Source organism: Burkholderia sp. SJZ089, assembly GCF_007828315.1.
In the GTDB taxonomy this organism is placed as follows: Bacteria; Pseudomonadota; Gammaproteobacteria; order Burkholderiales; family Burkholderiaceae; genus Burkholderia; species Burkholderia gladioli.
This window is the reverse complement of sequence record NZ_VIUM01000016.1, coordinates 1-113,039: the sequence shown is the minus strand read 5'-3', so window position 1 is coordinate 113,039 and position 113,039 is coordinate 1. Positions and strand designations below refer to the sequence as shown.

Here is a 113,039-nt window from a genome sequence, read left to right as displayed (position 1 = left end):
GTATTGCTCCTGGAACGAGCCGGTTCGCTCAAGGAGAATGCGGTGCTGCGCGGATTGCAGACCCGCTTCGACCTGGTTTTCTCGATGATCGACGCGCGACTGGGCGACACGCCTTATCTCGCCGGTCCCGAATTGACGTCCGCGGATATCATGACCGTGTTCTCGCTGACCACCATGCGGCGGTTCAAGCCCTACGATCTTTCGACGTGGCCCAACATCCTGGCCTACCTGCAGCGCATCGGCGCGCGCCCGGCATATCAGCGTGCGATGCGCAAGGCAGATCCGGACACGGCGCCGTTGTTGGACGCTACCTCGTAGAGCATTGGAAGCCGTCGGGAAGCCCCCGGCACGCGAGGCAGTTCCGCGGGCGAAACATTCGGGCCTTGCGCCCGCCACGATTTCAGCCCTGCGCGGTCGGCCGAATGACGATGCTGCCGACATCCACCTCAGGCGGTTGATCGATCGCGAAGAGGATGCCCCGCGCGATCGCATCCGGCGAAATCGCAATGGCTTTCAAACGATCGTCGACCGCGGCCTTCGCTGCCTGATCGCTTATCGAATCTCCGAAGTTGGTGTCAATCACTCCCGGTGAAATCTCCGTGACACGGAGCTCAGGCCCAGCTTCTTGTCGCAGCGCCTCCGTTGCGGTGCGCACAGCGTTCTTGGTGGCAGCATAAACACCCATCGTCGGCAAAATCTTCAGGCCCGCCGTGGATATCACATTGATCACATGGCCGCTTCCCTGCCCCGCGAACACCGGCAGGGCCGCCGCAATGCCGTATAACGTGCCGCGCAGATTGACGTCGATCATCGCATCCCAATCATCCACGCGCAGCGCGTCGAAGCGGGAGATCGGGCCGATGCCGGCGTTGTTCACCATCACGTCGAGACGCCCGAAGTGGGTCACCGCATGTGCAACCAGGGCTTCCAGATCGGCGCGCCGGGTCACGTCGGTGACGAGATGGCATGCCCGCCCCCCGGCATGGTCGATCTCGGCCGCCAGGCTAGCCAGTTCCACCTCGCGCCGGGCACCCAGCACGACTGCGTGGCCCTGCTTCGCCAGCAAACGTGCCGTTGCGCGCCCAATCCCACTGCTTGCGCCCGTGATCGCAATCACCTTGGTACCGTTCATGTTTCCCTCCTTCGAAATCGAAGTTAAGCATGGGCCTCAAAGATGGTCTATGCTCGGCTCACCATGAATCTGTCGCGATCGTCCACGTCCCGCCGGGATCCACTCTCCGACGTGCTTGCGTTACTCGATGCACGGGCCACTCGTCCGACTCGGCTCGAAGCCTCGGGTGATTGGGCACTCGCGTTTCCCGAACGAGTACGCTTGAAATTTGTCGCCGTCCTGAAGGGAGCATGCTGGATCGAACGCCCCGGCCGCGCCGGCGAGCGTCTGAACGCCGGCGATGTCTGCCTGATCGGTAGCACGGCCTACACCTTCTCCAGCCGTCCAGGCGTGCCGTCCATCGACGGTATGCAGTTCTACGAAGGGACGACGCACGAGACGCTGCGCCTTAACGGAGACGACACCGTCATGCTGGGTGGTGGAATCGCCGTGGCGCGGGAAGAAGCCGGATTCCTGCTCGATATGCTCCCGGACTTCGCGATAGTCCCAAGTTCCCCGGGAGGCGCGGCAAGTGTGGCAGCCGTACTCAAGTTGCTCGATGCCGAAATTGCGCGCGATGCGATCGGATCGGATACGGTGGTGACCCGGCTTGCGGAAGTGCTGATGATCGAGGCGATTCGCGCGCGTACCGTGAGCCCGGTTCCTGGCGGCTGGCTGGACGCGCTGGCCGAGCCGCGCCTGCGCCGCGCGCTTGCGCTGATCCATGACGACATCGCCGAACCCTGGACGGTCGCGCGCCTTGCCTCGGCGGTCGGTATGTCGCGCTCGGCGTTCGCGTCTCTTTTCACGCGCACGGTAGGCCGGCCGCCGCTCGACTACGTCAGATCCTGGCGCCTTGCGCGCGCACGCGCCATGCTCGCCAGCGGAGAGGACAACGTCGCGCAGGTGGCGATCACCGTCGGCTATGCATCGCAAAGCGCGTTCAGCCATGCTTATCGCCGCGCGTTCGCCACCACCCCGCGAGGCGATTGCGCGGCCGCTATCCAAGCTTCGGACGATAGCGCGTACGACTGCAGATAATCGACGTCGTCGCTAATCAGATGCGGATGATGCGGCAGTGCCCACGCTCATGGACTTCTCCACATAGATCGACAGTTTCAGCCGCGACTCGTCATTCGCCTTGAACGTGGAGTAATGGAATTCGAGAGGTCCACGCTGACGATGCATGAGACGCTTCTCCCCCGACATGGGTGCTGCGATATGGTGCTCGCGCCACCATGTGGCGAATTCGGGACATCCCGCGTGCAAACGCTCCACAATCGCCAGAAACGCCGGGGCAGGCGCCCAAAGATCGTAGTTGGCACGAAAGAGCGAGACCATTCGCTGCGCCTCCCCGGCCCAGCCTTCCTCAAACAGCTCGCGAGCCAGCGGATTGACCAACATGAAGACGAGAATATTCCGGTCTTCCTCGGGCAATGCTCCGAAATCGATAAAGAGTTGGGCGGCTGCGCTGTTCCATGCCAGGATGTCCCAGCGCTCGCCGGTCAGATACGCAGGCTCCGCCAATCCTTCCACGACCGTGCGAAGAACGCTCGGCACGGTCTCGCGAACAAACAACCCATCCCTGCCATCTCGAGCCAGTGCCCTCAGATGGGCCTCCTCCACTACGCTGAGCTTCAGCGCCTGCGCGAGTGCCGCAAGCGTTTCGCTCGATGGAGAAATGACGCGGCCTTGTTCGAGCTTGATGTACCACTCGGTGCTGATAGCGGCGCGGCCCGCGACTTCCTCGCGGCGCAGGCCTGCCGCGCGTCGACGCCCATGGGCAATGAGGCCTATATCTTCAGGCTTCAGCCTGACGCGCCGCGAACGCAAGAATTCGCCCAGTTCCACATTGCGCTTCATTTCGTCCCATCCTAGCCTTCAGCAAGGCTAGGATGATACTACCTTCTTTTATGCTGATAAGTGGCCGCTTATGCTGCGATGGAACAGCACCAAAGGAGAGCCAAAATGAAGGCAGCCGTACTCGAGTCTTTTGGGAAACCGCTTACAGTCACGACGGCACCGGCACCGGCAATCGGCACGGGAGAGGTACTTGTCGAGGTGGTCGCCGCGCCGATCCTGTCTTACGCGAATGAAGTCTTCAGCGGCGCGCGAAAATATTTGCTCCCGACGCCCGTGATTCCCGGTTGCGGCGCGATCGGCCGCGTCCGCGAAACAGGACCCGACGCGACCCGGCTCAAACCAGGTGACTGGGTGTTCTGCGACCCCACCGTCCGTTCGAGAGACGATGCGTTGATGCCCGACATCGTTCTCCAGGGCTGGAGCGCGCGCGGAGAGGGTGGCCAGGCGCTTCAGAAATTTCACCGGGATGGTGGATTCGCCGAGTGTATCCGCGTGCCAACGGAGAATGCGATCCGGATCGGCGATATCGATCCTGCGGAGGCAGGTCGCTGGTGTGCGCTCAATACCTTGCTCATCGCCTATGGCGGCCTCCTGGCGATGGACTTGAAGGCCGGGGAAACGCTGCTCGTGAGTGGGGCGACGGGAAATTTCGGCAGTGCCTCGGTGTTGACCGCACTGGCAATGGGTGCGCGCCAAGTAATTGCACCGGGCAGGAACGAAGCCGTGCTCGCGGATTTGAAATGCCGCTTCGGGCCACGTGTCGTACCCGTCCGACTTTCAGGCAATGAAGCGCGGGACATCGCGTCGATACAGGCTGCGGCAGGCGCCCCAATCGATGCCGTCCTGGATTTTCTGCCGCCCTCGGCGGACGCCGCTGTCGCGCGAACAGCCATCATGACCGTACGTCCGTACGGGCGCGCCGTCTTGATGGGCGGAGTCGGCATGCTGGGCGGGAACGACCTTGCCCTTCCCTATCCATGGATCATGCGCAACCTCATCACGATAAAAGGGCAATGGATGTATGAACCCGAGGCCGTGCAGACGATGGTGGGCATGGTGCGCGGAGGCCAGCTCGATCTCGATCATTTTGCGGTGGAAGAATTCGCGATCGATCAGGTTAACGAAGCGATTTCACACGCCGCTGCGAATAGTGGCCCGTTCAGGTTGACCGTGGTCCGCCCGTGAAAGGGGAGCCGGTCGCGAAGACCGGCGCGAAACTACGGTGTCGGCCATGCTCCCCTCGGCGTGCGATCACGTCCACTGCAGCTCCACGTCATCGCGCACCGATTCCGCGCGCACGCATATCTCGGCGAACTCACGACCGAGATGTGCGAACGGTTGCACCGAGCGCTTGATGTCCTCTACGCTCGACGCGGCCGATCGCATCTGCTGCGTGAGCGTGGCGATCTGTACCGCCGGCCACTCCTGCTTCTCGTCATCCATTCCTCCTCGCTTAAAAAAGAAAGGCCGCTCCGGTTATCGTGAGCGGCCTGCCCGACATTGCCATTCCACTTTCTGTAGACCGGACACTCGCCAGTGTCATCGTCCCTTAGAAGAGATGGATGCTTCGGCTGGATAGTGCATGACTAGCGTTATCCGTGCCATTCCCTGCTGAGCATCGCGTACCGATGCTCGTCATGCCACACACCGTGTACAAGCATGCTTTCGCGCGTCGTCCCTTCACGACGCATGCCCAAACGCTCCATCAAGCGGATGGATTCAGTATTTTGTGTACTTGCGTTCGAGGTGATGCGATGCAAGCGACGCTCTCTGAAAGCGAACTCGATTAGCCATTTTGCCGCTTCGGTCGCATAACCTTGACCACAAAAAGCCCGATTTAGCGACCAACCGATATCACAAGTCTGCTTGCTGCCAGATTCGATATACATTCCGACCTCTCCGATCATGCCCCTGCTCTCCCTCAGTTCCATGGCGAACATGAGCCAGCAATTGTCGGCATCAGGGGTAAGCTCGGCCTGTTTCGCCAGAAACGTCAGCGCCTCGGCATGAGGCATCCGCTCAATCGGCTGCAGGCGCATGTTCTCATGGGCGTTCCGATAGGCTAAAAAAGCATGCAGGTCTTCTTGGCTTGGCCGGCGAATGACAAGCCGATCTGTGTACACAGGATTCATCTTTTCTTGATTTGATTTTGGATTGCTTTCATCCGTACTGCGATGCCTGGCGCTAACCGTTGCTACAGGCTCCAGAACTGTGACAGGGCCGACCAGGCCGGAATGTCGATTGTCGACCATTCCCGGGCGACTGTCGAATGTCTCGAGGTAGCCGTCACCAGCGCGCGTACCTCGCCGCTCGTCGGTTTGACATTTAGTCCGACGAGAACGTGGCTGCTTTTCTCAGAATCGAAGCGTACGCGCCGAATTTCTACGAGAAGCCGGCGACACGAGCTTGGCTGACCCAGCCCGGCCGCTCGGCCGACGAACGATTCCGCGATCACGCTCCTCGGCTTGCGACCGCGTCCACAGCAGCCTCACGTCCTCGCGTACCGATTCCGAGCGCACGCGCATCTCGGCGAATCCGCGATCGAGATCCGCGAACGGCTGCACCGATCGCATCTGCTGCGTGAGCGTGGCGGTCTGTATCGCCTTTTCGGCGGACAGATCGGCCCGGCCGCGCATCGTCAGGCGGCTCGTCGACGTGTGCCGGGTATGCGTTTCCGGCACCGACGTAGCCGCCGCCTCGAGGCAGCACGATCAACTCGCCAACGCTCTCACTCACCCCCGCCACCCGGCCAAACGGCCAACTCCGCGCCCCTTCCCCAGCCCACTGGTAAACTCCCCCGCTAAAGCAACTTCTCCCGGCCAAATGAGCACGCAATCCACCGACGTCACGACCAACCACACGCCCATGATGCAGCAGTGCGTTCGCGTTCTTTGACAAGCTCCAGCGCGCAAACCTACGCCAAAACCTACGCCCGCCATTTCAACGACAGGCAGTTACCCACCCTGAACGGACCTACGAGATCGCCGTAAGCGGCCGTTCGATATGCCGTTGCGTCGCCGTTATGCTCCATCGTCCACGAAAAGCTTAGCTGCCAATATGAGCCCCCTACCAGACGACCTGCAAGCTGAATTTATAGAGCATTTGCAGTCTCGATATGACGAGACAGGACCGGGGCAGTTGCTGTCAGCACGCGACATTGAACGCTGGACTGAGATTGTCGGATCAACGAGACGCCACGCGTACGACGTGATAGCCAAGCACCTCGCGCTTGGGTTTCACGAGGGCAGACTTTCCTTCTGGTTTTGTGATGCGGTCGCGATCGCTGTAATCGGATTCGTGTATGACGATTTTGTTACGCAAGGTGAAGACTCTTGGCCCGACTTCTTTAATCGCGTCTATTTGGCCTTCGACGCGGGTGAAGTTAGTCGACCCGAAGTGGATCCGATAGAGAAGTTTACGCGCCCCATGATTGCGGAAATTGTCCGCGATTTAGCACACGACGCTGGATGACCGGTCCTGGCCGATCGGCGGCGTCCGGTTTGTATCCCACGACTCACCGCATAGATTGATCAGGTATCCGATATATGATGGATTGGTACTTTGGCGTCTCTTTCCGATCTGCGATGCCCCCCCCGAGAGCCTCGGCAATACGGCGGCTCGGGTAATTTTCCTCGGCGACCGGGTATGTAAAGCTTTTCAGACCGAGCATCATGCTAGCCCATTTCGCTACGGCGCTCACAGCCTCGCGGCCGAAGCCTTGCGCGTGACAATCTTCTCGTATCCAGATACCTAAAACCGCGCCTCCATGCCGCACGTCGTGAAGGCCAGCCAATCCAATGAAACCGCTGCTGTGCCGTTGACGAATCGTGAATACGTAGTCCGTACCCCCGGCGATCGTCGAGATCCATCCCCGCCAGATTTGGTCAAATTCGGATCGGTCGGCAGGAGGTTCCCACGACATGAAACGTGTGAGCGAATGGGTAATGCAGCTAAATGCGTCCTGAGCGTCCCCAGCGGTAAACGGTCGAATGGAAAGCCGCAGTGATTCGATGTGGATCGTATCCGCGCGTAGAGACATGCTTGCCCTCGGTGATGTGCGAGATTGCCGACAGACTGTATCACGGCGGGACGTCTGATCCTGGCCGGTAGCTGCCGCTCGCCATCACCGCCGACAACTCGCCGGATGGCCAACTTGGAGCGACCGCATGCGTGCCGCTGGTAAACTCGGGCGACCAAAGCAACCTTTCCCGGTCACATGAGTACGCACCCCACATCAACGCCTGCAAGCGTCACCCCGGTGATGCAGCAGTACCTTTGCATTCTTTGACAAGGTTCAGCGCGCAAAACTACGCCAAAACCTACGCCCGCCATTTCATCCACTGGCCGCTTCCGACCCGAAGGCGACGTTCGACCAAGCACAGTACCAGCGTCGGCTTTCAGCGGCATAACAGACATTCAAGCGATCACGCAAACAGGCGCGTCGTCGGCCATTGCGGACAGTCGTAAATCGAATGACATGCGGCAGCTCCAAATCGCGTTGTCGACATTCGTTACCCGTGGCGGCGAATGTCGGCTCTTGCTATCGGAGAATGAGTCTTGTCGACCTCGAACGGCAGTTCGTAGGTGAAGATAGGACTCAATTGCCGATATCGGTCGCTTGATCGAAAAGACTTCGATAGTAGTCAGGCAGGACCGCCCTGTCTTCCTCGATAAGCGCGTCCTTCGCTCGTTCCTGTGTCAGGCCGGGCGAATCAAGTTTCAGGTTCTCGATTGTCCAAACGCCTTTCGTGCTACCATTTTTCGCTCGAATGACCACGCCATGGTTTTCAGGAGTTAATGCAAATTCGATGTGATCGTGAGGCTCGTCGATATATGGATGTACAAGAAAAAAAGTGCTCGAATCGTACGTCGGACCAACATCGGCCACAGTGTCTAAATCAGACTTGACAGCGAAACCATTGCAGTATTCGCAAGCCAAAACAAGGTTCTCAGGTGTAAATGTCCACTGTGGATACCTTGATTTGGGCGCGATGTGATCACGATGTGCTGTCCTACGCCCGCGCTCGCCGATAAATAGCGTACACCACGCGCATCGCTCACCCTGAATAACCAGCCCTTGGTCGTGAATGCATTCTTTAAATTGCGTAACCGCGACCGTGCGTCCCTCCCAACGGCTTTCCTTTTCGACGTCCGGCACTGCATTTAATGTGTTTTGAATGGTCGCTTCGATGACAGCGCAAGTTTCAAACTTCTTCATCGCATAGCTCGTTCTATTTCTATAAAAATCTTGTCAAGTGCAGGATTGTCGCGCTCAACTACGCTTCGTAACCGCTCCTCGATTTGCATCAGCTCCGTCTTATCGAGAGGTATGACGCCGGAAATCATCTTTAATGCGTGTGCTAGGTCTCTCTCTACGTAGAAATTACTCACGGCACCCGTCCCAAAAACCCGATAAAGCACATTTTCCGGTGACCGGCCATAGACGGGTCCCCTAAAAGCCTCAAATGCCATTGCCTCACCAGTTTTGGGGACTACCACTGTTGACGTGGGAGGCTTTGCATCGGAAACCATGAAGTGGGAGTGGGTTCCGAGTATCACGTGAGTGGCAGGGAAGTCCTTAAGAGTCGTCCTAAAGGTCTCGACATATCGAGTTTGCCAAGATGGGTGTAAGCTGACTTCAGGTTCATCAATGGCAACAAGTGTTCCGTGCTCCATTTCGGCTTGGACCCGGAAATGCGTTCCAACGAGCTGTTGCTCACCTGAGCTAAGTTGGTTAAACGAAATACGTTCTTGCGCTTTACGCAAGCCAAGCAAAGCCTCGGAGACGAAGCGCCAGCGTCGAACTACTTCCAAGCCGATTGCAAGTTTTGCCCCCTCCTTGGCGAAACTACTGGCGTCGAATGTGAACTGATGGCCTCGACTCTTCGATTCAGACGATATAGCGCTAAGCGATTTGACTGTCTCGAAAAAATACCAGGCGGATGGCAACTCGTTATTTAGCTTTTCGATCTGGGAGCTGAAGCGCCTGCCGCGTCCTATTCGGCGAAGAACGACTTCGCGTGCGGTGTCTACAAAACTGTCCCACGTTGAACAGTTCCAAAGCTCGGGGTTTATTCCGCCGAACGTCACGTGAAGCTCCTGACCGAGCTGGACTAGGGTCAACCAATGTCGAACCCGCTCAAGATACCCCTCGCGCCCCGCGCCGCGCATAAGTGCCGCTATAACCTTTGACTCCAATGCGCCGGTAGTTGTAAGGTTGGTGGCTTGCCGAAGGCCTAAGTACGCGTAAAACTCTGTTTGATCAGGGCGACCGAATCGGAACCTATCCACAGGCAGATGAGCTACTGCGATGACCTTCTTAGGGAACGGCATCTCGTCGAGATGTGCGCGATTTCCATTTACTTCGCAGGTTACTTGGCCGTGTGCAGTCTCGATTGTGCACTCTTGGCCATCAAGCCTATAGCGAATAAGACTTTGTCCGGAGGCGCTGAGCCAAGGAGTGAATGTGCGCGCGTCCGCAATGGGGCGACGTGATCGCATGTCGTTCAACGCGACAAGATGATCGACCACCTGGGCGAGCAGTCTGCTCTTACCGACTCCGTTCGGCCCAATCAGGATGCTGAAATGCGCCTCACCGATTCCGCGTCCTTGCTGCCCTTCTGAGAGTTGGAGGCGGGAGTTTGAGGTTTCGAACTCAAGGACAACAAAGTCGCGTCGGCCACTCGAATGAATTTGCATGCTGACAGAAGGGTTATTGAAATTGCGTTGGTGCCAGACTGCGTGTGTCTTGTCCGTGATTGTCAATGATTTGAGCAAAGATGTCGAACGACCTGTTCTGGCCTGCAATACGCGGTCTCACTAGTCACGCCAAAGCAGCCGTTGAAGTCCCGGCCGCCACATTGAGACCCAGTCATCGAACTGATGTCACTTGTCAATATGCTAATTCGTTGGTAACAGAAGCCGACATTCTCCGCCATCGGACGACGTATATCGGCAACACGAGCGGGAACTGCCGCGCGCCGTTCGATTGACAACCGTCCGCAATGGCTAAAGAAGTCTCATCGAGTTCGCTGGATTCAGAGTCCGCTTTTGATGTACTAGCGACGTTCGAGTGTCCAACCGCAGCATCACGCGAACGTCGCTTCCTGGCCGGTAGCTGCCGCTCGCCATCACCGCCGACAACTGGCTGGATGGCCAACTTGGAGCGACTGCATGCGTGCCGCTGGGAAACTCAGGCGGCCAAAGCAACTTTTCCGGTCACATGAGCACGCACCTTACATCAACGCCTGCAAGCGTCACCCCGGTGATACAGCAGTGCTCCCCCTTATCTGGCAGGGATCGGCATCCAAAGATACGCCAAGACTTACGCTCACATTTTGAGGCCCTGCAGCGGCTCCGGTTTACATTCCTATCGCATGACGGCTTGATCATTTATGTTTAAGATGAGAAGTATCATGTCAAATGAGGCAGGACAGATATGGCTAGATGCACAGCACCGGTACGTGGGCACAGGTCGGCAGCTGCGGCGGCGGACTGTCCTGCATGTGGCGGCCGTGGCTACGGCTACGGCGGTCGCTACAACTCGTCCTACTACGATCCGCCTTACTCCACGTCAGGCATCGGACGAAGTACCCACAGCAGCGGTGGCGGCAGCAGGTCCGGTGGCGGAGCAAGGCCTCGTTGGTCGCGAGCCGGTTCGTTAGTGTCGTACACACCTTCCCAAGTCGCATCTCTCACCCCGATTCGGGAATCCGTTGAGAAAACAGCAACTGAGCAGCCCGACCTACGCGATTGCTTCCTGTGCCACGCCTGGGACGATCGGCAAGGGGCAGCCAAGGAATTGTATGAATTGCTCGAGACAGCCGGCGTTAAGGTTTGGTTCAGCGAAAAGGACCTCGGGCTTGGGATGCCGATGATGCGTGCAATCGACAAAGGTTTGGCTAATTCCCGCATCGGGCTCGTGCTGGTCACCCCAAACCTGTTACGCCGCCTCCCACAAGAGGGTGTTGCAGATAAAGAGCTTTCGGCCCTCTTGGCTGGCAATCGGCTCGTGCCCATCGTGCATCAGACGACGTACCAAGAACTCCGAAATGTCAGCCCCCTACTTGCCTCCCGATCCGGCCTGGACACATCCGAGGATTCAATGGAAGTGGTCGCAACCAAGATTGCCGAGTTGGTTTCCATCTGGGACTAGCCCCCCCTCTCTACCAGTCGAACGAGAGTGAAGAGAGCACGACAAAGAACCCTCCAAAGCGAGACTCTTTTTCCTGGGCGAGCGAGGCCGGGTTGAACCTGCCTAAACGGCTTTGCAGGCCGTCACTTTCCCAAATTTATCAATGACTTATAATGATTAACCGCCCACATTAATCGATTTTGGCACAGGAAAGTGCGACGATATCATAATGTTGGCTGATCCGCGCAAGAACTGATGACGCAATCCCACAATTAAAAGGGTCGGCTGCTATACAATCGCGAGCACCGGGTGATCTGCGCCAAAATAGCGGCAGATCGATGAGACACATAGACATCAGAGACTAGAAATGGCCGACAAACAACCGTGCTTCGTCATATCGCCGATCGGAGCGGACGGCAGCGATGTTCGACGACGTGCTGACCAGATTTTCCGCCACGTCATCACGCCGGCTGTCGAAGCGCATGGCTTCGAAGCGATTCGCGCGGATAAGATTTCAGAACCGGGTCTTATCACGACACAAATCATACAGCATATTGTAGAAGACCCTCTTGTAATTGCGGATCTGACGGGCTCGAATCCGAATGTGTTCTATGAACTTGCTATTCGACATGCAATTCGAAAGCCCTTAGTTCAGATAATCCAAAAGGATGAGAAGATTCCTTTTGACGTTGCCGGAATGCGAACAATTCCGGTCGACCACCATGATTTGGATAGCGTTCAAGAAGCAAAGTCAGAAATTGAGAAGCAAGTTAAATCCGTTCTAGGGAAACAGCCTGACGAAATTGAATCGCCGATATCCGTTTCGGTTGAACTGCAAGCACTGAGGCGAAGTGAAAATCCTGAAGATCGCACTCTCGCAGAGATTGTTTCCGCGATTGCAGATTTGAGAACCGATATTTCGTCAATCGAAAAGAAAATCAGCACAGACAGTATCATTTCCCACGAATCGATACTCAAGCTCATCGACCGTGCAGTGCGCCGACCGATGCGGGATATGGAGGTCCAACGGGAAATAGAGCACCGAATTATGCGCTTACTTGATCAAGCCAAGAAAGAAAAAGTGCCCTCAAAGGAGTGGTCCGATGAAATCGACCGCCTCCGAGATATGTTTTTCGTTCTTCAACATGATCGGGACAGGCTCGATCGGGGAGTTGGTCTCTGACAAGAGCACTCGCCCCATGCGTCCGCTCCACCCCCGTAGTTCAGGGGATGGAATGATAAGATTAAGGCTTGTCCAGCAAGGCTCCAAGCCTTGGCTATAGCAAATTTGTAGCACCTAAAAAAGCTCGCTCGTTGCGGGCTTTCGCCCCAATCTCACCGTTTGGTTGCAAAGCAACTTGCACCACCTGATGCTGCAACAGCATCTGCACCTCATCTGACGGGGTGCGACTGACAAAGCTACGCTTGGACCTAAGCCCAATATGAAGACCAACCATATCATTGCATTTCGAAAAGCCTTCAAGATTGACAAGGCTCTCAATCTCAGCGAAGCAGGTCCGTTAATTGAAGCAATTTACGACGCTCAGAATGAGGCGTATGCGGCGGTTTGGGGCATCGACTGGGACACCCCGGCTGTGGGTTTTCGCGCACAGACGCTGTTCAATTTACTCTCCCGCACGTACGAGCATGCGCAGGCAATGCTAGTAGCCAGTGTAACCGGGTCACCTGCAAGCTCAGAAGTCCTGGGCCGCACCGTCATCGAGGGCGCTATTAATGTGACCTATCTTGCTGCGAAAGGGAATCCAGGGATGTTGCTCAACTTTCTTCATTCCTGGTTATCCGAGCACAAAAAGAAGCTCACTGACTGGAGGCAGCTAATTGCAGACGAAGCTCCGCCCGAAGTACTCTATCGCATCGACATTCGTCAGGATCTAATTGGATCGCTAACCATATATCTTGAGGGTGCCGAAGCCCATTGTGGATTGGCAGCGGAGCGATCTAGCTCGCCTTGGCCAAAGCAATTGCTCAAACGATTTCAGGATTTGGGGCGGGAGGATGCCTACTTCGAGTGCTACCACCGCCTCAGTGGTGCAAGTCACCTAACAGGCGAAGACACGATTCACTACCTCATGTGCCAAGACATGCCGCAAGAAATGCAAGTCCGCATGGGAAGGGAAGCTTGGGCTTACTCCCGAATGATGACGATGTTCTCAAGCCTGTTTTTCCTCGATGCAACCGAGGCATGCGCTCAAGCCTTCGGTGGCACGATTCCCTCCCTCGATACACATCGCACACGCATCGTGCAAGAAATCGTGAAGATTGGCCCAGCCGCCGGAGTCCCGAACGCCGCATAGCTGACTCTGTTAGGCGCCCCGACTCTACCGTCCCCGCTCGCCGCGGCCGATCTCGTCAAAACGGCTTTGCAGGGCCGTGTCCGGTGTTTCAGGGGGCTGCTCCAGACTCCCAGCGCTATAATCGAACGCCATAGACAAGGAGGATCCAGGCCTTCGAGAGATCTGTTGTGAGTTGGAGCCACTATTGAACACAATGAGGAAATAGCAATGCCTGACGCCCCTCCATCCAGATTGGTCACCGAGTATGCTCGTGACGATATATGTCGAGTGCTTGCACTTGATGGCGGCGGCGCCAAAGGTTTCTATACGCTGGGCGTGCTCAAGGAAATCGAAGGCATGCTCGGCTGCCCACTGTACAAGAGATTTGACCTTGTATTTGGCACAAGCACTGGAGCAATCATTGCTGCGCTAATTGTGCTTGGCTATGAAATAGATCAGATACACGCCCTCTATACTGCTCACGTTCCACGCGTTATGTCCAGTCGGTCAGCTGCTGCTAGGACAGCTGCACTCCAGGCACTAGCAAAGGAAGTATTCCAGGACAAGACCTTTGATGATGTTATGACGGGTATCGGCATTGTCGCGACCCGTTGGATGACGGAACGACCCCTGATCTTTAAAGGGAGTGTGGCACAGGCGCATGGTCGTACGGGAACCTTTCGCCCTGGGTTCGGCGTGAGTCTGGCGGACGCAGTACAGGCGTCATGTTCGGCTTATCCATTCTTTGAAAAGAAGGTGGTCGTTACTGAGACTGGCGATAAAATAGAATTAATCGATGGCGGCTACTGTGCAAATAACCCCACCCTTTTTGCCATAGCAGATGCCACAGCCGCGTTAAAAAGATGCCGTAGGGATATCCGTGTCGTGAATGTGGGCGTTGGCATTTATCCAGAGCCCAAACCCGGAATTTTCATGCGTATTGCCAAGAAGTGGTTTGCCGTACAGCTGCTCCAAAAGACCCTTGAGATCAACACGCAATCGATGGATCAGCTGCGCGACGTCCTCTTCAGCGACATTCGAACAATTCGCATCAACGATACATTCGAACGGCCAGAGATGGCCACCGATTTGCTGGAGCACGACCTGAACAAGCTGAACATTCTTCGACAACGCGGGAGCGAGTCGTTCGCTTCCCGCGAAGTACAACTCAGGGAGTTTCTGATGTAAGCGGGGTATAGGATGGGAATACCTGAATCTCAGCTCGAAACCTGGTCTCACCAGGGATCTATTGCGCAATCTGCTTCAACATATCGGACTATAAAAGATGTCCTAGAGAGCGCCAATTCGGCTTATTACGGAAGGAATTTTCATGTCTTCCTGCAAGGCTCCTATGGAAACGATACGAACATCTACTCGGAAAGCGACGTCGATGTGGTCATACGGCTTGACGACGTCTACTACAGCGACCTGACATTGCTATCGCCAGAAGATCGAACTGAGTATGAGCGCGCGCTGACTCCCGCAACCTATGCGTATGACCAGTACAAGAAAGATGTCGTCAAGGTGCTTACTGGTCGATTTGGATCTGACGTCATAGTTGGCGACAAGGCCATTACCGTAGCGGCGAATGGCAGTCGGCGGAAAGCCGACGTAATTGCCGCCATGCAGTTTCGTCGGTACTGGAAATTCAGGAGCATTTACGATACGCAATATGTCGAGGGCATCTGCTTCTTCAACGGAGCCGGCAAACTCATTGCAAATTACCCCACGCAGCATTCCGAGAACCTGACCCGCAAACACCAGGGTTGCAACGGGTGGCTCAAGCCCACGATACGAATCTTAAAAAATCTTCGAAGCAGTCTTATTGACAACGGTGAATTGCAGTCCGGCATCGCGCCATCGTACTATCTGGAGGGGCTGCTTTACAACGTGCCCAATGAGCTCTTCGGTTCCAGTTACGCAGACTCATTCGTGAACGCCATCAATTGGATTCAGCAGGGCACGGACAAGAGTACACTGGTCTGTGCCAATGAGCAGTACTACTTGCTCCGAAACGGCACACCCACCTCATGGAACTCTGCAGACGCTGATACATTTATCAGCACCGCCATCAGGCACTGGAATGCCTGGTGAAGCAAATCGTCGCTAAACAATCCGTTGCAAGAGCAGCATTGTCAACAAATTCAGGAGCCACAATGGCTGGCCGCACCATTAACCTTTTCATGTGGGGATACCAGAGCAGCTACCGGATCCGCATTCGATCTCTAGCGCGCGAGGTGCTGAAGCTCCTTGGAGCGCCGGCGGAGGCTGAGGTGCTTCTCGTCGGTGCCCGCAATCCCGGAAGCGGGAGTCGGAATCCGGTCTGCGTGGAGCCGGAGGATGGGCAGTGGCCGCTGAGCCTATTCAACGGTCTGCTCGATTCCGTGGAGTCGACCTTTAAAAACCATGACCTTCAGAACATTTTTTACGGTGACGCAGCCAGCATGCGTGACAAGCCGGAATGGATCCGTCGCGACTCCGTGCGAATTTCGGTTCGCGAGGCGCTCAAGGTGTTTGATACCGCACACGACGTGACGTCGTTTTGCGGCGAAGTCAGGCGCGTCAACGAATACTACATCGCCCCTGTCGTGCAGATTCCCAACGCCACATTCGTGCAATTCCCGCCCTTGCCGGACAGACCGGTGGAAGGCCGGCAACAAGGATATGGATATCGCAGCTTGATCCATGCGGCCATCCACGCTGTCCTTCACGAAGCGACGGAAGAATTGCATAACCCGGATCCTGGTCGCTTTACGCATCGCAGCATGAGGAGCGCCGAGGAGGTCGTACGCGTGGGAGCGCAGGGCTTTCTGCATACACCAGGGCTTTCGATCGAACGCCAGTACTTTCATACCAGTCTTTTTGACTCGCTGAACCTTGTCTCCTCGCTGATGTACGAGGGAGTAAAGGGTGTCGGCAACCTTATCCTGGTCAATCCTGAGAACGAATGTGTCGAATTCCTCGCCAGATTTTCCGACCCCGTGTCGTTCCGTGAGCCAAGATGGGTTCGGAAAGTTCTACAGATGGCCACCACAGGCGTTGGGATCATCGCCGACAGCCGACAAATCTACGGCCTCGGGAAATTGAAGGATTCGCACAACGCATACGAGTCGCAAGACGCATTTACGGCAGCCTTCATTGATCACTACCATTGGGAGTTGCGATGCGGAGATCAGATACTTTTCCGCAGCCACTACGGCGTACCTAGACTCCCTCAGGAACCCTTCGACAAGATTGCTTTCCTCGCCAACTATGCCAGGCTCTTTCCAAAAGCCTCGCAGGAAGATGGATTGCATCTCTGGAACCTTATGACGGTTCAGATACATCAAGAACACGGCAGTATGATTGTCGTTGCGGAAGATGCTTTGAGTGAAGCTTATCGGCTTGGCAAACAAGGAACTCGAATTGAGCCAACCCGACTGACAGAATCATTGCTTCGCAGTTTCAGCGGCATCGACGGTACGATGCTGCTTGCCCCCGATGGGATATGTCACGCTGTCGGTATCATTCTCGATGGCGAGGCTACCGATCAATGCACCCCCTCGCGGGGCTCTCGCTACAACTCAGGGATACGCTATGTTCAGACGGGCGAGTTTCGCAGGCTGGCGATTGTTGTTTCAGATGACCGCACGGTCGATATAATCCCTCAAATCCGACGCTTGGTCAGTCGCTCAAGGATCGAGCATCAGGTTGCCGCACTTGAAGCGGCAACTCTCGATAATTTCCATGACCCTCGAAACTGGCTAGAAGACCATCGCTTCTATGTCAATGCCGAGCAATGTACCCGGATTAATAAAATACTTGATATGCTAGACGCGGCACCGAAGGAAGTAGGTCTGCTTTACTTTCAGACTAAGCGTTTCGTTGCCCATCCCGAAATGAACGACAGTTATCTAACGGATTAGCCTAGCATCTGGAGATGCGTGCAGGAGCAATGCAAAAGTCAGCAAACGCAAGACGCCTAACCCTCGAACAGCGCCTAGTTCTGGGGGCAGTTCGCTTGCGCCAAAATCTTCGGAAATTCGCCAAGCTAGCGCGCAGCGCAAGAAGAGGCGCCAGCCTCGCCCAGCGTGAGGCTGCTACGGCGCTTTAGAGGCAGAACTCGACCGTAACCGATACTGAGGAAGAGCACGGCACCTGTAGATTTTGCGAGGCCGGTGGGGTCTCGACGCCGTGTACACTTCGCGGACCCGAGGCCCAGAAGAAGGAATAACGATGCCGATACGCTGCACATTTGATTTAAACGGAAAGACCACATCGACTCTGAACTGCCCTGGGTTCGGGATGGTTTCGGCTTTCTCAGGCACCAAGAGCGGTCGAGACAACCCCAATGCCACTGGCATCGAAGGGGTCGGGCCTATCCCCAAAGGAACCTACTACATCGTTGATCGTCAGTCAGGCGGACGCTTGGGATGGTTTCATGATGCAATTGGTAAATATGGCATTGGCACCACCGACCATACAAAATGGTTCATGTTGTGGAACGCCTCCACGGGAGATTCGACTTACGTCGGAAACGTCAAACGCGGCCAGTTTCGGCTGCATCCGATGGGGCAGCTTCGCCTAAGCGAAGGCTGCATTACCGTCACGAACCCGACGACATTCGATCGCCTCGCCGAATATCTCCGGAAGAATGGCGCCGACCTGCCGGTCCCGGGATCGACGTTCAAGGCATACGGAACGGTTGACGTGAAATGAAGAAGATCGGACTGATCGCGCTGAACGTCGTTGTCACGCTGGCCGGCGGGTGGGTGCTCGGGACATTCATCATCAGCCGAGCCGGAAACATGCCCGAGTGGATGGATCACGCGCTGCGCGTGCTACTGCACATAACCGGCCGCGAAGAATTCGCGAACCCTGACGACCTACCGACGCTCGGCATGCTGGCGATACTGATCGCGTCAATCATCGTTTGCGGCCTGCTTGTCTGGATCGCAAACGTCGCAATCGGCCGCGCTCGAACCCGTCGAGCCCAGGCGTAATGACATCGCGCGAGCGGGCCGCCCCGCTCGCGCCACGCCTTAGAACAACCCTGTCGGCTCGGCGCCGACATCCCAGCTCGAAATGATCACCTCATGGCGGCTCGCGGTCTCCAGGCCAACCGTGTACTGGATCGGCACCGTCTCGATGTGGAATCCATCGAACACCCGCCGGATCTCAGGGTGATCATTCAGGCTCACGATCGCCCGGCCCTTGAGCGTCCGCAAGCGCTCGGCCATCCTCTCGTATTGCTCGAACGGAAACGCAACGCCGTAGCCGGCCGTGTCGAGATACGGCGGATCCAAGTAGAACAGCGTATGCGGGCGATCGTATCGATCGATGCACTCGGCCCAATCCAGACGCTCGATATACGCACCGGAAAGCCGCAGATGCGCCGCCGATAGATCCTCTTCCAGCCGGATCAGGTTCAAGCTCGGCGGGGCGGCTGTCCTCGTGCCAAACGTCTGCCCCTCCAGCTTGCCGCCAAAGCAACTTTTCTGCAGGTAGTAAAACCTCGCCGCACGCTGGATATCGGTGAGACTTTCCGGGACCGTCTGCTTGAGCCATTCGAACACCTGACGGCTCGTCAGCGCCCATTTGAACTGCCGTACAAACTCCTCCAGATGGTGCTGCACCACCCGATACAGGTTGATCAATTCCCCATTGATGTCGTTGATCACCTCGACCTTGGCCGGCGGCCGAAGGAAGTACAACGCTGCCCCGCCCGCGAACACCTCGACGTAGCACTCATGCGCAGGGAAACGGGGAATCAGGATGTCTGCAAGACGACGCTTGCCGCCGAGCCAGGGAATGATGGGTTCCGCCATTGTGAAAGCCTTTTTTAAACTTGGTGTAGAATCCGGCCCGCCTACCGGTAGGTAACAGGGCCTTGGCTAATTCACTGGCATACACAGTGGAAAGGCGGCTGGTCGACGTGTTACAGCACGTCAACCGGCCGCCCTGTTCTTCTTCAGCGCTTGCGCGCGATCAAAGTGACTTGTCTGCCTCCCCTCCTCGCGCCACGCCTGCACTGACGGTAATGTCCGGCGAGACCGCGAACCGCGTGATCTCCGCCGTCTGCTTATCCGCCCGTGACGACGATCCGAAGAAATACTCCTTCGAGCCGATCACCATCGTGATCAGCACGCCGAGTAGCGTGTCGAGCGTGCTTTTCACGACATCGGGCATCCGGATCTCGCCGATCGCCAGATAGAACTCCAGCCCGATCACCACGAAGAGCGCGACCGTGTACATGTAGGCCAGGTTGCGAGCCGTGTGATCGTGCTCGGACGCCGCATACTGCCGGGCGCTCGCGCGATCGTCGGCCGCGATCTTGTCGGCCTGCACTTGGATCCCGGCCAGATTCTCCGCATGCGCGAAGCCCGCCTGCCGCATCTTCAATTCGAAGTCTGCGTCGGCCTGCTTCAGCGTGAGTAGCTGCTCGGGCGTGATCGACTGGCCGGACAGGGCCGACGTCACCGCCTCGACCGTGCCATCGCCCAGGCCGAGCCGGTCAGCGATCGCCGAGGCGGCCATGGCCGCCACGCCCGGCACGCCACCCGTCAATGCCGTAACGAGCCAGGGCGCCACCGTTTTCAGAATGTCGAGCATGCTTACACCCCCAGCGCACGGTTGAGTTGCCAGCCATACTCGAACGCCTCGTTTTCCGGGCGGCGCTCGGCCAGCTCGATGTAGAACACTGACTGCTGCGCGGCGATCATGCCGTACAGCACGCGATGCCCGTCCGCCCCCCGCTGCTGCAGGAACGCCTTCAGCGCCGCGAGGGTCATCGGGCCAATCCCGCCATCCGCCGCGATGTCCGGGAACGCCTTGCCGCCCTGGTTCAGCACGTTGAGCGCCCGCTGCATGAACTTCACCCCGGTGGCCGGCCCGGCATTCACGCCGATATCGAACAGCTTCTCGGCCAGCGTCGTCGAGATCGCGTCGATCTGGTCGAACTTCGGCCGCGACCAGTAACGCGACGCGTAGATGGCGACGGCCGTCGCGCGCGGCATGTCCTTCATCACACCGAGGTAGCCGTTCGCCCGCGCCTCGGCGGCCGTCACGCCCCACATCGTCCCCTCCAGCTTCCCGAGATACCAGTTCCCGCGATCGTTCGGATCGTTCGAGAAACCGCCTTCGCGCCCGATCAGCGCGTCGATCTTCGCCGTGACATTCATGGCTTTCCCCCTCGGCCAATGGCCAGTTCCAGCGTTTCGATACGCTGCTGTTGCAGTCGATTAAGCACGTCCGCCTCGTTGACGTGCGTGAATACCCAGACGATCGAGCCGACGACGAAGGCTTGCACCGCCCCGAGACCGATGCCGAGCACCCAGACCGCGCCCGTTGCCCGGTTCCTCATCGCGTCGACCTTCCGGTCCACCTCGGCGATATCGCCGGCTTGGTCGAGGCGCGCACGCTCCTCGGCCTGCGATCGCGCCCACAGCAGCCCGACGTCCTCGCGCACCGATTCCGCCCGCACGCGCATCTCGGCGAATCCGCGATCGAGATCCGCGAACGGCTGCACCGATCGCTTGATGTCCTCCACGCTCGCCGCGACCGATCGCATCTGCTGCGTGAGCGTGGCGATCTGTACCGCCAGCCCCTCCTGCTTCTCGTCACCCATCCCACCCCCGTTGAAAAAAGAAAGGCCGCTCCGGTTGCCCGTGAGCGGCCTGCATCGTTCTCGCGTGGCGCGTTACGTCGGCGCCGGCACCACCAGATCGATCTTCTTGCCCGACTTCTTCTTGTGCCCGACCTTCGCCTTGCCCTTGTTCCCTCCGTTCAATGTCACCACCGTGATCCAGCCCCGCGAGGCGAATGTGTGTTCGACCGCCTCGATCAGAAACTCCCCATCCACCCCTTCCTTGAACCCTTTCAGCGCGATCGTCTTTTCCACCGACAGATCCGCCCGCCGGCACATCTTCGGGCGACTCGTCGACATGCGCCGGTTACGCATTTCCAGCCCCGACGTAGCCGCCGCCTCGAAGCAGCACGGTCAGCCCGCCAGCTCTCTCACTCCCCCCCGCCACCCGGCCAAACGGCCAACTCCGCGCCCCTTCCCCAGCCCACTGGTAAACTCCCTCGCTAAAGCAACTTCTCCCGGCCAAATGAGCACGCAATCCACCGACGTCACGACCAACCACACGCCCATGATGCAGCAGTACCTGCGCATCAAGAGCGAACATCCGGATACGCTCGTCTTCTACCGGATGGGTGACTTCTACGAGTTGTTCTACGACGACGCCGAAAAAGCCTCGCGTCTTCTCGACCTGACCCTGACGCAGCGCGGCGCCTCGGGCGGCAACCCGATCAAGATGGCCGGCGTGCCGCATCACGCGGTCGAGCAATACCTGGCGAAGCTGGTGAAATTCGGCGAATCGGTGGCGATTTGCGAGCAGATCGGCGACCCCGCCACCTCGAAGGGCCCGGTCGAGCGCAAGGTGGTGCGCGTGGTCACGCCGGGCACGCTGACGGACGCCGCCCTGCTCTCCGACAAGGCCGACGTCTACCTGCTCGCGCTGAGCCTGGGCCACAACAAGCGCGGCGTGCTCACCAACGTGGGCCTCGCCTGGCTCAACCTCGCCAGCGGCGCGTTGCGGCTCGCGGAAATCGCGCCCGACGAACTGGGCGCGGCGCTCGAGCGGATCCGCCCGGCCGAAATCCTCGCCGCCGACGCGGCTATCGAGGCCGTGCCGGTCGGCGCCGGCGCGGTCACGCGCGTGCCGGCCTGGCACTTCGACATCGCCTCGGGCACCCAGCGCCTGTGCAGCCAGCTCGACGTCGCCAGCCTCGAAGGCTTCGGCGCGCACTCGCTGACCAGCGCCTGCGGCTCGGCCGGCGCCCTGCTGCTGTATGCCGCCTCCACGCAGGGCCAGCAGCTGCGCCACGTGCGCAGCCTGAAGGTCGAGACGGAATCCGAATACATCGGCCTCGATCCAGCCACGCGCCGCAACCTCGAACTGACCGAAACCCTGCGCGGCACCGAATCGCCGACGCTCTACTCGCTGCTCGACACCTGCGGCACCACCATGGGCAGCCGCCTGCTGCGCCACTGGCTGCACCATCCGCCGCGCGCCTCGGTGGCCGCGCAGGCACGCCAGCAAGCGATCGGCGCCCTGCTCGAGGCAGCGGGCGACGCCAGCCTCGACAGCCTGCGCGGCGCGCTGCGCCAGGTCGCCGACGTGGAGCGCATCACCGGGCGCCTGGCCCTGCTGTCGGCGCGCCCGCGCGACCTCTCCAGCCTGCGCGACACCTTCACTTCGCTGCCCGAGCTGCGCGCGCGCATCACGCCGATCGCCCAGCAAGCGAGCGCGCTCGCGCGCCTGGAAGCCGCGCTGGAACCGCCGGCCGGCTGCGCCGACCTGCTCACGCGCGCGGTCGCCCCCGAGCCGGCCGCGATGGTGCGCGACGGCGGCGTGATCGCGCGCGGCTACGACGCCGAACTCGACGAGCTGCGCGACATCTCCGAGAACTGCGGCCAGTTCCTGATCGACCTGGAAGCACGCGAACGCGCGCGCACCGGCATCGCGAACCTGCGCGTCGAATACAACAAGGTGCATGGCTTCTATATCGAGGTCACGCGCGGCCAGACCGACAAGGTCCCCGACGACTACCGCCGCCGCCAGACCCTCAAGAACGCCGAGCGCTACATCACGCCCGAGCTGAAGACCTTCGAGGACAAGGCGCTATCGGCGCAGGAGCGCGCGCTCTCGCGCGAGCGCGCGCTCTACGACGCGCTGCTGCAGTCGCTGCTGCCGCATATCGAGGAATGCCAGCGCGTGGCCGGAGCGCTGGCCGAGCTGGACCTGCTCTGCGCCTTCGCCGAACGCGCCCGCGCGCTGGACTGGGTGGCGCCGCGCTTCTCCGACGAGGTCGGCATCGAGATCGAACAGGGCCGCCATCCGGTGGTCGAGGCGCAGGTCGAGCAGTTCATCGCCAACGACTGCCGGCTCGGCAACGAGCGCAAGCTGCTGCTGATCACCGGCCCGAACATGGGCGGTAAGTCGACCTTCATGCGGCAGACCGCGCTGATCGCGCTGATGGCCTACGTCGGCAGCTACGTGCCGGCGAAGTCAGCCTGCTTCGGCCCGATCGACCGGATCTTCACGCGCATCGGCGCCGCCGACGACCTGGCCGGCGGCCGTTCGACCTTCATGGTCGAGATGACCGAGGCCGCCGCGATCCTCAACGACGCGACGCCGCAAAGCCTGGTGCTGATGGACGAGATCGGCCGCGGCACCTCGACCTTCGACGGCCTCGCGCTGGCCTGGGCGATCGCGCGTCACCTGCTCTCGAACAACGGCTGCTACACGCTGTTCGCCACGCACTACTTCGAGCTGACGCAGTTGCCGGTGGAATTCCCGCACGCGGCCAACGTCCACCTGTCGGCGGTCGAGCACGGCCACGGCATCGTGTTCCTGCACGCCGTCAACGACGGCCCGGCCAACCAGAGCTACGGCCTGCAGGTCGCGCAGCTCGCCGGCGTGCCGCCCGCCGTGATCCGCGCCGCGCGCAAGCATCTCGCGCACCTCGAACAGCAATCCGCCGGCCAGCCGACACCGCAGCTCGACCTGTTCGCCGCGCCGCCGCCCGCCTACGACGACGAGCCCGATTTCGACCTGCCCGAGGCACGCGAACCGGCAGCACCGGCCGCGCCGCATCCGGCACTCGTGCGCCTGCGCGAGATCGACCCGGACAACCTCAAGCCGCGCGAGGCACTCGACCTGCTCTACGAACTGCAAACCCTCGCCGCCCGGCAGGCGGACGATGACCTGGCGCACTGATCCGCCGCCGCTGGCGAACCCGCGTGGCGCGCCCGCGCCACGTTTCGGCATCGCCGTCGCGATGGCCGCGGCCGCGCTGCTGCTGGCCACGCTGACCACCACCACCGCTGCCGCGCCCGCCGCCTCGGCAACGGCGCGCGTGGCCGGGCGCGGCTACGCCTTCGCGGTACTGAGCGGCGCGATCAACAGCCCGGCCGACGAACCGGCCGCGGCACGCCTGCTCGATGCCATCTCGCGCGATCGCTCGGTCGCCTTCGCGATCTACGACGGCAACCTGAAGGGCGCGCACGAGGCCTGCCGCGACGGCATCTACGACACGCGCATCGCGCTGTTCAAGGCCTCGCGCGTGCCCGTGTTCTACGTGCCGGGCCAGGCCGACTGGGCCGCCTGCGCGCTGAAGGAAAACGGCGGCTACGACGCGGTCGAGCGCCTCGACTACCTGCGCCAGACCTTCCTCGCCGATTCCGAATCCTTCGGCCAGACGCCCCTGCCGCTCACGCGCGAAAGCGAGGTGGCACGCTTCAGGCCATTTCGCGAGAACATCCGCTGGACCCAGGGCGACGTGGTATTCGTGGCGCTCAACGCGCCTTCGCCGAACAATCGCTACCTGACGGCCGGCGGGCGCAATGGCGAATTCGAGGATCGCGCGATCGCCAGCGCGTTCTGGATCGATCACGCCGCCGAAACCGCCAAGCGCCGCAACGCGCGCGCGCTGGTCATCGTCATCGAAGCCGATCCGCAGTTCGAGCATTACGAGCGCGAACGCTTCGCCTGGCTGCGCTTCGGGCGCGCTCGCGCGCGCGACGGCTTCCTGGAGTTCAAGCGCGCGCTGGTGAAGGCGGCGCAAACCTTCCGCGGCACGATCCTGGTGATCCACGCCGGCGACGAAGCGCTGCGCGCCGGCTTTCGTATCGACCAGCCGCTGCATGACGAGAAAGGAGATCGGGTGGCGAACCTGACGCGCATCGCGATCGCGCCGCGCGAGCGGCTGGTGCAATGGGTCAGGGTCACGGTGAATCCGGCCGGACGGCCGATGTTCGGAGTGGGATTGCAGGAGGTGCCGAGCAACCTGCCGGTGCCGCCCGCCCTGCCGGCCGCGTCGCATGACGACACGCCCTTGCCCCAGATGCCGGAGATCCCGGCCTTGCCGGAATTGCCCGATCCAGCCTCGAGCGGCTTGCCGCCGCAACCGGCCTCGACGGGCAATCCGCCCATCCTGCCGCCGGCGTCGGCGCCTGACGGCCAGCCCGCCTCGATGCCCGACGGCGGCTACTGAGCGAAACCGGCGGCCGCCGGCAGCAATCAAGCCGGCGGCGCAAAAGCAAAACGGCTGGCAAATGCCGGCCGTTCTTCCATCGATCAGTGCAGCGTGCGACCCTGGGTCGGCTCCTCGCCGTCCTCGTCGTCCTCATCCTCGTCGACGATCTCGAGCCCTTCGGCGCCATGCGCGTGCTCGTGCTCGATCTCGTCCTCGGTGGCGGCGCGCACGTCCTTGACGGTCAGCGCGAAACGCAGCGCCATGCCGGCCAGCGGATGATTGCCGTCGAGCACGACCTTGTCCTCGGCGATGTCGGTGACCGTGTAGATCAGCGAATCGACTTCCTCGTCGCCGTCTTCCGGCGTGCCTTCGAACTGCATGCCGACTTCGAGCGGCTCGGGGAAACGGTCGCGCGGCTCGATCTTCACCAGCTCGGGATCGTAATCGCCGAACGCGTCCTGCGGCTCGAGCTGGATCTGCGCTTCGTAACCCGTTTCCTGACCGTCGAGCTGTTCCTCGATCTTGGGGAACGTGCCATCATAGCCGCCGTGCAGATAGATCATCGGCTCGTCGCTTTCCTCGATCAGATTGCCTTCCGTATCCGACAGCTTGTAAGTCACCGAGACGACGGTGTTTTTTGCGATTTTCATCCAAATCTCCAAATTTCCAGCCGCATTATACGATGTCCCAACGGTCCGAAGCCGAACCGGCAAACCGCGCGCGAGCCCCGATCCAGAACGAATCCGGCGCCCCCCACCCCGATACGCCCACCCCGCTGCTCGGCCAGTTGACGCCGTCGCAATTCATGCGCCGCCACTGGCAGAAAAAGCCGCTGCTGATCCGCCAGGCGATCCCCGATATCGTGCCGCCGCTGTCGCGCGACGCGCTGTTCGAACTGGCTGCCGACTACGATACGGAATCGCGTCTGATCACGCATTTTCGTAACAGATGGCAACTGGAACAGGGGCCCTTCGAGGACGGCGCGCTGCCGCCCGTGAGCAAGCGCGAGTGGACCCTGCTGGTGCAAGGCGTGGACCTGCACGACGATGCCGCGCGCGCCCTGCTCGAGCGCTTCCGCTTCATCCCCGACGCGCGCCTGGACGACCTGATGATCTCGTACGCAACCGATGGCGGCGGCGTCGGCCCGCACTTCGATTCGTACGATGTATTCCTGCTGCAGGTGCATGGCAAGCGCCGCTGGCGCATCGGCGCGCAGAAGGACCTGACGCTGCGCGAGGATCTGCCGCTGAAGGTGCTCCAGCATTTCGAGCCGACCGAGGAATGGGTGCTGGAGCCGGGCGACATGCTCTACCTGCCGCCGCACATCGCGCACGACGGCATCGCCGAGGGCGAATGCATGACCTGCTCGATCGGCTTTCGCGCGCCGTCGGCGGGCGAACTGACGGGGCAGTTCCTCTACTATCTGGCCGAGCGTGGTGCGCTGCGACAGAGCCCGCGCGCGGGCGAGCTGTATCGCGACCCGAAGCAGCCCGCCGTGACGCGCCCCGCCGAGCTGCCCGAGGCCCTGGTCGAACGCGTGGCGACCATCCTGAACGGCATTCGCTGGAGCCCGCGCGACATCGAGGCCTTCCTCGGCAGCTACCTGAGCGAACCGAAATCGAACGTGGTGTTCGACGCCCCGGACGATCCCCTCGACGAGGACGATTTCGTCGCACAGGCAAGCCTTCGCGGGATTCGTCTCGACAGGAAAGCGGCATTGATGTATAACGCGCGCTCGTACTTCATCAATGGCGAAGAAAATCCGCTCTCGGGCAGCTCGAAATGGCTGTCGGAACTGGCCGATCGACGCTATCTGGAGGCGAAACGCTTTGTAACACACTCCCGGCACCCCCTCATGACAGCTTTGCTTCACGAGTGGTATTGTGCGGGCTGGATCAGGCTGGGGTGAGCTGCAGTCGGCTTATCCTGGCAGGACGCTCATACAGGCCAAACTTGTATGGGAAAGACAACGTATTGACCCCGCATTTGTCGACGGTCGATAGGAAAGTGCATATAATTTCCGCCCAAGCCGTAGGGAAGATTCACGCTCTGGCAGTGCATCTCCACAGCGGCCCAGGTCGGTGTTGGAGCACATTACCGGTATTGTTTCGCGCTGTTGCTTACCTTTAACCATAAAAGGACGTGATCATGAAGAAATCCCTCCTCGTAGCTTCGCTGTTGGCCGCCGTTGCACTCGCTGCTTGCAACAAGAGCTCGGACCAAGCTGCTTCGTCGGCTGCTAGCGACGCATCGGCAGCCGCTTCGGCTGCTTCGTCGGCTGCCGCGGCTGCTTCGGACGCTGCATCGAGCACGGCTGCTGCTGCGAGCGACGCTGCATCGGCTGCTGCCGCTCCGGCTTCGGACGCTGGCGCATCGGCCGCTGCTCCGGCTTCGGGCGCGAGCCAGTAAGCTGGGATCAGCTCACGCTGATACGAAAAACCGGCCCTGGGGCCGGTTTTTTTTCGCCTGCATTTTCTGCGTCGCGTTCTCCCTCGATACGCAGGCCTAGTACGCAGGCCGGGACGAGTCGACGAGATTGCGCCTAGCTCAGGCTCAGCCAGTCGAAGCCGTCGTCCTGCGAAGCCACCCCCACCTCCTCCTGCGCGCAGCCCAGCACCGCCGCCAGGGCGGCCCGCGCCAGCTCGGGCTGGTTGTTCTCCTGGCTCAGATGCGCGGCCACCAGGTGCCGCAGGCGGCCCCGGTCGAGCGAGGCCAGGATGTCGGCCGCCGCGGCATTGCTGAGGTGCCCGAGCGAGCCGCCGATGCGTGCCTTCAACGAGGCCGGATAACGGCCCTTGGCCAGCATCTCGGCATCGTGGTTCGCCTCCAGCACCAGCGCGTCGCAGCCGCTCAGCACGCCGCACAGATGCGGCGTCGACATGCCCGCATCGGTCAGCACGCCGAGCCGCGCGGCGCCATCGGAAAACACGAATTGCAGTGGCTCCCGCGCATCGTGCGGGACCGTGTAGGGAAGGATCTGGAGATCGCCGATCGGCGTGGTTTCGTCGCCCCACAGCACGTGCAGGTCGACCGCGGCGCTGTCGGCGCCGACCGCCTTCGCGGTGCCCCAGCTCATGAACAACGGGATGCCGAAGCGCCTGGCGACCGTCAGCGCGCTGCCGATATGGTCGCTGTGCTCGTGGGTGATGAGGATCGCGTCGAGCTCGCCGGAGCCGAGCCCAACGCGCGTGAGGCGCCGGTCGAGTTCCTTCGCGGAGAAACCGCAGTCGAGCAGCACGCGCGTGGTCGTGGTGCCCGACGAGGCCTCGACGACCAGCGCATTGCCCTCGCTGCCGCTGCCGAGGCTCGTGAAGCGCACGGCCTCAGTTCAGCTGCGTGTGCAGCAGCGTGATGATGCGCTGCGCATCGGTCGAGGTGTCGGCCTGGCCGTTCGCGTCGACCACCGCGACCTGGGTCTTCGCATCGCCGTTGGCGCGCACGCTGACGAAGAATTCCTTGCCCGGCTTGGCGGCCGTCGCGCCGCCGTAGAACAGCTTGCCGAACAGGCCTTCGCGCTTGAGCTCCTCCGAGGAATTCGCGTAGCGCACCGTGTAGACGCCCTTCTGGCGATCGCGGTTGTCGACCGCGAAGTTGGTGCGGTCGAGCGCGAGGCCCACGCGCAGCCAGGCGCGGTCGAAGGATTCGGACAGATCCAGGGTGGGCGCGCCCGAGCTCGTGTCGACTACCTTGGCCGCCGCAGTGGCGGGCCGCGCGTCGGTCAACAGTTGCTTGGCCTGGGCTTCGGTCAGGCCGAACTTCTCCATCAGCTTGGCCAGGAACACGGCCTCCAGCACCGGGTTGCGCGGACGCTCGACCCAACGCGAGGAATCACCGCCCTGCGGGCCCGTCAGCACTTCCTCCATCGCGCTGTGCGTGATGGAAATGTCGGTCGAGCCGTCGGCGCCGCGCGTGACGAGCGTGCGGAAGCTGTCGCGCGTGCCCGACGAGTAGGCGAAGTCGATCACGCGGCCGATGGTGTTGCGGAACCAGTCGTCGGGGATGTTGGCGCGGTTCTCGGCCCAGTCGGTGGTGAGGATGCCGGTGGTCGGCGCATCGGTCTTGAGCGCGAAGCCGTTGTCGGTCCAGAAATCCTTCAACTGCGGCCAGAGCTGCTCGGGCGTGCGCCCATCGACCACCAGCCAGCGGCGGTCGCCGTCGCGCTCGACGTGCATGCCGTAGGGATCCTGCGCGCTCGGCTGGCCTTCGGTCGCGTTGCCGGCCGGCGTGAGCGCGCGCTGCGGCGCCGAGCCCAGGCCGGCGTTGGTCGGCGGCGCGATGTACGAGGGATTGACCGGCACCGAGGTCAGGTCCTTGGGCACCGCCAGCGGCGGCGCCGAGCCGGTCGACTTGTAGTTGACCCGGTCCGGTGCGAGGTAGTCGTTCAGCGTGTCGCAACCGGCCAGCGCGCCGAGCGCGAGCGCCACCACGGACGCTTGGAGTGCGCGGGAGGAAAAGGCGAAATGTTTCATGAAATCCTTCGTCTTGCTAAACGCGGGTCACGCGCGATACCGGCGGGCCGGGTGAAATCGGGATGGGTCGGAAAGCGCGAACGGCCGCGAGCGCGGCCGTTCGTGTCGGTCAAGCGATGCCGGCTTCGCGCAGCGCGCCGCGCACGACATCGTGATAGCGCTCGTCGAGCGCCGTCAGCGGCAGGCGAATGCCGCCGCGAATCTTGCCCATTTCCTGCAGCGCCCACTTCACCGGAATCGGGTTCGCCTCGGCGAACAGGTGCTTGTGCAGCGACAGCAGCTTCATGTGGATCTCGCGCGCCGTCTTCGCGTCGCCGGCGATCGCCGCGCGGCACAGCTCGCTCATCGCGCGCGGCGCGACGTTGGCGGTCACCGAGATATTGCCGTGGCCGCCCAGCAGCATCAGCGCGATCGCGGTGGGATCGTCGCCGCTGTAGATGCCGAAGCCTTGCGGCGCGGCCTTGATCAGCTGCGCGGCCCGATCGATGTTGCCGGTCGCGTCCTTCACGCCGACGATGCCCGGCACCTGCGCGCAGCGCAGGATGGTCTCGTTGGCCATGTCCGCGACGGTGCGGCCGGGCACGTTGTAGAGGATCACCGGCAGCTCGACCGCCTCGGCGATCGCGAGGAAGTGGCGGTAGATGCCTTCCTGGGTCGGCTTGTTGTAATACGGCACGACCTGCAGGGTGGCGTCGGCGCCGACCGATTTGGCCTGGCGCGTCAGCTCGATCGCCTCGGCCGTGGAATTGCCGCCCGCGCCCGCGATGATCGGGATGCGCTTGGCCGCGTGCTCGACCGCCGTCTTGATCGTGAGCACGTGCTCGTCGACTGACAAGGTGGCCGATTCGCCGCTGGTGCCGACCACCACGAGCGCATCCGTCCCTTCTTCGATATGCCAGTCGACCAGCTTGCGGAAGGCCGGCAGATCGAGGCTGCCGTCTTCGAGCATCGGGGTCACGATCGCGGGCATGCTGCCGCTGAATTGAATACCGTCTTGAGTGCCGTTAGCCATGAAACGCAATGAAAGTAAACCCAATAAACGTCGATTGTAGCGGATTACCCGGTCAGTCCGTAACGCGGGAATCCCTCCCCCTGCTCGCGCACCGCGCAGATTCTCTGCACGAAGGCGGGCCGTGTGCCGTCGACGAAACCGTCCTCGAACGCGATCACGCGCAACTCGCCGCGCACGGTGTCGAGCAGTTCGCCCGGCGTCAGCAGGAATGCGGGATTGGACGGTTTGCCGAGCGTTTCGTTGCCGCGCGCGAAGGTTTCGTAGAGCAGCACGCCGCCCGGCGCGACCGAGGCGACCAGCCTCGGCAGCAACGGGCGATGCAGATAATGCGTGACGACCACCGCCGCGAAGCGCGCCGTGTCGGCCAGCGGCCAGGGCGCGCCCTCGATGTCGGCGGCGCGTGACTCGACGCCCGCCAGGGCGCCGAGCGCGGCCAGCGCCTCGGGATCGCGATCGAGCGCGAGCACCGGGTGCCCGCGCGAGGCGAACCAGCGCGCGTGGCGGCCGTTGCCGGCCGCCACGTCGAGCACCGCGCCGCCGGCGGGCACCAGGTGCGACCAGCCGGCCACCCAGCGAGACGGCGCCGCGCTCGGCCGCTCGGCCGGCGAGGCGCTTGCCTCGCTCATGCCGCTCGCGCTGCTCGCGTCACCGTGGACTGGAATCGTGGTCATCGCCGCGCGCCGCTCAGTTGTACGACAGGCCCATCGCGTCACGCACGTCGCGCATGGTCTCGACCGCGTGCTTGCGTGCCTTGTCGCAACCGTCGGCGACGATCGCGCGCAGCAGCGACGGGTCGTCCATGTACTTCTGCGCGCGCTCGAGCATCGGCTGCTGTTCGCGCAGGATGCCCTCGACCACCGGCTGCTTGCAGTCCAGGCAGCCGATGCCGGCCGACTTGCAGCCCTTCTGCACCCACTCGCGCGTGGGTTCGTCCGAATAGACCAGGTGGAACTGCCAGACCGGGCACTTTTCCGGGTCGCCCGGATCGGTGCGGCGCACGCGCGCCGGATCGGTCGGCATGGTGCGGACCTTCTTGGTGATGGTCTCGGCATCCTCGCGCAGGCCGATGGTATTGCCGTAGGACTTCGACATCTTGCCGCCGTCCAGGCCCGGCATGCGCGAGGCTTCGGTCAGCAGCGCCTGCGGCTCGACCAGGATGATCTTGCGCGCGCCTTCCAGGTAGCCGAACAGCCGCTCGCGATCGCTCATCGACAGGCTCTGCGATTCCTGCAACATCGCGCGCGCCTGCTCGAGCGCCTCGTCGTCGCCTTCCTGCTGGTAGGCGTTGCGCAGTTCGCGATAGAGCTTGGCGCGCTTGCCGCCGAGCTTCTTGGCCGCCTCCAGCGCCTTCTCCTCGAAATCGGCCTCGCGGCCGTACAGGTAGTTGAAGCGGCGCGCGATCTCGCGGGTCATCTCGACGTGGGGCACCTGGTCCTCGCCGACCGGCACCAGCGAGCCGCGGTACAGCAGGATGTCGGCGGCCATCAGCACCGGGTAGCCGAGGAAGCCGTAGGTCGAGAGATCCTTGTCCTTGAGCTTCTCGATCTGCTCCTTGTAGGTCGGCACGCGTTCGAGCCAGCCCAGCGGCGTGCTCATGCCCAGCAGCAACGCCAGCTCGGCGTGCTCCGGCACCTTGCTCTGGATGAACAGCGTGGCCTGGGCCGGATCGATGCCGGCCGCGATCCAGTCGATCAGCACTTCCCAGACGTTCTTCTCGATCACCTCGGGCGTTTCGTAGTGGGTGGTCAGCGCATGCCAGTCGACCACGCAGAAGAAGCACGGGTATTCGGATTGCAGCTTCGCCCAGTTCTTCAGCACGCCATGGTAATGGCCGAGGTGGAGCGACCCGGTGGGACGCATGCCGGAAAAGATACGATCGGGGAACATGATTGTGTTTTAGAAAAGCGAGGCAAAGGGAGTCAGGATGGCCGTCACGATGCTGTAGCCGATGCCGACGCCCGGCCGCAGCCAGAACTTCGTCAGCAGGCCCGTCATGATCAGCAGCAGGACGATGATGAAACCGTAAGGCTCGATCTTCGACAGCGCGATCGACTGCTTGGGCGGCAGCAGCGCCGTGAGCACGCGCCCGCCATCGAGCGGCGGCAGGGGAAACAGGTTCAGCACGCCCAGCACCAGGTTGACGCCGACGCCGGCCGCGGCCATGCGCGTGAAGAAGGGCTCGTCGACCGAGGCGGCCGCCAGGCCGATCGACACGAAGCCCCAGACCAGCGCCTGCACGAAGTTGCAGGCCGGCCCCGCCGCCGACACCCACAGGCTGCCCCAGCGCGGATTGCGCAGGTTGCGGAACGCGACCGGCACGGGCTTGGCATACCCGAACAGGAAGGCGCCGCTGGTCAGGAAGTACAGCACCAGCGGCATCACGATGGTGCCGATCGGATCGATGTGGCGCATCGGGTTGAACGACACGCGGCCGAGCGCGTAGGCGGTGTTGTCGCCGAGCAGGCGCGCGGCGTAGCCGTGCGCGGCCTCGTGCAGGGTGATCGCGAAGATCACCGGCAGGGCGTAGACGACGATGGTCTGAATCAGATTGTCCATGGCGCGGTATTGTAACAAGCGGGAAATGGCCGACGGACAAACCGGCGGCCGGCAATCATGACAGTCGATGACGAGCGGCCGCTCAGGCCTCGGCGCTCAGTCCGAAGGGTTCGAGCGAGCCGCGGCCGGCGCGCACCAGCACCGGCGCGTCGCCGGTCAGGTCGACGATGGTCGAGGGCTCGCGCGGGCAGGCGCCGCCGTCGATCACCAGGTCCACCTGCTTTTCCAGGCGTTCGCGGATTTCCTCGGGATCGTTGAGCGGATCGCTGTCGGGCGGCAGGATCAGGGTGGTGCCGAGCAGCGGCTGGCCGAGCGTCTCCAGCACCGCCAGCGTGATCGCGTGATCCGGCACGCGCAGCCCGATGGTCTTGCGCGAGGGATGCGAGAGCCGGCGCGGCACCTCCTTGGTGGCCTGCAGCACGAACACGTAGGGCCCCGGCGTGACCGACTTGATCAGCCGGTACTGGTGGTTGTCGACCATCGCGAAATTGGCCAGTTCGGACAGGTCGCGCACCAGCAGCGACAGCAGTTGCTTGTCGTCGAGCCCGCGGATCTTGCGCACGCGCTCGACCGCGGTCTTGTCGTCGAGATGGCAGGCCAGCGCGTAGCTGGAGTCGGTCGGCATGGCGATCACGCCGCCCTGCTTCACGATCTCGACAGCCTGGCGCACCAGCCTCGGCTGCGGATTTTCCGGGTGAATCCTGAAGTACTGGGACATGGGATCAGTGGGGAGTGGGCGTCGCCCGCGCGTGCATGGCGCGCCGGGGCGGAAGCCGCGCGCCGCGCGCGGCCGGGGGTCAGAGCCAGCGTTCCCAGACCGGTTTCAGGTCCGGCGGCAGCGGCGGCAGGCTGCCGAGCTCGACGACGCTCTCGCCCGGCGCATGGAAATCGGAACCGCGCGACGCCTCGAAGCCGTAGCGCCGGGCGACCTCCGCGTACTCGCGGTACTGGTCGGGCGTGTGGCTGCCCGTGACGACCTCGATCGCGCGGCCGCCCAGATCGATGAACTCGCTGAACAGCGCGCCGAATTCGACCGGCGTGTAGGCGTAGCGGCCCGGGTGGGCGATCACGGCCTCGCCGCCGGCCTGCTGGATCCAGCCGACCGCGTCGTCCAGCCTGGCCCAGCGATGCGGCACGCAGCCGGGCTTGCCGTCGCCGAGATAACGCGCGAACACCTCGGAGGTACTGGCTGCATGGCCCGCCTCGACGAGGTAGCGCGCGAAATGGGTGCGGGAAATGAGGTCCGGGTTCGAGACGTAGCGCAGCGCCCCTTCATAGGCACCGGGGATGCCGATCTCGGCGAGCCGCTCGCCCATCTCCAGCGCGCGCGCGGCGCGGCCGTTGCGGGTGCGATACAGGCCGTCGACCAGCGCCGGCGCGGCCGGATCGACATTGAGGCCGACCACGTGGACCGTGCGCGAAGCCCAGGTCACCGAGATCTCGACGCCGCAGACATAGCGCATGCCGAGCGCCTGCGCGGCCTCGCGCGCCGCGAGCTGGCCGCCGACCTCGTCGTGGTCGGTCAGCGCCCACAGCGTGACGCCCGCCGCGTGCGCGCGTTGCGCAACCTCGGCGGGCGTCAGGGCGCCGTCGGAGACGTTGGAATGACAGTGCAGATCGGCGTTCATCGTCGGAATCGGGTGCATGCGACATTCTACTGCAACGCCGCACGATCGCCGCGGGGCCGGACCGGCCGCGGGGCGGCCCGCGCAGCGTCAGGCGCAGAAGGCCTCGATCAGCGCCGCGATCTGCTCCGGCTGGTCGTGGTGGACCATGTGCCCGGCTTCCTCGATGGTCTTCTCGCGCCAGTCGGGGAAGGCTGCGAAACGCTTGCGGAATTCGTCGAGCGGGATTCGGCCGGCCAGCATGCGCAGCGTCGGCGAATCGACCGCCTCGACATGCAGCACCTTGGCGCGCACCCGCGACCAGACCGCCATCACCTCGTCGAGCCGGTACAGCAGCGGCCCGGCCTGCTTGTGGGCCGGATCGGCCAGCAGGTGGTACTGGCCGTCGTCCTCGCGGCGCGCCCAGTGGTTGGCGAGAAAACGCGCGCGCTCGGGCGCGAGCCGCGGGTTGGTCTTCATCAGGCGCTCGGCCACCTCGCCGAGCGAGGCATAGGGCTTGAGCAGCGGCGGCTCGCGCAACTCGTCGAGCCAGGCGGCCAGCCGCAGCGGCGCCTGCGAGGCCGGCGGCGGCGCCAGCCCGAAACCCTCCAGGTCGACCACGCGGCGCACCCGCTCCGGCCGCGCGCCGGCATACAGGCAGACCACGTTCGCGCCCATGCTGTGGCCGACCAGGTTGACCTCGCCGTCCGGCGTGTAGTGATCGATCAGCGCCTCGAGATCGCCGAGGTAGTCCATGAACCAGTAATGGCCGCCGCCCTGCGCGGCCACCGGCCAATCGGACAGCCCGAAGCCGCGCGCATCGGGCGCGATCACCTGCCAGTCGCCGGCCAGCGCGTCGACCACGAACTGGAACGAGGCGGCCACGTCCATCCAGCCATGCAGCATGTAGAGCACCGGCGCATCGGGCCGGCCCCAGCGGCGCACGTGCAGGCGCACGCCGCGCACGGTCACGAATTCGGAAATGGAGTCGGAATGGGTCTGGGTCATCGCGGCCGCCAAAAAAGAATGATCGTTCGATTATATCGGCGACGCTGCGACGATGTGTGCAATGGTGCTGAGGCGGCGCATGTGTCGAGGCACTTCTCTAGCCCACATTTGCGTCGCGATGCGCCGTGCCCGGGGCGCGCTTGCTCAGTCCGGCGTGCCGGCGGGCGGCGTGTCGCGATCCTGGGCGACCAGCGCCTCCAGTTCCAGCTCGTCGAAACCGGCGTCGCGGCGCGCCTCGAAGTTGAACGGCCCGCGCAGCCGCGGCGCATGGTACTGCTCGGCGAGCCGCAGGTAGGCCGGATGCGGTTCGAGCCCGGCCCGCGCGCAGAGATGGCGGAACCAGCGGTTGCCGATCGCCACATGGCCGATCTCGTCGCGCAGGATCACGTCGAGGATCGCGGCCGAAGCCTCGTCGCCGGCCTGCATCAAGCGCGCGCGGATCGGCGGCGAGGCGTCCAGCCCGCGCGCCTCCAGCGTACGCGGCACCAGCGCCATGCGCGCGAGCACGTCGCCTGCCGTGCGCTCGCACATTTCCCAGAGCCCGTCGTGGGCCGGGAAATCGCCGTAGGCGTGCCCCAATTCCGCCAGGCGCGCGGCCAGCAGCGTGTAGTGATACGCCTCCTCGGCCGCCACCTTGAGCCAGTCGGCGTAAAAGGCCGCGGGCATGGCCGGGAAGCGCCAGACCGCGTCCAGCGCGAGATTGATCGCGTTGAACTCGATATGGGCCAGCGCGTGCAGCAAGGTGGCGCGCCCGGCTTCCGAGCGCATCGAGCGGCGTTGCAGCAAGCGCGGCTCGACCAGCTCCGGGCGTGCCGGCCGCCCCGGCAAGGCCGGTGGCGGCGCGAAGCGGCGCTCGGGATCGACCTCGGCGCGGCCGGCCAGCCACTGCGCATGCAGCGCGCGCACCTGCGCGGCCTTGGCGACCGGCTCCGCCTCGAGCAGCGCGGCGAGCGCCGCCGCGCGCACGCAGCGGGCGGGCGTGGAAGAGGAAACGGACGGCGCGGCGGAGGAGAAATTCGGGTCGGACATGAAAACGGCTTCGGCACGGCGTACGCGGTCAATTCGCGCAAGCATTTACAATAGCGGATTCGGGTAGGCGCCAGCATCGCGCAGATCATGCCGATCCCGCGCACGACGCCTGCCCACGGCCCCAGGCGGCCGCGCACATTGTACCGGCGCGCGACACGCGCCCCACCGGCTCAGCGAACCCAGGAGACAACGCGTGACCATCTACAAGCTCGGCGAAGACGCCCCGACCATTCATGAGAGCGTGTTCGTCGCGGATACCGCGGCGATCATCGGCAAGGTGGTGCTCGAGGAGAACGCCAGCGTCTGGTTCGGCGCCACGATCCGCGGCGACAACGAGCCGATCGTGGTCGGCGCCGGCAGCAACGTGCAGGAAGGCGCGGTGCTGCACACCGACCCGGGCTGCCCGCTGACGGTGGCCCCGAACGTGACGATCGGCCACCAGGCGATGCTGCACGGCTGCACCATCGGCGAGGGTTCGCTGATCGGGATCCAGGCGGTGGTCTTGAATCGGGCGGTGATCGGCCGCAACTGTCTGGTCGGCGCCGGCGCCGTGGTGACCGAGGGCAAGGTGTTCCCGGACAACTCGCTGATCCTGGGCGCGCCGGCCAAGGTGGTGCGCACGCTGAGCGAGGAAGACATCGCGCGCATGCACGCGAACACGCACAACTACGCGCGGCGACGCGCGTATTTCAAGGAGCAGTTGGTGCGGATCGGCTGAATGCCCCGCCGCCGCTGCCCGTCAATCGAGGAACCGAAGTGAGCGACCAGTTACAGAAATTCATGTTCAACACGGCACCGGTGCGCGGCGAGATCGTCTCGCTGGGCAACACCTGGCGCGAGGTGCTGACGCGCCGCAACTACCCGGCGCCGGTGCGCAACGTGCTCGGCGAGATGATGGCCGCCTGCGCGCTGCTGTCCGCGAACCTGAAGTTCAACGGCACGCTCATCATGCAGATCTACGGCGACGGGCCGGTCAAGATGCTGGTGGTGCAATGCGGCTCGGATCTCTCGATCCGCGCCACCGCCAAGCTGTCGGACGCCACCGCCGCCACGCTCGGTGAAGGCATGTCCTTCGTCGACCTGGTCAACGCCAGCGGCCACGGCCGCTGCGTGATCACGCTCGACCCGGCCGACAAGAAACCCGGCCAGCAGCCCTACCAGGGCATCGTGCCGCTCAACGACCACGACGGCCCGATCGAGTCGGTCGCGCAGATGCTCGAGCACTACATGCACCATTCCGAGCAGCTCGACACGCGGCTGTGGCTGGCCGCCAACGGCGAGCGCGCGGTCGGCATGCTGCTGCAGAAGCTGCCCGGCGACGGCGGCATCGTGCCGGCCGCCAACGAGCCCGACCTCGATACCTGGGAGCGCGTCTGCACGCTGGGCAGCACGCTCTCGTCGCAGGAGTTGCTCGATACGGAACCCGAGACGGTGTTTCGGCGTCTGTTCTGGCAGGAAAGCGTTCGCCACTTCGAACCGGCCGCGACGCGCTTCCAGTGCACCTGCTCGCGCGAGAAGGTGGGCGGGATGCTGCGGATGCTGGGCCGCGAGGAAGTGGACAGCGTGATCGAGGAACGCGGCCATGTCGAGATTCATTGCGAATACTGCAACGAGCGTTATGAATTCGACCCGGTCGACGTCGAACAACTGTTCGTGACGCCTGAAATCGGCGCCGGCGTCGCGCCGGCCGGCGAACAGCGTCACTGAGGCTCGCGCGTCGCCGCGGGTGCCTTGAAGAAGGTAGAAGGAGAAGCCGTCATGAAGTCCCTGCCCCTGTCACGCTCGCTGCCGGCGGCCCTCGTCGCGCTCACGCTGGCCGGCTGCGCGGTGCCGCCGTCCTCGACGGTGCTGAGCCGCCTGCCCGACGGCCAGCCCGGCGCGGCCACCGCCACGGCCCAGCCGCTCACGCCTGCGGAAAAGCAGCGCTACGACGCGATCGACCGGCAGGTGCTGCGCGAGCAGAACGAGATCATGTCGGCCGAGGCCGCCGCGCGCGCCTATTCCTACTACGCGCCGACGCCGGTCACCGTCTACGGCGGGTATTACGGCGGCGGCTGGAATCGCGGCTGGGGCACCGGCGTCGGTTACGGCTACCCCGGCTGGGGATGGGGCTGGTAAGCCGCTCGGGCCGTCGATCGAGCGCCTCGCCAATGAAAAAGCGCGACCTTCGGGTCGCGCTTTTTCATTTCCGTCGCCGCCTCGCCGCTACCAGCCGGCGCGAGCCTCTCGCCCGTCAGTGATGCTCGGCGCGCCCGTGATGCCGCTCGGGCTTGGCCCGCGACACCGGATTCGGCACCACGCGCACCGGCGCGCTGCTGGTATCGCCATGGTTGGTCAGCGAGGCGGTCGAATTCTGGTTCGGCACCATCGGCGCCGGCGAATTCGGCGAGACGAACTGCACGAACACCTCGCCGTCCTTGACCATGCCCATCTCGTAGCGGGCCCGTTCCTCGATCGCCGCCGTGCCGTTCTGCAGATCCTGCACCTCGCCGGCGATCCGCTCGTTGCGCAGCTTCTCGTCGGCGTTCTTCTGCGTCTGTTTGGCCAGCTCCTGCCGCAATTCGTGCACGCGCAGCCAGCCGCCATGCCCCCACCACAACGGGTACTGAATCAACACCAGCAAGGCGATCAGGACGACAGTGACAAGCCGCATGTACGAGCCGCAGATATAAGAAGCGCCGCTTCACGAGGGTCGCGAAGCGGCGTCACGGGTGACTAGACCGGATAGTAACGCGTTAGCGCAGGTTGTAGAACGCCGACTTGCCCGGGTAGCTGGCGATATCGCCGAGATCTTCCTCGATGCGCAGCAGTTGGTTGTACTTCGAGATGCGGTCGCTGCGCGAGAGCGAACCCGTCTTGATCTGGCCGGCGTTCAGGCCGACGGCGATATCGGCGATCGTCGAATCTTCCGTCTCGCCCGAGCGGTGCGAGATCACGGCCGTGTAGCCGGCGCGCTTGGCCATCTCGATGGCCGCGAAGGTTTCGGTCAGCGTGCCGATCTGGTTGATCTTGATCAGGATCGAATTCGCGATGCCCTTCTCGATGCCTTCCTTGAGGATGCGCGTATTGGTGACGAACAGGTCGTCGCCCACCAGCTGCACCTTCTTGCCCAGGCGCTCGGTCAGGAGCTTCCAGCCGTCCCAGTCGCTTTCATGCATGCCGTCCTCGATCGAGACGATCGGGAACTTGTCGGCCAGCGTGGCGAGGTAGTCGGCGAATTCGGCCGACGACAGTTGCAGGCCTTCGCCGGCGAGCTGGTACTTGCCGTCGTGGTAGAACTCCGAGGCCGCGCAGTCGAGCGCCAGCAGGACGTCCTCGCCGGCGCGGTAGCCGGCCTTCTCGATCGCCTGAAGGATGGTCGACAGGCATTCGTCGTTGCTGCCGAAGTTCGGCGCGAAGCCGCCTTCGTCGCCCACCGCCGTGCTCATGCCGCGATCCGACAGGATCTTCTTGAGCGCATGGAACACTTCGGCGCCGCAGCGCAGCGCTTCGCGGAAGGTCGGCTGGCTGACCGGGACGATCATGAATTCCTGGATGTCCAGGCTGTTGTTGGCGTGCGCGCCGCCGTTCACGATGTTCATCATCGGCACCGGCAGCTGCATCGCGCCCGAGCCGCCGAAGTAGCGGTACAGCGGCAGGCCGGCCTCTTCGGCGGCGGCTTTCGCGACGGCCATCGAGACGGCCAGCATCGCGTTCGCGCCCAGGCGCGACTTGTTGTCGGTGCCGTCGAGCTCGAGCAGCGTCTTGTCGAGGAAGGCCTGCTCCGACGCGTCGAGGCCCATGATCGCCTCGGAGATTTCGGTGTTGATATGCTCGACCGCCTTCAGCACGCCCTTGCCGTTGTAGCGGCCGGTTTCGCCGTCGCGCAGCTCGATCGCCTCGCGCGAACCCGTCGACGCGCCCGACGGCACCGCGGCGCGGCCCATCGTGCCCGATTCGAGCAACACGTCGCACTCGACGGTGGGATTACCGCGCGAATCCAGAATCTCGCGGCCGATGATATCTACGATTGCACTCATGATTTCCTCTGAGGATGACGATGAATTCCGTCGTGAAGGCTGTGCCGGCGAAGCGGACCTTGCTACAGACGTCCGCCACCGCCGCCAAGTTCATGCATTAGTTGAAATCGTTTTCCAGGAACGGCGCGCGCTTGACCGCCGCGTCGAGCGTGACGAGGGTCTCGAGCAGCGCGGCCATGCGATGCAGCGGCACGGCGTTCGGGCCGTCGGACTTCGCCTCGGCCGGATTCGGGTGGGTTTCCATGAACAGGCCCGCCACGCCCGTGGCCACCGCCGCGCGCGCCAGCACCGGCACGAACTCGCGCTGGCCGCCCGAGCTGGTGCCCTGCCCGCCCGGCAGCTGCACCGAGTGGGTGGCGTCGAACACCACCGGCGCACCGGTCTCGCGCATGATCGCCAGCGAGCGCATGTCCGACACGAGATTGTTGTAGCCGAACGAGACGCCGCGTTCGCAGGCCATGAAGCGGTCCTCGGAGAGGCCGGCCTCGCGGGCCGCCGCGCGCGCCTTGTCGATCACGTTCTTCATGTCGTGCGGCGCGAGGAACTGGCCCTTCTTGATGTTGACGGGCTTGCCCGAGCGCGCGCAGGCGTGGATGAAGTCGGTCTGCCGGCACAGGAAGGCCGGCGTCTGCAGCACGTCCACCACCGCCGCGACCGGCTCGATCTCGTCCACCTCGTGCACGTCGGTCAGCACCGGCAGGCCGAGCTGGCGCTTGACCTCGGAGAGGATGCGCAGCCCCTCGTCCATGCCCGGGCCGCGAAACGAGGTGCCCGAGCTGCGATTGGCCTTGTCGAACGAGGACTTGTAGATGAACGGGATGTTCAGCTTCGCGCAGATTTCCTTGAGCCGGCCCGCCGTGTCGATCGTCATCTGCTCCGATTCGACGACGCAGGTGCCGGCGATCAGGAAGAACGGCCGGTCGAGGCCGACTTCGAAATCGCCCAGTTTCATGCTTTCACTCCGGCACGCGCCTGCTGGCTGGCGAGCGCGGCTTCGACGAACGACTTGAACAGGGGATGGCCGTCACGCGGCGTGGAGGTGAATTCCGGGTGGAACTGGACGCCGACGAACCAGGGGTGCATCGAGCGCGGCAGCTCCATCATTTCCGGCAGGTCCTCGCTCGGCGTGCGCGCGCTGATCACCAGGCCGCCCGACTCGAGCTGCGGCACGAAGCGGTTGTTCACCTCGTAGCGGTGACGGTGACGTTCGTTCACGTCACTGCCGTAGATTTCCTCGGCCAGCGTGCCGGCCTTGATCGGGCAGCGCTGCGAGCCCAGGCGCATGGTGCCGCCCAGGTCGGAGGCCTCGGTGCGCTTCTCGACCTTGCCTTCGCGGTCGTACCACTCGGTGATCAGCGCGACCACGCGGTTCGGCGTCTCGGGATCGAACTCGGTGCTGTTGGCGTCCTTCAGGCCCACCACGTCGCGCGCGAATTCGATCACCGCCAACTGCATGCCCAGGCAGATGCCGAGATACGGCACCTTGGACTCGCGCGCATAGCGGATCGCCGCGATCTTGCCTTCGGTGCCGCGACGGCCGAAACCACCCGGCACCAGCACGGCGTCGAGATGCTTGAGGCTATCGACGCCCTTGGCCTCGATCTCTTCCGAATCGAGATACTCGATGTTGACCTTGGTCGAGGTGTGGATCGAGGCGTGGCGCAGTGCCTCGATCAGCGACTTGTAGGATTCGGTCAGCTCGACGTACTTGCCGACCATGCCGATCGTGACTTCGTGCTGCGGGTGCTCGAGCTTGTCCACCAGCGAGCCCCACATGGCCAGGTCGGCATCCTTCACCGTCAGCTTCAGTTCCTCGCAGATGATGCGATCGAGGCCCTGGTCGTGCAGCATCTGCGGGATCTTGTAGATGCTGTCGACGTCCCACACGGAAATCACCGCGTCTTCGGGCACGTTCGAGAACAGCGAGATCTTCTGCGATTCGTCGTCGGGGATCGGACGGTCGGCACGGCAGAGCAGCACGTGCGGCGAGATGCCGATCTCGCGCAGCTTCTGCACGCTGTGCTGGGTGGGCTTGGTCTTCAGCTCGCCCGCCGTGGCGATGAACGGCACCAGGGTGAGGTGCACGAAGCAGGCGCTGTTGCGGCCCAGGCGCAGGCTCATCTGGCGCGCGGCCTCGAGGAAGGGCAGCGATTCGATGTCGCCGACCGTGCCGCCGATCTCGACGATCGCCACGTCCGGCTCGCCGCAGGTGGCGGAAGCCGCGCCGCGCTCGATGAAGGCCTGGATCTCGTTGGTGATGTGCGGAATCACCTGGACCGTCTTGCCCAGGTAGTCGCCGCGGCGTTCCTTGCGGATCACCGACTCGTAGATCTGACCGGTCGTGAAGTTGTTGGCCTTGCGCATCTTGGTGCTGATGAAGCGCTCGTAGTGGCCGAGGTCGAGGTCGGTCTCCGCGCCGTCTTCCGTCACGAACACTTCGCCGTGCTGGAACGGGCTCATCGTGCCGGGGTCGACGTTGATGTACGGATCGAGTTTGAGGAGGGTGACTTTCAGACCGCGCGATTCGAGGATCGCGGCGAGAGAAGCGGCGGCAATCCCCTTGCCGAGGGAGGAAACTACGCCGCCGGTGACGAATACATATTTGGTCATCGCTGGATGCTCGCGGGAAAAACGGATTATACCGTAAAGACCGCGTATCTCTCAGCAATTGCGGGCCGATCGCGCCCTATCCTTGAGCGGCGCGGGAGAGCGGCCCGCCGGGCCGTGCCGGCCGGTTCGCGGCGGCGCATCGACGGCACCAGCACCCGTATATCTGCGTCGCATCGACGGCATATCGACGGATTCCGCGGCGGCGCCAGCGCCCTGCCCGAGCGCGCCCGCGGCGCCCGCGATCGCCGCGCACGCATCGCGACAGCCGCCTACGCCATCTCCACCGAACGCAGCGTATTCAGCATGCGCTGCAAAGCGCGCGCCGTCTCCAGCGGCCGCTCCATCGGGAACAGGTGCGAGCCCTCCAGCCATTCGAGGCGGCCCTGCACGACGCGGCGCGTTGCCTCCAGCCCGACCTGGCGCACCTCGCGCGAGCGCGTGCCGGCCAGGAAACCGACCGGCACCGGCGCGCCGTGCGCCAGGCGCGGGCCGAGCGTGTGCGGCAAGGTGCGGTAGATCATGTATTCGATGTCGCGATCGAAGGCGAGCCGGCGCTCGCCCGAGGGATCCGTCTGCGGAATGCCGTAGTCGATGTAGTCCGCCAGCATCCGCTCGTCCCAGCGCGCGAAGGCCGGCTTCTCGTGGAAATGCCGCCAGGCCTCCTCGCGATCGGCCCAGCGCGTGCGGCGCGTGCGGGTGGCCGCGGCCGGCGAGAGCCGCTCGTCGAGGCCGGCCCACTGGCTGAAACGCAGCGCGCTGCTGCGCCAGCCCGCGATCACGGGCGAGTCGAGCATCACCACGCCCTTGACCCATTGCGGCTTCTGCAGCGCCGCCATCAGGGATAGATAACCGCCCAGCGAATGGCCGACCAGCCAAACCGGCCGCGTATAGTCGCGGCCGATCGACTCCAGCAGTTCCTCGACCAGGTGGGGCCAGTCGCGCGTCACGGGGTAGCGCCGGTCGTGGCCGATCCGGTCGATATGGCGCAGTTCGTAGTCGTCGGCCAGTTCGGCGAAGATGGTCCGGTAGGTCGGCGCGGGAAAACCGTTCGCATGAGAGAAGTGGAGGATGTCCTTCAAGTCGCCGCTGTCTCCTGGTTTCATCATGTGGGTCCGGGTCGAGGCCGGGCTCGCCGCTCCCCGCCTGCGCGGGGAGGCGATCGCCAGTGCCGATGCCAGCGAGCATAGCGCGTCCGGGCCGCGCCATCGCGAAGCGCGGCGGCGGCGCCTCGGCCGTTGCCCCGCGCCGTTTCGAAATCATCGGATAAGCGCTTGATTTTCCTGGTATCGCGCCGGCCCTCGCCGCTTTGATGGTTCCCTCTACTGACTATCCGCCGCGACGTCTCTGCCCGCTCACGGCGCCATCCAGTAACGCCGATGACGTTCGCGATAGCGCTGGACAAGCAACCCGTTCGGCTCAGACGGGTCGTTCAGCATCACGCTCACGGCGCCGTCCCGATCGCTGCGCGCGAGTTCGATGCCGCGGGCGGCGTAGCGCGCCCACACGGTCGGATGCGGGTGCCCGAAGCGATTGGCGTGACCGAGCGGGAACCAGGCCGCGCGCGGCGCGACGGCATCGACGAAGGGCTCCCAGGACGAGGTGCGGCTGCCATGGTGCGGCACCACCAGCACCTCGGCAGCCAGCGCCGCGCGCTCGTCGCGCACCAGCGTGCGCTCGACCCTGGTGTCGATATCGCCGGTCAGCAACGCCGCTCGGCCGCCCGCCGAGACATGCAGCACGCAGGAACTCGCGTTCGGCTCATCCGTGTCAGGCTCGGCGCGCGGCCACAGCACCGCGAAATGCACACCGTCCCAGGTCCAGCGCTGCCCGGCCCGGCAGGCCAGCCGGTCCGCCACCCCGGCCGCGCGCGCCAGCCCCCACAAGGCGTTATCGCGTGGCAGGCCGCCGGTCAGTTGCCGGACCGGCAAGGCCTCGAGCACGGCGGCCGCGCCGCCGGCATGATCGGCATCCGCGTGGCTGATCATCAGCGTGTCGAGCGAACGGATGCCCTTCGCGCGCAGGAAGGGCACGACGATGCGCTCGCCGGCCCGGGTCGATTCGGCACCGGGGCCGGCGTCGAACAGCAACCGGTGATGCGCCGTCTCCGCCAGCACGGCCAGGCCCTGACCTACATCGAGCAGGCTCAGCCGGAGCGCACCGGCGGGCGGCGCCGGCGAGGGCGGCAGCACCAAGGGCAGCCAGGCCAGCGGCGCCGCGAAGCGCAAGGGCCAGCCGCGCGGCATCAGCGCCCAGCCGGTGCCCGCCAGCGCGGCGAGCAAGGCGAACCAGGATGGCGACGGCATCTCGGCCACCGCCGCCAGCCCGGCCGGCATCGCCTCGAACAGCGCGAACATGGCGGTGAGCAGCGCATGCGCGGCACGCAAGGCCAGCGCGTCGAGCGGCGCCGGGAGCGTCATGCCTGCCAGCACGATCGGCGTGACGAGCGAGCCGACCCAGGGAATCGCGAACGCATTCGCCAGCGCGCCGGCCAGCGGAACCTGGCCGAACCAGACCACGGTGAACGGCGCGAGACCGAGCGTGACGGCGTATTGCACGCGCGCGCCGTTCGCGCCGACACGAACCAGGCGCGCCGCCGCGCGACGCAAGCGCTGCCGCGTGCCGCCCGGATCCAGGCCACCCGCTTCCACGGCAGCCGGTTCGTCCGCCGGCCAGGGCCGCGCCGCGCGCCCCGACACGGCGAACAGGATCACCGCCACCGCCCCGAACGACAGCCAGAAACCCGGCATCAGCACGGCCCAGGGATCGGCCAGCAGCACGCAGCCGAGCGCCGCGGCGAGCGTGGTCGAGGGGGCGATCGACCGGCCCGACAAATAGGCCAGGCAGGCCACGGCCAGCATCCACCAGGCGCGCTGCGCCGGCACGTCGAAGCCGGCCAGCGCGGCGTAGCAGCCCGCCCCCGCGATCGCCGCCCAGGCGCCGGCATGCGGCGCCGGCAGCCACAGGGGCAAGGCCATGCCGCGCACGCTGCCGCGCCGCCAGAACGCGGCAGCCAGCCAGGCGGCCAGCGCGCCGACCATGCCGATATGCAGGCCCGAGATCGCCACCAGGTGGCTGGTGCCGGTGGCGCGCAGCACCTGCCGGTCGACCTCGGCGATATCGTCCTGCGCGCCGATCGCCAGCGCGATGACGATGCCCGCATGCGGCGCGCCGTCGAGCACCGCGCGGATCCGCTCCCGCACGCGATGGCGCAGCCGGTCCACCACGGCGGCCGCGTCGCGTGGACTTTCATCGAGACGCGAGGCATCGCGCGACGAGGACACGTAACCCAACGCGCGAATCCCGCCCGCGAGCCAGGCCGCCTCGGCATCGCGCAGGCCGGCGTTGGCATTGGCGTGCGGACGCTTCAGGCGCACCCGCAGGCGCCAGCGCTCGCCGGGCCGCACTTCGGGCGGCGCCGCCTCGCGCCGGTCGTAGCGGATCCAGGACAGGCGCAGCCGCGCCGGAAACCGGAGCAGCGCCGTATCGTGGCCGTCGACGTCGAGCAGGAAGCGCTGCCCTTGCGCATCGCGCGCCGGCAGGCCGCGCACCACGCCCGTGACGAGCACCTCGCGCCGCTGCCATTCGAGCGGCAGGTCGTCGGCCAGGCGCAGGTGCGCGCGCATCGCGGCATAGCCATGACCGGCCAGCGCGGCCAGCAGGAGCACGATCAGGATGGTGGCCCATCGCGCGCCGCGCGACGGAGCCGCCCGCCGAACCATCACGATCAGCGCGAGCAGCAGCGCCACCGCGCCCAGCGCCGCGCCCGCCTCGGCCACGCCGGGCAGGCGCGCCTGCCGCTGCAGCATCACGACACCCAGCGCGAACGCGATCCAGATCTCCCGCATCGGCATGTCGGCCCTCGCGCGCCGAACGCTCGGCATCTCCCGCCGACGATTATGCGGATCGGCAGGCGCGCCGGCTCGATCCGGCGATCGAGCCAGCCGAACGGGCTATGCCAGGAACGGAAAATCAGGCGGGAAAAATCAGGAAAGCGGACGCAGCCTGGGCATCGCCGCATGCGCATTGGCGGTGGTCGCCCGCGCGATGGCCTCGGGCTCGCTATCGCGCAAGGCGGCGATCGCCTCGCCGATGCGCGGCACCTGGTCGGGCGTGTTGCGCTGCTTGTAGATCCATTCGGGGGCGATGTCGGGCGCGTCGGTCTCGACCACCAGCGCCTCGATCGGCAACTGCTCGGCGAGCCGGCGGATCTGCCGCGCGCGCTCGAAGGTCACGTTGCCGCCGAAGCCCAGATGCAGGCCCTGCGCGATGAAGGCCTCGGCCTGCTGGAAGCTGCCGTTGAAGGCATGGGCGATGCCGCGCCGCACCCCGAAGCGCCGCAGCCCCGCCAGCACGCGATCCTGCGACTTGCGCACATGGCAGAGCACCGGCAGCTCGAATTCGCGCGCGAGCTTCAACTGCTCGTAGTAGAAGCGCTCCTGCCGCGGGTTGTCGAGCCCCTCGACGAAGTAGTCGAGCCCGATCTCGCCGATCGCGACGAAGCGCGGATCGTCCAGGCTCGCCTCGATCTCCATGCGCAGCCGGTCGAGATCCTCGTCGCGGGCGCCGGGCGTGTAGAGCGGATGGATGCCGAGCGCGTAGCTGCCGCCGGCGGTGCGATGCGCGAGCTCGCGCACCGTCGCGAAGTTGTCGCGCCCGATGCTAGGGATCACGATGCCCGACACGCCCGCATCCGCCGCGGCATCGATCACGGCCTCGCGATCCGCGTCGAACTCACCGGCATCGAGATGGCAGTGCGTGTCGATCCACATCGGCTCAGACCGGCACCGCCGGCTCCTCGTGCAGCACGCCGTCGCGCAGCCGCAGGATGCGGTCGCAGCGCCCGGCCAGCTCGGGATCGTGCGTGACGATCACGAAGCTGGTGTCGAGCGTGCGCGACAGTTCGAGCATCAGGTTGAAGACATTGTCGGCGGTCGAGCCGTCGAGATTGCCGGTGGGCTCGTCGGCCAGCACGCAGGCCGGCTTGGTGACCAGCGCGCGCGCCACGGCCACGCGCTGGCGCTCGCCGCCCGACAGCTCGCCCGGGCGATGCCGGGCGCGATGGCCGAGGCCGACCCGCTCCAGCATCTCCTGCGCGTCGTGACGCGCCTCGGCCGCGCTGAGCCGGCGGATCCGCAGCGGCATCGCGACATTGTCGAGCGCCGAGAACTCGGGCAGCAGGTGGTGGAACTGGTAGACGAAACCCAGCGCGCGATTGCGCAGTTCGTTGCGCTCGCGCTCGCCGAGCCGCGTGAAGGGCTTGCCGAGCAGCGAGACCTCGCCGGTGCCCGGTTCGTCGAGCCCGCCCAGCACGTGCAGCAGGGTGCTCTTGCCGGAGCCCGAGGCGCCCACGATCGCCAGCTTCTCGCCGCGATGAACGGTGACGGAGGCATCGGCCAGCACGCGCACGTCGAGCCCGCCCTGCTGGAACGATTTGGTGATGCCGCTGGCTTCGAGCACGGTTTCGCGCATGCGCGGGTTTCCTGTTGAGTTCGGGTTCATGGCCGGTTGCGCGAGCCGCTCATTCATAGCGCAGCGCCTCGGCCGGGCGCACCTTGGCGGCGCGCCAGCTCGGATAGAGGGTGGCCACCGCCGACAGCACGAAGGCGATCACGCCGATCTTGGCCACGTCGCCAGCCACCAGCTCGGAAGGCAGCTCGCTGATGAAGTAGACCGAGGGCGGCAGGAACTGCACGCCGAAGGCGTGCTCGATCATCGGGATCAGCCAGGGGATGCTCCAGGCGATCAGGCTACCGAGCGCCACGCCCGAGAGCGTGCCGACGAAGCCCACCGTCACGCCCTGCACCACGAAGATCTTCATGATCGAGCCGGGCTGCGCGCCGAGCGTGCGCAGGATCGCGATGTCGGCCTGCTTGTTGGTGACCGTCATCACCAGCGAGGACACCAGGTTGAAGGCGGCCACCGCGATGATCAGCGTCAGGATGATGAACATCATGCGCTTCTCGATCTTCACGGCCGAGAACCAGGTCTTGTTCTGCTGGGTCCAGTCGCGGATGTAGAGATCGCCCGACAGCGAATGCGACAGTTGCACCGCCACCTCGGGCGCGCGCTGCATGTCCTTGAGCCGCAGCCTGACGCCGGTCGGTGCCGGCAGCCGGAACAGCTTCTGCGCGTCGTCGATGTCGATCATCGCCAGCGTGCTGTCGTATTCGTAATGCCCCGACTCGAAGATGCCGACCACCGTGAACTGCCTCACGCGCGGCAGCATGCCGGCCGGCGTGATGGTGCCCTCGGGCACGAACATGGTGACCTTGTCGCCGACCGACACGCCCAGATTGCTGGCCAGCGCGGTGCCGAGCACGACGTCGAACTGGCCCGGCTGCAGGGCGGCCAGCGAGCCGGCCTTCATGTCCTTGGCGATGTCGGTCACCTGCGGTTCCAGCTTGGGATCGACGCCGCGCAGCAGCACGCCGCTGACGGCATCCTGGCGCGTGAGCAGGGCCTGTGCCTCGACATAGGGTGCCGAGCCGATCACTTCCGGGTTGCGGCGCGCCTCGTTGGCGGTCAGTTGCCAGTCTGGCATCGAGCCGGTCGGCGAGAAGATCTCGACGTGCGCCAGCACCGACAGCATGCGGTCGCGCACCTCCTTCTGGAAGCCGTTCATCACCGACAGCACCACGATCAGGGCCGCCACGCCGAGCGCGATGCCGAGCATCGAGACGGCGGCGATGAAGGAGATGAAACCGTTGCCGGTCGTGCGTTTGCCGGCGCGCGTGTAGCGCCAGCCGATCTGCCATTCGTACGGGAGTTTCAAGCCTGTCCTTTTCACTGGTTGCGGCGGCCGGCACCGGCCCTGAATCGCCCGGCCCGCGCGGGGGGCGCGGGCCGGGACGCGGCGGGCGGCCCGCAGGCGCCGCCGCTCGCATCGACGCCGCCGTCCTTGGGGAGGCGCCGCCGATCACGCGCGAAGTTTGCCATACATTGCTTAACCGTCCCTGAAAAAGCGCGGGCCCGGCACGCGCCGCGCGACGCCTCCCGATCGAAGGCAAAGCCAAGCCGCGCGGCGCTCGCGAGGCAGTGGCCGGACAACATCGGGACGCGATCGGTGCCGCCCGCGCGAGCCGTTTGCCCTACAATGCGCACCATCATGCCAGCCCTGCCTCCGCCCCGCCGCCTCCACTTCCTGTTGCCGTTCGTGCTGCCGTCCGCCGCCGATGCCGCCTCGTCGCCGCACGACCTGGCCAGCCCGGCGCTGGCCGCCCTGCTGGCCCGCGCGCGCCTGGTCGAGCGCAGCGCCGGCGAGGACTTCCAGCGCACGCTGCCGCATCAGCGCTGGCTGGCCGCGCGCTTCGGCGCGAACCGGGGCGATGCCGACGACGACGCGCCGCTCGCGCCGTACATGCTGCTGGCCGACGGCGGCACGCCGGGCGACGCGTCCTGGGCCTGCGTCGAGCCGGTCCACGTGCAGATCGCCACCGACCACCTGGTGCTGATCGATCCGTCCGCGCTCGAGCTGCCGGCCGCCGAGGCCGCCGCCCTGCTCGAAGTCGCGCGCCCGCTGGTCGAGGAACTGGGCGTGCAATTGCAGGCGCCCGATCCGCGGCGCTGGTACCTGTCGAGCGAATCGCTGGCCGCGCTGGCCGGCGCCGCGCCGCTGCGCGCGAGCGGCCGCAACATCGAGATCTGGCTGCCGCACGAGGCTCGCACCGGCGAGCGCTCGCGGCTGTGGATGAAGCTGCAGAACGAAGTGCAGATGGCCTGGTTCGGCCACGCCGTCAACGAGACGCGAGAGGCGCGCGGCCAGTTCACCGCGAACTCGATCTGGTTCCACGGCCAGGGTCGGCTGCGGCCCGTGAGCAGCCCGTTCGCGCGCGTGCTGTCGACGGACTGCGCCACGCGCGGCCTCGCGCTCGCCGCCCAGGTGCCGGTGGATGCACCGCCGGCCGCGTTTGCCGCGCTGGCCGGTGCCCCCGGCGAGGACGAGGCCGCTCGCGCCACCCTGCTCGAACTCGACGCGCTGACGGTGCCCTTCATCCAGCAGGACTGGGCGGCCTGGCGCGAGGCGCTCGACACGCTCGAGCGCGACTGGTTCGCGCCGGCGCTCGAGGCGCTGCGCGCCGGCGAGCTGCGCGAGCTGAGCTTCACGCTGTGCGGCGATACCGGCGCCACCACGCTCGCCGTGACGCGGGGCGACCTCCGCAAATTCTGGCGACGCCGCGCGCTCGCCTCCCTGTTCGAATAACCCACCCGCATGACCCGACTCGTCACCCGCCACGCCTCCCCCGCCGACGCCGAGGCGCTCGCCCGCCACGGCCTGCACCCCGTTCTCGCGCGCCTGTATGCCGCGCGCGGCGTCACCTGCCCCGAGGACATCGAGACCGCCCTGGCGCGGCTCGTGCCGCCCGCCAGCCTGAAGGGCTGCGAGGATGCGGCGGTGCTGCTGGCCGACGCGCTGGCGGCGCGCAAGCGCATGCTGGTGGTGGCCGATTACGACTGCGACGGCGCCACCGCCTGCGCGGTGGCGGTGCGCGGCCTGCGCATGCTCGGCGCCTCGATCGACTACCTGGTGCCGAACCGCTTCGAATACGGCTACGGCCTCACGCCCGAGATCGTCAAGCTGGCCGCCGCGCGCCGGCCGGACCTGCTGATCACGGTCGACAACGGCATCGCCAGCGTCGACGGCGTGGCCGCCGCCAACGCGCTCGGCATCGACGTGCTGGTCACCGACCACCACCTGCCCGGCGCGACGCTGCCCGCGGCGCGCGCCATCGTCAACCCGAACCAGCCCGGCTGCGAATTCCCGAGCAAGCACATCGCCGGGGTCGGCGTGATGTTCTATGTGCTGCTGGCGCTGCGTGCCGAGCTGCGCCGCCGCGGCGCCTTCGACGATGCCCGGCCCGAGCCGCGCCTGGACGGCCTGCTCGACCTGGTCGCGCTCGGCACGGTGGCCGACGTGGTGCGCCTGGACGGCAACAACCGCGTGCTGGTCGCGCAGGGCCTGCAGCGCATCCGGAAGGGTCGCATGCAGCCCGGCATCGCCGCGCTGTTCCGCGCCGCCGCGCGCGAGGCCCGCTCGGCCTCGGCCTTCGATCTCGGCTTCGGCCTGGGCCCGCGCCTGAACGCGGCGGGCCGCCTGTCCGACATGTCGCTCGGCATCGAATGCCTGACCACCGACGACATCGGCCGCGCCTGGGAGCTGGCCCAGCAGCTCGACACCATGAATCGCGAGCGCCGCGAGATCGAGGCCGGCATGCAGCAGCAGGCGCTGGCCGACCTGGCCCAGGTCGACCCCGCAGAGGCGGCCACCATCACGCTGTTCAATCCCGAGTGGCACCAGGGCGTGATCGGTATCGTCGCGGGCCGGCTCAAGGAGAAGTTCCACCGCCCCTCGTTCACCTTCGCGCATGCCGACGAGAGCGGCGCGCGCGTCAAGGGCTCGGGGCGCTCGATCCCGGGCTTTCACCTGCGCGACGCGCTGGACCTGGTCTCCAAGCGCGAGCCGGACCTGCTGGTGACCTTCGGCGGCCACGCGATGGCCGCCGGCGTGACGCTCGAGACCGACAAGGTGCCGCGCTTCGCCGCCGCCTTCGAGGCGGTGGCGCGCGAATGGCTGTCCGAGGAGGCGCTCTCGCGCGTGCTGGAGACCGACGGCGATCTCGAGGATGCCTATTTCACGCCGCAGTTCGTCGAGTTGCTCGATGGCGCGGTCTGGGGCCAGGGTTTCCCGGCACCGCTGTTCTCGGGCGAGTTCGAGGTGGCCTCGCAGGCGCTGGTCAAGGACAAGCACCTGAAGCTGCAGCTCGCGCGCGGCCGCCAGCGCTTCGGCGCGATCTGGTTCAACCACACCGAACCGCTGCCGGCGCGCGCCACCGTCGCCTACCGCCTCGCCAGCGACACCTGGAACGGCGTGACGCGCGTGCAGTTGATCGTCGAGCACGCGGCCTGACACAGCAACGCGCGGCGCGCGGGTCGGCGGCGCGAGGCCGGGCCCCGCCGCGGTCGATCGCGCTCCGCCGTGCTCCAGCGACGCGATCCGCCACCGTTTTCCAGGCGCTTTGCCCCGATTTCCAGCCGATTTCCCGGCAAATACCGGCGGCTCGCGCGCTCGCGGCCCCGGCGCGCCTACCGGCCGAGCCCCCCGATCGGCTATAATTTCGCCTTTTCACGAAGCCGGAAAAGCGATCATCACCATGGAAGCGGAACGCCTCAACGCGATCGAAAGCTCTCTCGCGGACCTGCGCCGGCGCGCGGGCGAGCTACGGGGGTATCTTTGACTACGACGCCAAGTCCGCGCGTCTAGCCGAAGTCAACAAGGAACTCGAAGACCCGAACGTCTGGAACGATTCGAAGAACGCCCAGGCGCTCGGTCGCGAGAAGAAATCGCTGGAAGGCGTCGTGACGACGCTGACCACGCTCGACGGCGACCTGCGCGACGCGCAGGATCTGTTCGAACTCGCGCGCGAGGAAAACGACGAGGACACGCTGCTGGCGAGCGAGGGCGAGGCCGCCGAACTCGAGAAGCGTGTCGCCGAGATCGAATTCCGCCGGATGTTCTCCAACCCGGCCGATCCGAACAACTGCTTCATCGACATCCAGGCCGGCGCCGGCGGCACCGAGGCCTGCGACTGGGCCTCGATGCTGCTGCGCCAGTACCTGCGCTACTGCGAGCGCAAGGGCTTCAAGACCGAGGTGCTGGAAGAGTCCGACGGCGACGTGGCCGGCATCAAGAACGCCACCATCAAGGTCACGGGCGACTACGCCTACGGCTTCCTGCGCACCGAGACCGGCATCCACCGCCTGGTGCGCAAGTCGCCGTTCGATTCCTCGGGCGGGCGTCACACCTCGTTCTCGTCGGTGTTCGTCTATCCGGAGATCGACGATTCGATCGAGGTCGAGGTCAATCCGGCCGACCTGCGCATCGACACCTACCGCGCCTCGGGCGCGGGCGGCCAGCACATCAACAAGACCGACTCCGCGGTGCGTATCACGCACATGCCGACCGGGATCGTGGTCCAGTGCCAGAACGACCGCTCGCAGCACCGCAACCGCGCCGAGGCGATGGCGATGCTGAAGTCGCGCCTGTATGAAGCCGAGATGCGCAAGCGCCAGGCCGAGCAGGACAAGCTCGAATCGAGCAAGACGGACGTGGGCTGGGGCCACCAGATCCGCTCCTACGTGCTCGACCAGAGCCGCGTGAAGGACCTGCGCACCAATGTCGAAATGAGCAATACGCGCGCCGTGCTCGACGGCGATCTCGACGATTTCATCGGTGCGAGCCTGAAACAGGGCGTCTGATCGCCCGGGGGCGGCGCCTCGCGCCACTCCCTTTCCGCGGTGCCGCCGCGCCTCGCGCGCGAGCATCGCGGAAACCGCGCCCGGCCGGCCCGGGCGCGCAGCAGCACCGGCCCGACCTGCCGCATCCGCCGCACCCGTCACACGCCGCATCCGTGTCACCCATCGAATTCCGACCATCATGACCGAACCGACCCAACCGCAGCAGGCCGCGCCCGCGACCGACGACAACCAGCTCATCGCCGAGCGCCGCGAGAAGCTGCGCGCGCTGCGCGAGCAAGGCGTCGCCTATCCGAACGACTTCCAGCCGACCCACCACGCGGCCGACCTGCAGGCGGACTACGCCGAGGCCGACAAGGACACGCTCGAGGCCAAGCCGCTCGAGGTCAAGCTGGCCGGCCGGATGATGCTGCGCCGCGTGATGGGCAAGGCCAGCTTCGCGACGGTCCAGGACGGTTCCGGCCAGATCCAGTTCTTCGTCACGCCCGCCGATGTCGGCGCCGAGACCTACGACGCGTTCAAGAAGTGGGACCTGGGCGACATCGTCGCCGCGAGCGGCGTGCTGTTCCGCACCAACAAGGGCGAGCTGTCGGTCAAGTGCACCGAGCTGCGCCTGCTGGCCAAGGCGCTGCGCCCGCTGCCGGACAAGTTCCACGGCCTGGCCGACCAGGAGATGCGCTACCGCCAGCGCTACGTCGACCTGATCGTCACGCCCGAGACGCGCAACACCTTCCGCGCCCGCACCAAGGCGATCGCCTCGATCCGCAAGTTCATGGCCGATGCGGACTTCATGGAAGTCGAGACGCCGATGCTGCACCCGATCCCGGGCGGCGCGACGGCCAAGCCCTTCGTCACGCACCACAACGCGCTCGACATGGAGATGTTCCTGCGCATCGCGCCCGAGCTCTACCTGAAGCGGCTGGTGGTGGGCGGCTTCGAGCGCGTGTTCGAGATCAACCGGAATTTCCGCAACGAGGGCGTCTCGCCGCGCCACAACCCGGAATTCACGATGATGGAGTTCTACGCGGCCTATACCGACTACCGCTGGATGATGGACTTCACCGAGCAGGTGATCCGCCAGGCGGCGGTCGATTCGCTCGGCACCGCGACGATCCAGTACCAGGGCCGCGAGCTCGACCTCGCCAAGCCCTTCCATCGCCTCACCATCAAGCAGGCGATCCAGAAGTACGCGCCCGCCTACAGCGACGCGCAACTGGCCGACGTGGCCTTCCTGCGCACCGAGCTCAAGCGCTTCGGCGTCGACGTCGGCCAGCCGGCCTTCCTGAACGCCGGCCTCGGCGCGCTGCAGCTCGCGCTGTTCGAGGAAACCGCCGAGGCGCAGCTCTGGGAGCCGACCTTCATCATCGACTACCCGGTCGAGGTCTCGCCGCTGGCGCGCGAATCGGATGCGATGCCCGGCGTCACCGAGCGCTTCGAGCTGTTCATGACGGGCCGCGAGATCGCCAACGGCTTCTCCGAGCTCAACGATCCGGAAGACCAGGCCGCGCGCTTCAAGAAGCAGGTCGACCAGAAGGATGCCGGCGACGAGGAAGCGATGTACTTCGACGCCGACTACATCCGCGCGCTCGAATACGGCATGCCCCCGACCGGCGGCTGCGGCATCGGCATCGACCGCCTGGTGATGCTGCTGACCGACAGCCCGACGATCCGCGACGTGCTGCTGTTCCCGCACCTGCGCCGCGAGGACTGAACCGCATCCTCACTCAGAGGGCCGCCCGCTGGCGGCGGCCCTGCCCCGCGCGGCGACGCACCGTGCGCCGCCCGTTTCCCCCAAGTCTCTCCCGCGTCGACCAATCGACAGCTTTGTAACGGCACGTAAAATTGCCCGTTGCCGGCGCATGCGCCTTGCTAGGTCCGCCTCGCGCCGCACCGGCGGCATCTGCACTTCCAAGTCCCGCCCCTACCGCCTGGCGGTCCGTGCACGCATCAATCGTTACAACTTGATACGCTGCCTCCCCATCGATTGATCGACACTTGCCGATAGAAAATAACGCACACGAAGTGCGCTGGAGAGCAGAAATGGACAACCCGAACAACGCTACGTCTACACCGCGCAAACGTCTTCATCCGCTGATCGCGACCGCCGCTGGCGCCGTGATCGTGGCCAGCCTCGCCGCCACCGCCGCCATCACCGGCGTGTTCCCGAAGGCGGGCGGCACGACCGCGCCGACCGATACGCCGCCGGCCGCCGTCGACACCACCGCCGCGCCCGCCAACGCCACGACCGGCATCGCCGCACCGCAGACCCAGCCGACGCAAGCTCAGCAGCAACAGGCGCAGGCCGCTGCCCAAGCCGCGCCGCAGCCGGCACCGGCCCAGGTCGCTGCCGCGCGCGCGCCGGCCCAGGCCGCGCCGCAGCCGCCGCAATATGCGCAACAGGCTGCCCAGCCCTCGCAGGCCTCGGTCTGCCATACCTGCGGCACCGTGGTGGCCATCACCGAGACGCGCACGCCCGGCCAGGGCACGGGGATCGGCGCGGTCGGCGGCGCCGCCGCGGGCGGCCTGCTCGGCAACCAGTTCGGCCGCGGCGGCGGCCGCACCGCGATGACCATCATCGGCGCGCTCGGCGGCGGCCTGGCCGGCAACTCGATCGAGAAGCGCGTGCGCAGCACCACCGACTACCATGTGCGCGTGCGCATGGAAAACGGCACGGAACGCAGCTTCACCTACCGCAACCCGCCGCCGTTCGGCGAAGGCCAGCGCGTGCACATCGAACACGGCACGCTGGCTGCCGGCTGATCGACACGCGGCGGCTCCCTGGCCGCGTTGCCCATGTGAAAACGGCTCGCGCCCCTCGAAGGGCGCGAGCCGTTTTTTCTCCTGCATCGTCGGGCCCGGTCAGGCGGCCCGAGTTCATGTCATTCGTCGTCGAAGTCGGATTCGTCGATCCAGTGCAACTGGATCGCCTCGAGGATCTTCTCGCCCGAACGCTCGGGCTCGTCGTCGAAACCGTCGAGCTCGAGTACCCATTGGCGCAGATCGGTGAAGCGGATCGTCTTCGGATCCACATCGGGAAACTTGTCGGCGAGCGCAATCGCGATCTCGCGCGAATCGGTCCATTTCATCGTCGCACCTCCTGAACGGGTCAGTGATTCTCTTTGGCGTGATTGATCGTGTACTTGGGGATCTCGACCACCAAGTCCGATTCCTCGGTCACGATCGCCTGGCACGACAGGCGCGATTGCGGCTCCAGCCCCCAGGCGCGATCGAGCAGGTCGTCCTCGTCTTCCTCGGAGGGCGCCAGCTCGTTGAAGCCTTCGCGCACGATCACGTGGCAGGTCGTGCAGGCGCAGGATTTCTCGCAGGCATGCTCGATCTCGATGCCGTTGTCGAGCAGGTTGTCGCAGATGCTCTTGCCGGGCGTCGCGTCGATCACCGCGCCGTCCGGGCACAGTTCGACGTGGGGCAAAACTACCAGTTGGGGCATGTCGGTTCCGTGTTTCATCGATGGCGCGCCGCGCCGCTTCGCATCGCGCACGCCGGCGCGATGCCGTTGTTTCAGATCTCGTCGAGCTTGCGGCCCGCGAGCGCGCGACGGATGTTCTTGTCCATCCGCCGTGCCGCGAATTCGTCGGTGCCCTCGGCCAGTGCCTTGGTCGCCGCGTCGATCGCGTCGGTGTCCTCGCCGCCCGCCAGCGCGCGCAGCTTGGTGATCAGCGCGTCGATCGCCGCGCGCTCCTCGGCGTCGAGCAGGTCCGCGTCCACCGCGAGCGCCGCCTCGGTCGCCTCGGCGATGCGTTGCGCCTCGACCTGCGCCTCGCGCAGCGCGCGCGCGCGCATGTCGATGTCGGCGGTCTTGAAGCTGTCTTCCAGCATCTTCGCGATGTCGTCGTCGGCCAGGCCGTAGGACGGCTTCACCACCACCGAGGCCTCCACGCCCGAATGCTGCTCGCGCGCGAACACCGACAGCAGGCCGTCGGCGTCGACCTGGTAGGTCACGCGGATCCGCGCCGCGCCGGCCGACATCGGCGGAATGCCACGCAGCTCGAAGCGCGCCAGCGAACGGCAATCGGCCACCAGTTCGCGTTCGCCCTGCACCACGTGGATCGCCATCGCGGTCTGGCCGTCCTTGAAGGTGGTGAATTCCTGCGCGCGTGCCACCGGGATGGTCGAGTTGCGCGGAATGATCTTCTCGACCAGGCCACCCATGGTCTCGACGCCGAGCGACAGCGGGATCACGTCGAGCAGCAGCCAGTCGTCGCCGTTGGCGCGGTTGCCGGCCAGCAGGTCGGCCTGCACGGCCGCGCCGAGCGCGACCACCTGGTCCGGATCGAGATTGATCAGCGGCGGCTGGCCGAAGAAACGCTCGACGGCCGCGCGGATCACCGGCATGCGCGTCGCGCCGCCCACCAGCACCACGCCCTTGATCTCGGCCGGCGTGACCTGCGCGTCGCGCAGTGCCTTGCGGGTCGGCGCGAGCGTGCGCGCGACCAGCGGCTCGACCAGCCCGGCGAAGGTCTCGGCGGAAATCATCTGGGCGATCGTCGCGCCGGTCGACAGCGTCATCTCGAAGGCCGCCTCGGGCGCGTCGCTCAGCGCTTCCTTCACGGCACGCGAACGGTCGAGCAACGCCCGCACGTCCTCGGCCGACAGCGCGGCGCGCTCGATACCCGCCGCGGCGAGCACATGCGCGAACAGCGCGTGGTCGAAATCGTCGCCGCCGAGCGCGGAATCGCCGCCCGCCGCGAGGACCTCGAATACGCCCTTGGTCAGTTTCAGGATCGACAGGTCGAAGGTGCCGCCGCCCAGGTCGTAGACGGCATAGAGGCCTTCCGCGCCGTTGTCGAGCCCGTAGGCGATCGCGGCCGCGGTCGGTTCGTTGAGCAGGCGCAGCACGTTCAGGCCGGCCAGCCGCGCCGCGTCCTTGGTGGCCTGGCGTTGCGCGTCGTCGAAATAGGCCGGCACGGTGATCACGGCGCCCACTAGGTCATCACCGAGCGTGTCCTCGGCGCGCTGGCGCAACGTGGCGAGAATCTCGGCCGAGACCTCGACGGGACTCTTCACGCCGTCGACGGTGCGGATCTGCACCATGCCCGGCGCGTCGACGAAGTCGTAGGGCGCGTTGGCCGCGTGTTCGACCTCGGCCTTGCCGCGGCCCATGAAACGCTTGACCGAGACGATCGTGTTGCGCGGATCGCTGGCCGCGGCTTCCTTGGCCGCATAACCGATGCGGCGCCCGCCCTTCTCGAGGTAGCGGACCACGGAAGGCAGCAGCGCGCGGCCTTCGTCGTCGGGCAGCACCTCGGCCACGCTGTTGCGCACCGACGCGACGAGCGAATTCGTCGTGCCGAGATCGATGCCGACTGCCAGGCGCCGCTGATGCGGCGCGGGCGCCATGCCGGGTTCGGAGATTTGCAGTAAAGCCATCGCTGTATTCGGTGAGGGGCACAGCCCCGCTTGCTTCGCGCGCCGCGCCCGAGCGCGGCCCCGCTCGGTTAATCTTCGAGACGCTCGATCTGCGTCGTCACTTCGGCGGCCACCCGCTCGATGAACATCAATTGGCGCACGGCCTCGGCCGCGCCCTGGTTCGAGCCGCTGTCGAGCAGGGCCGCGAGCTTGTCGAGCCGCGCGCGCTTTTCCTCGCGCAATTCGCCGAGCAGCGCGTCGAGCGCGTCGACATTCCTCGCGCCGGCCGCATCCTCGATCGCCTCGCGCCATTCCATCTGCTGCATCAGGAAGGCCGGCTCCATCGCCGTGTTGTTCTCCGCGCCGACCTCGATCTCGCGCAGCGACAGCAGGTAGATCGCGCGCTTCAGCGGATCGCGCAGCGTCTGGTAAGCCTCGTTGGCGCGCGTGGCCCATTGCATCGCGATGCGCTTTTGCGCGTCCCCGGCCGCCGCGAAGCGATCCGGATGCACCTCGGACTGCACCGCGCGATACGCGGCGTCGAGCGCACCGGCGTCGAGCGCGAACTGCGTCGGCAGGTGAAAGAGTTCGAAATAGCTGTCTTTCAGCGAAATCATCGCGTGATGCCCAAGGCCTGGTGGTCGATGGTGCAGGTGGAAGCGGTCCGCACAAGAAAAAGGCGGCCAATGCCGCCTGTGGCCCGCTGCGCGCGGTGCGTCCTCAGACGCGGAACGACTCGCCGCAGCCGCACTCGTCCTTGACGTTCGGGTTGTTGAACTTGAAGCCTTCGTTCAAGCCCTCGCGCGCGAAGTCGAGCTCGGTACCGTCGATATAGGCGAGGCTCTTCGGATCGACCACCACCTTCACGCCATGGCTCTCGAACACCTGATCCTCGGTCGCCACGTCGTCGACATACTCGAGCTTGTAGGCCAGGCCCGAGCAGCCGGTGGTACGCACGCCGAGCCGCAGGCCCAGCCCCTTGCCGCGTCGCGTCAGGTACTTCTGCACGTGTTGCGCTGCTTTTTCGGTCAGTGTGATTGCCATGATGTTCCTGGTCGCCCGCGCCGCGCGCGGACGTCGTGCCTCGATAAACCTCGCCGCTCGTCCTTCTCGCGGCGCACTGCGTTCAGGTGCGGGCGTCCATCCCGCGCCGCCGCTTACGCGGCCTGGCCGTCTTCCGCGGTCGCGTCGTGACGCTTGCGGTAATCGGCCACCGCCGCCTTGATCGCGTCTTCCGCGAGAATCGAGCAGTGGATCTTCACCGGCGGCAGCGCCAGTTCCTCGGCGATCTGCGTGTTCTTGATGGCCAGCGCCTGGTCCAGCGTCTTGCCCTTCACCCACTCGGTGACCAGCGAGCTCGAGGCGATCGCCGAGCCGCAGCCGTAGGTCTTGAACTTCGCGTCTTCGATCACGCCGTCCGAACCGACACGGATCTGCAGCTTCATCACGTCGCCGCAGGCCGGCGCGCCGACCATGCCCGTGCCGACCGCGTCGTCATCCTTCGAGAAGGAACCGACGTTGCGCGGGTTTTCGTAGTGATCCAGAACCTTGTTGCTGTAAGACATGATTCGACTCCTTGATACGTTGCGTGCGCGCGGCACCGGGCCGCGCAACCTTCGTTCAGTGTGCGGCCCACTCGATCGTCGACAGATCGATCCCGTCCTTGTGCATTTCCCAGAGCGGCGACAGGTCGCGCAGCTTGGCGATCTTGCCCTGCAACAGGTTGATCACGTAGTCGACATCGGCCTCGGTGGTGAAGCGGCCGACCGTGAAGCGGATCGAGCTGTGCGCGAGTTCGTCGTTGCGGCCCAGCGCGCGCAGCACGTAGGACGGTTCCAGCGAGGCCGAGGTGCAGGCCGAGCCCGACGACACGGCGACATCCTTGATCGCCATGATCAGCGACTCGCCTTCGACGAAGTTGAAGCTGATGTTCAGGTTGTGCGGGACACGGTGCTCCATGTCGCCGTTCACATAGGTTTCCTCGATCTGCGACAGGCCGCGCAGCAGCTTGTCGCGCAGCGCGCGCACGCGCTCGTTCTCGACCGCCATTTCCTCGCGGGCGATGCGGAAGGCCTCGCCCATGCCGACGATCTGGTGCGTCGCCAGCGTGCCCGAGCGCATGCCGCGCTCGTGGCCGCCGCCGTGCATCTGCGCCTCGATCCGCACGCGCGGCTTGCGGCGCACGTAGAGCGCGCCGATGCCCTTCGGGCCGTAGGTCTTGTGCGCCGAGAACGACATCAGGTCGACCTTCAGCTTCGCGAGGTCGATGCCGACCTTGCCGGTGGACTGCGCGGCGTCGACGTGGAACACGATGCCCTTGGCGCGGCAGATCTCGCCGATGGTCTCGATGTCCTGGACCACGCCGATCTCGTTGTTCACGTGCATCACCGACACCAGGATCGTGTCCGGGCGCAGCGCGGTCTTGAACACCTCGAGGTCGATCAGGCCGTCGTCCTTGACGTCCAGGTAGGTCACCTCGAAGCCTTCGCGCTCGAGTTCGCGGCAAGTGTCGAGCACGGCCTTGTGCTCGGTCTTCACCGTGATGATGTGCTTGCCCTTGCCCTGGTAGAAATGCGCCGCGCCCTTGATCGCGAGGTTGTCCGATTCGGTCGCGCCCGAGGTCCAGATGATTTCGCGCGGATCCGCGTTCACGAGCGCCGCCACCTGCTCGCGCGCCTCTTCCACCGCCCGCTCCGCATCCCAGCCGTACGCGTGGCTGCGCGACGCCGGATTGCCGAACTGCTCGCGCAGATACGGCACCATCTTGTCGACCACGCGCGGATCGACGGGCGTCGTCGCGCTGTAGTCCATATAGATGGGCAGGTGAGGAGTATCGTTGTTCATCTGTCGCTCCGGGTATTCATTCAGTGCAGGGACAATCTGTTATGTAGGTGCGGTTTTATCGGGTACGGCAGCGTCGCGCCTCAGGAACTGGTCGCGATGTTGAAGACCGAATTCGGCCCGAGCGGCATCGCCCGCACCGGCTCGACGGGCGCGGCCGGTTCCGGCGCGCGGCGGTCGCGCAGCACGGCGGGCGCACCCTCGCGGGCACGCTGCTGATCGACGAGATCCTGCAGCGAGACCGAATCGAGGTATTCGACCATTTTCTGGTTGAGCGTCGACCAGAGCTCGTGGGTCATGCAATGTCCATCGGGCTGCTTGGTGCCTTCGCAGGTACCTTTGCCGCCGCATTGCGTGGCATCGAGCGGTTCGTCGACCGCGATGATGATGTCGGCGACCGTGACGTCGGCCGCACGGCGCGCGAGGTTGTAGCCGCCCCCCGGCCCGCGGACCGATTCGACGATCTCGTGCCGGCGCAGCTTTCCGAACAACTGCTCCAGGTACGAGAGCGAGATGCGCTGGCGCTGGCTGATGCCTGCAAGCGTCACCGGCCCCTGCTCCTGGCGCAGTGCCAAGTCAATCATCGCCGTGACGGCGAAACGGCCTTTCGTGGTGAGTCTCATAGTCGTAGGGGACAGCAATCTTGACGATTTTGGTCAAGTATAAATATCTGACAGTTTTAGTCAAGTATCCCTGTCCCGGGGAGGGAGATTCAGTGAACGCTACAGAAGTGCCGCAGCGGCCTTGGGTTCAGTTGCCGAGTCGCTCGCGCAGCGTCGCGAGCAAGCCGGCACAGGCGCGCTCGCATTGATCGAGCACTTGCTCGAAGCCTTGCGCGCCGCCGAAATAAGGGTCCGCCACTTCGCGTTGACCGGCACCGGTCGCGAAGTCCATCAGCAGACGGACCTTGTGTCGATGCTCGGCCGGGCAACGGCGACGCAACTCGGCGAGATTCGCCTCGTCCATCGCGAGCAGCAGGTCGAAACGCTCGAAGTCGCCGCTGGCGACCTGACGCGCCCGCAGCGCCGACAGATCGTAGCCACGGCCGCGCGCTGCCTGCTGGGCACGCGCATCGGGCGCCTCGCCGACATGCCAATCGCCCGTTCCGGCGGAATCGATCTCGATCACGTGATCCAGGCCCGCCGCGCCGACCTGCTCGCGCATCACGCCCTCTGCGGTCGGGGAGCGGCAGATGTTGCCGAGGCAGACGAAGCAGATCGAAGCGCGTTTCATCGTGCGGCCGGACGGCGGCGAACGGCCGCGAAAACAGAAAGCGCGCCATTATACAGGCGCGCTTCGATTCCCGTGGCCGGCCGGCGCGGCATCACAGCGCCTTGGTGGCGGCCAGCGGCGCGGCCGAGGCGGCTTCGGGCGAATCGCCAACCAGTCCGAACGACACGGTGCGCGCCAACTCCGCGGAAACCTGCCCGATCGGCTGCGGTTCGCTGGGGCGCGCGGCGTTCGACGCGTACAGGTACGCGACGGCGGCAAGCGGTACGACGATCGCGAGCGGCCAGTACATCGATATTGTCTTTCTCATGATGCGACCTCCGGTGACTGCATGTCGAATCCATTGCTCGACACTACAGGCGCCATTCTATAGACCGCACCTATTGAGATAAACCATCAAATAGCGAACGCTCTGTTGTCGTGCGGCGAACAGTCGCCAATTTGTTCGAGCGTTCACTGTACGGGATCAAGGTGTCGCCCTGGCTCCACGTAACTCGCCTACCATGGCAGAAGCCATCAGCCGAGATGGGTCTTCGAGGCCGCGTAGAGTTCGCGGAAGGTGCGCCCGGTCGGCGTCGGCAGGTCGCGCGTATCGGTCCAGCCGGCCGCCAGCGGCAGCTTGCGAATCCCGCCGCCCGACTTGCGTTCGCCGCCGACGCGCTCCAGGATCCGCACCATCAGCTTGGTCGCGAGCCCGTACAACGTCGGTCGACGCACGGCGAAACCCCAGGCGGCCAGCGCCAGGCGCTCGCGCCAGGGCCGCAGCCCCCGCTCCACCTGCTTCTCGCGCAGCGTGCGCAGCAGTCCCGACAAGGGAATGCCGACCGGGCAGACGCTGTCACATTCGCCGCATAAGGTGGCGGCCTGCGGCAGGTCGAGCGAGCGCTCGAGCCCGACGTAGCTCGGCGTGAGCACCGAGCCCATCGGCCCCGGATAGACCCAGCCATAGGCATGGCCGCCGACCTTCTGGTAGACCGGGCAATGGTTCATGCAGGCGCCGCAGCGGATGCAGCGCAGCATCTCCTGGAACTCGCCGCCGATCAGCCCGGTGCGCCCGCCGTCGACCAGCACCACGTAGTTGTGCTCGGGGCCGTCTTTCTCACCGGCCGCGCGCGGCCCCGTGAGCAGTGAGAAATAGTTCGAGGTCTTCTGGCCGGTGGCCGAGCGCGGCAGCAGCCGCATCGCGGTGGCCAGGTCCTCGAGCGTCGGCAGCACCTTCTCGATCCCGGTCACGGCCACGTGCACGCGCGGCATCACCGTGCACATGCCCTCGTTGCCCTCGTTGGTCACCAGCACCACCGATCCCGTCTCGGCCACCACGAAGTTGCCGCCCGTCAGCCCCATGTCGGCGCCGAGGAAGTGCGGCCGCAGCACCTCGCGCGCCTCGCGCGTCATGGCCGGGATCTCGGTCAGGCGCTCGCGCCCGTGGGTACGCGCGAACAGGTCGGCAATCTCGTCCTTGTCCTTGTGGACCACGGGCGCGATGATGTGGCTCGGCGCCTCGTTGTCGTTGATCTGCAGGATGTATTCGCCCAGGTCGGTCTCGATCGACTGCACGCCGATCTCGGCGAGCACGGCATTGATGCGCATCTCCTCCGAGACCATCGACTTGGTCTTGATGACCTTCCTGACCTCGTGCCGCCTGGCGATCTCGGCCACCAGCCTGGCCGCGTCGGCCATCGACTCGGCGAACAGCACCGCGGTTCCGCGCCGCGTGGCCTCGCGCTCGAAGGCCTCGAGCCAGACGTCGAGGTTCTCCAGCGCGCGGTTGCGGCGCGCCTTCAGCGCGGCGCGCGTGGCCGCGAAATCGATCTGCGTGACAGCCTCGGCGCGCGCCGAGACGAACTTGGTCGACAGCTTCTTGAGGTTCTGCTGCAGGCGCTGGTCGGCGAGCTTCTGGCCCGCGCGCGCCTTGAACTGCATCGATTGAACTTGCATGGCTGGCTGGATCGGCTGGCGGCTGGTCGGGAAACGGCAGGTTCAGAGATCGCCGGCGAGGACCTGCGCGACGTGCAGCACGCGCGTGTCCTTGTCGCCGGTGCGGCGCAGGCGCCCCTCGATGTTGAGGATGCAGCCGAGATCGCCGAGCACCACGGTGCGCGTGCCGCTGGCCTGCACGTTGGCGCATTTCTCGTCGACGATCGCCGTCGAGATCGCGCCGTACTTGAGCGCGAAGGTGCCGCCGAAGCCGCAGCAATGCTCGCAGTCCTTCATCTCCTGGACCTCGACGCCGCGCTGCGCGAGCAAGGCCCGCGGCTGCGCCTTCACGCCGAGCTCGCGCAGGCCCGAGCAGGAATCGTGATAAGTGACGGGGCCGCTGAACTCGCCGCGCGGCAGCTCGACCTTCGCGACCTTGACGAGGAAATCGGTCAGTTCATACACGCGCTCGCGCAAGCGCCCGTAGCGCGCCATCAGTTCGGGATCGTCGCGGAACAGGTCGCCGTAATGGGCGCGGATCATGCCGCCGCAGGAGCCCGACGGCACCACCACGTAGTCGAACTGCTCGAACTCGCGCAGGGTCTTTTCCGCCAGGTCCCGCGCGAGGCGGCGCTCGCCGGAGTTGTAGGCGGGTTGCCCGCAGCAGGTCTGCGCGGGCGGCACGTCCACCTCGAAACCGGCATCGCGGATCAGTTTCAGCGCGGAAAAACCGATTTCAGGCCGCATCAGGTCGATGAGGCAGGTGACGAACAATCCGACTCGCATGGCCGCTCCTTCGAGAAAACGCCGCTCATTATCCGCGCTTTGCCGCGCAAGACCAACGCCGCGACGCCGCGATCGACGAAACGGCGCGCATCGAACCGATCCGAAGCACTCCTCGAACAGCGTTCGCTTTTTTCACATTACGAGATACAATCGGCTCCTCACCGTTTGACAGGTCAACTGATTTTTCACGATGAGCACTCCGACTCCGGACCCGAAGACGTCGATCCAGGTGATCGAACGCATGATGCGGCTGCTCGACGCGCTGGCCGACCACACCGACCCGGTCAGCCTGAAGGAGCTCGCGCAGAGCACGGAACTGCATCCGTCCACCGCGCACCGCATCCTCAACGACATGGTGACCTGTCGCCTGGTCGACCGATCCGACCCGGGCACCTACCGCCTCGGCATGCGCCTGCTCGAACTCGGCAATCTGGTGAAGGCGCGCCTGTCGGTGCGCGACGCGGCGCTGATGCCGATGCGCGAGCTGCACCGGCTGACCGGGCAGACCGTGAACCTGTCGGTGCGCCAGGGCGACGAGATCGTCTATATCGAGCGGGCCTATTCGGAGCGCTCGGGCATGCAGGTGGTGCGCGCGATCGGCGGCCGCGCGCCGCTGCACCTGACCTCGGTCGGCAAGCTGTTCCTGGCCGCAGACGAAACCACCCGCGTGCGGGCCTATGCCACGCGCACCGGCCTCGCCGGCCATACCCAAAACAGCATCACCGACCTCGGCAAGCTCGAGCGCGAGTTGTCGATCGTGCGCCAGCAGGCCTGCGCGCGCGACAACGAGGAGCTCGAACTGGGCGTGCGCTGCATCGCCGCCGGCATCTACGACGATTCGGGCAAGCTGGTGGCGGGCCTGTCGCTGTCGGCGCCGGCCGACCGACTGCAGGATGCCTGGCTCGGCCAGATCAGCCATACCGCGCTGACCATCTCCGAGGCGCTCGGCTACCGACCGCCGAAGGAGCTCGACGGCGCGGCGCTCGCCAAGTCGATCTGACGAGCGGATCGCGGCACCCATGCAAAAAGCCCCGCATTCGCGGGGCTTTTTGTTATGAAGCGCAGCCGGCCCCGATGCGGGCCGACAAGCGGCGATCACGTACCGCCCGCGCCCGTGTTCGCCGCGGTCAGGCGCTCGCCGCCGCCGGCGTCTAGCCAGTTGCGCACGCGCGACGCGTCGGCCACGCGCGAATACTTGCCGAAGGAATCGAGCAGCACCATCACGATCGGGCGGCCATGGATGGTGGTCTGCATCACCAGGCACTCGCCCGCCTCGTTGATGAAGCCGGTCTTCTGCAGGCCGATGTCCCAGGACGGATTGCGCACCAGCGCATTGGTGCTGTTGTAGACCAGCGAGCGCTTGCCGGTGAACACCGTGTAGGTGCGATCGGTCGAGAAACGGCGGATCAGCGGGTACTGGTAGGCCGCGTCGATCATCTTGACCAGATCGCGCGCGCTTGACACGTTCAGACTCGTCAGACCCGTCGAGTTCTCGAAGTGCGTGTCGGTCATGCCCAGCGATTTCGCCTTCGCGTTCATCGCCGCGATGAACGCCGGGCGCCCGCCCGGGTAGTAGCGCGACAACGCCGCCGCCGCGCGGTTCTCCGATGCCATCAACGCGATGTGCAGCATGTCTTCCCGCGACAGGACCGACCCCACGGACAGTCGCGAGCCGGTGCCCTTCTCGTAATCGCGATCCTCGTCGGTGACGGTGATCTGCTCGTCGAGTGAGGCCTTCGAATCGAGCACGACCATCGCGGTCATCAGCTTGGAGATCGAGGCGATCGGCACCACCGCGCGCGAGTTCTTGTCGAACAGCGGTTCCGAGCTGTTCTGGTCGACCACGTAGGCGACGCTGGAACGCAGCGCGAGCGCATCGGGCGTGTCGTGCAGGCCGAAGGCCTGGCCGACCGAAGGCTGGCGCGGCTGGAACGCCACGCGCCGCACGGCGCCGTGATGACGGCCCGGCACGGCGGCCAGCGTCACACGCTTGCGGCCCTTGCGCGGCGCCTCGGCGGCCACCTTGGCGGCTTTCTTTTCCGCGACGACGGCGCGCTTCTTGCCCTTCGCGCTGGCGACGGCCTTGGCGGCCTTCTTTGAGGACTGGGTGGTCTTGGCGGTCGCGGCCAGGGCATCGGCGGGCACGACGGCGGCCGACGCGACGAGCACCGACACGGCGACGGACACCGCGGTGCCGAGTGCCGCGCCGTGCATCATCTTCAACGGCGAGAATAAGGAGGCTTTCATTGGGGTCTGGACAAAGCGGCGGGAGGTTTCCGCAAGTGTAGTAAAACCTGAAAAAATAAGCAATTTGAGGCACTTACCGGTTTTCGTTAAACCGGATTGTAAGAGTGGATTGCCTCAGGGCAATCACCCTCCCGTTTCCATCGAAAAATTCGATGACGCTACCTCGCGGTCCGGCATCGGCTGGATAAGCGGGATAACGGCGCCGTCGCGACGAATCGCAGCGGGAAAAACCAGTAAAACGACCTGCGAAGCGAAAAAAAATGCCGGCGGCGCAACTCGCCCGAGGCAGATGAGCGTCGCGCGCGAACGGCGTTTTTCGACCGGAATGCATGACAAACGTTCCACGGTCCGATTCGGTTTACGTGATTTCACCGCGGTAAACCCGCGCAAACCAGGCGATCATCCCCTTCCGACATGTCCCCATATGGTGCATATGCACAAGGCATTGATGACGCCGGCGTGACAGTCGCGGCAAGGAAACCGATTCCAGTCGGAATGATCCAAGCCATTGTTTTTCCTTAAAAATGATGTCATTGTGCATTGCACAAAAAGCGCTTGACATCCGCTTCGGACGCCCTAAAATGGGAACCGTTGTTGCGATGCACCAACGCATTGCGCCAGACATCGCATACCGTTCGTGCCTTGAAGTTGAGCCACTCACTCACTTAACTCACACGACCGCCGTCAGACCGGCGTTCGTCAATCAGGAGCCAGACCATGTCCCTGCTGACCCCGGAGCAAATCGCCGCCGCCCAGAAAGCCCACCTCGAGAGCCTGTTCGGTCTCACCAGCAAGGCATTCGAAAGCGTCGAGAAGCTGATCGAACTGAACGTGCAAGTCGTGAAGTCGACGCTCGCGGAAAGCCAGGAAAACGTGCAGCGCGCGCTGTCGGTGAAGGATGCGCAGGAACTGCTCGCCCTGCAGGCCAGCTTTGCCCAGCCGCTCGCCGAAAAGGCCCTCGCCTACGGCCGTCACCTGTACGACATCGCTTCGTCGACCCAGGCCGAATTCGCCAAGGTTGCCGAATCGCAATATGAAGAGCAGAACCGCAAGGTCCAGGCGCTCGTCGACAACGTCGCGAAGAACGCCCCGGCCGGTTCGGAAACGGCTGTCGCCGCGCTGAAGTCGGCCATCAACGCCGCCAACACGACCTACGAAACGGTCCAGAAGGCCACCAAGCAGGCCGTCGAGATCGCCGAGTCGAACTTCAACGCCGCCGCTGCCGTGGCCACCAAGGCTGCCAGCGCCGCCGCATCGCGCCGCGCGAACACCGCCAAGCCGGCCTGAGGCATCACCAGGCCCGACGGCAGCCGCTTGGCTGCCGTCACGAAAAAGCCGCGCATTGCGCGGCTTTTTCCATTCTGCGCCAGCGCTTCCCGCGCCCTCGCGCGACACATCTCCCTTCGACACCAACGAAAACGGCCCCGCCGGACAAGCCGGAACGGGGCCGCAAGCCATGCACGCGACCGGCGCCAACAGGCACCGGCCAAGGCACGACCTCTTACTTCTTCTTGCGCACCGGGGGCAGATCGGTACAGACGCCTTCGTACAGTTCGGCGGCCATCCCGATCGACTCGCCGAGCGTCGGGTGCGGGTGGATCGTCTTGCCGATGTCCTCGGCGTCCGCGCCCATCTCGACGGCCAGGCAGACCTCGCTGATCAGGTCGCCCGCATTCAGGCCGACGATGCCGCCGCCGATCACGCGATGGGTTTCCTCGTCGAAGATCAGCTTGGTGAAGCCCTCGTCGCGACCGTTCGCGATCGCGCGGCCCGATGCCACCCAGGGGAACACGGCCTTGCCGTACTTGATCCCCTCGGCCTTGCACTGGTCCTCGGTCTTGCCGGCCCAGGCCACTTCCGGATCGGTATAGGCCACCGACGGGATCTGCAGCGCGTCGAAGTAGGCCTTCTCGCCATGTGCCGCCTCGGCCGCGACATGGCCTTCATGCACGGCCTTATGCGCGAGCATCGGCTGGCCGACGATATCGCCGATCGCGAAGATGTGCGGCACGTTGGTGCGCATCTGCTTGTCGACCTCGATGAAGCCGCGATCGGTGACCGCCACGCCCGCCTTGTCGGCGCCGATCTTCTTGCCGTTCGGGCTGCGGCCCACCGCCACCAGCACCAGGTCGTAGCGTTGCGCGTCCGCCGGGGCCTTCTCGCCCTCGAACTTCACGTAGATGCCGTCTTCCTTTGCCTCGGCACCCACCGTCTTGGTCTTGAGCATCACATTGCCGAAACGCTTGGCATTGTGCTTTTCCCAGACCTTAACCAGATCGCGGTCCGCGCCCATCATCAGGCCGTCCATCATCTCGACCACGTCGATCTCTGCGCCCAGCGACGAGTAGACGGTCGCCATTTCCAGGCCGATGATGCCGCCGCCGATCACCAGCATGCGCTTGGGCAACTGGCGCAGCTCCAGCGCGCCGGTCGAGTCGATCACGCGCGGATCGTCCGGCATGAAGGGCAGTTTCACGGCCTGCGAGCCGGCCGCGATGATGGCCTGCTTGAACTTGACGACCTTCTTGCCGCCCTCGACCTGCACTTCCAGGTGATTCGGATCGACGAAGCTGCCGACGCCGGTCACCACCTCGACCTTGCGCGCCTTGGCCATGCCGGCCAGGCCGGTGGTCAGTTGCTTGACCACGCCCGACTTGAAGTCGCGCAGCTTGTCGAGGTCGACCTCGGGCTTGCCGAAGGAGATGCCGTGATGCGCGAGCGCGGCCGCCTCGTCGAGCACCAGCGCGGTATGCAGCAGCGCCTTCGACGGGATGCAGCCGACGTTCAGACACACGCCGCCGAGCACCGGATAACGCTCGACCAGCACCGTCTTCATGCCGAGGTCGGCGGCGCGGAACGCGGCCGAATAGCCGCCGGGGCCCGAGCCGAGCACCAGCATGTCGCATTCGATATCGGCGCTGCCCGAATAGCTGCCGGCCTGCGGCGCGGCAGCCGGCGCGGCCTTCTCGGCCGGCTTTTCAGCCGCTTTCTCGGCAGGCTTGGCAGCCGGTGCTTCCGGCGCCTTTTCCGCCGGCTTCGCGGCGTCCGCGCTGCCTTCCAGCACCACGATCAGCGTGCCTTCCGACACGTTGTCGCCCACCTTGACCTTCACTTCCTTGACCACGCCCGCTTCCGAGCTCGGCACGTCCATGGTGGCCTTGTCCGACTCGAGCGTGACGAGCGACTGCTCCTTCTCGACCGTGTCGCCCGCCTTCACCAGCACCTCGATGACGGGAATTTCCTTGAAATCGCCGATATCCGGCACCTTCACTTCGATGAGACTCATGAACTGTCCCCTACTTGTTTGAGCTACCGCCGATCGAACCCCGCATCCGCGAACACGCGCGCGATGCCGCCGGCAAGGCGGACGTCGCGCGCGCCGTGTCGGCCGCGCGGCGCGCAGGGCGCGCGCCACGTCGAACCGGCACCGGGATGCCGTCAGGCATCAGAGAATCACGCGGCGGAAGTCGCCGAGGATCTGCGCGAGATACGCATTGAAGCGCGCGGCCGCCGCGCCGTCGATCACGCGATGGTCGTACGACAGCGACATCGGCAGGGTCAGGCGCGGCACGAACTGCTTGCCGTCCCACACCGGCTTCATCGCGCCGCGCGACAGGCCCAGGATCGCGACTTCCGGGGCGTTGACGATCGGCGTGAAATGCGTGCCGCCGATGCCGCCCAGCGAGGAGATCGAGAAGCAGCCGCCCTGCATCTGGTCGGGCTTGAGCTTGCCGTCGCGCGCCGCCTTCGACAGGTCCGCCATTTCCTTGGCGATGTCGGCCAGGCCCTTCTTGTCCGCATCGCGGATCACCGGCACGACCAGGCCGTTCGGCGTGTCGGCGGCGAAACCGATGTGGTAGTACTGCTTGAGGATCAGGTTGTCGCCGTCCAGGCTCGCGTTGAAGTTCGGGAACTTCTTGAGCGCCGCGACCACGGCCTTGATCACGAAGGCCAGCATCGTGAACTTGATGCCCGACTTCTCGTTTTCCTTGTTGAGCTGGACGCGCAGCGCCTCGAGCTCGGTGATGTCGGCCTCGTCGTTGTTCGTGACGTGCGGGATCATCACCCAGTTGCGATGCAGGTTCGCGCCCGAGATCTTCTTGATGCGCGACAGCGGCTGGGCTTCGACCGGACCGAACTTGGCGAAGTCGATCTTCGGCCACGGCAGCAGGTTCAGCTCGCCGCCGGCTGCCGCGGCCGGTGCAGCCGCGGCAGCCGGTGCCGCGCGCTGGCCCGACATCACGCCCTTCACGAAGGCGGTGATGTCGTCCTTGGTGATACGGCCCTTCGGGCCGCTGCCCGTCACGCCGCCGACGTCCACGCCGAGTTCGCGCGCGAACTTGCGCACCGACGGCGAGGCGTGGCTGGCACGGCCGCCCGCTGCGGGCGCCGGTGCCGGCGCGGCAGCCTGCGCGGCCGGTGCCGGCTTCGCTTCGGCCTGGGCCGGCGCGGCGGCCTTGGGCGCATCCGCCTTGGCTGCCTCGGCCTTCGGCGCGGCCGCGGCCGGCGCGGCGCCTTCGCCGCTTTCCAGCAGCACGATCAGCGTGCCTTCCGAGACGTTGTCGCCGATCTTGACCTTGATTTCCTTGACCACACCGGCGGCCGGGCTCGGCACGTCCATGGTGGCCTTGTCCGACTCCAGCGTGACCAGCGACTGTTCCTTCTCGACCTTGTCGCCGACCTTCACGCCGATCTCGATGACCGGGATGTCCGTGAAGTCGCCGATGTCCGGCACCTTCACCTCGACCGTGCCGCCAGCGGCAGCCGGCGCAGCGGCGGGAGCCGCGGCCGGTGCTTCGGCCTTCGGCGCCTCGTCTGCCTTCGGGGCTGCGGCCTTGGCCTCGCCCGCGCCACCCTCGAGGATCACGATCAGCGTGCCTTCCGACACGTTGTCGCCCACCTTGACCTTCACTTCCTTGACCACGCCCGCTTCCGAGCTCGGCACGTCCATGGTGGCCTTGTCCGATTCCAGCGTGACGAGCGACTGCTCCTTCTCCACCGTATCGCCCGCCTTCACCAGCACCTCGATGACGGGAATTTCCTTGAAATCGCCGATATCCGGCACTTTCACTTCGATCACTTGACTCATCTGTATCTGTCTCCTGGGTCGCGCGCGCCGTCACCGGCGTGCGCGGCATGACATGGCACGTTTGCGTTAAACCGTCATCGGATTGGGCTTGGACGGATCGAGGTCGTACTTCTTGATCGCCTCGGCCACGACCTTGCGGTCGATCGTGCCTTCGTCGGCCAGCGCGTTCAGCGCGGCGACGGTCACCCAGTAGCGGTCCACCTCGAAGAAGTGGCGCAGCGCCTTGCGGGTGTCCGAACGGCCGTAGCCGTCGGTACCGAGCACCACGAAGCGGCGATCGATCTGGCCGCGGATCTGGTCGACCAGCGCGCGCACGTAGTCGGTCGATGCGATCACCGGGCCTTGCGTGTCCTTCAGCAGCTTCTGGACATGCGACAGGCGACGCTCCTCGGTCGGGTTCAGCAGGTTCCAGCGCTCGACGTCATGGCCTTCGCGCGCCAGTTCGGTGAAGCTCGGCACGCTCCAGAGGTCGGCGGCGACGCCCCAGTCGTTCTTCAGCAGGTCGGCGGCGGCGATCACTTCGTTGAAGATCGTGCCCGCGCCCAGCAGTTGCACGCGCGGTGCCTTCTGGTCGGCCTCGGCCTTCCTGAACGCGTACATGCCCTTGATGATGTCGGCCGCCACGTGCTCGCCCTGCGGGATCGCCGGGTGCTCGTAGTTCTCGTTCATCACCGTGATGTAGTAGTACACGTCTTCCTGGTCGGCCACCATGCGCTGCAGGCCGTTCTGGATGATCACCGCGAGTTCGTAGCCGAAGGTCGGGTCATAGCTGACGCAGTTCGGCACCGAGGCCGCCCACAGCAGCGAGTGACCGTCCTCGTGCTGCAGGCCTTCGCCGTTCAGCGTGGTCCGGCCGGCGGTGCCGCCCAGCAGGAAGCCGCGCGAACGCATGTCGCCGGCGGCCCAGGCCAGGTCGCCGATACGCTGGAAGCCGAACATCGAGTAGAAGATGTAGAACGGCACCATGATCTCGTTGTGCGTCGAATACGACGTCGCCGCCGCGATCCAGTCGCACATGCCGCCCGCTTCGTTGATGCCTTCCTGCAGGATCTGGCCGGTTTCCGATTCCTTGTAGAACATCAGCTGGTCGGAATCTTCCGGCACGTACTTCTGGCCCTGCTGGTTCCAGATGCCGATCTGGCGGAACAGGCCTTCCATGCCGAAGGTACGCGACTCGTCCGGGACGATCGGCACCACGCGCTTGCCCAGCGCCTTGTCCTTGAGCAGGATGTTCAGGATCCGCACGAAGGACATGGTGGTCGAGATCTCGCGGCCTTCGCCGGTGCCCTTGAGCAGCGGCTCGAACACCTCGAGCGCCGGCACCGGCAGCGATTCCGCCTTCTGGCGGCGCTGCGGCAGGTAGCCGCCGAGCGCCTGGCGGTGCTGGCGCATGTACTCGAGTTCCTTCGAGCCTTCCTCGAACTTCAGGTAGGGCACGTCGCCGATCACGTCGTCCGAGATCGGCAGGCGGAACTGGTCGCGGAAGCGCTTCAGTTGCTCGACCGGCAGCTTCTTCTGCTGGTGCGTGATGTTCATGGCCTGGCCGGCCTCGCCCATGCCGTAGCCCTTGATGGTCTTGGCCAGGATCACGGTCGGCGAGCCCTTGGAGTTGCTCGCCTCGTGGAACGCCGCGTAGATCTTGTGCGGATCGTGGCCGCCGCGGTTCAGGTTCCAGATGTCGTCGTCGGACCAGTCGGCGACCAGCGCCTTCAGCTCCGGCGTGTTGAAGAAGTGCTCGCGCACGTAGGCGCCCGACTCCGACTTGTAGGTCTGGTACTCGCCGTCGACCACGTCCATCATGCGGCGCATCAGGGCACCGCTCTTGTCGCGCGCGAACAGCGCATCCCAGCGGCTGCCCCAGATCACCTTGATGACGTTCCAGCCGGCGCCGCGGAATTCCGATTCCAGTTCCTGGATGATCTTGCCGTTGCCGCGCACCGGGCCGTCCAGGCGCTGCAGGTTGCAGTTGATCACGAATACCAGGTTGTCCAGCCGCTCGCGGCTGGCCATGCCGATCGCGCCGAGCGATTCCGGCTCGTCGGTCTCGCCGTCGCCGAGGAAGGCCCAGACCTTGCGGCCCTGGGTCTTGGCGATGCCGCGCGCTTCCATGTACTTCATGAAGCGGGCCTGGTAGATCGCCATGATCGGGCCGAGGCCCATCGAGACGGTCGGGAACTGCCAGAAGTCCGGCATCAGCCACGGATGCGGGTACGAGGAGATGCCGTTGCCGCCCACTTCCTGACGGAAGTTGTCGAGCTGGTCTTCGGTCAGGCGGCCCAGCAGGAAGGCGCGCGAGTAGACGCCCGGCGAGGAATGGCCCTGCACGAACACCAGGTCGCCGCCGTGCTCGGCGGACGGCGCGTGCCAGAAGTGGTTGTAGCCGACGTCATACAGGGTCGCGGCCGAGGCGAACGAGGCGATATGGCCGCCCACGTTGGTGTCCTTGCCGGCACGCAGCACCATCGCCAGCGCGTTCCAGCGCGTGTACGAACGGATGCGGTGCTCGAGATCCTGATCGCCCGGGTTCTTGGCCTGCTGGTCGAGCGGGATGGTGTTGATGTAGGGGGTGTTCGCGGAGAACGGCAGATGTTCGCCGTTCATGCGGGCGAACTCGATCTGCTTCTCGATGAGGTAGTGCGCGCGGCCAGGACCGACGGACGAGATCACGCCGTTCAGGGCTTCGAGCCATTCGACGGTTTCCTGGGCATCTTCGTCGTGCTCGGCGGCCACATACTTCATCACTTCGTTCGGTACAGCGGACATACTCGTCTCCTGGGTCCTGAGTGTGAGGATCGCGCTGCGTGCAGACGACGTGATTCCGGCCGGCTGCGGCAAGCTCCGGCGGATTGTAAAGACCCTCGGCGGGCTGGCGCAACAAAATTTTCGAGTTGTGAGATTGTTTCTCACCATGCGAAATTTTGCTGCGCCGCACCCTTGCCGCTTGGCCCATCCGCGACAAATTTCGCTTTCAGTTCAACAATGCGCGACGCCGTTTTGTCCGCATGGCCCTGCGCTACAATGCGTGCCATGTTGACCGATCGGCTATTCGCACGCTCGGCGCGAGCGTCCGGTGCGCCGGCCGAGTCGCAGCCGTCCCGTTGGCACCACGGCCCGTGGTGGTCCAATTCCTATCTGTTGACGCCGCTGCTGTCGATCCTGGTGTTCCTGGTGGTGATGAGCCTCATCCTGTGGAGCCTCAACCGCCGCGAACAACAACAGCAGGAAGACACCCTCTATCGCAACGTCGCCTGGGCGCAGCAGCAGATCCGCCTGTCGATGACGAGCGCCCAGGAGCAACTGCAGGCCTTCGCGCGCGACATCGCGCTGGGCCGCGTCGACGAGCACGGCTTCCAGTCCGGCGTCGGCGACGTGATGCAGGCGCATCCCGAGATCCTCTACCTGAACTGGTATGTCGCGCCCGGCGCCGCGCGCTGGCCGGACATGCAGATCCCGGCGCTGGGCCAGCGCCTGGCCAAGCCGAACGACACCCAACTGGCCGAGATCGTGCGCGGCGCCTGGTCGGACGCCAGGGAAACGCGCCGGCAGGCCTACGCGGCGATAACCTACGACGATTTCGGCAACGGCTTCGTGACGCTGCAGACCCCGGTGATGCGTGACCGCGAATACCTGGGCTCGATCGCTGCGGTGTTCTCGGTCGAGGGCATCCTCAAGCACGACATCCCGCCCGAGCTATCGGCCAAGTACAAGATCTCGATCACCGACGTCAACAACCGCGAGCTGGCCTCGACCTCCTCGCGCCCGCGCCTGCCGCGCGACGCCCATTACGACCTGCCGCTGGACCCGCCCGGCCAGGGCCTGACGGTTCGCGTCTACGCCTATCCGCAGATGACGAACCTGACGAACAACACGCTCGTCTGGCTGGTCGCGGGCCTGTCCTGCTTCGTGCTCTGGAGCCTGTGGAGCCTCTGGAAGCACACCCGCCAGCGCTTCGAGGCACAGCAGGCGCTGTACGCGGAAGCCTTCTTCCGGCGCGCGATGGAGAATTCGGTGCTGATCGGCATGCGCGTGCTGGACATGCACGGCCGCATCACCCACGTGAATCCGGCCTTCTGCCGCATGACGGGCTGGGACGAGGCCGACCTGGTCGGCAAGACCGCGCCCTTCCCCTACTGGCCGCGCGACGCCTATCCCGAAATGCAGCGCCAGCTCGACATGACGCTGCGCGGCAAGGCGCCCTCCTCGGGCTTCGAGCTTCGGGTGCGCCGCAAGGACGCCTCGATGTTCCACGCGCGGCTCTATGTTTCGCCGCTGATCGACAGCTCGGGCCGCCAGACCGGCTGGATGTCGTCGATGACCGACATCACCGAGCCCAAGCGCGCCCGCGAGGAACTGGCCGCCGCCCACGAGCGCTTCACTACCGTGCTGGAGAGCCTGGACGCCGCGGTTTCGGTGCTGGCTGCCGACGAGGCCGAGCTGCTGTTCGCCAACCGCTACTACCGCCATCTGTTCGGCATCCGCCCCGACGGCCACCTGGAGTTGTCCGGCGGCGGTTTCGACAGCACCCAGGCCTCCTCCGACTCGATCGACATGGTCGACGCCTTCGCCGGCCTGCCGGCCACGGCGCTGACCGAAAGCACGGCCGACGCGCAGGAAGTCTACGTCGAGAGCATCCAGAAGTGGTTCGAGGTGCGCCGCCAGTACATCCAGTGGGTGGACGGCCATCTGGCGCAGATGCAGATCGCCACCGACATCACCACCCGCAAGAAGGCCCAGGAACTGGCCCACCAGCAGGAAGAGAAGCTGCAGTTCACCAGCCGCCTGATGACGATGGGCGAGATGGCCTCGTCGATCGCGCACGAGCTGAACCAGCCGCTGGCGGCCATCAACAACTACTGCTCGGGCACCGTGGCGCTGGTCAAGAGCGGCCGCGGCACCGCCGAGACGCTGCTGCCGGCGCTTGAGAAGACTGCCCAGCAAGCGCTGCGCGCCGGCATGATCGTCAAGCGCATCCGCGAATTCGTGAAGCGCAGCGAGCCCAAGCGCCAGGCCGCGCGAGTGGCCGACATCGTGGCCGACGCGGTGGGCCTGGCCGAGATCGAGGCGCGCAAGCGGCGAATCCGGATCGTCACGGAAATTCGCGCGAGAATGCCTATCATTTATGTCGACCCCGTGCTGATCGAGCAGGTGTTGATGAACCTGATGAAGAACGCGGCCGAGGCGATGGGCGAGGTCAAGGATCCGAACACCGACGGCCTGATCCGCGTGGTGGCCGACATCGAGGCCGGCTTCGTCGACATCCGTGTGATCGATCAGGGCCCGGGCGTGGACGAAGCGTCCGCCGAGCGCCTGTTCGAACCGTTCTACAGCACCAAGTCCGACGGCATGGGCATGGGGCTCAACATCTGTCGTTCGATCATCGAGTCGCACCGCGGTCGGCTCTGGGTCGTCAACAATATCGAGGCGGACGGCCGCGTTTCCGGCGCGACGTTCCATTGCAGCCTGCCCATCGGGGCACCCGAGGACCACGGCCGCAGCGGCGTGGCATCACATACTGTTACGGGAGAGATATGAATAGCCCTGTCACCACCCCTCAGGAAACCGTCTTTGTCGTCGACGATGACGAGGCCGTGCGCGATTCGCTGCGCTGGCTGCTGGAGGCGAACGGCTATCGCGTGCAATGCTTCTCGAGCGCCGAGCAGTTTCTCGACGGCTATCAGCCGGCCCTGCAGGCCGGCCAGATCGCCTGCCTGATCCTCGACGTGCGGATGTCGGGCATGAGCGGCCTGGAGTTGCAGGAACGCCTGATCGCCGACAACGCCGCGCTGCCGATCATCTTCGTGACGGGCCACGGCGACGTGCCGATGGCGGTCTCGACCATGAAGAAGGGCGCGATGGACTTCATCGAGAAGCCCTTCGACGAGGCCGAGCTGCGCAAGCTGGTCGAGCGCATGCTCGACAAGGCCCGCAACGAGAGCAAGAGCGTCCAGGAGCAGCGCGCCGCCAGCGAGCGCCTGTCCAAGCTGACCGCGCGCGAGCAGCAGGTGCTCGAGCGCATCATCGCGGGGCGCCTGAACAAGCAGATCGCCGACGATCTCGGCATCAGCATCAAGACGGTCGAGGCGCACCGCGCCAACATCATGGAAAAGCTCAACGTCAACACGGTCGCGGACCTGCTGCGTCTCGCGCTGTCGAAGAAGCAGGCCTGAGCGCGTAACGCGCCGCCCTGTCACGCCCCGGCCACGGGGCTGGCGAGGGCGCGTGATCCCGGGGGCGCTTGCGTTGATCTGCTTGCCTTCCCGACCTGCCGCTTGACGGACCGCCGCGGCATCCGCGTTGTGATCCGGGTCGCCGCGCGGATGCCGCGGCCTTGCATTCGGCGCCCGCGCGGCCGGCCCGGCGCGGCCATGCCCCGCCCGTGACGACGCCCGCCGCCGGTCATGCCCGCCCCATCCATCGCGCCGTCATGGCGCCCCATCGCCGGATCGATGTCGGGTCCCGGCAGGCGATAGGTATAATTCCGTGCTTTGCAGCGGCGCCCCCGCCGGGCCGCCGCGCCGGCTTTTCCCTATTCGGATCGAATCCCACCATGACAGCCACCCTGATCGACGGCAACGCCCTTTCGAAGACCCTGCGCGCGCAAGCGGCCGAACGCGCCGCCGCGCTGAGCGCGCGCGGCCATCGCCCCGGCCTCGCGGTCGTGCTGGTCGGCGACAACCCGGCCAGCGAAGTCTATGTCCGCAACAAGATCAAGGCCTGCGAGGACAACGGCTTCTACTCGAAGAAGGACGTCTACCCGGCGACGCTGTCCGAAGCCGACCTGCTGGCCCATATCGACGCGCTGAACCGCGACCCGCAGATCCACGGCATCCTGGTGCAACTGCCGCTGCCGGGCCATATCGACAGCCACAAGGTGATCGAGGCGATCGCGCCCGAGAAGGACGTGGACGGCTTCCACGTCGCCAATGCCGGCGCGCTGATGACCGGCAAGCCGCTGTTCCGCCCCTGCACGCCCTATGGCGTGATGAAGATGTTCGAGGCGCACGGCATTGACCTGAGCGGCGCCAACGCGGTGGTGATCGGCCGCTCGAACATCGTCGGCAAGCCGATGGCGATGCTGCTGCTCGAGGCCGGCGCGACGGTCACCATCTGCCACAGCAAGACCCGCGACCTGGCCGCCCACACTCGCCAGGCCGACGTGGTGGTGGCCGCGGTCGGCAAGCGCAACGTGCTGACCGCCGACATGATCAAGCCCGGCGCGGTGGTGATCGACGTCGGCATGAACCGCAACGAGGCAGGCAAGCTCTGCGGCGACGTCGATTTCGACGGCCTGCGCGAGGTGGCCGGCTTCATCACGCCGGTGCCGGGCGGGGTCGGTCCGATGACGATCACGATGCTGCTGATCAACACGCTCGAAGCCGCCGAACGCGCGGCCGACGCGGCGGCCTGAGCGCCCGGGGCCCGGTCGAGCCGCGCAGGCTTCGGCCGGCCTCCCCGGGCCCGCCCCGCCACCTGCCGGCGGGGCGCTTCCCCGCTTTTCGCCCCTGCTGCTCGTTTTCGCCCCCTCCCCGTCGCGCCGTCTTCCCGCCCCGCTTTTCCCCGAGCCGCCGCCCGCCCCGTCGCGCCGCCAATCACCTCGTTAGAAACTTCCGATTGGAAACCGGCCACACCGCCCCAATAATGTCGACATGCCGCGGCCTCGCTGCCGCGCCCGTTGAACCGAATTCCGACCCCGCAGGGAGCACCATGTCCGTCAGCGCCAACGCCAACCCGCTTCTCGATTTCTCCGGCCTGCCCCGCTTCGGCGAGATCCGTCCCGAACACGTGACGCCCGCCCTCGATACGCTGCTCGAACAGGCGGAAGACGCCGTCGCCCGCGCCGCCGACCCGGCCACGCCCGCCACCTGGAACGAGGTGGTGGAAGCCGTCGAGCGCGTGACCGAGCCGCTCGGCCGCGCCTGGGGCATCGTCGGCCACCTGAACGCGGTGGCCGACACGCCGGAGCTGCGCGCGACCTACGGCGAGAACCTGCCGCGCGTGACCGAATTCTGGTCTAGCGTGGGCCAGAACCTCGCGCTCTACGAGAAGTACAAGGCGATCGCCGCCGGCGCCGAATACGCCACGCTGAGCGCCGAGCGCCGCAAGATCCTCGACAACTCGCTGCGCGACTTCCGCCTGTCGGGCGCCGAGCTGCCCGAGGCGCAGAAGCCGCGCTTCGCCGAGCTGCAGGAGCAGCAGGCCGCGCTCTCGAAGGCCTTCTCGGACCACGTGCTCGACGCCACCAACGGCTACGCCTACTACGCCGAATCGGAAGACCAGCTCGCCGGCCTGCCCGACGACGCGATCGCCGCCGCGCGCGAGGCCGCGCAGCGCGAGGACAAGGCCGGCTGGAAGTTCACCCTGCACTTCCCCTCCTACTTTCCGGTCCTGCAATACGCCGACAACCGCGCGATGCGCGAGACCCTGTACCGCGCCTACGTCACGCGCGCCTCGGAACTGGGCCCGCAATACGGCGGCGGCAAGGCCGAATGGGACAACACCAAGGTGGTGGCCGAGACGCTCGCGCTGCGCCGCGAGGAAGCCGTGATGCTCGGCTACGCGAACTTCGCGGAAGTGTCGCTGGCGCCGAAGATGGCCGAATCGCCGGCCCAGGTCACGGCCTTCCTGGAGGACCTGGCGGTGCGCGCGCGTCCGCACGCCGAGCGCGACTGGGACGAGTTGCGCGCCTTCGCCGCCGGCACGCTCGGCATGAGCGAGCTGGCGCCCTGGGACGTCGCCTACGCGGCCGAGAAGCTGCGCGAGCAGCGCTACGCGTTCTCGGAAAACGAGGTCAAGCAGTACTTCCCGGAACCGGCCGTGCTGAAGGGCCTGTTCACCGTCACCGAGACGCTGTTCGGCGTGAAGATCCGCCGCGACGAGGCGCCGGTCTGGCATCCCGACGTGCGCTTCTTCCGCGTCGAGAACGCCGACGGCAGCCTGGTCGCGCAGTTCTATCTCGACCTCTACGCGCGCGAGGGCAAGCGCGGCGGCGCCTGGATGGACGACGCGCGCTCGCGCGCCCGACGCGCGGCCGGCCTGCAGACGCCGGTGGCCTACCTAACCTGCAACTTCTCGGCGCCGATCGGCGACAAGCCGGCCTGCTTCACGCACGACGAGGTGATCACGCTGTTCCACGAGTTCGGCCACGGCCTGCACCACATGCTCACGCGCGTCGACGAGCTCGGCGTGTCGGGCATCAACGGCGTGGAATGGGATGCGGTCGAGCTGCCCTCGCAGTTCATGGAGAACTTCTGCTGGGAATGGGACGTGCTGCCCTCGATGTCCTCGCACGTCGAGACCGGCGCCTCGCTGCCGCGCGCGCTGTTCGACAAGATGCTGGCCGCGAAGAACTTCCAGAGCGGGCTGGGCACACTGCGCCAGATCGTGTTCTCGATGTACGACATGCTGCTGCATGTCGATTTCGATCCGACCGGCGCCAGCAACGCGGTGGAATTCGCGCGCGAGATCAACGAGCGCTTCCACGTGATCCCGCAGGCGCCGTTCTCGCGCTGGCCGAACACCTTCAGCCATATCTTCGCGGGCGGTTACGCGGCCGGCTACTACAGCTACAAGTGGGCCGAGGTGCTGTCGGCCGACGCCTACGCGGCCTTCGAGGAAGCGGCCAAGGCGAGCGGCACGGTGCTCGACGCGGCCACCGGCACGCGCTATCGCCGCGAGATCCTCGAAGTGGGCGGCAGCCGCCCGGCGATGGACTCGTTCAAGGCCTTCCGCGGCCGCGAGCCGGAGATCGACGCGCTGCTGCGCCACAACGGCATGGCCGCCGGCACGCAGCCGCACTGAGGCGCCGCCAGACGCCTGATCGACGCGCGCCGGCCGCCGCCGGCACGTGTCGAATGTGTCGAATCACCGACCAACGGCATCCACCTCGCGTGGATGCCGTTTTTTCATGCGGACGCGCTGTCCGCTTCGTCGTCACCCTCCTCGATCGACACTTCGGGCGTCGGGTCCTCGTCGTCGTCGAACAACGCGATCTGGCCGTGGCGCTCGGCCGTGTCCTCGTCGACCCTCACGCCCACGCCGAGCAGCCGCACCGGCTGGCGCCGCCGCTCCAGCCCCTTCTCGAGCAGCGCGACGGCCGTGTCCGCATCGCTGCGATCGGCCACGCACTCGACCGTGGTGCGCTGGAAATCGGCAAAGCGGATCTTCACGAACAGCTTGCGGATGGTCTTGCGCGAGTGGGTGCGCTCGATGCGCGTGTCGAGCTGGACCACCAGCTTGCGCAGTTCCTCGGCGCACTGCTCAGGCGTGACGAGATCGGCCACATAGGTGGTCTCCACGCTGACCGACTTGCGCTCGCGATCGGCATGCACGCGCCGCTCGTCGATGCCGCGCGAGAGCTCGTGCAGACGCCGGCCGAAGGCGCCGAACTCGCGATGCAGGTCGAACAGCGACCAGTCGCGCAACTGCGCGCAGGTCTCGATGCCGAGCCGTTCGAGCCGCCCGGCGGTCACCCGGCCGACGCCGAACAGCTTGCGCACCGGCAGCGCCGCCACGAAGGCCTCGACCTGATGCGGGCGCACCACGAACAGGCCGTCAGGCTTGTTCCAGTCGGAGGCGATCTTGGCGATGAACTTGTTCGGCGCGACCCCGGCCGAGACCGTCACGCCGACCGTGTCGCGCACGCGCTCGCGGATCTCGCGCGCGATCAGGGTGGCGCTGCCCTGGCAGCGCTCGGTGCCGCTGACGTCGAGATAGGCCTCGTCGAGCGAGAGCGGCTCGACCTCGGGCGTGTAGTCGCGATAGATCGCCATGATCGCCCGCGAGGCGACGCGGTACTTGTCCATGGAGGGCGGCAGGATCAGCAGCTCGGGGCACTTGCGTACCGCCAGTGCCGAGGACATCGCCGAATGCACGCCGAAGCGCCGTGCCTCGTAGTTGCAGGTGGCGATCACGCCGCGCCGGTCGGGCCGCCCGCCCACCGCGAGCGGCCGGCCGCGCAGCGAGGGATCGTCGCGCATCTCGACCGAGGCGTAGAAGCAGTCGCAGTCGAGGTGGATGATCTTGCGCGCGAACCCGGTCGCGCCGCCCGACGAAGCGGACGGCGCGACGGATTCCATGGCGGGGGAGGAAGCGAGCGGTTTCAAGGTGACGATACTGTACAAAAAAACAGTGTCGCCGTGTTGAGGGATCGCTTGGAAAAGATAAAGGCTTGGAGCAGCCGAGCGGCATCGCGATGCCGTGCCACGCAGCCCTTATTGCCGGAACACGGCCAGCTTGGCGGCGAGCCCGAGGAAGAAGGCGCCCAGCGTGCGGTCGATCCAGGCCGCCATGCGCCGGCTGGCGCGCAGACGCTGCGCCAGACGATCGCCGAACAGGATCAGCGGCGGCTCGATCACGGCCGCCACCGCGACGATCAGCACGCCGTGCAGGCCGAGCTGCAGCGGCACCGGCCCGGCGCCGGCCACCACGAACTGCGGCAACAGGGCCAGGAAGAAGATCGCGACCTTGGGGTTGAGGATGTCGATCAGCACGCCCTGCAGGAACACCTGCATGGGGCTGCGTTGGCGGGTCGGCTCGTCGAGCTGGAAAGCGCCCGACTTCGACCGGAGCGCCTGGATGCCGAGCCAGCTCAGGTAGATCACGCCCACCCACTTCACCACCAGGAACAGGCTGGCCGAGGTGTAGAGGATCGCCGACAGACCGATCGCGGCGCACATCCCATGGAACAGCGCGCCGCTCCAGACCCCGAGCATCGCGGCGAAACCGTGGCGCCGGCCGCTCTTGACGGTATGGCCGAGCATGAAGGCCAGGTCCGGCCCCGGCGTGACATTGAGCAGCACGGCCATGCCCAGGAAGGCCAGCCAGTGGGCGGAATCGTAGTGGAGCATCGCCATCCCCTGAATTCGATCGGCAGCACGGATCGCCTCGCGCGTGGTGCCTGTTCGGCAGAGCATACGGCAGGCGCTTTCGCCCGATCAATCCCCTCGTGCGCCGCCGTGTGCCGTGCAAACGGCTCGACGCACCGTCACGGCCGGATCGCTCGATCCGTACCGGTCGTTCCGGCCCCAGGTGTACCGCCGCAAGCCGGGTTCGCCGCCTATACTCGACCAGCCCAATCACCAACAGGAACAGCGCAATGAAGACGATCGGCCTGATCGGCGGGATGAGCTGGGAATCGTCGGCGGAATACTACCGGATGATCAACCGCGCCTCGAAGGCGCGGCACGGCGGCCACCACAACGCGAAGAGCGTGATGGTGACGGTCGATTTCGCCGAGATCGAGGCGCTGCAGCGCGCCCAGGACTGGGACGCGCTCGGCGCGCGCATGGCCGACGCGGCGCGACAGTTGCAGTCGGCGGGCGCCGACGTCGTGGTGCTGACCACCAACACCATGCATCGCGTGGCCGACGCGATCGAGCGCGTGCTCACGCTGCCCTTCCTGCACATCGCCGATCCGACCGGCGCCGCGCTGCGCGCGGCCGGCGTCGAGCGGGTCGCCCTGCTCGGCACGCGCTACACCATGGAACTGCCGTTCTACGCGGCGCGGCTGGCCGAGCGTTTCGGCATCGAGGTGCTGACGCCGGACGCCGAGGATCGCGACACGGTCCATCGCGTGATCTACGAGGAGCTTTGCCACGGCCTGATCGAGCCGGCCTCGCGCGCCGCCTACGCGGCCATCATCGGCCGGCTGGCCGCGCGCGGCGCGCAGGCGGTGATCCTCGGCTGCACCGAGATCACGCTGCTGATCGGCGAGCGCGATTCGCCGCTGCCGGTGTTCGATACCACCGCGCTGCACGCGCAGGCCGCGGTGGATTTCGCAGCGGCCTGAACCTCGTCCGGGCGACGCCAGCCGCTGCCTCAGATCCCCGTCAAACCCTGCAGGCTGATCTTCGACTGCGTGTTGGCGGGTTGTTCCCCGAGCTTGCTCAGCGCACCGTCGGCACCGATCGCGTAGGCCACGATCTTGTCGTCGCCGGCGTAGTCCTGGTAGAGGAACTTGCCGTCCGGGCTGACCCAGGAATCGTTGGCGAAGGCCGAGCTCTGGCCCGCGACCGGCGTTTCGGTGGCCGCCGAGGCATTGACCAGCGTGAGCTTGCCGGCGCCGTCGATCGAGAACAGCGAGACCGCGCCGCTGCCGTTGCCGATGTAGGCGAAGCGGTTGTCCGGCGTCAGCGAGATCCAGCAGGGCGCGGCCTGCCCGGTCACGGTGACGGGCGCGCCGGTCGAGGTGAAGTTGCCGCTCGGCGCCGAGAAGCTGAAGGATTCCACGCTGCCGCCCGGCGCGTCGGTCACCACGTAGGTGGAGGCCAGCGCGCCGGTGCCGAAGCGGCCGCCGAACGGGCCGACGCCGGCCGAGGTGCTGTTCACCGGCGTGCCGAGCGTGCCGTCGGCCTGCACCGGGAAGGCCAGCAGCGTATTGAGCGGCGCGGTGGGCGTGACGGTGCGCAGGAAGCCGTTGACGATCACGAACTTGCCGTCCGGGCTCAGCGACACCTGGGTCGGCAGCGCGTCCTGCACCACCACCGCGTACTGGCCGATCGCGCTCAGCTTGCCGTCGTCGCCGACACGATAGGCACCCAGCTCCTGCGCGCCCTGCTGGTGCGTGACATAGAGCACGCCGTTCGAAAACGCCAGCGAGGTCGGCCGCGTGCCGCCGGTGGGCGACACCGCCAGCAGGCTCAGCGTGCTGCCCGAGATCGAGAACACGCTGACCGTGTTGTCACCGGCGTTGGCCACGAACAAACGCGTGCCGTCCGGCGAGACGATCAGGCTGTTGTTGCTGGTCAGCGCATCGGGCGCGACCGTGTTGCCCATGAAGTAGTTGACGCCATTGGTGCCCTTGCCGCCGGTCGCCAGGCTCGGCATCGCGCTCAGCGTGCCGTCCGCGTTGCGCACGAAATGCAGCACCGCGTTCTGCGCGTCGTTGGTCTGCGCGAACAGCTGCGTGACCTTCTGCGGCGTGGCCGGCGGCGTGACAGCCGGCGGCGTGACCGCGGGCGGCGCGCTCGCCGTCGTCGTCGTCGAATCGTCGCCGCCGCATGCCGCCAGCATCACCGCCGTAATCGTCAGTGCCGTCACCAGTTTGAGCTTCATCCGTTTACCTCGTTCATCAGGTTTCGAGTTACCCCCCGCATACCGGATCGGCTGCCTGTTTCGCGGGTGGATCATGTGCGCTCGGCGTCCGGTTCCTGGTCATCCGGATTCGTCCGCGCGCAGGTCAGTTCGGAACCCTGACGGTTGCGGTTACAACGAACGAGAAAAAAAGCCCGCGATCCCTTCCAGGATCGCGGGCCGGGTTCGGCTCGGGAAGACGCCTTACTTCGACATCGCGTCCGATGCCGCGGGCGACATGCCCATCGCATCGTGCTTCTTCATCTTGCCGCCCTTCTTGCCCATCGTGTCGTGCTTCATGGCGTCGTGCTTCATGGCGCCCTTGCCCATCGCGTCGTGCGACATCGCATCCTTGCTCATCGCGTCGTTCGACATGGCGCCGCTCGCCTGCGCGAATGCCGCCGCAGCGCCGAAAGCCAGCGTTGCCGTCACGATTGCCGTTGCCAGAACCTTCATCATGTACTCCTTTACCGGGTGGAAAAAATCGGTCCGTCCATCGCGGACCGTTTGGGGGAACAGCCGGCGGATCTCAGGATCCGCCGAACCAGTTGTAACCCTGGTCGACCCAGTAACCGCCCGGGTAGACATTGGTCACGAATATCTCGACGATGTGCTTCGGATTCTTGTAGCCGAGCTTGGTCGGCATCCGCAGCTTCATCGGGTAGCCGTATTGCGCCGGCAGGCGCTGGCCGTCGTAGTCGAAGGCCAGCAGCGTCTGCGGATGCAGGGCCGTGGCCATGTCGATGCTTTCGTAGTAGTCGTCGGCGCAGCGGAACCCCACGTACTTCGCGCTGGTGTCGGCGCCGACGCGCCGCAGGAAATCGCCGAAGCGCGTGCCGCCCCAGCGGCCGATCGCGCTCCAGCCTTCCACGCAGATATGCCGCGTGATCTGCTCCTCGTGCGGCAGGGCATACAGCTCGGGCAGCGTCCAGACGCGCTGTCCCTTCACCAGGCCGCCGAGCTTCAGGCGGAAGTCGCTGCCGTCCACCTGCGGCACCTGGTCGATGCCGTAGAAGGCATTGAAGGGGAACGGCCGCGTGATCTGCGCCTCGGTATAGGTGGGCGCGAGTGCGCGGGGATCGAACAGCGCGGCCTGCACGCGATCGTTGAGGCGCGAGACGGCGGACAGGAAACCGTCGACCGAGGCGTCGTCGCCGAGCGTGCAGCCGCTGAGCATCGACAGGCCGCCGAGCGTCAGCAGGCGCTTGCCGAACAGGCGCCGCGAGGGCATCGAGAGTTCACGTTGCGCATCGGCGAGCACGGTGTCGCGATCGACGCTCAGGCGCGGGCGGAGCAGGTTCTTCATGGTTCTTCTCCTGCGCTCAACGGCCGCGCAGCATGGTCAGCAGCGAGCGCGGCACCAAGGCCACCATCGCGACATGCACGACGATGAAGGCCGCCATCACCGCCATCGCGCAGAAGTGCACCACGCGCGCCGTGTCGTAGCCGCCGAACAGCTCGCGCAGCAAGGGAAACTGCACCGATTTCCAGATCGCGAGCCCCGACAGCACCAGCACGACCAGGTCGAGCACCACCACCAGGTAGGCGAGCTTCTGGACCGCGTTGTAGTGCGTCAGGTCCGCGTGCGAGAGCTTGCCGCGCAGGGCCGCGAACAGGTCGCGCAGCACCGCGCCGGGCGACAGCGGGAAAAAGCGCGCCGTGAAGCGTCCGCTGGCGAGGTTGATCGCCAGGTAGACCAGCCCGTTGAGCACCAGCAGCCACATCGCCGCGAAATGCCATTGCAGCGCGCCGCCGAGCCAGCCGCCCAGCGTCCACGACGAGGGGAACGTGATCGATTCGAACACCGGCGAGGCGTTGTAGATACGCCAGCCGGACAGCATCATCAGCAGCGCGGCCAGCGCATTGAGCCAGTGCGTGATGCGCAGCCAGACCGGATGCACCGGCTTGGCTCGCATCGGCTGCGGCCCGGATCGGATCAGGGAGAGTGCCATATCGAACACCGCGTAAGTGGATTGCAAGGATTCGTGTTCGTCGAACATGAACCGTCATGCCAAGGTATTCGATAGCGCGGTGATTTCGGTTACACCGGCGCGCAAATATTTTTGCCGTCGCGCCGTCACCCGCGCCGGGCGGCCGTCGAACCGGACAACGTGGTAGGCCGAAGCGAAGCGCGCGACCGCGAGGCGAGGCGATCGGGCCACGCGCTTGCGGCACCCAAATCCTTCGGTTATTCTGCGGCAGTCGTTCTAAAACAGTCGATCTAAAACCCCGATTTCGAAGACCTGAGCCGTCGTACCCAGGCGCGCGGCCCGCGCCGTCCCAGGTCGATGCCAGTCCGGCGGACACGCCCAGTCGCGACCGCCGCCCCGTCATCACAGGATGCACCTTGTACGCAGCGGAAGACCGCCTGAAAGCGCTGTTCGTCAGCGGACTCGACGGCAATGCCAACGCCTATCACGGCTTTCTGCAGGAATTGACGCGTCACCTGCGCGGTTATCTGCGCAAGCGCATTCCGCAATTGCACGACGACGTCGAGGACCTGGTCCAGGAGATCCTGCTGGCCGTCCATCATGCGCGCCACACCTATCGCAGCGACGAACCGCTGACGGCCTGGGTGCATGCGATCGCGCGCTACAAGCTGATGGATTTCTTCCGCTCGCGGTTTCGCCGCGAAGCGCTCAACGTGCCATTCGAGGACGATCACGAGGCGATGTTCGCCGTGGCCGACGACGAGCCGGCCCAGGCGCGCCACGATATCGGCAAGCTGCTCGAGCACCTGCCCGACAAGCAGCGGTTGCCGATCCTGCATGTGAAGCTGCAGGGTTTGTCGGTGACCGAGACGGCGGCACTGACGGGCTTGTCCGAATCGGCGGTGAAGGTGGGCGTGCATCGCGGGCTCAAGGCGCTGGCGGCGCGGATCCGGGGTGAGCGATGAGAACCGACGAACTGATCGGCCTGCTCGCCACCGGTGTCGCGCCCGCCGATCGCGGCGCCGCGGCGCGCCGCTTCGGCACGGCGCTGCCGCTCGGCCTGGGCGGCTCGCTGCTGCTGACCTGGTTGCTGTTCGGCTGGCGCCGCGACCTGGCACCGGCAATGGACACGGCCCTGTTCTGGATCAAGCTCGCCTTTCCGCTGGCCGTGGCGGCTGTCGCCTGGCCGCTGGCCGAACGCCTGGGCCGTCCCGGCTCGCGAGGCGGGCGTCGCTGGTGGCTGCTCGCGCTGCCCTTCCTGCTGGTGTGGATCGGCGGCGCACTCGTGCTGGCCGCCGCGGCGCCCGGAGCGCGCCTGCCGCTGATGCTGGGCCTGTCGTGGAAGGTCTGTGCGCTCAACATCCTGCTGCTGTCGACACCGAGCTTCGCCGCGGTGTTCTGGGCCATGCGCGCCCTGGCGGCGACCCGGCCGAGGCAGACCGGCGCGGTGGCCGGGCTGCTCGCCAGCGCGATCGCGACCGCCGCCTATTGCCTGCATTGCCCGGAGATGAGCCCGGCCTTCTGGGCGCTCTGGTATGTGCTGGGGATGTCGTTGCCGGCCGCGCTCGGCGCGCTGCTGGGGCCGCGCCTGCTGCGCTGGTGATGCGGCCGTCGCCGCGCGCTGCCGTTCGCTGCGGTTCGCTGCGGTTTGTCGATAAGGCGCGAGGCGTCGTCGCGAAGGATGTGCCGCCGCTACGTCTCTCGCGCCGGCCCGCGCGGCTTCGCCGTCGGCAGGCTCGCGCCGATCATCGCCAGCGCGGGCCGCACCGCCCCTTCGAGCAGCTCGCGCCGCGGCCGCACGCGGGCCAGCACGCGCAAGCCCAGCAAGACCGCGAACAGCATGCGCGCCGTATCGACCGCGGCCAGCTCGGGCGCAATCGTGCCCTCGGCCTGCCCCGCCTCGACGCAGCGCAGGAAAAAGGCCTCGATATCCTCGAGGATGCGTTCGAGCAACTGCTGGAAATCCGCGTCGTGCGGCGCCAGTTCCAGGGCGGTATTGACGATCATGCAGCCCTTGCGCTGCGCGTCCTGCACGGTGAGACGGATGATCTCCTCGAAGAAGGCGACGATCGCCTCACGCGGCGGCAATTGATGCTCGAAGCGTCGCACGCGATCGCGAAAGCCCGCCTCCACGTAGCGCTCGAAGGACCGGGCATACAGCGCGCGCTTGTCGCCGAAGGCGTTGTAGACGCTGGCGCCGGTCATGCCCATCGTCGTCGCCAGATCGCGCACCGAGGTCGAGGCATAACCATGCGACCAGAACTGCGCGATCGCCGCATCGAGCACGGCCTGCTCGTCGAATTCGCGTGGACGGGCCATCGCCGGGTTCCTCCCGTGGAATCGTCCGGGCGCGGGATGCGCCGGAGCCGATATTTTAGTGCAACCGTTCTGGAATACGCAGGCGCCGCCAGGCGTTCTGCAAGGAACGGGCCGGCCGGCCCGCCTTCTGGAGATGATTCGTGACGCAATCCGTCCTGCAACGCCTGGCTACGCTCGGCATCGAACTTCCCGCGCCGATCCGCCCGCTCGGCGCCTATCGCAGCGTCTCGCTCGTCGGCGATCTCGCGCACGTATCGGGGCTCGGCCCCTTTGAGCAAGGCAAGCCGGTGGTGGGCCAGGTGGGCAGCGAGATCTCGCCGGAACGCGCGCGGCAGGCCGCGCGCCTGACCATGGAGATGATCCTCGCCTGCCTGCACGAGGCCTGCGGGCTCGATCGCGTGCTGCGCTGCGTGAGGCTGACCGTCTACGTGCGCGCCGAGGCTTCGTTCACCGCGCATCCGCTGGTGGCCGACGGCGCGAGCGACCTGCTGCGCGAGTTGTTCGGCGAGGACGCGCTGCCGGCGCGCAGCGCGCTCGGTGTGCATACGCTGCCGATGGGCATCCCTGTCGAGATCGACAGCATCTTCGAGCTGACCCCGGCCGACGAGGTGCGCTGAGACGCGCGGAAACGGCAACGCGGCGGCACGATGGCCGCCGCGTCGTCTTCAATGCTTCGCGCGAACGTCAGGCCGGCGTCGCTGCCGCCGGCGCGCCCGCCTTCACTCGATGGTCGCGATCACCGGCGTGTGGTCCGAGGGCTGCTCCCAGGTGCGCGGCACGCGATCGACCTCGCAGGCCGTCAGCGTCCCGGCCAGCGCCGGCGACAGCAGGATGTGGTCGATGCGCAGGCCCGCGTTGCGGCGAAAGCCCATCATCCGGTAGTCCCACCAGGTGAAGGTCTTCTCGGGCTGCTCGAAGCGCCGGAACGCATCGACGAAGCCCATCTCGAGCAGCGCCGCGAAATGCGCGCGCTCCTGCGGCGATACCAGGTTCTGCCCTTCCCACTTGGCCGGATCGTGGACGTCGCGATCCTCGGGGGCGATGTTGTAGTCGCCCAGCAGCGCGAGCTTCGGATGGCGCGTCAGCTCGTCCTTGAGCCAGGCCTGCAGCGCGTCGAGCCATTGCAGCTTGTAGACGAACTTCTCCGAATCGGGCGCCTGCCCGTTCGGGAAATAGGCCGAGACGATCCGCACGCCGTTGACGGTGGCCGCGATCACGCGCTGCTGCGTATCCTCGAAGCCGGGAATGTTCTTCACGACATCGGTCTCGTCCACGCCGAGCGTGTCGCGAACCAGGATCGCCACGCCGTTGTAGGTCTTCTGGCCCGTGAACCAGCTGCGATAGCCGGCCGCTTCGAGGTCGGCCTTCGGGAATTTGTCGTCAGTGAGCTTCAGCTCCTGCAGGCAGAGCACGTCGGCGTGGCTGGTGGCCAGCCAGTCGAGCACGTGCTGTTTGCGCACGTTCAGGGAGTTGACGTTCCAGGTGGCGATCTTCATCGAATCGAGTGTCCGTGGTGTATCGGGCGGTGCCGGAATGGCCCGGCCGGCCGCGCTGCCGCGCGGTCAGACCGGCTCGACGGGAGTGTACCAGCGCAGAGGAATTGTTCCGTCCGCACCGGGCGCGTGAAATTTTTTTCTCGGTATTGTTTGACACACACGCGTAATACCCCTATACTTTGTTTTCTCTGACGCGGGGTGGAGCAGTCTGGCAGCTCGTCGGGCTCATAACCCGAAGGTCGTAGGTTCAAATCCTACCCCCGCAACCAAACACATCCGGCGATGTGCCACGCGGTTGACCGCTGCGTGATTCGCCAGACGAAGAACCCGGCCTTGTTGCCGGGTTTTTTGTTTTCCGCGTGCGCTCGCGTTCCATGCCGGCCGCGCGCGCGACAGGCGGCGAGTTTCCTCGCCGCCCTTCTCTCCGTCTATCAGCTTCCCGCCTTTGCCGGCGCAGGCCCCAGGTGCGCCCAGAGGAAGCCGAAATCGGCCGCATCCGATTCGGCGCGCTCCAGGTCGTCGGCGCTGCCGTGACCGCCGTCGGTGTTCTCCCAGTACCAGACCTGTTCGTGACCGAGCGACTGCATGCGCGCGGCCATCTTGCGCGCATGGGCGGGATGCACGCGATCGTCGCGCGTCGAGGTGCTCAATAGCAAGGGCGGATACATGCGATCCGCGCGCACGCGGTGATACGGCGAATAGGCGGCCAGCGCCGCGCCCTGCCGTGCATCGTCGGGGTCGCCGTATTCGTCGAGCCAGGCCGCGCCCGCGTGCAGCTTCGGGTAACGCTGCATGTCGAGCAAGGGCACCTGGCAGAGCACCGCGCCGTACAACTCGGGCCGCTGCACCATGCAGGCCGCCACCAGCAGGCCGCCGTTGCTGCCGCCCTCGATGCCGAGCTGCGCGGCCGTGGTCACGCCGCTGTCGATCAGGTGCTCGGCCACCGCGATGAAGTCGTCGAAGGAGCGCTGCCGATGTTCGCGCTGCGCATCGGTGTGCCAGCGCGAGCCGAACTCGCCACCGCCGCGGATATGCGCGAAGGCGGCCACGCCGCCGCGCTCCAGCCAGGCAATGCCGAGCGCGTCGCTGTAGGCCGGCAGGTTCGGAATCGCGAAGCCGCCGTAGCCCGACAACAGGCAGGGGCGCGCGATGTGCCGCGTCACACCTTGCGCGTCGGTCTCACCGTCGAGCGCGTCGCGCGGCCCGATCAGCGTGTAAGGCACCTCGGTGCCGTCGCGCGAGCGCGCCACCGCGCGACGCACCACCAGTCCACTCGCCTCGAACTGCACGGGCGGCCGGTCGAGCAGCACGCGGCGCGCGGCGGCATCCTCGGCCTGGTCGGCAAGATCGGCGAGCCAGCATTCGGGTGGATCGAGAAAGGTATCGACGTCGACGAACACCTCGTCATTCAGCGTCGGCTCCACCGGCTCGAGATCGATCTCGGCCTCACCGCTCCAAGCGAACGGCCGCGAAGTCCAGGTCCAGCCGCCGTCCTCCTGCTGTTGCGGCTGCCAGAGCAAGGTGCGATTGCGCACGTCGTCGAGCCAGCTCGCGATCAACGTGTGGCGCGTGTGGGTCCAGCTGCAGGCCGAGGTCGAGGGCCCCGGCGCGAACAGCGTGGTGAAGCTGCGAGAGCCGGCCAGGAAGGCATCCTCGCGGATCGCCAGCAGCGAACCGCCGGCGTGCAATACGCCCTCGCAATCCCAGTCGAGACGCGGCTCCAGCACCAGCCAGCCGTGCCAGAAGCCGACCACCACGTGCGCGGGCACCTCGTAGCGCCGCCACTCCCCCGCCGCGTCGAGCCGGTAGGTATGCAGGTCGAAGAAGTCGACGCTGCGCCAGGCGGTATGGCGCTGCTCGATCGGATCGAAGGCCGCGCCGGCGCTGATGTCGTCGGGCTCGCCGCGGAACACCACGGGCGCCTCGTCGAGCGCCGTGCCGCGCGTCCAGCGCCGCACCTCGTAGGGATAACCGGCCTCGGTGGTCGAGTCCTCGTCGCGCTCCCAGCTCACGTAGACGGTATCGCGATCGATCCAGTCGACGGTGTGATTGCCGGGTTCGTCGATCCGGAAACCGTCCTCGACGAAGCAGCGTCGCTCCAGGTCGAACTCGCGCACCACCACCGCGTCGGCACCGCCCGGCGACAGCGACAGCAGCGCGCGATCGCCGTCGGGATAGAGGATCGCGTCGTGCTCGAACACCCAGGATTCGCGCTCGTGCGCGCCGAGCGCGTCGACATCGAGCAGCACCTGCCAGTCCGGCTTGCCGGCGCGCCAGTCGTCCCAGCGCGCGCGGCGCCATAGGCCCTTGGGATGGCGATCGTCCTGCCAGAGGTCGTAGGCCCACTCGCGCCAGCGCGCCGGGATCACGGGCCGCTCGCGCGGCAGGTAGGCCTTGGCCAGGCGCGCGGCGAGCGCGTTGAAGGCTTCGTCGTGGCGCAACGCGGCGTGGGTGCGCGCGTTCTGCTCGTCGACCCAGGCGCGGGCGCGCCGGCTGTCGAGCGATTCGAGGAACTTGAAGGGATCCGGCCCGTCGGGCCAGTGGAACGAATCGGACATCGTGGTTCGGCTGGAGAGCAAACCCCGATTATGTCCGATCGCGCGGTGCGCGATGAAAAGCGTGGAAAACCGCGAGCGACCACGCACGGCGACGCATCGAGCATGCCGGCCGCGACATCTCGCGAAACGGCGAACGCGCGGCAGCCGGCCAGGGCCGCCGCGCGTCTGCCGTCCGGCATCACGGCTCCAGGTGCAGTTCCTGGATCTTGCGCGTGATGGTGTTGCGGCCGATGCCGAGCCGCTCGGCCGCCTCGACCTTGCGGCCGCGCGTGAAGTCGAGCGCCTCGCGGATCACGGCTGCCTCGAAGCGGCGCGCGAGCTCGTCCATCACGTCGGCCGAGTTCTCGCGCAGCAGCCGCGCGACCTCGGTGCGCAGGCCCTGCTCCCAGACCGGATGGCTGGACACGGGCGCGGCCACCGCGCCGCTGGCGATCGGCGCGCCCGGCAGCACGCCGCCCATCGCGCCATTCGTGCCGGCCGGCAGCGCATCGCTGCTGACCGCCGCCGCGGCCGGCGTCACGCCCTCGCCGGGCGCGGCCTGCGCCGGGCCCAGGTCGGGCGGCAGGTCCTTGATCTCGACGGTCTGCGCCGGCGCCATCACGGTCAGCCAGTTCGCGAGGTTCTCCAACTGCCGCACGTTGCCGGGGAACGGCAGCGAGGTCAGGTAGGCGAGCGCCTCGTCCGAGACGCGCTTGGGCTCGACGCCGAGATCGCGCGCGCTCTTCTGCAGGAAGTGGCGCGTGAGCAGCGGGATGTCCTCGCTGCGCTCGCGCAGCGCCGGCAAGCGCAGCCGGATCACGTTGAGGCGGTGATACAGGTCCTCGCGGAACAGGCCCTGGCGCACCCGCGACTCGAGGTTCTGGTGGGTCGCCGCGATCACGCGCACATTGGCGCGCAGCGGGTTGTGGCCGCCCACGCGATAGAACTGCCCGTCCGACAGCACGCGCAGCAGGCGCGTCTGCAGGTCGAAGGGCATGTCGCCGATTTCGTCGAGGAACAGCGTGCCGTTCTCGGCCTGCTCGAAGCGGCCCTGGCGCGTGGTCTGCGCGCCGGTGAAGGCGCCCCGCTCGTGGCCGAACAGTTCGGACTCCAGCAGGTCCTTCGGGATCGCCGCGGTGTTCAGCGCGATGAAGGGGCCGTTCGCGCGCGGGCTATGGCGGTGCAGCGCACGCGCCACCAGCTCCTTGCCGGTGCCCGATTCGCCCGTGATCAACACGGTCGCGGCCGAGTGCGAGAGCCGGCCGATGGCGCGGAACATGTCCTGCATGGCGGGCGCCTGGCCCAGCATCTCCGGCGCGTCGGCGAGCTTGTCGTCGTCGGGCACGCCGCCGCGCAGGCTTTCCTCGACCGCGCGCCGGATCAGCTCGACCGCCTTGTCGACGTCGAAGGGCTTGGCCAGGTACTCGAAGGCGCCGCCCTGGAAGGCCGCCACCGCGCTGTCGAGGTCGGAGAACGCGGTCATGATGATGACGGGCAGGCCCGGCATGCGCTCGTGCATCGCCTGCAGCAGCTCGAGGCCCGAACCGCCCGGCATCCGGATGTCGGATACCAGCACCTGCGGCGATTCATGGTCGAGCGCGGCCAGCGCCTCACGAACGTTCGAGAAGCTTCGGGTCGCGAAGCTGTCGCGCGCGAGTGCCTTTTCGAGCACCCAGCGAATCGATTGGTCGTCGTCTACTATCCAGATCGGCTTCATAGGTCGGTCAGATGGATCGGTGAGTCGCTGCACTGCCGCTCAATGATCGAGCGGCAGCAAAATCTGAAATTCGGTACGCCCCGGCCGGCTTTCCACCTCGATCATCCCATCGTGCTGCTGCACGAAGGTCTGCGCGAGCGTGAGGCCGAGGCCGCTGCCGTCCTCTCGCCCCGACACCAGCGGATAGAAGATCCGGTCGCGGATGTCCTCGGGAATGCCGGGGCCGTTGTCGATCACGTGCAAGTCCAGTGCCAGCTTGAACAGTTTCTTGCCGATCGTGATCTTGCGCGCCACGCGGGTGCGCAATTCGATGCGCGCATCGCCCTGGGCGATGCGTTCGCGCAGCGCCTGGGCGGCGTTGCGCACGATGTTGAGCAGCGCCTGGATCAACTGCTCCTTGTCGCCGCGCAGGTCGGGCACGCTGACGTCGTAGTCGCGCTCGATGGTCAGCCCGCGCGGGAATTCGGCCAGCATCACGGCGCGCACGCGCTCGCAAACCTCGTGCACGTTGACGTCGCCGACGATGTGCGGATGCCGATGCGGCTCCAGCAGCCGGTCGACCAGCGTCTGCAGCCGGTCGGATTCCTTGATGATCACCTGCGTGTACTCGCGCAGCTCGCCGCGCTCCCGCTCGGACAGCTCGAACTCGAGCAGTTGCGCCGCGCCGCGGATGCCGCCGAGCGGATTCTTGATCTCGTGCGCGAGATTGCGGATCAGGTGCTTGTTGACCGCGGTCAGGTCGTGGATCCGCTCCTCGCGGTCGGTGCGCGACTGTCGCTCGTTCTCGAACAGCTCGACCAGCACGTAGTCGGGCGCGCCCTCCAGGAAACCGACGATCGCATGCACGTGCAGCGCCTCGCGGCCCGGCCGCTCCAGCACGGTGTCGAGATGGGTGGCCTGGAAACGGCCCTCGCCGATCGCCGTGATGGTGGTCGCCAGCTCGGTCGAGTTCGGGAACAGGTCGCTCCACGGCATCTGCGCCAGTTGGCGGCGCGAGATGTCGAGCATCGCCTCGGCCGACGGGTTCGCGAAGGCGATCCGCAGCGTGCGGCGATCGAGCACCAGCACCACCGTGGGCAGCGCCTCGAGCCCGTTCAGCAGCCCCGAGCGCAACAGCCTCTCGTCGTCCGACAGCCGCTCCGGCTGCCCTGCCCTGGCCTTGATCAGATTCTTCAGAACCATCTTGCGTGGATGCCCGCCCGTGACTGGTGAAACGCTGCAATGAAAAAGGGACGGCCCAACGCCGTCCCCTTCGCGTGTGCCCGGCTGCCGGGAAGCTTTCGCTCCCGGAAACCGGACGGCAGGACGGCGCTTCGCTCGATGACGTGACGAAGCGCCATCGCCACGCTTACAGCGAGTAGTACATCTCGAACTCGACCGGGTGCGTGGTCATGCGGAACTTCGCGAGTTCCTGTTCCTTCAGGCCCAGGTACGCGTCGATCATCGCATCGGTGAACACGCCGCCGCGCGTCAGGAACTCGCGATCCTTGTCGAGTGCCTCGAGCGCCTGGTCCAGGCCCGCGCAGACGGTCGGGATCTTTGCATCCTCTTCCGGCGGCAGGTCGTACAGGTTCTTGTCGGCGGCCTCGCCCGGATGGATCTTGTTCTGGATACCATCCAGACCCGCCATCAGCAGGGCCGAGAAGCACAGGTACGGGTTCGCCATCGGATCCGGGAAGCGCGTCTCGATACGACGGCCCTTCGGGTTCGACACGTGCGGAATGCGGATCGATGCCGAGCGGTTGCGTGCCGAGTAGGCCAGCTTGACCGGTGCCTCGAAGTGCGGGACCAGACGCTTGTACGAGTTCGTCGTCGGGTTGGTGATCGCGTTCAGCGCACGGGCGTGCTTGATGATGCCGCCGATGTAGAACAGCGCCGTTTCCGACAGGCCGGCGTAGCCGTTGCCCGCGAACAGGTTCTGGCCGTCCTTCCAGATCGACTGGTGCACGTGCATGCCCGAGCCGTTGTCGCCGACCACCGGCTTCGGCATGAAGGTCGCCGTCTTGCCGTAGGAATGCGCGACGTTGTGGACGATGTACTTCAGCCATTGCGTCCAGTCGGCGCGCTCGACCAGGGTCGAGAACTTCGTGCCGATTTCGTTCTGGCCCTGGCCCGCCACTTCGTGGTGGTGCACTTCGACCGGGATGCCGATCTGCTCGAGCAGCAGGCACATTTCCGAACGGATGTCCTGGAACGTGTCGACCGGCGCGACCGGGAAGTAGCCGCCCTTGGTGCCCGGGCGGTGGCCCGTGTTGCCGCCTTCGAAGTCCTTGCCCGACGACCACGGGGCTTCCTCGGAATTGATCTTCACGAAGGTGCCCGACATGTCCGTGTTCCACTGGACCGAGTCGAAAATGAAGAATTCCGGCTCCGGACCGAAGAAGGCCGTGTCACCGATGCCCGTGCTCTTCAGGTAGGCTTCGGCGCGCTTGGCCAGCGAGCGCGGGTCGCGCTCATAGCCCTTGCCGTCGGCCGGCTCGACCACGTCGCAGGTCAGCACCAGGGTCGACTCTTCGTAGAACGGGTCGACGAAGGCAGCGGCCGGATCCGGCATGAGCAACATGTCCGACGCTTCGATCCCCTTCCAGCCCGCGATCGACGAACCGTCGAATGCATGGCCGCTTTCGAACTTGTCTTCGTCGAAAGCCGACACCGGCACCGACACGTGCTGTTCCTTGCCGCGCGTGTCCGTGAAGCGGAAATCGACAAACTTGACGTCCTCGTCCTTCACGAGCTGCATGACGTCGGCGACGGTTTTACTCATAACCTCTTCTCCTGATTGAACAAATCCGGCGGACTGGGACCGCCTCCGTTAAGCGGATGAATCGGCTTCGGTGCTGGAGCGCAGCAAGGGGGCCGACTTGACCGGAGCTACTAAAGCAGCTTCCATGCCACCCATGCGCCAGTTCGGCGCGGCGGGCGGCGAACCGCGCCGGGACAGGGCCGCCCCGCGCGCTTTCGGGGCTTGGCCGGCTCGGCTCGGCGCATTCGATGCACCAAATATAGGCAAAAACGAGAGAAACGCACCAAAATAATGCCGATCCGTCCCCGAGGGCGGATTCCGCACCGATTTGGTGATTTTGCGCGCCACCGGCAGGCAGACGCGCGCTCGCGGCCCGACCCGCGCGGCTCGCGCGCTAGAATGCCGGTTTGAGTCGACCAGAGAGTCTCGCCATGACCACGCTCGAACAGCTCTATGCCCACGCCGACGCGCACCGCGTCGAAGGCAAGCTGAACTACGGCGGCGCCCTGCCGCCCGCCGAAGCCTTCGAACTGCTGCAACTGGACCCGGCCGTGCGCCTGGTCGACGTGCGCACCCGCGCCGAACTCGACTGGGTCGGCCGCCCGCTGGTCGGCGACGGCCAGTACGCGCATATCGAATGGACCCGCTATCCCGGCGGCGTGCCGAATCCCGATTTCATCGAGCAGTTGAAGGCGGTGGCCGGGCCCGACACGCCGGTGCTGTTCCTGTGCCGCAGCGCGGCGCGCTCGAAGCTGGCCGCGGTGGCCGCCGCGCAGGCCGGCTACACGAAGGCGTTCGACGTGCTCGAGGGTTTCGAGGGCGCGAAGGACGGTCAAGGGCATCGGAAGACGGTCGAAGGCTGGTGCTATCGCAAGCTGCCCTGGATCGGCGCTTGAAGGTGGCAGGCGGTCGGGCTCATCGTCCGGCCGCGCGATGACATCACGATGACGGGCCGCGAGATGCGGCCCGTGTCGTTTGCGGGGAAGCCCGGCTGCCGAAGCCGGGGAAACGGTTGACGGCGGCGCCCGGTGCCGCGGCTCAGCGCGCCGCCTCGGGCTCGACGATATCGCCGCCGAGATGATGCACGCCCTCGCGCAGCTTCACGAAGGCGGCCGCCACCGCCTCCGGTTCGCCCTTCACGCCCAGCTCGATATGGCGGCGCGCATAGATGCCGCCGCGCTCGGCGTCGCCCACGCTGGGCAGGCTGAACACGCGCACGCCGGCGAAATCCTGCTCGATGCGCTCCATCAGCGGCGTCAGCGTCGATTCCGGCAGCTCGAACACCAGCACCGAGCGCTCGGTAAACGGCGTCGCATGATGCAGGTGCTGGTACTTGGTATCGAGCACCCACTCCATCATCGGCCAGGCCATCACCGGGAAGCCGGGCACGAAATGCACGTCGCCGCAGGAAAAGCCCGGAATCTTGTTGTAGCCGTTCGGGATGATGGCGGCGCCCTGCGGGAAGGTGCCCATCTCGAAGCGATGGCGGTTCTCCGGTGACTCGAAATCGACCGGCGCGGCGGCGTCGCCGTGCATCTCGCGGATCCGTTCGGCGATCAGCTCGCGCGCCTCGGGATGCAGCGCCAGCGGCACGCCGAGCGCGGCCGCCGCGCACTGGCGCGTGTGGTCGTCGGGCGTGGCGCCGATGCCGCCGGTCGAGAACACGATGTCGCCGGCCGCGAAGGCGCGCTTGAGCGCCGCCGTGATGCGCTCGCGCGAATCGCCGACGTACTCGGCCCAGTCGAGCGCGAGGCCGCGCGCGCCGAGCAGTTCGATGATCTTCGCCAGATGCTTGTCCTGACGGCGACCGGACAGGATCTCGTCGCCGATGATGATGATGCCGATGCTCATTGATGCCTCGTCAATGCTTGGGAAGGTGCGGCAGCGGCCGCGCGCAGGTCCTGCAACGCGTGCAGGCAATAGAAACCGAACCACAATGCCGAGAAGACGAGGATGAAGGCGTAGACCCAGATCATCGCCGCCGCGACGAACGGGAACAGCACCATCGTCCAGATCGACGATACCCAGATGAAGGTCGGCACCGTGCCGAGCAGGCCGCTGGCGATGCCGATCCCCAGCAGCGGCCAGCGGTGCCGGCGCACCAGCGCGCGCCGCTCCTCGGCGCTGGCATGCTGGGCGAGCGCGTCGTAGCTCATCACGCGATAGGTCAGCCAGCCCCAGATCAGCGGCGGCAGCAGCGCGAAGAACGGCGGAATCAGCCACAGCGGCAGCGTGACGATCAGCACCACGATGCTGGCCAGCGCGGCCCACAGCGAATTGAAGGCACTGCCGTACCAGGTGCCGCCGCGCCGCTGCTCGAGCGAGGCGAACTGGCGCCGCGACAGATGGGCGACCACCACCGGCGTCGAGATGGCGGCGATCAGCAGCAGCACGGTCAGCACGATCAGCGGAATCGCCACCGCCACCACCAGGAACGGCGCCACCACCGCATGCAGTTGCGGCACGCCGATCGAGGCGAAGAAATGGTAGATCCAGGCGGTCAGCGCGAAGCCCTCGAGCGCGGCGCGCGCGAGGCCCACCAGCGGCTGCCAGGCAAACCAGAGCACGATGCCCCAGCCGAGCGCGGCGACGATGAACGGCACGAACGTGAGCCAGAGCATCCGCGGGTGCAGCGCACTCGCGAGAGCCCGGCCGAAGGAGCGCAGCAGGTCGGTCATGCGGGCGGATAAGGGGAGAAATGGATCAGGGCGGCCCCAAGCATAAACCACGTCGCGCCCGGCCGGCAAAACCGCGATGCGCCCGGGCCGGGATGGGAATGCCGAAGCGGCGGGGCCGGCTCGGGATGAACCACCGGGGCGCCCAAAAGCAAACCGCCCGGATTCGGGAGAACCGGGCGGTTTCGGGAAGCGGGGACAATCGTGTCGTATGTCGTACAGCAGGCCCGGCGGCGGCGCTCAGGCCGTGCCGGCCGAGACACCCGGCTTGCCGGGCTTGCGCCCTGCCAGGCGCCGCGCGATGCGCACCATCGCGAGCCAGTGCTGGGACCAGAAACCATCGCCATAGGACACGCCCTGGTATTGCTCGCGGATGCCGGTGGGCTCGGGCGTCTTGTTCCAGGACGCGGTGCGGAACAGCATGTCCCACCAGGGGAACAGCACGCCGAAATTGCAGCCGTAGGCGGTGCCTTCGTGGCCGTAGCCGACCGCGTGATGGCGCCGGTGGAAGGCCGGGCTGACCAGCAGGCGCTCGCCGAGCCAGCCGAACGGCAGCCGCGCGTTGGTGTGCTGCACGCTCTGCACGAAGTTCGAGAGCGCCGTCAGCACCACGAACTGCGAGGGCGACACGCCGATCACCAGCGCGATGGCGGCGAAGAAGCAGCCCTGGATCAGATCGTCGAGCAGGTGGTTGCGGTCGTCGGTCCACAGCGACATCTGCCGCTGGCTGTGATGAACCGCGTGCAGTTCCCACCACACGCCGATCCGGTGCTGCCAGCGGTGATACCAGTAGCCGGCGAAATCGAGCACCACCAGATAGATCAGGAAGGCCACCAGCGGCTGCGAGGTCACCCCGGGCCACAGCGTGTCGAGATTGAGGTTCGCGACGCCCTTGAGCCGCAGCCACGACTGGAAATTGTCGAACAGGGGCTGCATCGCGAAGAAGAAGAACAGCGTGAAGATGCCGAGCTTGGCGATCAAGGTGTAAAGCACGTCGACGCGCGTCTCGCGGCGGTGCTGCCACGACTCGACCGGCCGCAGCGCCTCGAGCGGGCGCAGCAGCAGGTACATCGCCACCACCTGCAGCGCGCCGACGATCACCCAGTACAGCGCGTCGTAGGTGTCCTCGTCGTAGTCCATCAGGTCGAACCTGAACATCAGCGGCTGAACGATATCGACGTACAGCCAGGTCTGCAGGTTCGACACGAAGGTATCGAGCATCGAGGCGATCATGTGCAGCATCGGCGTGCTCCGGCCGGCGTCAGGCGCCGTTGGGCGCCGTCACCGGCGCGCGATCGTAGAAATAGATGCCGTGCGGCGAGCGGCCGACCGGGATCGTCTGGATCAGGCGGCGGCTGGCCAGGTCGATCACGCCGACCTTCTTGGCGAAGCGGAAGGTCACCCACAGCGTCTTGCGGTCGGCCGACAGCTCCATGTCGTCGGGGCCGGGCAGCAGGCCGGTGATGTCGCCGACGTTGGTGAGCGTGTTCTCGTCGATGATGCTGATGGTGTTCGCGACCCGATTGGTCACCGCCACGTGGGTACCGTCGGCCAGCGAGCGGAAGTTGTGGGCGCCCTTGCCGGTCGGGATGGTCTTGACCACCTTCTGGTTGCGCCAGTCCACCACCGCCACGTAGTCGGCGCCGGTCATGCCGACCAGCACGTACTTGTCGCCGGGCGTCATCCACAGGCCGGCCGGCACCTTGCCGACCTTCATCTTCCACTTGACCGTCTGGGTCGGCAGGTCGATCGCGGCCAGCTCGCCCGACACCTGCAGCGACACCAGCACGGTGCGGCTGTCCTTGGTGAAGGCCAGGTGGCTCGGCATCACCTGCAGCGGCACGCGCTTGACCAGGTGGACGTTCTGGCCGTCGTAGCCGTAGATGTCGACGCGGTCCAGGCGCAGGCCGGCCGCCACGAACCACTTGCGGTCGGGCGAGAAGCCGAGCTGGTAGGGATCGTCGATGCCTTCCACGGTACGCTGCGGCGCGCCGGTACGCGGATCGAGGAACATCAGGCTGTTCGACACCGAATTGGCGACGATCAGCGAGGAATTGTCGGGCGTCGCCATCAGGTGATGCGGTTCCTTGCCGGTCGGCAGCGTGCCGACCACCTGGTGCGAGTGCTCGTCGATCAACGACAGGGTCGCCTCGGCCGAATTCAGCACGATCACGTTATTGGCGAAGGCGGCGGGCGCCGCGGCGACGGTCAGCGCGCCGAACAGCAGGGCGGCGCGACCGAGGGACAGGAAATTGCGCATGGAGACTCACGTCGGGAAACAGCCGTCATTGTAGAACGTTCGAGCGGACGTCCGGTTGACCGGCAGCCCGCCCGAATTCGCCTGCGCGGCCGGAACTGCGCTAGCGCTGCAGCGACTCCCAGACCTTGTGCAGCCGCTTGACCGAGACCGGCATCGGGGTGCGAAGTTCCTGCGCGAACAGCGAGATGCGCAATTCCTCGAGCAGCCAGCGGAACTCGGTGAGCCGCGCATCGGCCGCCCCGCCGCGCTGCGACAGGGCCCGCTGGTACTGCTGGTTGAGCGGCGCGAACTCGGCCAACTGGCGCGCGTCGCGGGCCGCATCGGCCTTCAGCTTGTCGATGCGCATCGCGATCCCCTTCAGGTAGCGCGGGAAGTGCGCGAGCTGCGGGTACGGCGTGTCGATCACGAAACGCTTGCCGACCAGCGCGCCGAGCTGCGCCGTCATGTCGGCATGGGCGGCCGCGAAGGGCTTGGCCTGGGCCAGCTTCTTGCCGAGCCCGGCGTACTCGGCCAGGATCTGGCCGACCAGCCGCGCGATCTCCTGCGCCAGCAGGTTCAGGCGGCTGCGGCCCTCGTCGCGGCGCGCGTGGAAGCCCGCGTCGTCGATCGGCAGCGGGTCCTGCAGGCAGGCGCGATCCAGGGCGGTGTCGATCAACTGGTCGCGCAACTCGTCCTGCGAGCCCAGCGTCATGTACTGCATCGCCATCTCGCGCAGGCCCGGCAGGTTCTTCTCCAGGTACTTGATCGGCTCCTTCAACTGCAGCGCGAACAGGCGCCGCAGCCCGGCGCGATGGATGCGCGCCGCCTCCTCGGGCGAGTCGAACACCTCGACGTCGCAATGCGTGCCGCGATCGACCAGGGCCGGATAGCCGAACAGCGTCTGGCCGCGCCGGCGGATTTCAAGCAGCTCGGGCAGCTTGCCGAAGTTCCAGGTGGTGAGGTTCTCGTAGAGCGCGGTCGCGCCGCCCTGCGCGCCCTGCGCGCCTTGCCCACCTTGGCCGCCCTCGCCCGCGCCGCCGGCCGCGCCCTTGGCGGTGGCCGGCGCGGTGCGCGGCGGCGCCGAACGCCCGCCGGTGCCGGGCGCGGCCGGCGCCGGCCGCAGCTCGGCGCCCTCGGCCGATTCGCCGGCCGGCGCCAACGTGGCCGCCGCGGCGATCTTCTGGAAGTGCTGCTGCGCCTGCGCGCCGAGTTCGCCGCGCAACTGGGCCAGGTTGCGGCCCATGCCGAGCTGCCGGCCATGCTCGTCGATCACCTTGAAGTTCATGAACAGGTGGGCGGCCAGCGTTTCCAGCTTGAAATCCGAGGATTTCATGGCGATCTGCGTCTGGTTGCGGATATCGCCGATCAGCACGTCAAGCAGCGCGCCGGCGCCGAAGCGCTCGCCGCCCGCGCGCTCGACGAAACCGGCCGCGAACTCGGGCAGCGGCACGCAGTGGCGGCGCAGCTTCTGCGGCAGCGACTTCAGCAGCAACTGCACCTTCTCCTTGAGCATGCCCGGCACCAGCCACTCGGCGCGGCGCGCGTCCACCTGGTTCAGGGCGTAGAGCGGCACCTGCAGGGTCACGCCGTCGCGCGGCGAGCCGGGCTCGAAGTGATAGCTCAGGCCCATCTCGACGCCGGCCATGGTCAGCCGCTTCGGGAACAGGTCGGTGGTCACGCCGGCCGCCTCGTGGCGCATCAGGTCGTCGCGCGACAGGTACAGCAGGCGCAGCTTGTCCTCGGGCTGGCCGCTCTTCCTTACCTCGTCGCGATACCAGCGCTCGAACGCCGCGCCGGTGTGGATGCCTTCGGGGATCGCCTGGTCGTAGAAGCCGTGGATCAGCTCGTCGTCGACCAGCACGTCCTGGCGGCGCGACTTGTGCTCGAGCTGCTCGATATCGGCCAGCAGCTTGCGGTTGTGGGCGAAGAAGGCGAGCTTCGTATCGAATTCGCCGTCCACCAGCGCGCCGCGGATGAACAGCTCGCGCGCGCGCCGCGGATCCTGCCGGCCGAATGCCACGCGGCGGCGGTTGTAGATGATCAGGCCATACAGCGTGCCGCGCTCGTAGGCGCTCACCTGGGCCGGCTTCTTCTCCCAGTGCGGCTCCGAGAGCGAGGTCTTGAGCAGGTGCGCGCCGATCTTCTCGACCCATTCGGGCTCGATCCTGGCCAGGCAACGCGCATAGAGCCGGCTGGTCTCCACCAGCTCGGCGGCCATCACCCAGCGCCCGGCCTTCTTGACCAGGGCCGAGCCCGGCCACAAATGGAACTTGATGCCGCGCGCGCCCAGGTAGTGCGGCTCGTCGTCGGCCTTCATGCCGATATTGCCCAGCAGGCCCGTGAGCAAGGACAGGTGAACCTGCTCGAAGGTCGCCTCGACCTCGTTCAGGCGCCAGCCGTGCTCGCGCACCACCGTCAGCAGCTGGCTGTGGACGTCGCGCCACTCGCGCAGCCGCAGGTGCGAGAGGAAGTTGGCGCGGCAGGCGTCCACCAGTTGCCGGTTCGACTTCTTGTGCGCCACCGCCTCCTCGAACCAGCTCCAGATCCGCAGCCATTGCAGGAATTCGGAGCGCTCGTCGGCGAACTTGCGGTGCGCCTGGTCGGCCTGCTCCTGGGCCTCGATCGGCCGGTCGCGCGGGTCCTGCACCGACAGCGCGCTGGCGATGATCAGCACCTCGCGCAGCGCCTGCTGGTCTCGCGCGGCCAGGATCATGCGGCCCACCCGCGGATCGAGCGGCAGCCGCGCCAGCTCGCGGCCGAGCGGGGTCAGCGCGTTGTCGTCGTCGACCGCGCCGAGCTCGTTGAGCAGTTGGTAGCCGTCGGCGATCGCGCGGCCCGGCGGCGGCTCGATGAACGGGAAGGACTCGATCGAGCTCAGGTGCAGCGACTTCATGCGCAGGATCACGGCCGCCAGCGAGGAACGCAGGATTTCCGGATCGGTGAAGCGCGCGCGGGCGAGGTAGTCGGCTTCCTCGTAGAGGCGGATGCAGATGCCGTCGGCCACGCGGCCGCAACGGCCGGCACGCTGGTTGGCGGCCGCCTGCGAGATCGACTCCACCTGGAGCTGCTCGACCTTGTTGCGATAGGAATAGCGCTTGACGCGCGCCAGCCCCGTGTCGACCACGTAGCGGATGCCCGGCACGGTCAGCGAGGTTTCGGCCACGTTGGTGGCCAGCACGATGCGGCGCGCGTTCGAGGCCTTGAACACGCGTTCCTGGTCGCCCGCCGAGAGCCGCGCGAACAGCGGCAGGATCTCGGTATGCGGCGGATGGTGCTTGCGCAGCGCCTCGGCCGCCTCGCGGATCTCGCGCTCGCCGGGCAGGAACACCAGCACGTCGCCGGGGCCCTCGCGGCACAGCTCGTCGACCGCGTCGACGATGCCGTCCATCAGGTCGCGCTCGGCCTCGCGCGCACTCTTCTGGCGGTCGCGCCCGGAGGCGGCGCCCTCGGCGTTGCGAATCGCGGCCGGGCGATCGTCGGCGATCGGCCGGTAGCGCATCTCGACCGGGTACAGGCGGCCGCTGACCTCGAACACCGGCGCCGGCTTCTCCTCGCTGCCGAAATGGCACGCGAAACGCTCGGCGTCGATGGTCGCCGAGGTCACGATCAGCTTCAGGTCGGGGCGCTTGGGCAGGATCTGCTTCAGGTAGCCGAGCAGGAAGTCGATGTTGAGGCTGCGCTCGTGCGCCTCGTCGATGATCAGCGTGTCATAGGCGCGCAACAGCGGATCGGTCTGCGTCTCGGCCAGCAGGATGCCGTCCGTCATCAGCTTGACCGAGGCGCCGGGCGCGAGATTGTCGGTAAAACGTACCTTGTAGCCGACCACCTCGCCGAACGGCGTGCCGAGTTCCTCGGCGATGCGGCGGCCGGTGGACGAGGCGGCCAGCCGGCGCGGCTGGGTGTGGCCGATAAGGCCCTTGCCGCCGGCGCCGAGCCCGCGGCCGAGCTCGAGACAGATCTTCGGCAACTGGGTGGTCTTGCCCGAACCGGTCTCGCCGCAGACGATCACCACCTGGTTGGCGGCGATCGCGCGCGCGATCTCCTCGCGCTTGCCCGAGACGGGCAGGCTTTCGGGGAAGCTGATCGGCGGGATCGGGTTCGGCGTCACCGGCGCTCGCGCGGCGCGCGGCGCGCGGGCTTCACGCGGCTCGCGCTGTTCGCGCGGGGGGCGGGCTTCGCCGCCCTCGGCCCTGGCGCGCGCCTCGCGGCCCCGGGCATCGTCCTTGCCCTGGCCGCCCTGGCGGGGTTCGTGCGGCGGCTGGCTTTCGCGCGGCGCGCGGCCGTCTCGCGGGCCGGCGCCTTCGCGGCGCGGCTGGCCGGCGCCGGCCTCGCGCTCCTGGCGCGGCGCGCGCGGCGGCCGCTCGGGCTGTGCCTGGCCCGGGCGGGTGTCTCGAGCGGAGGAAGAAGGCGCCGAGGGCGCGGCTTGCGGCGCACGACGCGGCGGCTGCGATTGCGGCGAGGGGGACGCGGGGGACGCGGCCGGTTGCGCGCGTTCGCCGGCCTGCGCATCCGGGTGCTTCGGTGCGGAGCTTTTGGGTACATTCGACATGGGGGCGCATTATAATCCCGCCCATGAATTCCCAAACCGACCTCCCCGCCGCCCCGGCGCCGTCGCCCGTCGACACGACCGCGATCAGCCACGCCCAGTTCGTCGACTGGATGCGCTCCGTCGCGCCCTATATTCACAAGTTTCGCAACAGCACCTTCGTGGTCGGTTTCGGCGGCGAGGTGGTGCAGCAGGGGCTGCTCAACGCGCTGGTCGCCGACATCGCCCTGCTGCAGGCGATGGGCATCCAGATCGTGCTGGTGCACGGCTCGCGGCCGCAGGTCGAGGAGCAGTTGAGCCTGCATGGGGTGGAGTCGGAGTTCTCGCACGGGCTGCGCATCACCGACGCGCGCGCGCTCGAGTCGTCCAAGGAGGCGGCCGGCGAAGTGCGCCTGGACATCGAGGCGGCGATCAGCCAGGGCCTGCCGAATTCGCCGATGGCGCATGCCCACATCAGCGTGGTGTCGGGCAACTTCGTCACGGCGCGCCCGGTGGGGGTTCTCGACGGCGTCGATTTCCAGCACACCGGCGTGGTGCGCAAGATCGATGCCGAATCGATCCGCCACTCGCTGGCCAGCCGCAAGCTGGTGCTGCTCTCGCCGCTGGGCTTTTCGCCGACCGGCGAAGCCTTCAACCTGTCGATGGAGGATGTCGCCTCGGCCGCCGCGATCGCGCTGCGCGCCGACAAGCTGATCTTCCTGACCGAGGCGCCCGGCGTGCTCGACAGCGAGGGCGAACTGGTCCGCGAAATGTCGCTCGACGCGGCCGCCGACCTGCTCGATTCCGGCAACGTGCAGGGCGACGAGGCCTTCTACCTGAAGCACGCGGTTCGCGGCTGCCGCGGCGGCGTGGCACGGGCGCATCTGCTGCCCTACACGCTGGACGGCAGCGTGCTGCTCGAACTGTTCCTGCACGACGGCGTGGGCACCATGATCTCGTACGAGAACCTGGAAAGCCTGCGCGAGGCCACCCCCGACGACGTGGGCGGCATCCTCACGCTGATCGAGCCGCTCGAGACCGACGGCACCCTGGTACGGCGCGGCCGCCACCAGATCGAACGCGACATCGACCACTTCTCGGTGATTGAGCACGATGGCGTGCTGTTCGGCTGCGCGGCGCTCTATCCGTATACGCAGGAGAAGATCGGCGAGATGGCCTGCCTGACCGTGGCGCCCGAGGCGCAGGGCTCGGGCGATGGCGAACGCCTGCTCAAGCGCATCGAGCAGCGCGCCCGCGCGCGGGGCCTCACGCGCATCTTCGTGCTCACCACCCGCACCGAACACTGGTTCCTCAAGCGCGGCTTCGTCAAGGCGACCGTCGACGACCTGCCCGAGGACCGCCGCAAACTCTATAACTGGCAGCGCAAGTCGCTCGTGCTGATGAAGCACCTCTGAGCGGCGCGACGCGCGCCACCCCAGTCGATCACAGGAGAAGTCAACGATGACCCGTATGGTTCAATGCGCCAAGCTCGGCAAGGAAGCCGAAGGCCTCGATTTTCCGCCGCTGCCGGGCGAACTCGGCAAACGCATCTATGAAAGCGTCTCGAAGGAAGCCTGGCAGGGCTGGCTCAAGCAGCAGACGATGCTGATCAACGAGAACCGCCTGAACATGGCCGACCCGCGCGCGCGCCAGTACCTGGTCAAGCAGACCGAGAAGTACTTCTTCGGCGACGGCGCCGACCAGGCCGCCGGCTTCGTGCCGCCGACCGAGGGCTGATCGCCTTCCCTGCTTCGTCCGCGTGGTGCATTGGCGCCGCGCGGACGGGTTGCCTCCTCTCCCTTCCGCTTTTCCCTCTTTCCCTCCTCCCCGCACCTCGCCAAGGCATGCCGATCGGCCAGCCCTGACGCGCTCGACTCCATCGGTTCGACGCCGGCTGCCTTCCGCCATCCCGCGCTCCGGCGACAAATTCACATTCATGCAAAATAACGCTGGAAAAAAGTGAACGATGACGCTAGAATCACGCCTCGATTCGCGTTACGGCACTGCTAAGGCACGGATCGCATCCCGCCGGATGGAATGAGACGAAAATAAGGCTTGACGCAGCAACGAAGCCCCGTCATAATTCAAGGCTCTTTGGGCGGTTAGCTCAGCGGTAGAGCACTGCCTTCACACGGCAGGGGTCACTGGTTCGATCCCAGTACCGCCCACCAAAGAATTCGCCGATTCAGGCATGAAAAAAGCCCTGCACTTGCAGGGCTTTTTTCATTTCGGTGACCCGTCCTGAAATAGGTTGACACTTTTTCGACGAATCGAAGAGGTGGCAAGTGGGGCAAGGGATCAAGCGGACGCAGCGCGACTACAGCCTG

The 113,039-nt window shown here is 66.0% G+C and carries 104 protein-coding genes and 2 tRNA genes (1 of these 106 running past the window's edge); 38 read left to right on the top strand and 68 right to left on the bottom strand.

Translation table 11 applies throughout. The features are described from left to right. Positions 1 to 318, top strand: the 3' end of a protein-coding gene (locus tag FB600_RS26890) for a glutathione S-transferase family protein (RefSeq protein ID WP_046580836.1). It extends 345 nt beyond the left edge of the window; only the last 318 of its 663 coding nucleotides appear in the window; the start codon falls outside the window, past its left edge; its stop codon occupies positions 316 to 318. A gap of 82 nt (positions 319 to 400) precedes the next feature. Here FB600_RS26890 and FB600_RS26880 read toward each other — a convergent pair whose 3' ends face one another. Beyond that, on the bottom strand, positions 401 to 1,132 hold the full coding sequence (locus FB600_RS26880) for an SDR family oxidoreductase (protein ID WP_098153845.1): 732 nt from the start codon (positions 1,130 to 1,132) through the stop codon (positions 401 to 403). A gap of 42 nt (positions 1,133 to 1,174) precedes the next feature. Between FB600_RS26880 and FB600_RS26875 the strand changes: the two genes are divergently transcribed. Continuing rightward, complete coding sequence (locus tag FB600_RS26875) at positions 1,175 to 2,152, top strand: AraC family transcriptional regulator (protein ID WP_315898335.1); 978 nt, start codon at positions 1,175 to 1,177, stop codon at positions 2,150 to 2,152. Positions 2,153 to 2,164: 12 nt separating this feature from the next. On the opposite strand, the gene FB600_RS26870 is transcribed toward FB600_RS26875, so the two are convergent. Continuing rightward, positions 2,165 to 2,974: a helix-turn-helix domain-containing protein gene (locus FB600_RS26870; protein ID WP_036039953.1), complete on the bottom strand. Its 810-nt coding sequence runs from the start codon at positions 2,972 to 2,974 to the stop codon at positions 2,165 to 2,167. 105 nt (positions 2,975 to 3,079) lie between these two features. Between FB600_RS26870 and FB600_RS26865 the strand changes: the two genes are divergently transcribed. Beyond that, positions 3,080 to 4,159, top strand: a complete 1,080-nt coding sequence (locus tag FB600_RS26865; RefSeq protein ID WP_145757674.1) for an alcohol dehydrogenase catalytic domain-containing protein — start codon at positions 3,080 to 3,082, stop codon at positions 4,157 to 4,159. Between the two features lie 66 nt (positions 4,160 to 4,225). Here FB600_RS26865 and FB600_RS26860 read toward each other — a convergent pair whose 3' ends face one another. From FB600_RS26860 to FB600_RS37325, 3 genes are all read right to left on the bottom strand, one after another. After that, the gene (locus FB600_RS26860) at positions 4,226 to 4,417 is read right to left on the bottom strand and encodes a hypothetical protein (protein ID WP_036039957.1); all 192 of its coding nucleotides are present in this window, start codon (positions 4,415 to 4,417) and stop codon (positions 4,226 to 4,228) included. Between the two features lie 149 nt (positions 4,418 to 4,566). Then, on the bottom strand, positions 4,567 to 5,226 hold the full coding sequence (locus FB600_RS26855) for a GNAT family N-acetyltransferase (RefSeq protein WP_098181769.1): 660 nt from the start codon (positions 5,224 to 5,226) through the stop codon (positions 4,567 to 4,569). A gap of 102 nt (positions 5,227 to 5,328) precedes the next feature. After that, positions 5,329 to 5,655: a hypothetical protein gene (locus tag FB600_RS37325; RefSeq protein WP_080630864.1), complete on the bottom strand. Its 327-nt coding sequence runs from the start codon at positions 5,653 to 5,655 to the stop codon at positions 5,329 to 5,331. A gap of 328 nt (positions 5,656 to 5,983) precedes the next feature. Here FB600_RS37325 and FB600_RS26850 point away from each other — a divergent pair, with 328 nt between their 5' ends. Next, entirely contained in the window at positions 5,984 to 6,445 is a 462-nt protein-coding gene (locus tag FB600_RS26850) for a hypothetical protein (RefSeq protein WP_145757673.1), read from the top strand. Between the two features lie 43 nt (positions 6,446 to 6,488). On the opposite strand, the gene FB600_RS26845 is transcribed toward FB600_RS26850, so the two are convergent. The 3 genes from FB600_RS26845 to FB600_RS26835 all read right to left on the bottom strand — a co-directional run bounded on the left by FB600_RS26845 (position 6,489) and on the right by FB600_RS26835 (position 9,781). After that, positions 6,489 to 7,013, bottom strand: coding sequence for a GNAT family N-acetyltransferase (locus FB600_RS26845; protein WP_145757672.1), 525 nt, complete (start codon positions 7,011 to 7,013; stop codon positions 6,489 to 6,491). 558 nt (positions 7,014 to 7,571) lie between these two features. Beyond that, positions 7,572 to 8,192 carry an HNH endonuclease gene (locus FB600_RS26840; protein ID WP_145757671.1) on the bottom strand — a complete coding sequence of 207 codons (621 nt, stop codon included), beginning with the start codon at positions 8,190 to 8,192 and terminating at the stop codon, positions 7,572 to 7,574. Then, positions 8,189 to 9,781, bottom strand: a complete 1,593-nt coding sequence (locus FB600_RS26835; RefSeq protein ID WP_145757670.1) for an AAA family ATPase — start codon at positions 9,779 to 9,781, stop codon at positions 8,189 to 8,191. Before FB600_RS26835 ends, FB600_RS26840 begins: the two co-directional genes overlap by 4 nt. 631 nt (positions 9,782 to 10,412) lie before the next feature. Between FB600_RS26835 and FB600_RS26830 the strand changes: the two genes are divergently transcribed. The 8 genes from FB600_RS26830 (at position 10,413) to FB600_RS26795 (ending at position 18,384) form a co-directional block, all read left to right on the top strand. Continuing rightward, the gene (locus tag FB600_RS26830; protein ID WP_145757669.1) at positions 10,413 to 11,129 is read left to right on the top strand and encodes a toll/interleukin-1 receptor domain-containing protein; all 717 of its coding nucleotides are present in this window, start codon (positions 10,413 to 10,415) and stop codon (positions 11,127 to 11,129) included. 346 nt (positions 11,130 to 11,475) lie between these two features. After that, positions 11,476 to 12,291, top strand: coding sequence for a hypothetical protein (locus FB600_RS26825; protein ID WP_145757668.1), 816 nt, complete (start codon positions 11,476 to 11,478; stop codon positions 12,289 to 12,291). A 259-nt stretch (positions 12,292 to 12,550) separates the two neighbouring features. Beyond that, a complete protein-coding gene (locus tag FB600_RS26820; RefSeq protein ID WP_145757667.1) occupies positions 12,551 to 13,423 on the top strand; it encodes a DUF5677 domain-containing protein in 873 nt (290 codons plus the stop codon). 207 nt (positions 13,424 to 13,630) lie between these two features. Next, positions 13,631 to 14,590, top strand: coding sequence for a patatin-like phospholipase family protein (locus FB600_RS26815; RefSeq protein WP_145757666.1), 960 nt, complete (start codon positions 13,631 to 13,633; stop codon positions 14,588 to 14,590). A gap of 12 nt (positions 14,591 to 14,602) precedes the next feature. Beyond that, the gene (locus FB600_RS26810; RefSeq protein WP_145757665.1) at positions 14,603 to 15,496 is read left to right on the top strand and encodes a nucleotidyltransferase; all 894 of its coding nucleotides are present in this window, start codon (positions 14,603 to 14,605) and stop codon (positions 15,494 to 15,496) included. Beyond that, complete coding sequence (locus tag FB600_RS26805) at positions 15,493 to 17,307, top strand: hypothetical protein (protein WP_261383470.1); 1,815 nt, start codon at positions 15,493 to 15,495, stop codon at positions 17,305 to 17,307. The genes FB600_RS26810 and FB600_RS26805 overlap by 4 nt, the downstream gene beginning before the upstream one ends. Positions 17,308 to 17,617: 310 nt before the next feature. Further along, positions 17,618 to 18,100: a DUF2778 domain-containing protein gene (locus tag FB600_RS26800; RefSeq protein WP_145757664.1), complete on the top strand. Its 483-nt coding sequence runs from the start codon at positions 17,618 to 17,620 to the stop codon at positions 18,098 to 18,100. Next, entirely contained in the window at positions 18,097 to 18,384 is a 288-nt protein-coding gene (locus FB600_RS26795) for a hypothetical protein (RefSeq protein WP_145757663.1), read from the top strand. Before FB600_RS26800 ends, FB600_RS26795 begins: the two co-directional genes overlap by 4 nt. A gap of 39 nt (positions 18,385 to 18,423) precedes the next feature. Here the strand turns inward: FB600_RS26795 and FB600_RS26790 are convergent, their stop codons facing one another. From FB600_RS26790 to FB600_RS26770, 5 genes are all read right to left on the bottom strand, one after another. Continuing rightward, positions 18,424 to 19,209 carry a DNA adenine methylase gene (locus tag FB600_RS26790; protein ID WP_145757662.1) on the bottom strand — a complete coding sequence of 262 codons (786 nt, stop codon included), beginning with the start codon at positions 19,207 to 19,209 and terminating at the stop codon, positions 18,424 to 18,426. 160 nt (positions 19,210 to 19,369) lie between these two features. Then, on the bottom strand, positions 19,370 to 19,993 hold the full coding sequence (locus FB600_RS26785; RefSeq protein ID WP_145757661.1) for a hypothetical protein: 624 nt from the start codon (positions 19,991 to 19,993) through the stop codon (positions 19,370 to 19,372). Between the two features lie 2 nt (positions 19,994 to 19,995). Beyond that, the gene (locus FB600_RS26780) at positions 19,996 to 20,562 is read right to left on the bottom strand and encodes a glycoside hydrolase family 108 protein (protein ID WP_145757660.1); all 567 of its coding nucleotides are present in this window, start codon (positions 20,560 to 20,562) and stop codon (positions 19,996 to 19,998) included. After that, positions 20,559 to 21,008 carry a hypothetical protein gene (locus FB600_RS26775; protein ID WP_017918170.1) on the bottom strand — a complete coding sequence of 150 codons (450 nt, stop codon included), beginning with the start codon at positions 21,006 to 21,008 and terminating at the stop codon, positions 20,559 to 20,561. Before FB600_RS26775 ends, FB600_RS26780 begins: the two co-directional genes overlap by 4 nt. Positions 21,009 to 21,080: 72 nt before the next feature. Beyond that, a complete protein-coding gene (locus FB600_RS26770; protein WP_244125076.1) occupies positions 21,081 to 21,281 on the bottom strand; it encodes a hypothetical protein in 201 nt (66 codons plus the stop codon). 211 nt (positions 21,282 to 21,492) lie between these two features. Between FB600_RS26770 and mutS the strand changes: the two genes are divergently transcribed. Beyond that, positions 21,493 to 24,168, top strand: a complete 2,676-nt coding sequence (gene mutS / locus FB600_RS26765) for a DNA mismatch repair protein MutS (protein WP_145757659.1) — start codon at positions 21,493 to 21,495, stop codon at positions 24,166 to 24,168. A 10-nt stretch (positions 24,169 to 24,178) separates the two neighbouring features. After that, entirely contained in the window at positions 24,179 to 25,444 is a 1,266-nt protein-coding gene (locus FB600_RS26760; RefSeq protein WP_374941973.1) for a hypothetical protein, read from the top strand. 83 nt (positions 25,445 to 25,527) lie between these two features. On the opposite strand, the gene FB600_RS26755 is transcribed toward FB600_RS26760, so the two are convergent. Next, on the bottom strand, positions 25,528 to 26,076 hold the full coding sequence (locus FB600_RS26755) for a peptidylprolyl isomerase (protein ID WP_013698701.1): 549 nt from the start codon (positions 26,074 to 26,076) through the stop codon (positions 25,528 to 25,530). Between the two features lie 32 nt (positions 26,077 to 26,108). On the opposite strand from FB600_RS26755, the gene FB600_RS26750 reads away from it, so the two are divergent. Next, positions 26,109 to 27,335, top strand: a complete 1,227-nt coding sequence (locus FB600_RS26750) for a cupin domain-containing protein (protein ID WP_172877198.1) — start codon at positions 26,109 to 26,111, stop codon at positions 27,333 to 27,335. A gap of 633 nt (positions 27,336 to 27,968) precedes the next feature. Here the strand turns inward: FB600_RS26750 and FB600_RS26735 are convergent. From FB600_RS26735 to FB600_RS26690, 10 genes are all read right to left on the bottom strand, one after another. Further along, positions 27,969 to 28,745, bottom strand: a complete 777-nt coding sequence (locus FB600_RS26735) for an MBL fold metallo-hydrolase (RefSeq protein WP_060002348.1) — start codon at positions 28,743 to 28,745, stop codon at positions 27,969 to 27,971. Between the two features lie 4 nt (positions 28,746 to 28,749). Further along, positions 28,750 to 29,895 (bottom strand): outer membrane protein assembly factor BamC, encoded by a 1,146-nt coding sequence (gene bamC, locus FB600_RS26730; protein ID WP_096748509.1) that lies wholly within the window; start codon positions 29,893 to 29,895, stop codon positions 28,750 to 28,752. Between the two features lie 109 nt (positions 29,896 to 30,004). After that, positions 30,005 to 30,907 carry a 4-hydroxy-tetrahydrodipicolinate synthase gene (gene dapA / locus FB600_RS26725; RefSeq protein WP_025099054.1) on the bottom strand — a complete coding sequence of 301 codons (903 nt, stop codon included), beginning with the start codon at positions 30,905 to 30,907 and terminating at the stop codon, positions 30,005 to 30,007. A gap of 44 nt (positions 30,908 to 30,951) precedes the next feature. Then, positions 30,952 to 31,533 (bottom strand): class I SAM-dependent methyltransferase, encoded by a 582-nt coding sequence (locus FB600_RS26720; RefSeq protein ID WP_096748508.1) that lies wholly within the window; start codon positions 31,531 to 31,533, stop codon positions 30,952 to 30,954. 58 nt (positions 31,534 to 31,591) lie between these two features. Further along, positions 31,592 to 32,794, bottom strand: coding sequence for a tryptophan--tRNA ligase (locus FB600_RS26715; protein WP_013698707.1), 1,203 nt, complete (start codon positions 32,792 to 32,794; stop codon positions 31,592 to 31,594). 9 nt (positions 32,795 to 32,803) lie between these two features. Then, a complete protein-coding gene (locus FB600_RS26710) occupies positions 32,804 to 33,463 on the bottom strand; it encodes a site-2 protease family protein (RefSeq protein ID WP_096748507.1) in 660 nt (219 codons plus the stop codon). Between the two features lie 82 nt (positions 33,464 to 33,545). Next, positions 33,546 to 34,181 carry an L-threonylcarbamoyladenylate synthase gene (locus tag FB600_RS26705; RefSeq protein ID WP_013698709.1) on the bottom strand — a complete coding sequence of 212 codons (636 nt, stop codon included), beginning with the start codon at positions 34,179 to 34,181 and terminating at the stop codon, positions 33,546 to 33,548. A gap of 79 nt (positions 34,182 to 34,260) precedes the next feature. Then, positions 34,261 to 35,091: a 3',5'-nucleoside bisphosphate phosphatase gene (locus FB600_RS26700; protein WP_096750547.1), complete on the bottom strand. Its 831-nt coding sequence runs from the start codon at positions 35,089 to 35,091 to the stop codon at positions 34,261 to 34,263. An 87-nt stretch (positions 35,092 to 35,178) separates the two neighbouring features. Then, on the bottom strand, positions 35,179 to 36,075 hold the full coding sequence (locus FB600_RS26695) for an alpha/beta fold hydrolase (protein WP_044274432.1): 897 nt from the start codon (positions 36,073 to 36,075) through the stop codon (positions 35,179 to 35,181). Positions 36,076 to 36,219: 144 nt separating this feature from the next. After that, positions 36,220 to 37,104, bottom strand: coding sequence for a ferritin-like domain-containing protein (locus FB600_RS26690; protein WP_145757658.1), 885 nt, complete (start codon positions 37,102 to 37,104; stop codon positions 36,220 to 36,222). Positions 37,105 to 37,297: 193 nt separating this feature from the next. Here FB600_RS26690 and FB600_RS26685 point away from each other — a divergent pair, with 193 nt between their 5' ends. From FB600_RS26685 to FB600_RS26675, 3 genes are read left to right on the top strand one after another with little or no spacing between them, the layout of a single operon-like run. Further along, on the top strand, positions 37,298 to 37,822 hold the full coding sequence (locus tag FB600_RS26685; protein WP_096748504.1) for a gamma carbonic anhydrase family protein: 525 nt from the start codon (positions 37,298 to 37,300) through the stop codon (positions 37,820 to 37,822). A gap of 38 nt (positions 37,823 to 37,860) precedes the next feature. After that, a complete protein-coding gene (hslO, locus tag FB600_RS26680) occupies positions 37,861 to 38,811 on the top strand; it encodes an Hsp33 family molecular chaperone HslO (protein WP_017919660.1) in 951 nt (316 codons plus the stop codon). Positions 38,812 to 38,862: 51 nt separating this feature from the next. After that, positions 38,863 to 39,222, top strand: coding sequence for a hypothetical protein (locus tag FB600_RS26675; protein WP_036032199.1), 360 nt, complete (start codon positions 38,863 to 38,865; stop codon positions 39,220 to 39,222). A gap of 115 nt (positions 39,223 to 39,337) precedes the next feature. On the opposite strand, the gene ftsB is transcribed toward FB600_RS26675, so the two are convergent. The 9 genes from ftsB to FB600_RS26630 all read right to left on the bottom strand — a co-directional run bounded on the left by ftsB (position 39,338) and on the right by FB600_RS26630 (position 50,505). Then, entirely contained in the window at positions 39,338 to 39,757 is a 420-nt protein-coding gene (gene ftsB / locus FB600_RS26670; RefSeq protein ID WP_096748503.1) for a cell division protein FtsB, read from the bottom strand. 82 nt (positions 39,758 to 39,839) lie between these two features. Continuing rightward, positions 39,840 to 41,123, bottom strand: a complete 1,284-nt coding sequence (gene eno / locus FB600_RS26665; protein ID WP_013698717.1) for a phosphopyruvate hydratase — start codon at positions 41,121 to 41,123, stop codon at positions 39,840 to 39,842. Positions 41,124 to 41,220: 97 nt separating this feature from the next. Then, on the bottom strand, positions 41,221 to 42,075 hold the full coding sequence (kdsA, locus tag FB600_RS26660; protein ID WP_017919662.1) for a 3-deoxy-8-phosphooctulonate synthase: 855 nt from the start codon (positions 42,073 to 42,075) through the stop codon (positions 41,221 to 41,223). Continuing rightward, a complete protein-coding gene (locus FB600_RS26655) occupies positions 42,072 to 43,733 on the bottom strand; it encodes a CTP synthase (protein ID WP_096748501.1) in 1,662 nt (553 codons plus the stop codon). Before FB600_RS26655 ends, kdsA begins: the two co-directional genes overlap by 4 nt. A 269-nt stretch (positions 43,734 to 44,002) precedes the next feature. After that, positions 44,003 to 44,812 (bottom strand): alpha/beta fold hydrolase, encoded by an 810-nt coding sequence (locus FB600_RS26650; RefSeq protein WP_046580858.1) that lies wholly within the window; start codon positions 44,810 to 44,812, stop codon positions 44,003 to 44,005. Between the two features lie 273 nt (positions 44,813 to 45,085). Then, entirely contained in the window at positions 45,086 to 47,578 is a 2,493-nt protein-coding gene (locus FB600_RS26645; RefSeq protein ID WP_145757657.1) for a DNA internalization-related competence protein ComEC/Rec2, read from the bottom strand. 138 nt (positions 47,579 to 47,716) lie between these two features. Continuing rightward, complete coding sequence (locus FB600_RS26640) at positions 47,717 to 48,502, bottom strand: TatD family hydrolase (RefSeq protein WP_096748500.1); 786 nt, start codon at positions 48,500 to 48,502, stop codon at positions 47,717 to 47,719. A 4-nt stretch (positions 48,503 to 48,506) separates the two neighbouring features. Continuing rightward, positions 48,507 to 49,232, bottom strand: coding sequence for a lipoprotein-releasing ABC transporter ATP-binding protein LolD (gene lolD, locus FB600_RS26635; RefSeq protein ID WP_025099067.1), 726 nt, complete (start codon positions 49,230 to 49,232; stop codon positions 48,507 to 48,509). A 19-nt stretch (positions 49,233 to 49,251) separates the two neighbouring features. Then, complete coding sequence (locus FB600_RS26630) at positions 49,252 to 50,505, bottom strand: lipoprotein-releasing ABC transporter permease subunit (RefSeq protein WP_047837621.1); 1,254 nt, start codon at positions 50,503 to 50,505, stop codon at positions 49,252 to 49,254. 321 nt (positions 50,506 to 50,826) lie between these two features. Between FB600_RS26630 and FB600_RS26625 the strand changes: the two genes are divergently transcribed. From FB600_RS26625 to FB600_RS26605, 5 genes are all read left to right on the top strand, one after another. Beyond that, complete coding sequence (locus FB600_RS26625) at positions 50,827 to 51,933, top strand: regulator (RefSeq protein ID WP_145757656.1); 1,107 nt, start codon at positions 50,827 to 50,829, stop codon at positions 51,931 to 51,933. 9 nt (positions 51,934 to 51,942) lie between these two features. Next, the gene (gene recJ / locus FB600_RS26620) at positions 51,943 to 53,637 is read left to right on the top strand and encodes a single-stranded-DNA-specific exonuclease RecJ (RefSeq protein ID WP_145757655.1); all 1,695 of its coding nucleotides are present in this window, start codon (positions 51,943 to 51,945) and stop codon (positions 53,635 to 53,637) included. 244 nt (positions 53,638 to 53,881) lie between these two features. After that, positions 53,882 to 54,986 (top strand): peptide chain release factor 2 gene (gene prfB / locus FB600_RS26615; protein ID WP_096748497.1). Its coding sequence is split into 2 segments (ribosomal slippage): positions 53,882 to 53,962 and positions 53,964 to 54,986, totalling 1,104 coding nucleotides; the frame shifts between segments, so codons are not numbered across the junction. Positions 54,987 to 55,164: 178 nt separating this feature from the next. After that, a complete protein-coding gene (lysS, locus tag FB600_RS26610; protein WP_096748496.1) occupies positions 55,165 to 56,694 on the top strand; it encodes a lysine--tRNA ligase in 1,530 nt (509 codons plus the stop codon). 329 nt (positions 56,695 to 57,023) lie between these two features. Continuing rightward, on the top strand, positions 57,024 to 57,743 hold the full coding sequence (locus FB600_RS26605) for a glycine zipper 2TM domain-containing protein (RefSeq protein WP_096748495.1): 720 nt from the start codon (positions 57,024 to 57,026) through the stop codon (positions 57,741 to 57,743). A gap of 119 nt (positions 57,744 to 57,862) precedes the next feature. On the opposite strand, the gene iscX is transcribed toward FB600_RS26605, so the two are convergent. The 12 genes from iscX to FB600_RS26545 form a co-directional block, all read right to left on the bottom strand. Beyond that, positions 57,863 to 58,069: a Fe-S cluster assembly protein IscX gene (gene iscX, locus FB600_RS26600; protein ID WP_013698730.1), complete on the bottom strand. Its 207-nt coding sequence runs from the start codon at positions 58,067 to 58,069 to the stop codon at positions 57,863 to 57,865. A 20-nt stretch (positions 58,070 to 58,089) separates the two neighbouring features. Beyond that, a complete protein-coding gene (fdx, locus tag FB600_RS26595) occupies positions 58,090 to 58,431 on the bottom strand; it encodes an ISC system 2Fe-2S type ferredoxin (RefSeq protein WP_013698731.1) in 342 nt (113 codons plus the stop codon). 71 nt (positions 58,432 to 58,502) lie between these two features. Next, positions 58,503 to 60,371, bottom strand: a complete 1,869-nt coding sequence (hscA, locus tag FB600_RS26590; RefSeq protein WP_096748494.1) for a Fe-S protein assembly chaperone HscA — start codon at positions 60,369 to 60,371, stop codon at positions 58,503 to 58,505. A 68-nt stretch (positions 60,372 to 60,439) separates the two neighbouring features. Next, a complete protein-coding gene (gene hscB / locus FB600_RS26585) occupies positions 60,440 to 60,967 on the bottom strand; it encodes a Fe-S protein assembly co-chaperone HscB (protein ID WP_013698733.1) in 528 nt (175 codons plus the stop codon). 103 nt (positions 60,968 to 61,070) lie between these two features. Continuing rightward, entirely contained in the window at positions 61,071 to 61,394 is a 324-nt protein-coding gene (gene iscA / locus FB600_RS26580; protein ID WP_013698734.1) for an iron-sulfur cluster assembly protein IscA, read from the bottom strand. Positions 61,395 to 61,507: 113 nt separating this feature from the next. Beyond that, positions 61,508 to 61,915: a Fe-S cluster assembly scaffold IscU gene (iscU, locus tag FB600_RS26575; protein ID WP_013698735.1), complete on the bottom strand. Its 408-nt coding sequence runs from the start codon at positions 61,913 to 61,915 to the stop codon at positions 61,508 to 61,510. Positions 61,916 to 61,970: 55 nt separating this feature from the next. Then, complete coding sequence (locus tag FB600_RS26570; RefSeq protein ID WP_145757654.1) at positions 61,971 to 63,194, bottom strand: IscS subfamily cysteine desulfurase; 1,224 nt, start codon at positions 63,192 to 63,194, stop codon at positions 61,971 to 61,973. A gap of 80 nt (positions 63,195 to 63,274) precedes the next feature. Then, a complete protein-coding gene (gene iscR / locus FB600_RS26565; RefSeq protein ID WP_025099865.1) occupies positions 63,275 to 63,814 on the bottom strand; it encodes a Fe-S cluster assembly transcriptional regulator IscR in 540 nt (179 codons plus the stop codon). A gap of 127 nt (positions 63,815 to 63,941) precedes the next feature. Further along, positions 63,942 to 64,424, bottom strand: a complete 483-nt coding sequence (locus FB600_RS26560) for a low molecular weight protein-tyrosine-phosphatase (RefSeq protein ID WP_036050021.1) — start codon at positions 64,422 to 64,424, stop codon at positions 63,942 to 63,944. A 91-nt stretch (positions 64,425 to 64,515) separates the two neighbouring features. Further along, positions 64,516 to 64,731, bottom strand: coding sequence for a hypothetical protein (locus tag FB600_RS26555; protein WP_013698739.1), 216 nt, complete (start codon positions 64,729 to 64,731; stop codon positions 64,516 to 64,518). A gap of 206 nt (positions 64,732 to 64,937) precedes the next feature. Next, the gene (locus tag FB600_RS26550; RefSeq protein ID WP_145757653.1) at positions 64,938 to 66,359 is read right to left on the bottom strand and encodes a lactate utilization protein B; all 1,422 of its coding nucleotides are present in this window, start codon (positions 66,357 to 66,359) and stop codon (positions 64,938 to 64,940) included. A 42-nt stretch (positions 66,360 to 66,401) separates the two neighbouring features. Beyond that, positions 66,402 to 67,124, bottom strand: coding sequence for a (Fe-S)-binding protein (locus tag FB600_RS26545; RefSeq protein ID WP_025099862.1), 723 nt, complete (start codon positions 67,122 to 67,124; stop codon positions 66,402 to 66,404). A gap of 190 nt (positions 67,125 to 67,314) precedes the next feature. Between FB600_RS26545 and FB600_RS26540 the strand changes: the two genes are divergently transcribed. Next, positions 67,315 to 68,124, top strand: coding sequence for an IclR family transcriptional regulator (locus tag FB600_RS26540; RefSeq protein ID WP_013698742.1), 810 nt, complete (start codon positions 67,315 to 67,317; stop codon positions 68,122 to 68,124). Positions 68,125 to 68,219: 95 nt separating this feature from the next. On the opposite strand, the gene pbpG is transcribed toward FB600_RS26540, so the two are convergent. Together pbpG and FB600_RS26530 are read right to left on the bottom strand one after the other, a co-directional pair. Beyond that, positions 68,220 to 69,371: a D-alanyl-D-alanine endopeptidase gene (pbpG, locus tag FB600_RS26535; RefSeq protein ID WP_124076452.1), complete on the bottom strand. Its 1,152-nt coding sequence runs from the start codon at positions 69,369 to 69,371 to the stop codon at positions 68,220 to 68,222. Positions 69,372 to 69,494: 123 nt separating this feature from the next. Further along, positions 69,495 to 69,716: a hypothetical protein gene (locus tag FB600_RS26530; RefSeq protein ID WP_145757652.1), complete on the bottom strand. Its 222-nt coding sequence runs from the start codon at positions 69,714 to 69,716 to the stop codon at positions 69,495 to 69,497. Between the two features lie 372 nt (positions 69,717 to 70,088). On the opposite strand from FB600_RS26530, the gene FB600_RS26525 reads away from it, so the two are divergent. Next, positions 70,089 to 70,658, top strand: a complete 570-nt coding sequence (locus tag FB600_RS26525) for a phasin family protein (RefSeq protein ID WP_025099860.1) — start codon at positions 70,089 to 70,091, stop codon at positions 70,656 to 70,658. Positions 70,659 to 70,872: 214 nt separating this feature from the next. On the opposite strand, the gene lpdA is transcribed toward FB600_RS26525, so the two are convergent. From lpdA to FB600_RS37825, 4 genes are all read right to left on the bottom strand, one after another. Then, entirely contained in the window at positions 70,873 to 72,657 is a 1,785-nt protein-coding gene (gene lpdA, locus FB600_RS26520) for a dihydrolipoyl dehydrogenase (RefSeq protein ID WP_098153827.1), read from the bottom strand. 159 nt (positions 72,658 to 72,816) lie between these two features. Continuing rightward, a complete protein-coding gene (gene aceF, locus FB600_RS26515) occupies positions 72,817 to 74,460 on the bottom strand; it encodes a dihydrolipoyllysine-residue acetyltransferase (protein ID WP_145757651.1) in 1,644 nt (547 codons plus the stop codon). A gap of 66 nt (positions 74,461 to 74,526) precedes the next feature. Further along, positions 74,527 to 77,223 carry a pyruvate dehydrogenase (acetyl-transferring), homodimeric type gene (gene aceE, locus FB600_RS26510; protein ID WP_013698747.1) on the bottom strand — a complete coding sequence of 899 codons (2,697 nt, stop codon included), beginning with the start codon at positions 77,221 to 77,223 and terminating at the stop codon, positions 74,527 to 74,529. 140 nt (positions 77,224 to 77,363) lie between these two features. Then, on the bottom strand, positions 77,364 to 77,489 hold the full coding sequence (locus FB600_RS37825; RefSeq protein ID WP_261383469.1) for a hypothetical protein: 126 nt from the start codon (positions 77,487 to 77,489) through the stop codon (positions 77,364 to 77,366). Between FB600_RS37825 and fixL the strand changes: the two genes are divergently transcribed. From fixL to FB600_RS26490, 4 genes are all read left to right on the top strand, one after another. Then, positions 77,488 to 79,992, top strand: coding sequence for an oxygen sensor histidine kinase FixL (fixL, locus tag FB600_RS26505; RefSeq protein WP_164467550.1), 2,505 nt, complete (start codon positions 77,488 to 77,490; stop codon positions 79,990 to 79,992). The genes FB600_RS37825 and fixL overlap by 2 nt on opposite strands. Then, positions 79,989 to 80,627: an oxygen response regulator transcription factor FixJ gene (gene fixJ, locus FB600_RS26500; RefSeq protein WP_013698749.1), complete on the top strand. Its 639-nt coding sequence runs from the start codon at positions 79,989 to 79,991 to the stop codon at positions 80,625 to 80,627. The genes fixL and fixJ overlap by 4 nt, the downstream gene beginning before the upstream one ends. A 380-nt stretch (positions 80,628 to 81,007) precedes the next feature. After that, positions 81,008 to 81,868: a bifunctional methylenetetrahydrofolate dehydrogenase/methenyltetrahydrofolate cyclohydrolase FolD gene (folD, locus tag FB600_RS26495; protein WP_013698750.1), complete on the top strand. Its 861-nt coding sequence runs from the start codon at positions 81,008 to 81,010 to the stop codon at positions 81,866 to 81,868. Positions 81,869 to 82,164: 296 nt separating this feature from the next. Continuing rightward, on the top strand, positions 82,165 to 84,258 hold the full coding sequence (locus tag FB600_RS26490; RefSeq protein WP_145757650.1) for a M3 family metallopeptidase: 2,094 nt from the start codon (positions 82,165 to 82,167) through the stop codon (positions 84,256 to 84,258). Positions 84,259 to 84,362: 104 nt separating this feature from the next. On the opposite strand, the gene dinB is transcribed toward FB600_RS26490, so the two are convergent. After that, the gene (gene dinB, locus FB600_RS26485) at positions 84,363 to 85,535 is read right to left on the bottom strand and encodes a DNA polymerase IV (RefSeq protein ID WP_096748486.1); all 1,173 of its coding nucleotides are present in this window, start codon (positions 85,533 to 85,535) and stop codon (positions 84,363 to 84,365) included. A gap of 135 nt (positions 85,536 to 85,670) precedes the next feature. After that, entirely contained in the window at positions 85,671 to 86,306 is a 636-nt protein-coding gene (locus FB600_RS26480) for a LysE family translocator (RefSeq protein WP_145757649.1), read from the bottom strand. A 248-nt stretch (positions 86,307 to 86,554) separates the two neighbouring features. Here FB600_RS26480 and FB600_RS26475 point away from each other — a divergent pair, with 248 nt between their 5' ends. Next, the gene (locus FB600_RS26475) at positions 86,555 to 87,247 is read left to right on the top strand and encodes an aspartate/glutamate racemase family protein (RefSeq protein ID WP_096748485.1); all 693 of its coding nucleotides are present in this window, start codon (positions 86,555 to 86,557) and stop codon (positions 87,245 to 87,247) included. 29 nt (positions 87,248 to 87,276) lie between these two features. Here the strand turns inward: FB600_RS26475 and FB600_RS26470 are convergent, their stop codons facing one another. From FB600_RS26470 to FB600_RS26455, 4 genes are all read right to left on the bottom strand, one after another. After that, entirely contained in the window at positions 87,277 to 88,512 is a 1,236-nt protein-coding gene (locus FB600_RS26470) for a lactonase family protein (RefSeq protein ID WP_145757648.1), read from the bottom strand. 222 nt (positions 88,513 to 88,734) lie between these two features. Further along, positions 88,735 to 88,986, bottom strand: coding sequence for a pentapeptide MXKDX repeat protein (locus FB600_RS26465; RefSeq protein WP_186467885.1), 252 nt, complete (start codon positions 88,984 to 88,986; stop codon positions 88,735 to 88,737). A gap of 73 nt (positions 88,987 to 89,059) precedes the next feature. Further along, the gene (locus FB600_RS26460) at positions 89,060 to 89,836 is read right to left on the bottom strand and encodes a molybdopterin-dependent oxidoreductase (RefSeq protein WP_025099849.1); all 777 of its coding nucleotides are present in this window, start codon (positions 89,834 to 89,836) and stop codon (positions 89,060 to 89,062) included. A 16-nt stretch (positions 89,837 to 89,852) separates the two neighbouring features. Then, a complete protein-coding gene (locus FB600_RS26455; protein ID WP_098154748.1) occupies positions 89,853 to 90,482 on the bottom strand; it encodes a cytochrome b/b6 domain-containing protein in 630 nt (209 codons plus the stop codon). Positions 90,483 to 90,877: 395 nt separating this feature from the next. On the opposite strand from FB600_RS26455, the gene FB600_RS26450 reads away from it, so the two are divergent. Both FB600_RS26450 and FB600_RS26445 read left to right on the top strand, forming a co-directional pair. After that, positions 90,878 to 91,426 carry a sigma-70 family RNA polymerase sigma factor gene (locus tag FB600_RS26450; protein ID WP_013698759.1) on the top strand — a complete coding sequence of 183 codons (549 nt, stop codon included), beginning with the start codon at positions 90,878 to 90,880 and terminating at the stop codon, positions 91,424 to 91,426. After that, positions 91,423 to 92,064, top strand: a complete 642-nt coding sequence (locus FB600_RS26445) for a DUF1109 domain-containing protein (RefSeq protein WP_145757646.1) — start codon at positions 91,423 to 91,425, stop codon at positions 92,062 to 92,064. The genes FB600_RS26450 and FB600_RS26445 overlap by 4 nt, the downstream gene beginning before the upstream one ends. 89 nt (positions 92,065 to 92,153) lie before the next feature. Here FB600_RS26445 and FB600_RS26440 read toward each other — a convergent pair whose 3' ends face one another. After that, on the bottom strand, positions 92,154 to 92,780 hold the full coding sequence (locus FB600_RS26440) for a TetR/AcrR family transcriptional regulator (protein WP_096750544.1): 627 nt from the start codon (positions 92,778 to 92,780) through the stop codon (positions 92,154 to 92,156). Between the two features lie 140 nt (positions 92,781 to 92,920). Here FB600_RS26440 and FB600_RS26435 point away from each other — a divergent pair, with 140 nt between their 5' ends. Further along, positions 92,921 to 93,397: a RidA family protein gene (locus FB600_RS26435; protein ID WP_098153822.1), complete on the top strand. Its 477-nt coding sequence runs from the start codon at positions 92,921 to 92,923 to the stop codon at positions 93,395 to 93,397. A 102-nt stretch (positions 93,398 to 93,499) separates the two neighbouring features. Here FB600_RS26435 and xth read toward each other — a convergent pair whose 3' ends face one another. Beyond that, positions 93,500 to 94,276 (bottom strand): exodeoxyribonuclease III, encoded by a 777-nt coding sequence (gene xth / locus FB600_RS26430; RefSeq protein WP_096750542.1) that lies wholly within the window; start codon positions 94,274 to 94,276, stop codon positions 93,500 to 93,502. 192 nt (positions 94,277 to 94,468) lie between these two features. On the opposite strand from xth, the gene FB600_RS26425 reads away from it, so the two are divergent. Further along, a tRNA-Met gene (locus FB600_RS26425) sits at positions 94,469 to 94,545 on the top strand. A 162-nt stretch (positions 94,546 to 94,707) separates the two neighbouring features. On the opposite strand, the gene FB600_RS26420 is transcribed toward FB600_RS26425, so the two are convergent. The 4 genes from FB600_RS26420 to glnA form a co-directional block, all read right to left on the bottom strand. After that, a complete protein-coding gene (locus FB600_RS26420; RefSeq protein WP_145757645.1) occupies positions 94,708 to 96,834 on the bottom strand; it encodes a prolyl oligopeptidase family serine peptidase in 2,127 nt (708 codons plus the stop codon). 178 nt (positions 96,835 to 97,012) lie between these two features. Further along, positions 97,013 to 98,530: a nitrogen regulation protein NR(I) gene (gene ntrC / locus FB600_RS26415; protein ID WP_098153820.1), complete on the bottom strand. Its 1,518-nt coding sequence runs from the start codon at positions 98,528 to 98,530 to the stop codon at positions 97,013 to 97,015. Positions 98,531 to 98,569: 39 nt separating this feature from the next. After that, complete coding sequence (gene glnL, locus FB600_RS26410) at positions 98,570 to 99,712, bottom strand: nitrogen regulation protein NR(II) (protein WP_025099840.1); 1,143 nt, start codon at positions 99,710 to 99,712, stop codon at positions 98,570 to 98,572. Between the two features lie 166 nt (positions 99,713 to 99,878). Next, positions 99,879 to 101,294: a type I glutamate--ammonia ligase gene (gene glnA / locus FB600_RS26405; RefSeq protein WP_013698767.1), complete on the bottom strand. Its 1,416-nt coding sequence runs from the start codon at positions 101,292 to 101,294 to the stop codon at positions 99,879 to 99,881. Between the two features lie 410 nt (positions 101,295 to 101,704). Between glnA and FB600_RS26395 the strand changes: the two genes are divergently transcribed. Next, positions 101,705 to 102,169: a rhodanese-like domain-containing protein gene (locus FB600_RS26395; RefSeq protein ID WP_013698768.1), complete on the top strand. Its 465-nt coding sequence runs from the start codon at positions 101,705 to 101,707 to the stop codon at positions 102,167 to 102,169. 142 nt (positions 102,170 to 102,311) lie between these two features. Here the strand turns inward: FB600_RS26395 and FB600_RS26390 are convergent, their stop codons facing one another. From FB600_RS26390 to hrpA, 5 genes are all read right to left on the bottom strand, one after another. Beyond that, on the bottom strand, positions 102,312 to 103,124 hold the full coding sequence (locus FB600_RS26390) for a competence/damage-inducible protein A (protein WP_096750539.1): 813 nt from the start codon (positions 103,122 to 103,124) through the stop codon (positions 102,312 to 102,314). Continuing rightward, positions 103,121 to 103,951, bottom strand: coding sequence for an EI24 domain-containing protein (locus FB600_RS26385; protein ID WP_047837377.1), 831 nt, complete (start codon positions 103,949 to 103,951; stop codon positions 103,121 to 103,123). Before FB600_RS26385 ends, FB600_RS26390 begins: the two co-directional genes overlap by 4 nt. 237 nt (positions 103,952 to 104,188) lie before the next feature. Further along, positions 104,189 to 105,190 carry a sterol desaturase family protein gene (locus tag FB600_RS26380; RefSeq protein ID WP_096750538.1) on the bottom strand — a complete coding sequence of 334 codons (1,002 nt, stop codon included), beginning with the start codon at positions 105,188 to 105,190 and terminating at the stop codon, positions 104,189 to 104,191. Between the two features lie 19 nt (positions 105,191 to 105,209). Beyond that, positions 105,210 to 106,208: a beta-propeller fold lactonase family protein gene (locus tag FB600_RS26375; protein ID WP_017919207.1), complete on the bottom strand. Its 999-nt coding sequence runs from the start codon at positions 106,206 to 106,208 to the stop codon at positions 105,210 to 105,212. A gap of 100 nt (positions 106,209 to 106,308) precedes the next feature. Beyond that, complete coding sequence (gene hrpA, locus FB600_RS26370; protein WP_145757644.1) at positions 106,309 to 110,736, bottom strand: ATP-dependent RNA helicase HrpA; 4,428 nt, start codon at positions 110,734 to 110,736, stop codon at positions 106,309 to 106,311. 23 nt (positions 110,737 to 110,759) lie between these two features. Here hrpA and argA point away from each other — a divergent pair, with 23 nt between their 5' ends. The 3 genes from argA to FB600_RS26355 all read left to right on the top strand — a co-directional run bounded on the left by argA (position 110,760) and on the right by FB600_RS26355 (position 112,883). Then, a complete protein-coding gene (argA, locus tag FB600_RS26365; protein ID WP_096750536.1) occupies positions 110,760 to 112,127 on the top strand; it encodes an amino-acid N-acetyltransferase in 1,368 nt (455 codons plus the stop codon). A 46-nt stretch (positions 112,128 to 112,173) separates the two neighbouring features. Next, positions 112,174 to 112,449, top strand: a complete 276-nt coding sequence (locus FB600_RS26360) for an oxidative damage protection protein (RefSeq protein ID WP_013698775.1) — start codon at positions 112,174 to 112,176, stop codon at positions 112,447 to 112,449. Between the two features lie 359 nt (positions 112,450 to 112,808). After that, positions 112,809 to 112,883, top strand: a tRNA-Val gene (locus tag FB600_RS26355). Positions 112,884 to 113,039: the final 156 nt, after the last annotated feature.

What these genes read in the sequence shown, in the direction of transcription:
- FB600_RS26880 (WP_098153845.1), bottom strand. Translation starts at nt 1,132, where the DNA reads ATGAACGGTACCAAGGTGATTGCGATCACGGGCGCAAGCAGTGGGATT.
- FB600_RS26840 (WP_145757671.1), bottom strand. Translation starts at nt 8,192, where the DNA reads ATGAAGAAGTTTGAAACTTGCGCTGTCATCGAAGCGACCATTCAAAAC.
- FB600_RS26720 (WP_096748508.1), bottom strand. Translation starts at nt 31,533, where the DNA reads ATGAGCGAGGCAAGCGCCTCGCCGGCCGAGCGGCCGAGCGCGGCGCCG.
- FB600_RS26705 (WP_013698709.1), bottom strand. Translation starts at nt 34,181, where the DNA reads ATGTCCCAGTACTTCAGGATTCACCCGGAAAATCCGCAGCCGAGGCTG.
- FB600_RS26870 (WP_036039953.1), bottom strand. Translation starts at nt 2,974, where the DNA reads ATGAAGCGCAATGTGGAACTGGGCGAATTCTTGCGTTCGCGGCGCGTC.
- lysS (WP_096748496.1), top strand. Translation starts at nt 55,165, where the DNA reads ATGACCGAACCGACCCAACCGCAGCAGGCCGCGCCCGCGACCGACGAC.
- fdx (WP_013698731.1), bottom strand. Translation starts at nt 58,431, where the DNA reads ATGCCCCAACTGGTAGTTTTGCCCCACGTCGAACTGTGCCCGGACGGC.
- FB600_RS26865 (WP_145757674.1), top strand. Translation starts at nt 3,080, where the DNA reads ATGAAGGCAGCCGTACTCGAGTCTTTTGGGAAACCGCTTACAGTCACG.
- FB600_RS26755 (WP_013698701.1), bottom strand. Translation starts at nt 26,076, where the DNA reads ATGAAAATCGCAAAAAACACCGTCGTCTCGGTGACTTACAAGCTGTCG.
- FB600_RS26420 (WP_145757645.1), bottom strand. Translation starts at nt 96,834, where the DNA reads ATGTCCGATTCGTTCCACTGGCCCGACGGGCCGGATCCCTTCAAGTTC.
- iscA (WP_013698734.1), bottom strand. Translation starts at nt 61,394, where the DNA reads ATGGCAATCACACTGACCGAAAAAGCAGCGCAACACGTGCAGAAGTAC.
- pbpG (WP_124076452.1), bottom strand. Translation starts at nt 69,371, where the DNA reads ATGAAAGCCTCCTTATTCTCGCCGTTGAAGATGATGCACGGCGCGGCA.
- FB600_RS26715 (WP_013698707.1), bottom strand. Translation starts at nt 32,794, where the DNA reads ATGTTCCCCGATCGTATCTTTTCCGGCATGCGTCCCACCGGGTCGCTC.
- iscX (WP_013698730.1), bottom strand. Translation starts at nt 58,069, where the DNA reads ATGAAATGGACCGATTCGCGCGAGATCGCGATTGCGCTCGCCGACAAG.
- FB600_RS26460 (WP_025099849.1), bottom strand. Translation starts at nt 89,836, where the DNA reads ATGAAGAACCTGCTCCGCCCGCGCCTGAGCGTCGATCGCGACACCGTG.
- kdsA (WP_017919662.1), bottom strand. Translation starts at nt 42,075, where the DNA reads ATGAAACTGGGCGATTTCGAAGTCGGCCTCGACCGGCCGTTCTTCCTG.
- glnL (WP_025099840.1), bottom strand. Translation starts at nt 99,712, where the DNA reads ATGGTTCTGAAGAATCTGATCAAGGCCAGGGCAGGGCAGCCGGAGCGG.
- FB600_RS26820 (WP_145757667.1), top strand. Translation starts at nt 12,551, where the DNA reads ATGAAGACCAACCATATCATTGCATTTCGAAAAGCCTTCAAGATTGAC.
- FB600_RS26860 (WP_036039957.1), bottom strand. Translation starts at nt 4,417, where the DNA reads ATGGATGACGAGAAGCAGGAGTGGCCGGCGGTACAGATCGCCACGCTC.
- mutS (WP_145757659.1), top strand. Translation starts at nt 21,493, where the DNA reads ATGAGCACGCAATCCACCGACGTCACGACCAACCACACGCCCATGATG.
- FB600_RS26655 (WP_096748501.1), bottom strand. Translation starts at nt 43,733, where the DNA reads ATGACCAAATATGTATTCGTCACCGGCGGCGTAGTTTCCTCCCTCGGC.
- hscB (WP_013698733.1), bottom strand. Translation starts at nt 60,967, where the DNA reads ATGATTTCGCTGAAAGACAGCTATTTCGAACTCTTTCACCTGCCGACG.
- FB600_RS26640 (WP_096748500.1), bottom strand. Translation starts at nt 48,502, where the DNA reads ATGTGGATCGACACGCACTGCCATCTCGATGCCGGTGAGTTCGACGCG.
- iscU (WP_013698735.1), bottom strand. Translation starts at nt 61,915, where the DNA reads ATGTCTTACAGCAACAAGGTTCTGGATCACTACGAAAACCCGCGCAAC.
- FB600_RS26380 (WP_096750538.1), bottom strand. Translation starts at nt 105,190, where the DNA reads ATGCTGCACATGATCGCCTCGATGCTCGATACCTTCGTGTCGAACCTG.
- FB600_RS26750 (WP_172877198.1), top strand. Translation starts at nt 26,109, where the DNA reads ATGTCCCAACGGTCCGAAGCCGAACCGGCAAACCGCGCGCGAGCCCCG.
- FB600_RS26790 (WP_145757662.1), bottom strand. Translation starts at nt 19,209, where the DNA reads ATGGCGGAACCCATCATTCCCTGGCTCGGCGGCAAGCGTCGTCTTGCA.
- folD (WP_013698750.1), top strand. Translation starts at nt 81,008, where the DNA reads ATGACAGCCACCCTGATCGACGGCAACGCCCTTTCGAAGACCCTGCGC.
- FB600_RS26700 (WP_096750547.1), bottom strand. Translation starts at nt 35,091, where the DNA reads ATGAACGCCGATCTGCACTGTCATTCCAACGTCTCCGACGGCGCCCTG.
- FB600_RS26475 (WP_096748485.1), top strand. Translation starts at nt 86,555, where the DNA reads ATGAAGACGATCGGCCTGATCGGCGGGATGAGCTGGGAATCGTCGGCG.
- FB600_RS26605 (WP_096748495.1), top strand. Translation starts at nt 57,024, where the DNA reads ATGGACAACCCGAACAACGCTACGTCTACACCGCGCAAACGTCTTCAT.
- FB600_RS26395 (WP_013698768.1), top strand. Translation starts at nt 101,705, where the DNA reads ATGACCACGCTCGAACAGCTCTATGCCCACGCCGACGCGCACCGCGTC.
- argA (WP_096750536.1), top strand. Translation starts at nt 110,760, where the DNA reads ATGAATTCCCAAACCGACCTCCCCGCCGCCCCGGCGCCGTCGCCCGTC.
- dapA (WP_025099054.1), bottom strand. Translation starts at nt 30,907, where the DNA reads ATGGCTAACGGCACTCAAGACGGTATTCAATTCAGCGGCAGCATGCCC.
- FB600_RS37825 (WP_261383469.1), bottom strand. Translation starts at nt 77,489, where the DNA reads ATGGCACGCATTGTAGCGCAGGGCCATGCGGACAAAACGGCGTCGCGC.
- lpdA (WP_098153827.1), bottom strand. Translation starts at nt 72,657, where the DNA reads ATGAGTCTCATCGAAGTGAAGGTGCCGGATATCGGCGATTTCAAGGAA.
- FB600_RS26810 (WP_145757665.1), top strand. Translation starts at nt 14,603, where the DNA reads ATGGGAATACCTGAATCTCAGCTCGAAACCTGGTCTCACCAGGGATCT.
- FB600_RS26480 (WP_145757649.1), bottom strand. Translation starts at nt 86,306, where the DNA reads ATGCTCCACTACGATTCCGCCCACTGGCTGGCCTTCCTGGGCATGGCC.
- FB600_RS26625 (WP_145757656.1), top strand. Translation starts at nt 50,827, where the DNA reads ATGCGCACCATCATGCCAGCCCTGCCTCCGCCCCGCCGCCTCCACTTC.
- FB600_RS26800 (WP_145757664.1), top strand. Translation starts at nt 17,618, where the DNA reads ATGCCGATACGCTGCACATTTGATTTAAACGGAAAGACCACATCGACT.
- FB600_RS26675 (WP_036032199.1), top strand. Translation starts at nt 38,863, where the DNA reads ATGAAGTCCCTGCCCCTGTCACGCTCGCTGCCGGCGGCCCTCGTCGCG.
- FB600_RS26795 (WP_145757663.1), top strand. Translation starts at nt 18,097, where the DNA reads ATGAAGAAGATCGGACTGATCGCGCTGAACGTCGTTGTCACGCTGGCC.
- fixJ (WP_013698749.1), top strand. Translation starts at nt 79,989, where the DNA reads ATGAATAGCCCTGTCACCACCCCTCAGGAAACCGTCTTTGTCGTCGAC.
- FB600_RS26855 (WP_098181769.1), bottom strand. Translation starts at nt 5,226, where the DNA reads ATGGTCGACAATCGACATTCCGGCCTGGTCGGCCCTGTCACAGTTCTG.
- FB600_RS26455 (WP_098154748.1), bottom strand. Translation starts at nt 90,482, where the DNA reads ATGGCACTCTCCCTGATCCGATCCGGGCCGCAGCCGATGCGAGCCAAG.
- FB600_RS26695 (WP_044274432.1), bottom strand. Translation starts at nt 36,075, where the DNA reads ATGACCCAGACCCATTCCGACTCCATTTCCGAATTCGTGACCGTGCGC.
- FB600_RS26710 (WP_096748507.1), bottom strand. Translation starts at nt 33,463, where the DNA reads ATGGACAATCTGATTCAGACCATCGTCGTCTACGCCCTGCCGGTGATC.
- bamC (WP_096748509.1), bottom strand. Translation starts at nt 29,895, where the DNA reads ATGAAACATTTCGCCTTTTCCTCCCGCGCACTCCAAGCGTCCGTGGTG.
- hrpA (WP_145757644.1), bottom strand. Translation starts at nt 110,736, where the DNA reads ATGTCGAATGTACCCAAAAGCTCCGCACCGAAGCACCCGGATGCGCAG.
- FB600_RS26390 (WP_096750539.1), bottom strand. Translation starts at nt 103,124, where the DNA reads ATGAGCATCGGCATCATCATCATCGGCGACGAGATCCTGTCCGGTCGC.
- xth (WP_096750542.1), bottom strand. Translation starts at nt 94,276, where the DNA reads ATGAAGATCGCCACCTGGAACGTCAACTCCCTGAACGTGCGCAAACAG.
- fixL (WP_164467550.1), top strand. Translation starts at nt 77,488, where the DNA reads ATGTTGACCGATCGGCTATTCGCACGCTCGGCGCGAGCGTCCGGTGCG.
- FB600_RS26785 (WP_145757661.1), bottom strand. Translation starts at nt 19,993, where the DNA reads ATGCTCGACATTCTGAAAACGGTGGCGCCCTGGCTCGTTACGGCATTG.
- FB600_RS26525 (WP_025099860.1), top strand. Translation starts at nt 70,089, where the DNA reads ATGTCCCTGCTGACCCCGGAGCAAATCGCCGCCGCCCAGAAAGCCCAC.
- FB600_RS26845 (WP_145757672.1), bottom strand. Translation starts at nt 7,013, where the DNA reads ATGTCTCTACGCGCGGATACGATCCACATCGAATCACTGCGGCTTTCC.
- aceE (WP_013698747.1), bottom strand. Translation starts at nt 77,223, where the DNA reads ATGTCCGCTGTACCGAACGAAGTGATGAAGTATGTGGCCGCCGAGCAC.
- FB600_RS26465 (WP_186467885.1), bottom strand. Translation starts at nt 88,986, where the DNA reads ATGAAGGTTCTGGCAACGGCAATCGTGACGGCAACGCTGGCTTTCGGC.
- FB600_RS26490 (WP_145757650.1), top strand. Translation starts at nt 82,165, where the DNA reads ATGTCCGTCAGCGCCAACGCCAACCCGCTTCTCGATTTCTCCGGCCTG.
- ntrC (WP_098153820.1), bottom strand. Translation starts at nt 98,530, where the DNA reads ATGAAGCCGATCTGGATAGTAGACGACGACCAATCGATTCGCTGGGTG.
- FB600_RS26445 (WP_145757646.1), top strand. Translation starts at nt 91,423, where the DNA reads ATGAGAACCGACGAACTGATCGGCCTGCTCGCCACCGGTGTCGCGCCC.
- FB600_RS26560 (WP_036050021.1), bottom strand. Translation starts at nt 64,424, where the DNA reads ATGAAACGCGCTTCGATCTGCTTCGTCTGCCTCGGCAACATCTGCCGC.
- FB600_RS26540 (WP_013698742.1), top strand. Translation starts at nt 67,315, where the DNA reads ATGAGCACTCCGACTCCGGACCCGAAGACGTCGATCCAGGTGATCGAA.
- iscR (WP_025099865.1), bottom strand. Translation starts at nt 63,814, where the DNA reads ATGAGACTCACCACGAAAGGCCGTTTCGCCGTCACGGCGATGATTGAC.
- recJ (WP_145757655.1), top strand. Translation starts at nt 51,943, where the DNA reads ATGACCCGACTCGTCACCCGCCACGCCTCCCCCGCCGACGCCGAGGCG.
- FB600_RS26825 (WP_145757668.1), top strand. Translation starts at nt 11,476, where the DNA reads ATGGCCGACAAACAACCGTGCTTCGTCATATCGCCGATCGGAGCGGAC.
- eno (WP_013698717.1), bottom strand. Translation starts at nt 41,123, where the DNA reads ATGAGTGCAATCGTAGATATCATCGGCCGCGAGATTCTGGATTCGCGC.
- FB600_RS26775 (WP_017918170.1), bottom strand. Translation starts at nt 21,008, where the DNA reads ATGGGTGACGAGAAGCAGGAGGGGCTGGCGGTACAGATCGCCACGCTC.
- dinB (WP_096748486.1), bottom strand. Translation starts at nt 85,535, where the DNA reads ATGGAATCCGTCGCGCCGTCCGCTTCGTCGGGCGGCGCGACCGGGTTC.
- FB600_RS26780 (WP_145757660.1), bottom strand. Translation starts at nt 20,562, where the DNA reads ATGAATGTCACGGCGAAGATCGACGCGCTGATCGGGCGCGAAGGCGGT.
- FB600_RS26470 (WP_145757648.1), bottom strand. Translation starts at nt 88,512, where the DNA reads ATGAAGCTCAAACTGGTGACGGCACTGACGATTACGGCGGTGATGCTG.
- ftsB (WP_096748503.1), bottom strand. Translation starts at nt 39,757, where the DNA reads ATGCGGCTTGTCACTGTCGTCCTGATCGCCTTGCTGGTGTTGATTCAG.
- FB600_RS26550 (WP_145757653.1), bottom strand. Translation starts at nt 66,359, where the DNA reads ATGCAAGTTCAATCGATGCAGTTCAAGGCGCGCGCGGGCCAGAAGCTC.
- FB600_RS26555 (WP_013698739.1), bottom strand. Translation starts at nt 64,731, where the DNA reads ATGAGAAAGACAATATCGATGTACTGGCCGCTCGCGATCGTCGTACCG.
- FB600_RS26645 (WP_145757657.1), bottom strand. Translation starts at nt 47,578, where the DNA reads ATGCGGGAGATCTGGATCGCGTTCGCGCTGGGTGTCGTGATGCTGCAG.
- FB600_RS26570 (WP_145757654.1), bottom strand. Translation starts at nt 63,194, where the DNA reads ATGAACAACGATACTCCTCACCTGCCCATCTATATGGACTACAGCGCG.
- glnA (WP_013698767.1), bottom strand. Translation starts at nt 101,294, where the DNA reads ATGAGTAAAACCGTCGCCGACGTCATGCAGCTCGTGAAGGACGAGGAC.
- FB600_RS26360 (WP_013698775.1), top strand. Translation starts at nt 112,174, where the DNA reads ATGACCCGTATGGTTCAATGCGCCAAGCTCGGCAAGGAAGCCGAAGGC.
- FB600_RS26815 (WP_145757666.1), top strand. Translation starts at nt 13,631, where the DNA reads ATGCCTGACGCCCCTCCATCCAGATTGGTCACCGAGTATGCTCGTGAC.
- FB600_RS26385 (WP_047837377.1), bottom strand. Translation starts at nt 103,951, where the DNA reads ATGACCGACCTGCTGCGCTCCTTCGGCCGGGCTCTCGCGAGTGCGCTG.
- lolD (WP_025099067.1), bottom strand. Translation starts at nt 49,232, where the DNA reads ATGAACCCGAACTCAACAGGAAACCCGCGCATGCGCGAAACCGTGCTC.
- FB600_RS26375 (WP_017919207.1), bottom strand. Translation starts at nt 106,208, where the DNA reads ATGCGCAATTTCCTGTCCCTCGGTCGCGCCGCCCTGCTGTTCGGCGCG.
- aceF (WP_145757651.1), bottom strand. Translation starts at nt 74,460, where the DNA reads ATGAGTCAAGTGATCGAAGTGAAAGTGCCGGATATCGGCGATTTCAAG.
- FB600_RS26875 (WP_315898335.1), top strand. Translation starts at nt 1,175, where the DNA reads ATGGTCTATGCTCGGCTCACCATGAATCTGTCGCGATCGTCCACGTCC.
- FB600_RS26440 (WP_096750544.1), bottom strand. Translation starts at nt 92,780, where the DNA reads ATGGCCCGTCCACGCGAATTCGACGAGCAGGCCGTGCTCGATGCGGCG.
- FB600_RS26545 (WP_025099862.1), bottom strand. Translation starts at nt 67,124, where the DNA reads ATGCGAGTCGGATTGTTCGTCACCTGCCTCATCGACCTGATGCGGCCT.
- FB600_RS26830 (WP_145757669.1), top strand. Translation starts at nt 10,413, where the DNA reads ATGGCTAGATGCACAGCACCGGTACGTGGGCACAGGTCGGCAGCTGCG.
- FB600_RS26690 (WP_145757658.1), bottom strand. Translation starts at nt 37,104, where the DNA reads ATGTCCGACCCGAATTTCTCCTCCGCCGCGCCGTCCGTTTCCTCTTCC.
- hscA (WP_096748494.1), bottom strand. Translation starts at nt 60,371, where the DNA reads ATGGCTTTACTGCAAATCTCCGAACCCGGCATGGCGCCCGCGCCGCAT.